This is a genomic window from Leifsonia sp. NPDC058292, from assembly GCF_042880955.1.
GTDB lineage: Bacteria > Actinomycetota > Actinomycetes > Actinomycetales > Microbacteriaceae > Leifsonia.
The window spans coordinates 1-111,374 of the sequence record NZ_JBHVYL010000006.1 but is presented as its reverse complement, the minus strand read 5'-3'; the positions used below and the strand labels follow the sequence as shown (position 1 = coordinate 111,374).

Sequence of the window (111,374 nt, the reverse complement as noted above, 5' to 3'; positions counted from 1 at the left end):
GGATCATCGTGTCGACCGAGTTGATGAGCTCCATGGAGCTGTCACGGAACGGCGTGCTTCTGCTGTCGTCGAAAGGTTCCCCCGAGACGAAGCTGAGGCCGCCATCCTCCTCGGCCACGATGTTGTCGAGTGTCACCCACTGCTGGGCGATCAGTTTTCGCATGGTTGTGATCCTTTCAGTGCGTCGCGGTTGCGATCGGCGGTCGGGGTGAGACGGTCTGCGCCGCTCGGCGGAGACCCGGGGTGAGAAGCAGGGAGACGGCCACCGAGCATACGCTCAGCACCGCGATGGCCTGGCCCGCCGGGATGAACTCGGCCAGGGCACCCGCGAGGGCGGCGGCCAGCCCCTGGAAGGCGACGCGGGCGGACGATTCGGCTCCGAGCAGCTGACCTGTCAGGCGCGGCGGGGTGAGCGTCACCAGGAGTTCCTGTTGGCCGAGCGACGCGGCGTACCCCAGGGAGGCGAGGCCCACCATCGCCGCGGCGACCGCGAGAGGTGGATGCCACAAGAAGACGAGGAACGGCAGCGGCAACAGGAAACGGAGCCACACGGTGGCCACCCGTCGTCCCGGGGCCGTGAGGACTCGGCCCATCAACACATCGCCGGCGAGCATCCCTGCCGCGCCCGTCATGAAGAACACCGCGGCCGAGCCCGGGGAGTAGGAGACGAACAACGCCTCGCATCCGGCCACCAGGCCATTGGGAACGCAGAGGGCGATCAGCAACCAACGTGTCGAGGGCTGCCGCAAGAGGATGGCGTTGCCGGCCCAGGTGGCGCGGAAGCCGGGACGACCCGCGCGCCGAGCGGGGTGCGCACCGATCCCGAACCAGCTGACGGCCGCTGCCGAGACGGAGGTCGCAGCGGCGACCCAGAACCCGGTCGACGGCTGCACCAGACCCGACAGCGCGCCGCCGATCGCGAAACCGACGACCTGCATCGCGCCGACCGAGACGTTCATGGCCGACCGCGCCAGCGCGTATTGCCCGGCCGGGACGACCTCAGAGAGCAGTCCCCAGCGGGCGCCGCTCGCGATCGACAGCACGACCGAGGTCGCGACGACCAGGAGAAGCCGTGCGCTCGGCGCGACATCGAGCACGGCCTGCGCCGTGAACGCCGCCGCCATCACCGCTGCCGCCGCCGTCAACAGAACCCGGGGCGACACGGTGTCGGCCGCCGACATGAGGGTGCTCGCCCCGAGCAGCTGCGCAAGCGACGGCCCGAAGACGACCAGGGCCGTCAGAAAGGCGGAGCCCGACTCTGCGTGCACGAGGAGTCCGAGAACGAGGCCTGCCATCGAGGTTGCCGCAGTGCTCAGTGCGCTTCCGGCCCACAGCGCACGGAACTCGCGGCGACGGAAGAGGTCGCCGTATCCGCTCGCGCTCGTTGTACTCGATCCGTCCATACCTCGATGCTTCCGCCGGCGCTCGCATCGATCAAGGCAAGGATTCCACCGCATCCATCGGTATAGTCGATGAATGGAAGTGAACCAGCTTCGCGTCATGGACGCCGTCGCCCGAACAGGCTCCATCACCGCCGCCGCCGAAGAGCTCCACTACGCCCAAGCTTCGGTCAGCCACCACCTGGCTCGGCTGCAGGAGCACGTCGGTGCGGCCCTCACCGCCCGCCGCGGGCGCGGCATCGTGCTCACCCCCGAAGGCGAACTGCTGGCTGTGCGCGCCCGCGAGATTCTCCGCCGCCTGGATGAGACGGAGTCCGAGGTCACGGCGCTCAGCCGACAGCTGCGCAGCAGGCTCCGCATCGCCGCCTTCCAGTCGGCGCTTCTCGAACTCGTTCCGCCGGCACTCCAGCAGTTGCAGGGCACCTACCAGGACATCGCTCTGGAGCTGAGGGAGAGCCACCCCATCGACGCGCTCGACCTGGTGCGCCGCAATGAGGTGGATGTGGCCCTCATGCACCGACCGGACGACGCACCCGTCGGCGACGAGTTCGCGGCCGTCAAGCTTTACAACGACCCGGTCTACCTGTTGAGCACGACGCCGAACGACTCGGTGGCCAACCACCGCGACTCGAGCTGGATCGCCGGCTGCGACCGCTGCCAGGCAGGCATCGAAGCCGTGTGCCTGGCCGAAGGGTTCCAGCCGAGGATCTCGCTGCGCACCGAAGACATCAACATCCAAGCCTCCTTCGTCGCCGCCGGGCTCGGCGTCATCACCATGCCGGGAACCGCCCTCCGCTCCCTCGACATGCGGAGACTCTCCGCCAGCCCGCTGCCGAACGCGCGCCGAAGAGTGTGGGCTGTCACCCGGCGATCGGCCGGCGCCGGGATCGCTCGCGACTTCATCGACGCGGTCGCGACCGCGACCGCGGGCAGGGACGGTTCACGGCCGAGCTGAGCGGAACGCCGTGTCGTCAGCGGAGCAGGTCGGCGACGGCGTCGATCCCCGCGTGAATCGCCTCCACCGGGGTGTTGCCGAAGCCGAAGACGAGCTGCGGAGGCTGATCGCTGCGTGTGGAGCGGTAGCTGCTCATCCCGTAGAGGCCGACGCCCCGCTCGCGCGCCGCGCCGACGATCCGCTGTTCGTCCGCTCCGTCGGGCAAGTGGGCGACAGCGTGGAACCCGGCGGCGAGACCGGTGAGCCGGATGTGGGGTGCCCGCGCACGCAGGGCCGTCGCCAACGCGTCGCGGCGCGCGCCGTAGAGCGCCCGCATCCGTCGAAGGTGACGGTCGTAGCGCCCGGATTCCATCAGCCGGGCGAGCGCGATCTGGTCGAGGGAGGGCGCACCGCGGTCGGCGGTCTCCTTCGCCGCCTTCAGATCGCCGGCCAGGTGGCGGGGCGCGACCGCCCAGCCCAGGCGAAGCGCGGGAGCGATCGACTTGCTCACCGTGCCGAGGGTGACCACGCGATCGGGTGCGAGGCCTTGCAGGGAGCCGACCGGCTCACGATCGTAACGGAACTCGGCGTCGTAGTCGTCTTCGACGATGATCGCGTCGCGACGTTCCGCCCAGTCGAGCAACTGCAGCCGCCGGTCGGCGGCGAGGACGACGCCCGTCGGCCACTGATGCGCGGGCGTGAGCACGACGACGCGTGCGCCGCTCGCGTCGAGGGCTGCCACGTCGATGCCCTCGTCGTCGACGGGTACGGGGACGGCCGAACCGTCCGCCGCCTCCGCCGCCCGGGTCACCGTGCCGATCGAGCCCGGATCCTCGACCGCGACCAGCGACATCCGGCGCCGTGACAGCGCCCGAAGGGTCAGCACGAGGCCTTGGGCGAATCCGGCGCAGACGACGACCTGGTCGGGGCCGGCGCTCATCCCCCGCACCCGGCGAAGATACGCTGACACCACCGTGCGGAGGGCCGGATCGCCACGCGGGTCTCCATAGTCGAACGCGGCGTTCGGCGCCGATCGCGTCGCCTCCCGGAGCGCCCACATCCAGTCGTCGCGCGGGACAGCGCCGAGATCGGGGACACCGGATGCGAAATCCGCGACCCAGAGCCGGGCGGCTGCGGGAGACGGGTCGGCATCGCCTGCCGGAGCCTCGCCCGCCGGAGCCGCCGTGAACGATTCCCGGGGCAACTCGGCCACCCGTGTGGCAGCTCCGGTCTGCGCCACCAGGTATCCCTCGGAGCGGAGCTGCTCGTAGCAATCCTGAACCGTGCCCCGCGAGACGCCGAGGCTGCTCGCGAAGTCTCGCGACGATGGCAGCCGTTCGCCCGGGCCGAGCCTTCCGGTCTGGATGGCGCTGCGGAGCTGGGTCTGAAGCTGCGCGCGCAACGGCTCCGTCGACCCGCGATTCAGCTGGATCAGGAGCTCGGGACCGGAATTGGACCACTCCACCGCCATGGCATTGGATCTTACCGCCAGGCCACCACGTTCCTAGTGTCGACTTCATGACCACGATGACTCTCGGAACCACCGCTCCTTCCGCCCACCGGCCCCGGCTGATCAGCCGGGCACTTCTGCTGCGCTTCGTGTCGATCGTCGCCTGCTCGGTGAGCTTCTTCCTCCCGCTGGCGGTCGTGCCGGTGCTCGCCGAAGGCTCCTCCCCGGTCGCGGGCGGTTTGGCCAACGGGGCGCTGCTGGGCGCGACGGTCGCTGGGGAGCTTGCTTCTCCCTGGCTGATGCGGCGACTCGGTGCGCGTGCCGTGCTGGCGGCCGGCTTGGTTCTGCTCGGCGCCCCGACGTTTCTGCTGTTGACCTCGACCTCCGTTCAGTCCTTCGTGGGCATCGGAGTGCTCCGCGGGCTCGGTTTCGCCCTCGCGATCGTCGCCGGAGGCGCGGTCACCGCCGCACTGGTGCCCGCCGAGCGTCGCGGCGAAGGGCTCGCGATCGCCGGACTGGTGAGCGCCGTCCCATCCCTCGCCGCCCTGCCACTCGGCATGGCGATCACCTCCGCCACCGGCCCGGCCACCGTCTTCATCATCGCCGGAGCGGCACCACTGCTGGCCGTGGCCAGCGTCGTCGGACTGCCCGGCCGCGTGCAGCGCGCGGGTCGCCCCGTTGCGGACTCGCGCGCCTCCGGCATCGTCGCCGGTCTCCGGTCGCCGGGACTGCTCCGGCCGGCGATCGTGTTCGCCGCCTCCGCCGCCGTGGCCGGTGCGGTCGTCACCTGCCTTCCCGGCGCGCTTGCCGGCGGCGCCGTTTCCCTCGCCCCCGCGGTTCTCCTGCTGCCACCGGCGACGGCCGCCGGTGGCCGCTGGGTCGCCGGCCGTTACGGGGACCGAGTCGGCCATCGGCGCCTGTTCGTGCCCGGCATCCTGCTCTCGGCCGCGGGCACCGCCGCGATGGCGGCAACGGCCGACGCGACGCTCGTGCTGATCGGCGCAGCGCTCTTCGGTGTCGGCTTCGGCGCACTGCAGAATGCCACGATCTCAGCCATGTACGAGCGCGCCGACGACGCGCAGTACGGCACCGTCAGCGCTCTCTGGAACGCCGGCTACGACGGCGGCATGGCCGTCGGCGCCCTCGGCATCAGCACGCTGGGGGCACTCATCGGCGACGCTCCGGCTTTCCTCGCCCTCGCTCTCGCGCTACCGCTCGTGCTCATCCTGGTCCGCCGCGCCCCCGCTGCGTGACCACGAACCATCAACCATCAACCGAAGAGAAGGAAACAATCATGGGAACTCTCACCGTCGCGATGTTCATGACCCTGGACGGCTTCACCGAGACGCCGCAAGGCGACCTCATCTCGCCGGACTGGTCGGACGAGATGCAACAGTATTGGTCGGGCGCCAACGCGCACGAAGGCCAGCCGCTGCTGTACGGGCGCACTGCGTTCGAGTTCAACTCGGCCTACTGGCCGACCGCCGACGTCGACAGCAACCCCGACGACTATCGCGCATTCGCTCGCACCATGAACGCGCTGCCGAAGGTCGTTCTCTCCAACGGTCTCGGCGAGGTCGGCTGGAACGCCACCGTCGAGCGCGGCCCCCTCGCGGAGGCCGTCGGGCGAATCAAGCACAGCCATGACGGTGAGATCGTCGCGGTGGGCGGGATCTCGATCGCCACCGCCTGGTGTCGGCGCGGACCATCGACACCGGCGCGCTCCTGCTCGACTACGACACGGTGCGTTCGGTCGGCGACTGAGCCGCCGGCGCTCTGGTCGGCGGATGCAGTGCATCCGGCAGCTAGAGCCAGACGGTCGCGAGCCAGATCGTGACGGCGGCCAGCACGAGCAGTCCGACGTTCAGGCCGATCTGCCGGGATTCGCCGCGTGCGAGGTGAAGTGCCGTCGCCGCAATCTGCACGAGCACGAGGCCGGAGGCGGCGAGGAGCGCGAGCCAGGGCGCGATGCCAGTCAGGGGCGGCAGGATGAGGCCGATCGCCGCGAGCACTTCGAGCGCGCCGATCGCGCGCACGGCCGGCATCGGCGTCTTGTCGACCCACTTCATCATCGGCCGGAGGCTCTCCCGGCTGCGGACGACCTTCACCGCCCCCGAGTAGAGGTAGAAGACGGCGAGCAGTGCGGCGGCGATCCAGTAGGCGACGAACATTGACGATTCCTTCGGTTACGGTTTGTAAGCAACCCCATCGTGCGTGATCGGCGGGACGCTTACAAAAGGCACACGGGTGTAAGGAAGGAACAACGAATGAACGCGTCCGGCTACGAACACAGCTGCATGATCCGCGGTGACGGCGGCGCGGCCATCCGGGGCATCCTCGACCGGATCTGCGACAAGTGGACCCTGCTCATCGTGACGACCCTCGAGAACGGCCGGATGCGGTTCACGGAACTGCAGCGACACATCCCCGGCGTCTCGCAGCGGATGCTCTCACTCACCCTGCGCAACCTCGAGCGCGACGGGCTGATCACCCGCACGGCCTACGCCGAGGTGCCGCCGCGCGTCGAATACGAGCTCACCGACCGCGGCGCCAGCCTCATCAGCCCGGCGCTCGCGCTGGCGAGCTGGGCGATCGAGCACAATCCGGGCATCGAGGCGAGTCGTCGCGCCCACGACGGCGCGAAGGCCGCGCAAGCCTGACCCGCGCCCGGTCGCGGCGAGCGTTGCCGTTGCCCTTGCCGTTGCCCTCGGATGTGGCCGTTCCGGTCGAGTGTGGCAGGCACACCTGCCGCACTCGACCGGAACAGGCACACTCGCAAAAGGCCGCCGGTCAGGGCCTGTAGTCCTCGGGCTTCTCGTAGAGCCTCCGGGCCGATTCGTCTGCCGAATGGGAACCCTTGAAACCGCTCCCGAGAATCAAGAGAATCGCGCCCAGGCGGGCTGCGGCAAGGTTCAGAACACGGCCCAACGACTTCCATACGCCGTTCGAACGCTTGGACACGTGCACCCCCGAGTGATGAGAACTCATCGTACGCCCCGCGTCGGCGCCGACGCCAGAACGGTGTGCGGTCGCCGGGCGCGCCTCACCCGCGGCGCTCGAGGTGGGCGCGGTTGAGCGCGTCCAGCTCTTCGTCGGTGAGCCCGTCCATCCGGTCGGCTTCGCGACGGTCGAGACGCATCCAGCGCACGAACAGGATGATCAGGATGGGCACGTCGGCGATCTCAGCGATGAACCAGAGCAGGTCGCCCGAGAGATGCTGGTCGTGCAGAGCGGTGGGAAACCAGAACGGCATCCGGCCGACGATCGCCGGCGCGTGATCGAGGATGCCGTCGTTCAGCCGCAGCACCAGGCCGGGCACGGCGTCGAGGAGCAGTTCGACGAAGGCCAGCAGAAACTCCACCGTGACGAAGAAGCCGGTGCGGATGACCGAGTGCGCCGCGATCGGCAGCACGAGCAGCAGGCCCGCCAGCGGAGTGATCACCGAGATCGTCCACTCCGACCAGGGGGAGTCGCGCAGAACCGCCGCGACCGGGGTGAGGAAGACGAGGAACACGGCGCAGGCGAAGACGGGCGCGAAGATCGCATTGCCGAACAGACGCACCGGCCGGGAGCGCAGCACGCGCTCGACGCGGAGCCGTCCCAGCGTTTCGAGAGCCGCCCGCGCGAGCGCGATCGGACGGCCGATGCTGACGAGAGCAGGCACAACGAAGATCAGCAGCGCGATCCGCGTGGTGAAGGCCCATCGGAGGTCCGTGCTCTCCGTCCCCAGAAAGCCGAACGAGACGACCGCGTACGAGCCGAGACCGAGCAGCAGAAAAGCCGCCGTCAGCCGTGCCGGCCACCGGTGCCCGTGGCGTCTCAGCCGGGCCACCCCCATCAGGTAGAGGGCGGCGGCCACGATGAGAAGACCGGCCGCCGCCGGGTCGAACGACCAGGTGGCGATGAAGGTTGCGGCGGGTGGCGTGATGACTCCGATCCGAGACCGCGAGTGCGGGCATCGGAGAGCGTAACCACCGCAGACTGGAAATTGCCCCAGGGATGCCGGCCGAATCCATGTCGGGTTTGAGACGTCTTCGCAAGGAGATACGTATCCATGGCCGGCCGGGCATCCCGGGCAGAAACGACACTACGGCGCGGGGGCTGCTGTCCTCAATTTGGTGGACAGAAACCGTCAACAATTGACGGGGAACGAAGCTGTCGACACTCTCAGGGAGGCGTGCGAACCGGATGGCGGCGGGAGGCCTCAGGTCGCCGAAGCCGTGCCGTTGTACTCGTCGTCGGTGATGTGTTCCTTCCACACCGTGGTCGCGGCCGGGTCGTCGGCGCTCTCGAGCATCGCGATGTGCTCCATGAAGCAGCCAGGCGCCGCCGCGTGCCAGTGGTCCTGGCCGGGAGGCGTGTCGAGGGTCTGGCCGGGGTGAACCTCGATGATGGTGCCGTCGCGGTCGCCGAACCGCGCGACGCCCTGGGTCACGCGCAGATACTGTCCGCGCGCGTGCGAGTGCCAGGCCGTGCGGGCGCCAGGTGCGAAGCGCACGGTCGCGACCGTCATCCGCTGATCGCCCTCGTGGGGAACGGCGATCACGTCGAGCCAGACATCGCCGGCGAACTGCTCCGGCGGGTTCTTCGCTGTCGGCTGGGTGGGTTCGATGTTCATGGGGCTCCTTCTTTCTGTTCGCGCAGATTCAGACGGTGAGCAGCACCTTGATTGCGCGGCGCTCATCCATCGCTCGGTAGCCCTCGTCCGCATCCTCGAGCGGAAGAGTCAGGTCGAAAACGGCTCCCGGGTCGATCGCGCCGTGCATGATGAGCCCGATCAGCTCGGGCAGGAAGCGGCGAACGGGAGCCGGCCCGCCGTGCAGGTGCACCCCGGAGAAGAACAGTTCGAGGCCGGGCAGCTCGACATCGTGCGAGACGCCGACGTAGCCGACATGACCGCCGGGCCGGGTGGAACGGATGGCCTGCATCATCGACTCCTGCGTGCCGACCGCCTCGATGACGGAGTGGGCGCCCAGACCACCGGTGAGTTCCTTGATCTTCGCCACGCCGGCGTCGCCGCGTTCTTCGACGACATCCGTCGCCCCGAACGTTCGGGCGAGAGCCTGCCGGTCGGCGTGGCGGCTCATGGCGATGATGCGTTCCGCTCCGAGCTGTTTGGCCGCGAGGATGCCGAGCAGGCCGACCGCACCGTCGCCCACCACGGCGACCGTCTTACCGGGGCCCGCCTCGGCGGCGACAGCGGCGAACCAGCCGGTTCCGAGCACATCCGATGCCGCCAGCAGGCCCGGGATCTGCTCGGGGGTCGGCGCGCTCGGGGTGGCGACGAGGGTGCCGTCGGCCAGGGGCACGCGCAACAGCTCGGCCTGCGTGCCGAGGGAGCCCATACCGACCGCGTGCACGCACCGCGACTGGTAGCCGGCCCGGCAGATCTCGCAGGTGTTGTCGGATGCGAAGAACGAACCGACAACGAAGTCGCCGACCTTCACGGTGGTCACCTCATCGCCGACCTGCTCGACGATGCCGACGTATTCGTGCCCCATCGGCGTCGGACCGTTCACCGGCTCGATCCCGCGGTACGGCCAGAGGTCGGAGCCGCAGATGCACGCGGCCTCGACCCGGATGATCGCGTCGGTCGGCTGCTCGATCGTCGGGTCTTCGCGCTCCTCGACGCGAACGTCCCCTGGGGCGTGCATGATCACTCCGCGCATCGATGTGCTCCTTCTGTTGGTTCGTTCTGTCTGTTCGTCGGACGCCCTCCAGTCAACTCCGCCGCGTGGGCAGGAGGGAGCTTCTGTCGAGACGTGTACTGGCAGGGAACCTCAGGTGGCGGGGAGACCGCGCTCACCCGCACGCACGGCGCTACGACGCAGTGTCGCCGAGCGCGTAGACCCACGCCTGCCTGCCCGACCTCAAGGGAAAGCTCACGCGCACGTAAGCCTCCACCTCGTAGGCGTCGGCGGCGGCGAGCTGGGCGTCGTCGAGGGTGAAGACGGTCCCATCGACGGTGGCGGTGGGGTCGGAGCTGGGGATGAGGGCGGGATGCACATCCGACCCGCTCGCGGCGATGACGGACGGATCTGTGATGCGCAGTTCGCTGAGCTCGAAACCGATCACCGCATCCGGCTCACCAGGGATCGGGCCGCCGAAGACGGCCTGCTGCACGCTCGGCAATCGGAGGGTTCCATAAGAGAACAGCAGGTGCGCCATGGCCTCAACGCTAGCGCCGCGGGTGCGCTCGCGCTCGCGCACCCTGGGCTGTAGCGCGGGTGCGCCGTTCGGCACTAGCGTCGCAGCATGGATGACGTTCGTACCTATACCGCGGTGCTCCAGCGCTCCCACGGGGCCGACATCGACGTGCCGGGAGTGGCCTTCACCGGCAACGGCCTTCCGCAACGCACGTACGGACGCACGACCATCCTGCTGAACGGGAATCAGCTCGAGGAGACCTACGAGCTGGCAGACCCGGAAGAGGCGGGCGGCGCGCGCTACCGCTACCGGCTCACCGGTTCCGAAGAGGTCGGCGAGGAGAACGTGTTCGGCGAGAGTTCGTTCGGGGAGTCTGGCTTCTAGGGCTGTGGACGGATGCCCTGTGTGAAAAGCCGGTGTTTTGGGGCGACACGCGGGTGAGACGTCCGGCGTGACGGAAAAATGCGGGGCAGACGGCGGGAATACCGGCGCCACTCGTGGCCGTCGGAGGCCGGTGGTTGACTGGTGCCGTGCTGCTCGACGAGCTCGTCAAGACCTCAGAAACCGTCGCATCCACCCGGTCACGATTGGCCAAGGTGGATGCGCTCGCCACCCTGCTCAGCCGGCTCGAACCGGAGGAGATCGCGCCGGCCGTCGGATTCTTGATCGGCAAGGCCCACCAGGGCCGGGTCGGCGTTGGCTGGCGTGGCGTCTCGGCTGCCTTCGGTGCACCCGCCGCGTCGCCGACCCTGTCGGTGGGCGATCTCGACGCGCTGTTCGACCGGCTCGCCGCCGCATCCGGGACGGGATCGACCATCGGCCGCAGCACGGAGCTGCGCGAGTTCAGCGAGCGGGCCACCGAGCGTGAGCAGGACTTCTTCGGGCGCGTTCTGCTCGGCGAGATGCGCACGGGGGCGTTGGAGGGGGTGCTGATGGATGCCGTCGCCCGCGCCGCCGACAGACCGGGAGACTCCGTGCGGCGCGCCGCCATGCTCTCGGGAGATCTCGGCGAGACAGCACGGCTGGCGCTCACCGGCACGGCAGCGGAGCTCGACGCCGTCGGGCTCGTCGTCGGCCGCCCCGTGCTCCCGATGCTCGCCTCCTCGGCGACCAGCGCGGCCTCCGCGCTCGACACGACGGGCATGGCCTCCGTGGAGTTCAAGCTCGACGGCGCGCGCATCCAGGTCCATCGTCGGGGCGACGATGTGCGGGTGTTCACGCGCAGCCTCGCCGACATCACGCACCGCGTGCCGGAGGTCGTCGAAGTGGTGCGTCGCCTGCCCGTGCGCGACGTCATCCTCGACGGAGAGACCCTTTCGCTCGACGAAGACGGCGCACCCCGGCCGTTCCAGGAGACGATGTCTCGGTTCGGCGCGGATGCCGCCCGCGAGACGCTGCTGCATCCGTGGTTCTTCGACGTGCTGCACGTCGACGGTCGAGACCTCATCGACGAGCCGCTGTCGACCCGGCTGGCCGAGCTGGAGCGCGTGGCAGGCGAGCACCGCATCCCCGGCGAGGTCACCGACGACCCTGAGGTCGCCGAGCGCGTGGCACAGGACGCGCTCGCCGCCGGGCAGGAGGGCGTGGTGGTGAAAGCGATCGGCGCCCCCTATGCCGCCGGCCGACGCGGGTCGAGTTGGATCAAGGTGAAGCCGGTGCACACCTACGACCTCGTCGTGCTCGCCTGCGAATGGGGCTCCGGCCGACGGCAGGGCTGGCTCTCGAACATCCATCTCGGCGCCCTCGATCCGACAGGGGAGTTCGGCGAGCCCGGCGGCTTCGTGATGGTCGGCAAGACGTTCAAAGGGCTCACCGACGACCTGCTTCGCTGGCAGACGGAGCACTTTCAGGAGATCGAGGTGCGCCGCACCGCAGGCACGGTCTGGGTCGCCCCGACGACGGTGGTCGAGATCGCCATCGACGGTGTGCAGCGCTCGAGCCGCTATCCGGGCGGCATCGCCCTCCGGTTCGCCCGGGTGAAGCGCTACCGCGACGACAAACCGCCCGCCGAGGCCGACACGATCCAGACGTTGCGCGCCCTGCTTCGCGCCTGAAGCACCGTTCGCCGGGGTCGGGTCGGGCGCGGTAGAGGAACACCCGCGTTGACAACGCGGCGATGCGCGCCGTCTTCTCCCGCAACGGGTACGTCAAAGAGGCCCACTACCGTGACGGCTGGCCGGTCGGCGACGGATTCGCCGACTCGGTCGCCTATGCCATGCTCCGCCGGGATTGGGAGGCGGGAGCCATGACACCGGTGCGCTGGGAGAGCTGAAGGCCCGGCGACCGGCGACAATGGGGTGTGCACAACCTAGGACTCCTCTTCGACGTCGACGGGCCGATCGCGAGCCCGATCACCCGCACCATCAACATCCGCAGCATCGTCACCGACCTCGTGTCGATGACGGCAGCCGGGGTGCCGATCGCCTTCATCACAGGGCGATCCGGAGACTTCATCCGGCACCAGGTGGTCGCCCCGCTGTGCGATGCCGGGCTGCAGGAGGCCCTCGAACAGCAGGGTTCGCGGATGTTCGGCGTGTTCGAGAAGGGCGGGGCGTGGGCACCGATCACCGGGGACGGGATGGGCGAGGTCACCGTCGACGAGTCGGTGGCCTTCGCGCCCGACGCGGTCGACAGCATCCGGCGGCTCGTGCGCGAACGGTTCGCCGACACCGTGTTCTTCGACGAGACCAAGCGCGCGATGATCTCGGTCGAGCAGCGCACCGACATCGACGCGTCGACGTTCGCCGAGGCCCAATCGCGTTTTCAAGACGAAGCCTTCGACCTGCTGACCGCTCAGGGGATCGGCCTGCGCTACGGCGAGCGCGTCTCGCCCGATGCGGCGGGCGAGGTGCCGTTCCGCATCGACCCCACGATCATCTCCACCGACATCGAATCGGTGCTGCTCGACAAAGACCGCGGCGCCCAGCGGGCCTTCGACTATTTCGCCGCGCGCGGGCCGCTGCCACGACGCTGGCGTTCGGTGGGAGATTCACGCAGCGACTACAAGATGGCCGACTTCGTGCACGACGCCGGCTACGACGTCGCCCACGTCGATGTGCGGCCCGCCGACGGCATCCTCGACCGCCCCTACGAAGTGATCACGATCGGGGATGCGATCCACGACACCGCGGGTGCCGAGTTCCTCGCACACTGGCGCAAGGAACTCGGGCTCGATTGACGCATACCAGTATTTTCTTCCGGCCAGGATGCTCGGCGCGATAAGGTCCGAGAACAGGTGGTCCGACATCGCTGTCGCGTGGGATGTTGAAGGAGAAGCGTGCTCGATACGAACGTAGAAGGCGTGGAGCAGACCGTTTCTACCGGAAGGCTCCCGGCGCGCGGCAGTGTCGACGCCGTGGTGGCCGAAGCCTACGAGCGCAACCGCGGGAGTTCGGATGGCGCCGTGGCCGACTACATCCCGGTGCTCGCCGAGGTCGACCCGGAACTGTTCGGCATCTGTGTCGCCGAGGTCGACGGAGCTGTGCACGACGCCGGCGACTCGACCGTCGAGTTCTCGATCCAGTCCATCTCGAAGGCGTTCGTCTACGCACTGGTGTGCGAGGAGTTCGGGCACGCCGAGGTGGGTGAGCGCGTTGGCGTGAACAACACCGGCCTTGCGTTCAACTCGGTGGTCGCCATCGAGCTCAACGACGGGCATCCCATGAACCCCATGGTGAACGCCGGGGCCATTGCGACCACGGCGCTGATGCCGGGCACGACCTCGGCGGAGAAATGGGAGCACATCCGCACCGGCCTCTCGGCGTTCGCGGGCCGCAATCTCGAACTGGATGGCGTGGTCTACCGGTCTGAGGCCGAGACCAATCAGCGCAACCAGGCGATCGCGCGGCTCCTGCAGAGCTACGGCCGCATCACCGAAGACCCGCTCGAGATCGTCGACATCTACACCAGGCAGTGCGCACTGCGGGTGAGCGCGCACGACCTCGCCGTGATGGGTGCGACTCTGGCCGACGGAGGGGTGAACCCGGTAACGCGCGAGCGCGTGGTCTCCGCCGAGGTCTGCCGCGACACGCTCGCTGTGCTCGCAACGAACGGCCTGTACGAGCGCTCCGGCGAATGGCTCTTCGAGATCGGCCTCCCGGGCAAGTCCGGAGTCGCCGGCGGCATCGTCACGATCGCGCCCGGCAAGGGAGCGATCGGCACGTTCTCCCCTCGACTCGACCGGGCCGGCAACAGCGTGCGCGGACAGCGGGCCACCGCCTACCTGTCCCGCACCCTCGGCCTCAACATCTTCGCCTCCAGCAGCGCCGGCAACGCCAACAATGAGGAGCAGCCATGACAACGAACACGTCGACCGCGTCGCAGACCGAGCAGAAGGCATCCTGGGTGCCGATGGTCGGACTCTTCCTCGCTCAGGTGCTGATGTCGTTCAACGTCTCGGCGCTGCCCGTGTCGCTCGGCGGGATGGTCGACGACTTCAACGTACCGCCGACCACGGTCAGCACGGCCATCGTCACCTACGGCATCGCGGTGGCCGCGCTGGTGATGGTCGGCGCCAAGATCGGACAGCGGATCGGCTGGGTGCTCATCTTCCGCATCGTCGTCGCGTTGTTCGCCGCCTCCGCCCTGATGATGGTGTTCGCACCGACCATCGGCTGGGTGATCGCCGGCCAGGCGCTGGCGGGCGCCTCCGCCGCCATCATCGTGCCGTCGCTCGTGGCCCTGATCGCCGAGAACTACCACGGCGCCCAGCAGGCAACCGCGATCGGCTCGCTCGGTTCGGCCCGCGCCCTCTCGGGCGTGAGCGCCTTCCTCATCGGTGGAACCCTCGCGACGCTGGTCGGCTGGCGACCGGTGTTCCTGATCGTGCTCGCGCTGGCCGTCGCCGTCTTCCTGTTCAGTTTCCGGCTGCGCAGCGATGGCGCGAACCCTGCGGTGAAGATCGACGTCGTGGCCGCGGTCTTCATCGGCGCGGCGATCATCCTGCTCACGCTCGGCTTCAACAACCTCAACTCCTGGGGCGTGCTCGTCGCGCGGCCGACGGCGCCGTTCGAGATCTTCGGCCTCTCGCCCGCGCCGGTGTTCATCGTGCTCGGCCTGATTCTCGGGCAGGCGTTCTTCCTCTGGACGAGGCGGCGCACCAAGGCCGGAAAGGTTCCGCTCGTCAGCCTGTCGGTGCTCGGGTCGTCCAGCGAGCGCGCCGCGGTGTACGCGATGTTCATCGTCGTCTCCCTCGAAGCCGCACTGAACTTCACCGTTCCGCTCTACATCCAGATCGTGCAGGGCCGAACGCCGTTCGACACCTCGCTCGCGATGATGCCGTTCAACCTGACCGTGTTCATCGTCGCGACACTCGTCGTGCGCTTCTACAAGCGTTTCAGCCCCCGCACGATCGGGGTCTTCTCGTTCTCGCTGACGACGATCGCTCTGATCTGGCTCTCGTTCGTGGTCACCAACAACTGGGAGACGCTGCCGACCATCCTCGGACTCGTCGTGTTCGGCATCGGCCAGGGCGCGCTCGTGACGCTGGTGTTCAACGTGCTCGTGACGGCGGCGCCCAGAGAACTCGCGGGCGACGTCGGGTCGGTGCGCGGCACGACGCAGAACCTCGCGTCCGCCGTCGGAACCGCCCTCGCCGGCGCGATGCTGGTGACGATCCTCGGCATCAACGTGGGCCAGGCCGTCGTCAACAACGTCGAACTCTCACCGGCCCTCGTGGCGCAGGTCGACCTCGACGACGTCAACTTCATCAGCAACGACCAGCTGAAAGAGGTGCTCAGCAGCACCGACGCGAGCGCGGCTGAGGTGGACGCCGCCGTGGCGATCAACACCGACGCCCGGCTGACCGCGCTCAAGCTGGGGCTGCTCATCCTCGGCGGCATCAGCGCGATCGCCATCCTGCCCGCGAGCCGGCTCCCGCGGTACCGGCCGCACGAGATCCCGGAACCGGCGAACACCGCAGGAAAGTAGGCGGTACCCCGTGCTTGCCCCTGTGCCTGCCTAACCTCGCCGGGTGTCGAGGGGCGCGTCGTTGCGGGCTGGAGCCGCATCCGGGTCACCAGAACTCGCCCCTCGCGGCCTCGGCGCGGGCGCGGCGGGCTGCGGCTCGGGCTTCTCGGCGCGCACGAACGCGATGCCCGCCAGGATGAGCACGCCGCCGAGCAGCTGCGGCACCGTCAGGGCCTCGCCGAGGAGCAGCCAGGCGTAGAACGTCGCAGCCACGACCTCGAGCAGGCCGACGAAGGATGCGAGCCGCGAGCCCAGCATCTCCGTTGCTGTGATGCTGGTGGCATACGCGATGGCGGTCGCGAACACACCGACGACGACGAGCGGCACCCACCAGGGCGATGCCTGGCCGAACAGTTCCACGTCGCCGAAGGTCGCCGTGAAAGGGAGGAGCCCTGTCGCGCCGACGACGGCCAGCATGAGGCCACCCAGCAGCAGCCCCGCCGCCGCGAGCGCCACCGGCGGCAGACCGTCGCTCGGGCGGCCGGCGATCACGTAGAAACCCGCGCATCCGATCATGGCCAGCACCGCGAGCGTCAGCCCCAGCGGGTCGAGCTGCGTGGAGCCGTCGGGCGACACCACCATGATCAACCCCCCGATGGCGATCACGGAACCGATCAGCACCACGGGCTTCGGCGCGCGGCGGGTGGTCACCCAGACGAAGGCGACGAGCAGCAGCGGCGCCAGATACTCGATCAGGATGCCCGTGCTCACGGGGATGCGCTGGATCGCGGCGAAATAGACGACCTGGGTCGCCGCCACACCGAGCACGCCCATCCCCAGTACCCGCCAGCGTCCGCGCCAGAGGGCGGACCAGCGGCCCCTTAGTGCGACGATCGCGACCGGTGCGAGCACGACTCCGCCTGTCAGAGCCCTCACGGTGACCGCCGCCACCGGCGACCATCCGGCCTCGAGCAACGGTTTCACGAACGCACCCGACAGTCCGAAGGTCGCCGCCGCGATGACGGCGATGACGAGCCCGAGTGACGTCGATCTGCGCTGCATGGTGAGCCCCTTGTCAGGGTCTAGGTAGATGATGCTCCTGACGGTAGTCTTGTCGCGAGTAAGGAGTCAACTTGCGTTTTGCCCCTGACACTGAGGATGCGCTCGAGTTCGCCGTGACGCTGTGCAACACGGTGCCCTCCGCGTCCCGCAGCGGCGACGACGTGCTCGCCACACCCGACCAGCTGGTCGCCCTCATCACCGCGAACCAGTACTCCGGCCGGGTCGACGGTGACGAGGCGGAACTCGCCGAGGTGCACGCCACCCGCGACCGTCTGCGCCGCGCCTGGACGATGAGCCGCGACGATGCCGCCCACGAAGTGAACGCCATGCTCGCCGACGCCCGCGCCCTCCCCCATCTGATGCGGCACGACGGGTTCGACTGGCACCTGCACGCCACGGCTCAGGATGCGCCGCTCGCCGAGCGCATCCGGGTCGAGGTCGCGCTGGCGCTCGTCGACGTGATCCGCTCCTCGGAGACCGGCCGTCTGCGCGTCTGCGCCGCCGACGACTGCACCGGCCTGCTGCTCGACCTCTCACGCAACGGCTCCAAGCGCTTCTGCAGCGTGCGCTGCGGCAACAGGATGAACATGGTCGCCTTCCGCGCCCGCAAAGAGGCCGGCCCCGGCGCGTAGCCCGCCGCGCTCCCGCGCACGCGCGCCCGCGAAGGGCGAGAAGCTGCGACCTCAGAACGCGTCAGCTCGCAAGAACTCGCCCCTCGCGGCAAGCGGAGCTGCGGGAGGGGGGGGGCCGGGGACGGGCGAGGGGCCCGGGGCCGGCGAGTGGTCAGACGAAGTGATCGGCGGCCGCGGCGCCGGCCGCGATGCGCGAGGCGAGTCCGCCGGCGCCCACGATCGCCGCGTCCGGCCCGAGGCGCGCGATCGACACCGCGACCTCGTCGAACGGCGCCCGGAGACTGCTGCGAAGACTTTCGACGATCGGCGCGAGAAACAGGTCGCCGAGCCCCGACACTCCTCCGCCGAGAACGATCTCTCCCGGATCGAGCAGGGTGACGGATGCGGCCAGCGACTCCCCCAGGTCTTCGGCTGCAACCCGAATCACCTGCGCGGCCACGATGTCGCCGCCCGCGGCCAGCCGCCCGATGTCGCGCAGCCCCAGCCTGTCGCCCGTGAAATCGAGGTAGGTGCGCTCGATGCCGGGCCCGCTGGCGAACGCTTCGACGTGATTCACCCCGCCGCACGAGCAGACGCGGCGGTGTGCCGACGAGATCGAGACGTGCCCCACGGATCCGGCCAGGCCCGACCTGCCGTGCAGCACCCGGGCGCTCGAGACCACCGCGCCGCCGATTCCGGTGCCGATGGCGACGAAGAGGAAGCGTGCCCGCTGCACCGGGCCCGACCAGAGTTCGCCGAGCGCGGCCGCGTGCACATCATTGACCGCCACTGCCGGTGCACCGAATCGGTCGCGCAGGTATCCCGCGACGTCGGTGCCCGTCCAGCCCGCGAGGTGGTCGGTCGCGTGCACGACTCGGCCGACCGTGTCGAAAGCGCCCGCACTGCCGATCCCGAAGCCGACCGGCACGATCCCGAGCTCGCTCGACACGCGCTCGGCGAGCCCGGCCGCGCAGTCGAGAACCGCCGCCGCCCCCTCGTGGGCGGGAGTCGGCGCGTCGATGCGACCGGCGAGGCTGCCATCCGGATACACGGCTGCCGCCGCGGTCTTGGTGCCTCCGATGTCGATGCCGACGCTGACGCCGAGGTCGTCACCGCCACGCGCCTCGCTCATCGATCGCGCGGCGCTCATCGGGCGCGCGGCGTCACGGCCGCGAATCTGCGCGTGATCTGCACCGGATCGGTGATCGCACCACCGACCACGACCGCGAACGCTCCTGCGTCGAACGCGCGTGCCACGTCATCCGGGGTGACGAACCGCCCTTCGGCGAGCACGCGGACGCCCTGAGACGCCAACTCGGCGACGAGCCCGACATCCGGCGACAGGTCGGCGCGGGAGTACGGGGTGTACCCCGACAGCGTCGTGCCCACGAAGGATGCGCCCGCCGACCACGACTCGAGCCCCTCGTCGAGGGTGGAGACGTCAGCCATCACCGCGATGCGCGTCGCAGCGACAGCGCCGCGCACACGGGCACCGACGTCGTCGAACACCTCCGCCGTGGCGTCGACGGCCGCCACGTCGGCGCCGGCGCGCGCGAGGGCGACGACCTGCGCATCCGTGACGGTGATCACGCTGCGCCGCCTGCCCTGCTGTTTGTCCAGCCCGATGATCGGCACATCGGTGAGCGCACGCACCGCGGCGATGTCCGCAGCACCGTTGACCCGAAGGCCGACGGCGCCGCCCTGCAACGCGCTCTCGGCGAGCCGCGCGATCGTCTCCGTGTGGCGCATCGGAGAGCCGGCCGACGCCTGGCAGGAGACGATGAGGCCCCCTTCGATCGTGGACAGGAGGCCACCGAGCGCGTCGACGGCCTGCTCGTCGCTATTTGAGTGCGCCAGCACTGATACCCCCTACGAAGTAGCGCTGGAACACCACGAACAGTGCGAGCGCGGGAATGGTGAACAGAACGGATGCGGCCATCAGCGGACCCCACTCGACGTTGTGTTCGCCGAAGAACGAGTAGAGCCCGATCGACAGTGTGTACTTCGAGGCGTCGTTGAGGTAGATCAACGGGTTGAGGAAGTCGGTCCACGCCCAGACGAACTGGAAGATGGTGGCCGTGATCAGCGCGGGACGAGCTTGGGGCAGCACGATCGACCAGTAGATGCGGAACTCGGATGCTCCGTCGATGCGCGCCGCCTGCAGCAGTTCGTTCGGCACCGACATCAGGAACTGTCGCAGCATGAAGATGAGGAACGGTGTGCCGAAGAACGCCGGAGCGACCAGCGGAATGATGCTGTTGGTCGCGCCCACACCGTTCCAGAGCAGGAACAGGGGGATCATCGTCACCTGAGGCGGCAACATCATCGTGGCCATCACGATGATCAGGAGCGGCCTCTGCCCTCGCCAGCCGATCTTCGACAGCGAATAGGCCACCAGCGGCGAGGCGATGAGCATCCCTAGCACGGAGAGTGCCGCGATCACGATCGTGTTCCAGAGGTACTGCCAGAACGGGATCTGCTCGAAGACCGCGACGAAGTTGTCGAGTGTCCACTCTTTCGGCCACAGGCTGGGCGGCGCGCTGAAGATGTCTGCGGGCAGTTTGAACGCGGTGCTCAGCATCGCGAGAAACGGGAAGACGAACGCCAGCGTCAGCACCCAGACGAGCACGTAGCGCCCCGTGGTTCGGCCCGGGCGTCGACGGCGCGTGCGCCTGGCCGGGGGAGCCGACCGCCGCATCGGAGGACCGTCCAGCGTCGCCGGGCGCGTGTCAGTCGCGTTCAGCACCATAGTGAACCCATTTCTTCGATGACCAGAGCAGCAAGAGGGTGATCACCAGCGTGATCAGGAACAGCACCCACGCCATCGCCGAGGCGTAGCCCATCTTCAGGAACACGAACGCGTTCTGGTAGAGGTACATGGCGTAGCTGATCATCGACTGCCCCGGGCCACCGCTCGCCTCGTTGAGCCGCGTCTGCGTCAGGAGGTACGGCTGGGTGAAGATCTGCAGGTAGGCGATCACCGTGACGATCACCTGGAACAGCGTGACCGGCGAGATCGTGGGCCAGGTGATGTAGCGGAACCGCTTGAACCATCCGGCGCCGTCGAGCTCCGCCGCCTCGAACTGCTCGGCGGGCACCTCTTTGATGGCGGCCAGGTAGATGATCATCGTGCCGCCGATGGTCCAGAGGCACATCAGCAGGATGGCCGGTTTGCCCCAGTCGGGCTGTTCGAGCCATTCCGGCTGCGGCAGATGAAGCACCCCGAGGAAGTAGTTGACGAATCCATACTGCGTGTTCAGCAACCAGCGCCAGAGGTAGCCGCCGACCACCACCGGAACGATGGTGGGGAGGTAGACCAGTGCCCGATACAAGGGCTGACCACGCACGGGCAGGTTCAGGAAATGAGCGCCCGCGATCGAGATCAGGATCGTCAGGGGCACGCCGAACACAGTGAGGAACAGCGTGTTCCAGAGCGACTTCCAGAACGTGGAGTCCTGGAACATGTGCACGTAGTTGTCCAGCCCGACCCACGACGGCGCCTGGAAGAGGTTGAAGTTCGTGAAGCTGTAGCCGGCCGACGCGAGCACCGGCCAGACGATGAATACGGCCGCGCCCACGATGAACGGCGACGCGAACGCCAGACCCAGAAGGGTCTGGCGTCGCGCGACGCGGTTTGCGGTCTTAGCCGGCATCGTACGAGGAGACCTTGTCTGCCACCGACTTCATGGCCGCCTGCGGCTTGGCGACTCCGCGAACCACGTCGTCGAACGCGGTGCCGAGGTCGGTCGCATAGTGGGCGCTGTACGGCTGGCTCGCGAGCGCGTGGGCGTTCTTACTGGTGAGCGCCTTCAGCCAGGAGTCGAAGTTGGGGATGCTGCTGTACGCCGGATCGGTCAGCAGCGAGGTCTTCGACGGCAGGTTGCCGAGCGCGAGCGTGAAGTCGGTCATCGGCTTGTCGCCCACGATGTAAGCCAGGAACTTGGCGGCCTCCGCCTTGTGCTTCGAGTTGCTCGGGATGAACAGCGTGCTCGTCGACACCTGGGTCGTTCCGGCCAGCGAGTCGTCGAGGGCCGGGATGTCGATCACGCCCCAGTTCAGCGAGGGTGCGACCTTGGGGATGTTCACCGCCTGCCACTCGCCGTCGATCACCATCGCCTCCTTGCCGGTGTAGAACGGGTCCTGGGCCGACATGTACTGCCCGAGACCGCTGGTGAACGAGACGATCTTGTCGGCGCCGAACTTGTCGGTGAGCGTCGAGTCATACCAGTTCAGCGCATCGATGTTCTTCGGGTCGTCGGGCGACGGCGTCCTGTTGTCGTCTCCGTCCCAGGTTCCGCCGAACGCATACCCGAGGGTCGTGAGCAGGGTCGACGTGGAGGGGTTGCCGAGACCGATCTGGGTGATGGCCCCACTGGAGTCGGTGACGGTGAGCTTCTGGATGGCCGTGGCCAGCTCATCCATCGTGGTCGGCGGCTGCACCCCGGCTTTCGCCAGCAGGTCTTTGTTGTACATGAGTTGCTGGGTGTGCACCGCGATGGGCAGCGCGTAGGTCTTTCCCTGGAACTTCATCTGCTCCATCGATGCCGGAGCGAAATCGCCGAGGTCGACCTTCTCCGTCTTCAGGTAGTCGTCGAGCGGGGCGAGGATGCCTTTCGACGCCCAGGAGCCGACCGCGTTGCCGAAGTTGTCGGAGATGTCGAAGCTGCCGTTGCTCGACGACATCGAGGTGAGCTGCTTCTGCGCGTCGGGGCTGGAGACGCCGACGACCTTGATCTCCGACTGGCTCTTGTTGAAGTCTGCGATGACTTTCTCGAGAGCCTTCGCCTCCTCGCCTCCCCAGAGGTAGGAGAACGTGATGGTGGTCGGCCCTGAGCTCGCCGCGCCCGAGCAGCCGGTGAGAGCGATCGCCGCCGCGACGACGCTCGTCAGTGCGGTCGCCCGCAGGGCGAGCCGCCGCCTGGTGTTCCTGGACTTCATGGGTGGTCCTTACCGGTGTGAGGGATGGGGGATTGTGTTGCCTGTCAATTGGTGTACTCCATTCCGCCGAACCGTGTCAACAGATTTCCTGATTCCGGGCCGGACTTGCGCTGATTGGCTGGAGCATCCCTAAAATGGTTCCTACCAATTGATCGCACCAACCCGCAGAGGGAGCATCCGGATGGCGGAACAGCACACGAAGTCCGAGCGCCTGCGCCAGCACCTGGTCGACGTGATCGATCAAGGGCTCGAGCCGCACTCGAAACTGCCCGCCGAGCGCGACCTCGCCACGGAGTTCGACGTGAGCCGCCTGACCGTGCGCCGGGCACTCGACCGGCTCGAGCACGACGGTCTCGTCTACCGCGTTCAGGGCGCCGGCACCTTCGTGGCCGCCCCGCGAATCACGAAGTCGGTCGAGTTGACCTCGTTCAGCGAAGACATGCGCGCCCGAGGGCTCGAACCCGGCTCATCGATCCTGGCCAGCGAGACCATCGCCGCCGGCGCGCGGCTCGGCGCGAAGCTGCGGGTCAGCCCCTCCGACGAGCTGTTCCACATCCGTCGCGCACGCACCGCCGACGGTGAGCCGATGGCGCTCGAGGACTCCTACCTCAACCCCAAGCTGTTCCCCGGGCTCATCGACAACGTGGGCGAGGAGTCGCTTTACAAGATTCTCGAGACCGAATACGGCATGCGCATCGAGTGGGCCGAACAGAGCATCCACGCCAGCGTGCTCGAGCCCGACGAGGCGGCCATTCTGCACGCGCCCGCGTTCTCGCCAGCCTTCTACGTCACCCGAACCAGCTTCGACGCCAAAGACCGGGCCGTGGAATATGCCGAGTCGACGTATCGCGGCGACCGGTACCACTACGAACTCCAGATCCACCGTTCCCGCTGAGTCGTCGCCGCACGGCTGCGTGCGCCGTTCCACGCCTGACCCCTCACTTGGAGACTCCATGCGCATCGCCCTCGTTCCGCTCGACGAACGGCCCGTGAACGTCGACCTGCCCCGGCAGGTAGCGGCGATCGCGGGGGTCGAGCTGCTTCTCCCTCCCGATGACGCGATGCCCGACTTCCGCGCCCCGGCCGACGTCGACGCGTTGCACGGTTGGCTGCGCCGACTGGTCGTGAGCGGCGATGTCGAGCAGCTGGTCGTCTGTGTCGACACCCTGGTGCACGGCGGCATCATCCCCGCGCGCATCACAGACGACAGCACGTCGACGGCACTGCACCGGCTCGGCCTGCTGCGAGAGCTCAAGGCGACCGCTCCCGACCTCCGCTTGACCGCGGCCTCCCTCATCATGCGGGCGAGCAATTCGTACTCCAGCGTCGAGGAGCCCAGCTACTGGAGCGAGTACGGCCGCGAACTGCACGCGCTGGGCGGCGACCTGCACCGGATGCTCGAGGTCGACGCGACCGGCGGCGAGCGCACCACGACGCCCGTCGACACCCCGGTGCCGGATGCGGTGCGCAGGGACTTCGAGCTCCGCCGGCTCCGCAATCACACGATCAACCTGGCGGCACTCGCCTTGCACGAGGAGGGCGTCGTTTCGACACTGACGCTGACCGCCGACGACACCGCCCCCTCCTCCGCCGGCTCCGCGGAGCAACTCTGGCTGCGGCATTGGGCCCGCGCTCTTCCCCGCGGTCACGAGGTGCTGATGTACCCGGGCGCCGACGAGGTGGGCGCGGTGCTGGTCGCGCGTGCGATCTCGGAACGCGTCGGAACGCCGACCTGGCGCATCTCCTGCGGCGAGGCGGGCGGCCTCGATCGGGTGCCGAACTTCGAGAATGCTCCCCTGACCGACAGCCTGAACCGCCAGATCGTCGCGTCCGGCGGGCGTCTGGCCGAGGCGGACGAGACGCCGGACCTCATCGTGGTCGCCCATGCTCCCGACCCGGCTCGCGGCGACTATTTCGGTCGTCGTCCCGACTCCGACCCGGTCGCCACCGCGAGCACCGTCGCCGCCGTGCGGGATGCGCTGGACACCGGCGCGATCGTCGCCTTGGCCGACGTGCGGTTCAGCAACGGCGGCGACCCAGAGCTCGTCGACGCCCTGGCCGACGCGGGACTGCTCCTCCGCCTTTCGTCGTACGGGGGCTGGAACACGGCCGGCAACTCGATCGGTGGTGCGGTGGCTCAGGCCGCGGCGCTGTGGGCCGGACGCTCCCTGGGCACGGCGGACGACGTCGCGGTTCGCCGCGCACTGCTCACCCGCATCCTCGACGACCGCGCCTATCAGAGCGACACCCGGCTCGGGATGCACGAGGCCGAGTTCGCGGGCCGCATCGGGCCTATCGACGAGTCGGCGCAGGAGGCGGCGGAGGCGCGCATCGCGCGTGAGCTCCAGGGGTATCTGGACCGCGTCGCACCGGCCGGTGAGCCGTGGCGCATCCAGCGGCTGACGCTCCCCTGGCACCGCAGCTTCGAGATCGGCCTCGACCTCGCCCGAGAGGATTGGTAAAGACCAATCGAGCATGACCCCCGCCGATTAAGCAATGCATTGCTTAATACCTCCCGAGTGGTGTACACCATTAACGACATCGCGTCGAACCACTCACCGAAGGAGTAGGCATGAGTCTTTCCCTCGGGCGGCGTACCGCCGCCCTGATCGCCGGCGCGGGCCTCGCCCTCGCCCTCATCACGCCCGCGGGCGGGGCGTCGGCCACCCCGACCTGTACGACCACCCCGCGAATCGACGGCAGCTTCATCCAGCCCGCTCTGGTCGACGGGTGGTCGTCCGCGCAGCTGACCTCGGAGTTCAGCACCCTCACCAACGCCTGCATCACGAGCCAGGTGCTGCAGTGGACGGCAGACACCAAAGCGTCGACCACGGTCTACCCCAGCAGCCTGAGCGGCTACGCCCAGAGCACCTCGACCGACGTCGTCTCGCGAGTGCTCACCGCCGCCGACACGGCCGGCGTCGTCGAGTACCTCGGGCTGCAAACCGACGACGACTGGTGGAACACCTACGCGAACGACACGACGTGGCTGAGCGGGCAGGCGACCAAAGCGAACGCGCTCGCCGACGACCTCTACAACCACTACGGCACGCACACGTCGTTCGCGGGATGGTATCTGCCGTTCGAGGTCGACAACTGGAACTTCACCTCGACGTCGTCGTGGAGCGCGATGGCGTCCTTCTACACGACCATCGCCAACCACCTACACGCTCTCACCCCGGGCAAGCCCGTGATCATCAGCCCCTTCTTCAACACCTCCGGAGGGCAGACGAGCAGTCAATGGACCACGATGTGGTCGACGATTCTGGCATCCGCGCCGATCGACGTCATCGCGCTGCAAGACGGCATCGGCGCCGGACACGCGAGCACCTCGCAGCTGGCCACCTGGTTCGCCGCGACGAAGAGCGCGATCACCAGCGCGCGGCCGGCGACAGCGCTCTGGGCTGACAGCGAGACGTTCAACCCCGACTTCACGCCGATGCCGATCGCCCAACTCGTGGCCGACCTCACTGCGGTCGCCCCTTACGTGTCGAAGACCCTGTCGTTCTCGTACGACCACTACGACAGCCCTCTCGTCGTCCCCGCGGTGTACGACACCACGTATCGCGGATACCTGTCATCGGGCACCGTCGAGACGTCGGCACCCAGCGTCCCCTCCTCGCTCAGCGCCACGTCGAGCGGCGTGACGAGCGTCGCACTCAGCTGGACGGCATCCACAGACAATGTCGGCATCGCCGGATACAAGCTGTACCGCGGCGGGTCGCTCGTGAAGGTCATCCAAGGCACAGGCACGACGTTCACGGATGCCGGGCTCAGCCCGTCCACGAGCTACAGCTATCGTCTTGCAGCGTTCGACGCCGCGGGTAACGTCTCCGCGCAAAGCACGGCGGCGAGCGCCACCACCGCCGCCGCGCCGGCCGCCGACCCTGTGGTCTCCTCGGGCAAGGCGTACACGAGCACCCTCGCCGCCGACGCCGGCTATCCCGACAGCTCAGGAACGGAGCTCACCAACGGCACCACGGGCTCCTCAAGCTACGCGGATGCCGCCTGGCAGGGCCGCAACACCGGCAGCCCGTACTCGTTCACCATCGACCTCGGCGCCACCAAGACGGTCACCCAGGTCGGAACATCCTGGCTGCAGACCAAGTCGCTGTACATCTTCTTGCCGTCGAGCATCCAAGTCTCCGTCTCCACGACGGGATCCTCGTTCACGCCGCTCGTCGCCCTCCCGGCGCCGAACGTGAGCGACGCCGACCAGCGGTACACCTACGCGGCCTACGGCCTCTCCGGATCCGGCCGCTACGTGAAGTTCACCGTGACCCCGGCCAGCAGCGCCTGGTCGTTCGCCGACGAGGCGACCGTGCGCGGGCACTGAGCTCGGGCATCCTGGCCGCCCACGCGGGGCGAGTTCTTGCGACCTGGGCGCCCGCCTGGCCCGCAAGAGCTCGCCCCTCGCGGGCCAGGCGGGCGACTACGGCCGGGCGGCCTTTTCCAGGAGCACGGCGCGCTCGGCGGCGTTGCCGCAGAGCTCGGCAGCGCGCAGGTACTCGTCCCGGGCTTCCGCCCGGCGGCCGAGGCGCGAGAGCAATTCCGCTCGCACGGCAGGCAGCAGGTGGGAGGCGCCCAGCCCGCCGCCCTCGGCCAGCTCGTCCACCTGGGTCAGCGCGACCGCCGGGCCCGAGGCCATCGCCACCGCGACCGTGCGGTTCAGTTCGACGACCGGTGAAGGCGCCACGCGGCCGAGCGCCTCGTACAGTACGACGATGCGGTCCCAATCGGTCTCCCTGACCGACGGTGCCACAGCGTGGCATTCGGCGATCGAGGCCTGAAGGCCGTACGGGCCGAGGCCGCGACCGGCTGCGATCGCCCGCTCGAGAGCTGCGCGGCCGCGGACGATCGCAGACCTGTCCCAACGGAGCCTGTCCTGTTCGTCGAGCAGCACGGGCTTCCCGGAGGCGTCCACGCGAGCGGGAAAGCGGGCCGCGGTCAGCTCCATGAGAGCGATCAGTCCGAACACCTCGGGCTCGGGCTCCAGCCGCGCCAGCACTCGGGCCAGCCGCTGCGCTTCGCCGGCGAGGTCGGTTCTGATCCAAGAGTCGCCGCCCGTGGCGGACGAGCCCTCCGTGAAAACGAGGTAGATGACGCTGAGCACGGAGGAGAGGCGCTCGGGCCGCTCGCGCGCATCCGGAACCTGGAAGGGCACGTGTGCTGCGGCGAGCGTCTTCTTCGCCCGCGTGATGCGCGCCTGCACAGTGGGCACCGGAACGAGGAAGGCCTTCGCGATCTCATCCGTCGTGAGTCCGCCGACCACACGCAAGGTCAGGGCGATGCGCGACTCCTTCGGGAGCAGCGGGTGGCACGCGGTGAACATGAGGGCGAGAACGTCGTCGTCGATCGCATCCGGATCGAACAACAGGTCGGCTCCGGGAGTGGTCTCGTCGAGGTCGCGCGCGAGCACCGCATACCGCTCATCCCCGGCCGCACGGCGACGAAACGCGTCGATCGCGCGGCGACGCCCGGCCGTGAGCAGCCAGGCGACCGGACTGTCGGGGATGCCGCCGGTCGCCCAGCCCACCAGGGCTTCGGCGAGCGCCTCCTGCGCCACATCCTCGGCCAGCGCGAAATCTCCGGTGTAGCGGGCGAGCGCGCCGACGATGCGGGCGGACTCCATCCGCCATACCGCCTCGACGGCGCGCCTCGCCTCGCTCACAGCTGGCCGGTGGCCTCGCGCCAGGCGCGTTCCTTCTGGATCCACACGTTGTCCTGCGGGAACTCGTCGATGGTCGGCACCCGGCGGATCTCGACCTTCGTTCCGCTCGCGCTGGGCACGCGCTTCGCCCACTCGACCGCCTCCTCCTTGGAGGCGACGTCGAGGATGTAGTAGCCGTTGAACAGCTCCTTCGTCTCGCCGTAAGGGCCATCGGTGACCACCGGCGACTCGCCCGTGAAGTCGACGACGACGCCCTGGGAGGCATCCTCGAGTCCCTCGGCCGCGAGCAGCACACCGGCACGGATCAGCTCGTCGTTGAATCGGCCGACCGATTCGAGCATCTCGGTGAAGTCGGCGTTCTGCATCGCCTCCAGGCCTTCGTCGGTCATCCGCCAGATCAGCATGTATTTCGCCATGGTTCTCATCCTTCGCTCTGCAGGGTCTGTCTGACCCTCTCATCCCAAGGTCGAACGACAAAGAGCAAGATCGACAGCAGCCGCAGAATCGGGCGAAATTATTTCGTCGGCGCGCTACCCGTCCGCCGGAACCCGTACGACGAGGCTCTTGGGGTCGACCCAGGTGCGGATCGCCGTCGCCTTGCCGAAGCTGTCTCCGTCGAGCTCGACCTCCTCCGCCTGACTCAGTTTCAGCACCAGCTCTTTGCCTTTGAGATAGTTGAGCGCCCGCACCTCTTTGGTGAGACCCATGAGCCGGCGGCCGGCCGTGGTGCGGCGCAGCACGCCGTTCTCCCAGAAGATCTTCACGACGATCTGCACCCAGCCGACGAACCCTTCGGGACGCAGCACGACGATGTCGAACTCGCCGTCGTCGACCGACGCGTCGGGGAGGAGCAGGATGTTCGCCGGCAACGACCCGCAGTTGCCGATCATGATCGTGTGGGCGCGCACCGAGTGCGTTGCGCCGCCGTCGATCCGGTATCGCATGTGCAGTTCGTTGCGGTCGAGCAGCGCCGTGCCGATCGCCTTCACGTAGGCGAGCCAGCCGGCTTTCGCCTTGAGCTCGTCGTCGGTGTTGGCGAGCATCTTCGCGTCGAGGCCGAGCCCGGCCATCACGAGGTAGGCATGACGTTGCGTCTTGGTGTCGCCGTTGCGCAACTCGATGACGCCCATGTCGATGGGGCGGTTCTCGCCGGTGAACGCCGTGGTGAGGGCGTTGTCCACATCGTCGAGCGTGAGGTCGAGGTTGCGGGCGAGCAGATTGCCTGTCCCCGACGGCAGCAGCGCCAGCGGCACGCCCGTGCCGCGCATCGCCTCGGCGACCACCCGGACGGTGCCGTCGCCGCCCGCGGCGATCACCAGTTCGACGTTCTCGGCGAGCGCCTGCTTCGCCTGCGCGCCTCCGGGCTCGTCGACCGTCGTCTCGAGCCACAGCGTCTCGCCCCAGCCGTGCTCGGACTCGAGATCGCGCACGGTGGCGCGGAGCGCATCCCCTTCGCCGTCGACCTTGACCGGGTTGAAGATGAGCGCGGCGCGCCTCATTCGCCGCCCCCGTCGCGGCGCTCGGTGTCGGGCTTGCCGGGGCGGGCGTTCGCGTCGTCGCGGATGTCGAGGCGCTTGCGCCCGGAGCCGGCGTCGGAGACGTCGATGCGTGGCTTGGCGTCGTCTTCGGTCGATTTCGGCGCGGTGGTCAGCTGATCCTCCCGAGCGGCCGCGTGCTGGTCGTCGTCGTGCGATCGGTCGTCGGATCCGGTCGTGGTGGGCATGCGCTCTCCTCGGGTTGGTTCTTCGACGCTACGCATGAACGCATCCCGCGCACAAGCGGTTGACTCGGCGCGCACGACGGCCCACCGTCGGATCATGGCGAACGGATACAGCGACAACCCGGACGACGCGCACCAGCGGCCGGCGGGCATGTCGGACAAGACTGTCGAAGCACTGGGCAAGCTCTCGGAGGCTCTGGAAACGGTCGAGGATGCCCGCGGGCACCTCTACGCCTTCCACCGTCTCACCGGATCGGCCGACCTCGCTCTCGGCGAAGCTGCACGGCTGCTGCGCGAGGCGGGCCACGCCGACCTCGCCGAGCGAGCCGAACGCGACATGATCGGGCGCAACGTGATCGACGGCCGCTGGACGTTCCAGATCGTCGAGGAGTACGACGACGGCTACCACGCGGAGTTCGTCGCCCTCGAACGGGATGCCCGCGACGAGTTCGCCGACGGGCGTCGGCACCTGTACGAGGCCGAGATGAAGGAGTCGCGCCGCACCAAAGGCATCGGCGGTCACGAGGCGCGACCCAACCACTACTTCTGACGGCCGCGAGTCGCGCATCAGCGAGCTGGTCGTCGCGTCGCCAGCCTTCACGCTCACGGAGTTGACGGTATGACCAGGTTGAACAAGGCCCCCGGTTATGTTGGGGCTCTGCCCGGCGATCCGCGCTCCGCTTCGGTCGTGGCGGACCAGCTGCCGAGCAGGCGAAGGGCCTCGGCAGAGCCGGAATGAGGTTCCACCGCGTAGGCGTAGAGCCAATGGTCTCCGTCGCCCAGCTGCATCGTCTCGACGTGGATGACGATATCGCCCACGACCGGGTGATGGAAACGTTTTGGGCCGTGGCATCGGGTGTTCACGTCGTGCTCTGCCCACCAGCTGCGGAACTCTGGGCTGGCGATGGAGAGCTCGCCGACCAGAGCCTGGAGCGCTGTGTCGTGCGGATATCGCGCCGCCGCCTGTCGCAACACTCCGACCGTGGAGCGCGCAACCATCTCCCAATCGGCCATGAGATCGCGGGTCGAGCGCTCAAGGAAGAGCCAGCGCGGATGACTGGAGGAGGAGGCGGGGACCGGTTCCAGCCCCACGAGCAGCGCTTTGCCCATGCGGTTCATCGCCTGCACGTCGCCCCGCAGGTCCATGATGATGGCGGGGATCTCCAGGCTGTCGAGCATCAGCCGCGTGCCGGCATCGAGGGGAGCCGGCTCCAGTTCGTCAGGGCCGGGCGCTGCGACGGTCGAGCGCACGATGGTGCGGAGGTGCACTCGCTCGACGGGTTCCAGGCGCAGTGCGCGGCCGACGGCGTCGAGCACCTGGTCGGAGGGCTGCAGATCGCGACCCTGTTCCAGCCGGGCGTAATAGTCGAGACTGACGCCGGCCAGCATCGCGACCTCTTCGCGACGCAGACCTGGAACACGTCGCGTGTCGTCGGCGGCGATACCGACCACCTCGGGGCGAAGGCGTGCGCGCCGAGACCGCAGGAAGTCTCCCAACTCAGCGTTCTTGGCCATGGTGTCAACGGTACGACCAACGGACCCCACGCGGGTAGGACGCTGCGTCCGAGGTCGACCCGTCCCTTCTTCCGCAGCGAGATCGGCAGCATCATGGCGTACTGGCGCCAGGGCGCTTTTCCCGAACCTCGAAGGACCTCCTCAATGACCACCTCTCGCAAAATCGCTCTCGTCACCGGAGCCAATAAGGGCATCGGCCTGGAGATCGCTCGCCAGCTCGCCCAGGCCGATGTGCACGTCATCCTCGGCACACGCAACCCGGAGCGTGGCACCGCCGCAGTCCAGGCGCTGACCTCCGAGGGACTAGACGTCTCCTACCTCCCGCTCGACACGACGGATGAGGCCGACATCGCCGCCGCGACCGCCGCAATCTCCGACAAGCACGGTCGCCTCGACATCCTCGTCAACAACGCCGGCATCGCCGACTGGCACGACGGACCGCCGAGCACCGCGTCGCTGGCCGCCGTCCGCGCTGAACTGGAGACCAACTTCGTCGGCACGCTCGCCGTAACCCAGGCGATGCTCCCGCTTCTTGAGAACTCGGACGCCGCGCGAATCGTCAACCTCTCCAGCGCGCTGGGATCGCTCTCCGTGAACGGCGACCCGAGCTCACCGTTCTATGCAGCACGCGCCATCGGCTACAACACCTCGAAGGCCGCGCTGAACATGCTCACCATCCAGCTCGCCGCCGAACTGAGCGATACCGCGATCGCGGTCAACTCGGTCAGCCCCGGGTTCGTGAAGACCGACCTCACCGGTGGCAACGGCGCCCTCACGCCGGCAGAAGCGGCCTCAGTACCCGTCAAGTACGCGCTGCTGGGAGATGACGCAGTGACGGGCCGGTTTGTCAGCGCCCAGGGCGAGCTGCCCTGGTGAGCTAACAGCGGAGCGCGGATGGGGCCGCCCTCAGCGGGGTGAGGTGACAGAGAACTCCAGCGCGCCGATCATCGGCCCGCCGCTCCGTTCCATGAAGTGACGTTTTGACGCTGTCGACCCTTCTAGGACAACGCCCAGAATCGGAGATGCATCGAACGGGATTCGGGGCGAAGCAGAGCGTCGGGCCAGACGTCGGGGCCACAGGCGCGTGATCCCAGCCCGTTCTGCGCGGCATCGAGGTAGAGGTACGTTGCAACAGGTTCCGGCAGCTCGTGCTGATGCTCGGCGCGGTCCACTTCCTGAGCGGTGTGCCTGGTGAGGGTGAAGCCCGGGCGGCGGCCGCGTGTGTCTTGCTTGGCGTCTACCCGGAGCCAGTCTCTACCCTGCGCGGCGAGGTCGAGGCTGCGTAATCCGCTGCGGTGGCCGCTCTCCTGCGGCCACGCGTACGGGAAGGTCAGCCGCTCGATGCCGGCCCGGTATCTGCCCACGAGTGCGCCTCGGTGCGAGTCAGGATACGACTCACCCGGCCCGGTGCCGAACCATTCCGCCTCGTCGACGGCAACCGGAAGGTCGAAGCGCACTCCGATTCGCGGCCAGACGAGATTCCACCGCGAGGTTGGGACCATATTCAGTTCGAGCAATACGCCGTCTTCGTCAATTTCCCAGCGCTCGTCCAGGGTGACCGCAACGCGAGTATCCGCAGCTGCCCAGCGGGTTCTTCGTTCGAGTGTTGTCGAAGTACGACGCAGCTCCAGGATGCGCGAGCTCAGGCGGTCGAGCCCGGCCTCGCGCCAGCGCGCGGCGTGAGAAGGGCCGGGAATGCCGAGCCCGCGTCCCTCCATCGGGTCGCTGACATCGTAGCTGCCCATGTGCGAGCCGCGGTCGTTGTCGGTGGTCGCGCGCCAGAGCTCGAGGCGCGGTCCAGCGACTGGAGAGCCGGCGAGCGCCGTGAGTCGTCCGTCCTCGAACTCCGCAGGGCCGAGCGCGTAGCGCCCGGCGATGTCCTGGTAGGAAACGGCGGAGCTGCGTCTCGTGCTGTCCCGAGGGGGGCGGACAAAGATCCGGGCGGCCGTCGAGCGGACCGCTGCTTGCTCGGTGGCGAGCACGTGACCGGCTGTCGCCCAAACTTCGTCGGTTGTGAGTGCCGCCGAAACGGTGAGCCACAGCTCGCCGGGTCGCGCTTCGCGGAGATACTCATCGAACTCCACGTCGACCGTCACGGAGTCGCCTGCTTGCAGGGGAAGCCCGTCGCTTCCAGCAACTTCGAGCGTGCCTGCGTCGATTTCCACCCCGTCGCGCTCGATCCGCCAGGGGAAGGCCAGATCGCTGGCGTCCGCCGAGTGGCGCATGTTGTGCACGGTGATCGAGGCAGTCCCCTCGGTGCGCGCGGCATCGATGTTGAAGCGAATCGGTGCCATTACCGCCGCGAACTCCACCAGGCCCGGGGTCGGCGTTCCGTCGGACAACACCATGCCGTCCATGCAGAAGTGGCCGTCGGTCACCCCGGTCTCGTCGAAGTCTCCGCCGTACCCGAAGTACTCGGCCCCGTCCGCGGTGCGGGTGCGGATGCCGTGGTCGCGCCATTCCCACACGAAACCGCCGTGAAGGCGGGGGTATCGGTCGACCAGATTCTCGTAGAGTTCGATGCCGCCCGGGCCGTTGCCCATGGCGTGCACGTATTCGCAGAGCAGGGCGGGTTTAGTGCGCTGGCGTGCTGATTGTGCTCCGGATGCGTCTAGCAGGAGCGCCGTCGATTCGCCTCCGATGCTCTCGAGTTCTGCGATGGAGGGATACATGCGCGAGTAGACGTCGGTGTAGTCGCCGGCGCGGTCGCCTTCGTAGTGGACGGGGCGTTCGGGATCGCGAGCGTGAACCCAGTCGGCCATCGCGGCCAGGTTCGCGCCGGTGCCCGACTCGTTGCCGAGCGACCACATGACGATGCTCGGGTGGTTCTTGTCCCGTTCCACGGTGCGTTCGATGCGGTCGAGGTAGGTCGCCCGCCATGCCGGATCTTCGCTCGGGTTGTCCATCCATTCGTCGGTGCCTGGTGCGAAGGCGCTGCCGCCGTGGTGGAAGGCGTGGGTCTCGATATCGCATTCCAGCATCACCCAGAATCCGAGCTCGTCGGCGAGGTCGAGCACTCGCGGATGCGGTGGGTAGTGTGCGGTGCGGATCGCGTTCACGTTGTGCCGCTTCATCAGTTCGAGGTCGCGGCGCACGAAGTCCTCGTCGAAGCCGCGGCCCAGGTCCGGGTGCGTGTCGTGGCGGTTCATTCCGTGGAGCACGACGCGTCGTCCGTTGACGAGGAAGCGGTCGCCCGCGATCTCGACGGTTCGGAACCCGACTCGGAGCGCGACCGTTTCGGCACCTCCGCCGCTCACGACGGTCGCGTCGTAGAGCCGTGGACGCTCTGCACTCCACGGCGTTACCTGGCCGATCTCGACGGGCACGACGTCGGTGTGCGTCGCCCATGTGACGTCGATGTCGAGCTCGGGAACCTGCAGGCGCACCGGGAACGCTTCGTCTCCGGCTCGCAGTTCGGCCGACAGGACGCCTGCGCCCGTGCGCTGGTCGAATCCGGCTCGCACCCACAGGTCTTCCAGCCCGCCGACCGGTCGTGCCTGCAGGGTCACGTCCCTGTAGATCCCCGGCAGCCACCACTGGTCCTGATCCTCGACATAGGTGGAGGCCGACCATTGATGCACGCGCACGGCAATGGTGTTGATTCCTTCCTGCACCGCCTCTGTCACGTCGAACTCCTGCGCGAGCCGGGAGCCGGTGCCGACGCCGATCTCCGTTCCGTTCACCCAGACCCGGTAACGGGATTCGACCCCGTCGAATCGGAGCACGACCGCCTCGTACGCCGTGCGATCCATCCATTCCGCCGGCACGGTGAATGTGCGCCGGTGATCGCCAGTGGGGTTCTCGTCGGGTGAGAAGGGCGGGTCCTGCGGGAACGGCAGTTGCACGTTCGTGTACTGCGGAGCTCCGTACTTGCCCTCCTGCTGGAGTACCCAGTGGCTCGGCACCGGCAGCAGATCCCAGCCGGAGTCGTCGAAGGCCGGCTCGGCGAACGCTTCCGGCGCCTCTCCCTCAGGCAGGACTCGAGGGGCTCCGAGCGTCCCCGGCACGCCGGCGAGCAAACGGAAGTGCCAGTCGCCGTCGAGCGAGAGAGTCGGCGCATCCGAGTGCAGCCACGATCGTGCGGCGCGACGCCGCCCCCGTCCGGGACCGACATCGTTCAGGTAGTGGTCGTGCTCGGGCACTGCGTTTCCTTTCACGCGGACGGCTGCCGCGGTTCGACGGGCTCGCGGGTGTAGTAGTCGATCAACCCGCCGTTCGCATCGGTGAGCACCGGCCGGTCGAACTCTCCCGTCAGGTACATCGGAGTGATCACGTAGGGTTCGCGAGCACGTTCGGGTCGTGCCCACCGCACGCCGTTCGCGAGCACGCGCTGCACGTCCGGGTGGTGGTAGACGGGGAAGATCTCGTCGCCCGGGCTGAAGTAGAAGACGCGTCCATAGCCTCGCCGGTAGGTGACACCGCTGCGGAACACTTCCCCGCCCGAGAAGCTGCTGATGAAGATCAGCTCGTCGGGCTCCGGGATGTCGAAGAACTCGCCGTACATCTCCTGACCGGGAATCACGATCGGCTGGGCAATGCCCTCAGTGATGGGGTGCCGCGGCGAGACGGTCCAGACGAGTTCGCTGTCACCGTCGTTACGCCAGCGCAGGCTGCAAGTCGTTCCCATCAAGCGCCGGAAGATCTTCGAGTGGTGCCCGGAGTGCAGCACGATGATCCCCATCCCCTCCAGCACATGGCGATGGATGCGCTCGACGACGTCATCGGCGACCTCATCGTGCGCCGTGTGCCCCCACCACAGCAGCACGTCGGTCACGGCGAGGGTCTCCTCGGTCATCCCGTGCTCGGGCTCGTCGAGCACCCGAGTCGACACCGCCACGTCGCCGCCGAGAATGTCCTTCAGAGCGTCGGCGATCGTGTTGTGCATCCCATCCGGGTAGATTCCGCGAACGACTTCATTTATCTGCTCGTGCCGGTTCTCCCCCCAGACGACGACGCGGATCGGTTCTGTATTGGTCATCGAGCGCCTCCTCGTGCGATCGCGGCCGGGGCGGATCCCCAGGCCGGGGTGGCGATGCCGTCGGCAGCGCTGGTCCACGAGCGCAGGAGCTCTGCGACGTCGTCGCGCCGCTCGTCTGCGATCGCCTCGGCGAGCGACTCCTCCAGCAGGTCGGCTATGACCACGCGCTCGCCTCCGAGGTCGCTGCTGCGGATCGCTCCTTCCACCATCGCAAGGCTGAGCACGTTCGCGCGCACCTCGTTCTGTGGTGTCGTCTCTGCCCGGAGCGCTGTGGTGAACTCTTCGAGCGAACCCTCGATCCCCTCCAGCTGGTCGGGAACGCCGGGCTCGCTCATCCCGGCATCGACCTGCACGACGTCGTCGCCGTCCCACGCCGCCGCCCCGTGCTCGCCGTAGGCGCGCCAGTCCGCGTTCCACGAGGTCTGCAGACCCGGAGTGCACCGGCTGCCCGAGTAGACGAACCGCGCTCCCGAGGCGAGCTCGAACTCGGCCGTCGCTGCCGCATCCCCTGCGAACCAGCTCCAAGGCGGGTTCCAGGTGCTGCAGCGCACGGCGATGGGCTCATCGCCCGTGAGAAAGCGGAGCATGTCGAAATGGTGAACAGACATGTCGACGAGCAACGGATGCGCCATCTGCTCGCGGAAACCGGGCTCGTGATCGGCGTGGAAGAACTGCGCGTGCACCGCCGCGAGCGGGCCGAGAACGCTGACGGCGTCGCGGAACGCCGTCAGGCGCTTGAAGTACCGACGCGACTGGCTCACCATCAGGAGGCCGCCGGTCAGATCCGCGAGCGCGACCTGACTGAGCGCTTCGGCGATGGTCGGCCCCAGTGGCTTCTCGCACAGCACGGGCAGCCCGGCACGAAGAGCCTGCTCGTTCACGACGCGGTGCGCCTGCGGCACGGTCACGTTGACCACCGCCCGCGCTCCAGAGCGCTCAGCGACATCGTCGAGCGAGGCCCCCACCAACGCGTCGTCGAGGCCGATCGTCGCGACCGCATCCGCAGCCAGATCGAGGTCTAGGTCTACGACGCCGACCGGTACCGCGTGCGGAGACGTCGCGAGCATCCGGAGCCATTCCTTCCCCATTCCGCCCGCGCCGACCACGACGACAGGGAGGCGGTCTTCAGAGGTGGTGCCGGGGCCCCTCTTGCGTTCGAACACTGTGATGGTCATCCCTTCACCGCACCGCCGAGGCTGGAGTGGAGCAGGTGCTTGCGCACGAAAATGTAGAGCAGCGCCGGCGGAGCCACATAGACGATCGACGTGGCGGCGAGAAGCCCCCAGTCGACCTGATGGTTCTCGCTGAAGGCCCGGAAGAGGCCGATCGAGAGCGGATACAGCTCCTGGCTCTGCAGCATCACGAGAGGAGTGAGGAAGTCTCCCCACACGCCCATGAACGTCAGCATCGCGGCCGCGCCGAGCCCCGGGCCGGCGAGCGGCAAGACGATGCGCCAGATCGCCTGCAGGCGGGAGCTGCCGTCGACCCAGGCGGCTTCCTCCAACTCGACGGGCACAGCCGAGATCGTTCCCTTGAGCAGCCAGAGCGTCACCGGAAGTTGGATCACCGCCTCGACGAGGATGAGCCCGACGAGGCTGTCCGTCAGCTTCAGGTTCACCATGATCAGGTAGAGCGCCACGATCGTCGCCGGCGCCGGAACGACCCTGATCAACAGGATGCTGAACATGAAGGTCCGGCGCCCCGGAAAGTTGAACCGGGCGAGCGCGTACCCGCCGGCGAGCCCGAGAACGAGGTTCAATACCGTCGCACCGATGCCGATGATCAGGCTGTTCATCAACAGCAGCGGAGTGCCCGATGCCGTGAAGAACCGTACGAAGTTCTCCAAAGAGAACTGCGGCAGCTGCACGTTCGGACCGGCATGGGCATCGACGGCGCTCAGGATGACCCACAGGAACGGCACCAGGCAAAAGAGGGCCAGGATTGCGATGAGTATGTAGCCCAGTACCCGTTGGATTCGGGCGGCCGGGCTGAGCGGTCGCCGCTGGAGGAGGCGCGCGGAAGCGGCCGCCTCAGCGGAACTGGGACGGGTGACGGTCGATGTCATCTCAGACCTCCACTTTCGCGAGGCGCACGTAGACGAACCCCAGGACGAGCACGATGACCAGGAGGATCATCGATGCGGCGCTGCCGATGCCGACCTGTGAGAACTGCAACGCGCGTTCGTAGATGTAGATCGCTGTGATGCGGGTCTGCCCGCCGGGACCACCCTGGGTGAGGAAGTAGACGAGTCCGAACGCGCCGACCGTGCTGATCGTGGTCAGCAGGAGATACAGGAAGACGGGGCCGCGGATGAGCGGCAGCGTCACATGCCGGAACACCTGCAACGCACGCGCACCGTCGATCCGGGCGGCCTCGATGAGTTCGACCGGGACATCCTCGAGCGCGGCCTGGAACATGATCATGGCGAACGCGATGCCGCGCCAGATGTTCACCGTGATCACCGAGGCCATTGGAACCACCTGAAGCCAGTCCGTCGGAGGCGCGCCGAAGAGCCCGGTCAGCTGGTTGAGTGTTCCGGAGGAATTGTTCGACAGCACGCTCGCCCAGGTGAGGGACGCCACCACCTCGGGCACGATCATGGGCATGAGCACGGCAGCGCCGAAGATGCCCTTGCCGCGCATCCAGGGCCTGCTGAGCAGGATCGCCGCGAGCATGCCGAGAACGGTCTGACCGATGATCGCCGAGTAGAGCACGAACTCGCCGGTGTGTCCGAGCGAGCTGAGGAATCCCGAATTGGTCAGGAGATACGCATAGTTGTCGAATCCGACGAACTTCGGGTCACGAGCGGCGAACCCGGTCAGCTGGGTATTGGTGAAGCTCAGGTACATGCCGTAGAAGGCGGGCGCCACGATGAACACCACGATAAGCAGGGCGGCCGGGCCGAGCAGCAGGAGGAGCAGGAACAGCGGGCGAGGGCGCCGCCGGCGGCGCCTCCCCGGCGACGGCGGCCGGGCGGCCGCCATCGCCGAAGCGGGCGCGTCAGTGAGTGCGGACATCATTTGACCAACGAGGGTCCGAGCAGGTCGGTCGCGTCTTTCACGAATGACGCGTAAGCCTGCGCCCCGTCCGCCTTGCCCGTGATGATGAGCTCGGTCGCGGATGCAACCGCCTGAGCGACCTGGTCGGCACCGTCCCCGGTCGGCACGTAGACGCTGGTCTTCAGGTCCCGTCCTGCCTGCAGCAGCTTCGGTTCGTCGGCGTATGGCTTGACGTCGGCGAGATCGTCACGCGGAGCCGCAGCGCCCGAGGTGACGAGCTGATCGGCCAGCGGCTTGCCACTGGAGAGGTACTCGGCAAGGAGCATCGCCTCGTCTTTGTGCTTCGACTTCTCCGGAATGCCGAATCCGGCGCCGAGGCCGCTCCAGCCGAACGGCTTGTCACCGGTACGGAGTGCCGGGTACTGCCAGGTGTCGACCTTGGTGGTCAAGTCCGGGATCGGCGCAGCCCCGTTGGGGCCCCAGTCGAACTTCCATCCGGTTGTGCCCTGAGCCGAGACCTGGATCTTGCCGGCCGGGAACTTGACGTACTTCGTCGGCTCCCAGGGATTGGGATTCTCCAGATCCTGCACAGGCAGGAGCCCCTTCGAGTACAACTCGCTGTACAGGTCGAAGACCGCGCGGAATCCGCTGCTCTTCAGATCCCACTTACCCGTCTTCAAGCTGTAGTAGTCCTTGTCGGTGCCGCCGAGGATCGGCTGGAAGCCTTCGGTCCATGTGCTGCCGCCCCAGGCGGTCCCCGCCGGGATGACGATCGGTGTACCGCCCGTTTTCTCTTTGAGTTGGACGAGGCGGGAGATCAGATCGTCCCAGGTTTTCGGCTGGGATGTGTTGATTCCGAGCTGTGTGAGGATGTCTTTGCGATAGAAGAGGTTCTGCACTCCGGTGTCGTGCACGAGGGCGTAGATGTGGCCGTCCTGGCGAACCATCGCCTTCTGGAACTGCGGGTAATAGTGAGCCCAGCCGTCCCACTTCTTGAGGTAGTCGTCGAGCGGAGCAAGATAGCCGGCGCCGGCGAATCCGGGAACAAGGCTGTCGCCCATGTCGATGACGTCGGGAGCCTGCCCAGCGATGAGCTGCTGGGTCATCTTCGTCTTGAACTGGTCGTCGGTGAGCACGTCCCCTACGAGCTTGACCTTGATGTTCTTCCCCTGCTTCTTCATCGCCGCCTCGAACCCGGGGAGTTGCTTCTGGATGGCCTCGATGCGGGTCTTCTGGAATTCCACGATCGAGATGGTGACGGGCCCGTCACTGCTACTTGTGGCTGTACAGGCCGTCAGCCCACCCGCAGCAACCACGGCGGCGAGGAAGGCGGTGATCCCACGACTGCGCTTCATTGCGATGCCTCTCTTCGCTTCATCCGGTTGGCCACTTTGCCTATTCGATGGGATAAAGCGTCCCGCTCACGATAGAACGCGGACAATCACGCGTCAAGCATCCAATCCAATTGATCGATTTAGTCGGGAATGTGGCAGACTGACAGCACATCAGCGACGATGCAAACGAAGGGGGAGGCGTGTTTCGAGGCAGCAATCTGCTCCGCCTAGCCGATTACAACCAGGCGGTCGTCCTAGATCTGATCCGTCGCGAGCCTGGCCTGAGCAGAGCAGACCTCCAGCGCAACTCCGGACTCGCCTCGCAGACGATATCCAATATCACCCGACGCCTCATCGACGCAGAGCTGATCCGAGAGAGTACGCCGAGCGATGCCGCGCGAGGGCGACCGAGCATCCCCCTGGTCGCCAACGGCAGCGGCGCCTTCGCTGTCGGCGTGCACGTCGATCCGGCCCGCCTCACCATCCTGCTGCTCGATATCGCTGGAGAGGTGCTCGACCAACGACAACTCCCGACACCACAGGCCACGAATCCCGCTGAGGTGACGACCCTCATCGCGGTGAACACCGGTCGTCTCATTCGCGAGGCGGGCATCGACCGCGAAAGGGTACTGGGACTCGGAATCGCAGTGCCCGGCCCGCTCGATCTGCGCACCGGAGTCGTGCTCGACCCGCCGCAGCTTCCCCGATGGCGCCAAGTGCGACTGCGATCCGACCTCCACGACGCCACAGGGATGCCCGTGCTGCTCGACAAGGATGTCACCGCGTCGGCGACCGCAGAGTTACGGAACTCAGCCGATCCCGACTTCCTCTTCGTCTATCTAGGCTCTGGCGTCGGCGCCTCGGTCGTGACGAACGGCCAAGTCCTCCGCGGCGCCAGCAACAATATCGGGGAGATCGGCGATATCCTCGTCGATCCGACGGCGGAGGACCTCGGCTGGAGCGGCCGCCGCGGCGGGCTCGCCGCAGCATGCGTGCCGGAAGCCCTTGCCATTCAGGCCGCGCAGGCCGCCCTCATACCCCTACCCGACGTGACCGACTATCTCGCGATCGATGATGCATGCAGCGCACTGTTCGACTTGGCCGCCCGTGGGGATGCGGAAGCCTGCGCCATCCTTGAACGCTCCGCGCGACGGGTCGCCGTTGGCATCGCGGTACTGGTCAACTTCATCGACGTGCCCCGTGTCGTGCTCGGAGGCCCAACGTGGAGTCGGCTGAGCGGCGCGTTTCTCCCCATACTCCAGGATGCGGTCCGCCGAGAGTTAGTGGTCTCGCGCGACGAGTTCACCGTCGTGGGATCAACGGTAGGGGCGGAGATCGCCGCCCAAGGCGCCGCTGAACTTGTATTGGATCATTTTCTCACCCCGAGCGCGAGCGCACTCGTTCTTGACTGACCAACGCCAGTGCGCGCGAACGAGGACGAGCGCGCCGTTCATGTTGCGTCGCCCAAGCCGACGACGGCTCGCACTGCGTCGAGGTCGGCGCGACTCAACGGCGGCGCTTGGCGCGGCGGCGCTCCCGCCAGGTGAGCGTCGCGCGTTCGGCCTGTTCCCGTTCGCGCGCTTCGTGCGACTCGCGGAGCCGGGCCGCGCGACGCTCGCGCCAGCGGGCCACCTCGTCCTCGACGTCACGGGTGGGGGTGACGACGGGTGGGCCGCCCTGCAACTGCCGCCTGGCTTCGACGACGCGCGCGTTGAAGTCTTCGAGAAGCTCGCGCACCCGGCGCTCACTGCCCGTCGCATCCAGCTTCGCCTCCAGCTCGGCGTGCTCGGTGCGCAAGGTCAGCGCGGGTGGGCCGAGTCCGGTGAGGCGTTCGCGCTCGATCTTGCGGCGGATCCACCAATCGGGATCGCCGGGGCGCCCGAGGTCGAGCGGCTTGCCCGCGCCGGGCAGGTCGTCGAAATCGCCGCGCCGCATCGCCTGCTGGATGGTGAGCTCGACGTATTGCGCGCGAGCCTCCATCATCGACTGGCCGGCGTCGCCGTCGTTCGTGGGCTCCGGCTCGGGCTCCGGCTCGTCGCCGCCTTCGCGCGTCAGCCTGTCGACCACGTAGCGGGCGGCGTTCACCGGGGAGTCGCTCTGATGCTTGCGGCCGGCCATGCATTCCAGCGTAAATCGCGCACCGGGCCGTGTCGAGGCGACCTGGGAGGTCAGCCCGCCTGGGGCTCCTCGGTGAGCACGAGACCCGATGCGCGACCGGCGGCGACGATCATGGACTCGATCCAGTCTCGGTTGATCGAGACCGCGCGCGAACCGCTGAAGTAGAAGTGGATCGGAACGCCGTTGTCGATCCAGATCGCGTGCCGTCCGCTGCCGCGCTCGACGGGTAGCGCCCAGGAGAGAAAGAAGTTCTCGCCACGGCGGAGCTTGGTGCTGATGACGACCTGCAGGTGGGTGAGGAGCCGATCGTCGAGTTCGTAGTTCTCACCGTCGTAAGAGAGAGTTCCCACTGTCAAACCTTTCGAGGCGCCGATCTCGGGACAACGCCACGTCAGGCACACTACCTGCCGCAAACCGCGCGCGCGATTTCGAGGGGTATGGTCGTCTTCAGTCCCGCAAGAAAGATGCTCCGGAGGTTACCCGTCACATGATCGTCAACCGGCTCACCGTCGATGGCAAAGACTACTTCCTCCCCGAGCCCGTGACCGAGCTGCGCAACAAGATCCTCGAAGCTGTGAAGGCCGGCGGAGGGTACGTGAACATCCCGCCGCTGCGTCAGGGGCCGGGCGTCGACATCCTGTTCTCGCCGGGGATGCCCGTGGTGTGGACTCAGCTCGACGTGGGTGGCGAGGGCGAAGCGGCCGAAGGCGAGCCGATCACCTCCGACGCCGACCTCGACAACCTCTGACGCCGAGCGGAAGCGCCGCGGAAGCGCCGCGGAAGCGCGTCAGACGCCGACCGTCTCGCGCATCCAGCCGCTGAAGCGCGTCTCTGAGACCGGCTTCGCGATGAGGTAGCCCTGCGCACGGTCGCAGCCGAGGCGCTGGAGCCGGGCGAGCTGTTCCTTCGTCTCGACGCCTTCGCCGACGGTGCGCATCCCGCGCCGGTGGGCGAACTCGATGGCGGCCTGCGCGAGCTTCTCGGTGGCGGCTTCGGCGACCAGCTTGCGGTCGAGTTTGAGTTCGGTCGCGCGGAGGTCGGTCACCCGGCGGAGCGACGAGTGCCCGGCCCCGAAGTCGTCGATCGACACGACCACGCCGAGGTCGCGCAGCCGGTCGAGACGGCCGGCGGTGACCACCGGGTCGTCGATGACGGTCGCCTCTGTCACCTCGACGGTGAGCCTGTGCGGGTCGATGCCCGAGTCGGCGAGCTCTTCGCGCACCTCGGCGTAGAACGTTTCGGTGGCCAGTTGCGACGGGGCGACGTTGACCGCGACGTCGAGCGGCTGGGAGCGTTGCTGCCAGAACGCACCGACCCGGCAGCACGCGCGAAGCATGAGCCGCCCCAGCCCGTGGATGGCACCCGTCTCTTCGGCGATGGGGATGAACACCGCCGGCGGGATGACGCCGAGCTCCGGATGCGTCCACCGGCTCAGCACCTCGACGCCGATGACCTCGCGGGTGGAGACGGAGATCTGCGGCTGGAGGAACGGCACGATAGCCTGGTCGCGCACCGCAACCGGCAGGTCGACAGCCAGTCGAGCGGCGATGTGCTCTCGGGTGCTGGATGTCATAGGGGCGATACTCACCGCTCCGGGCGATCGAGTCAACGGGGGTTGCGCAACGGCTTTTCAGGTGTATACACCCAGATCGTCTGTCATCTCTATCCCTCCCGAAAAGAATTCTCATCCGGGATAATTGAGTGCTGGCTGGACCGTCTCGGCGCCGAGCACGACCCGAACGAGGAGCACGAATGACGCTCGCCCCCACCGACAAAGCCGAAGCACTGCACCGCAACAACGTGCGGATCAGCGGCAATCCCGAAGGGCGTTCCCTCGTCTTCGCCCACGGTTTCGGATGCAGCCAAGAGATGTGGCGACTCGTTATGCCGTACTTCGAAGAGTCGTACCGCGTGATCGTGTTCGACCATGTCGGCTCCGGCAACTCCGACCTCAGCGCGTACGACGCGGGCAAGTACGACTCGCTGCACGGTTACACCGACGACGTCGTGCAGCTCGGCGAAGAGCTGGGGCTCGAGGATGCGGTGTTCGTCGGCCACTCGGTGAGCGCGATGATCGGCGTGCTCGCGGCAATCGAGCGCCCCGGCATGTTCGGCGCTCTCGTGCTCGTCGGTCCGTCGCCCCGGTACATCGACGATGAGGGATACAGCGGCGGCTTCGTGCAGGCCGACATCGACGGCCTGCTGGATGCTCTCGACGCCAACTATCTCGACTGGTCGCAGACGATCGCGCCGCAGATCATGGGCAACCCCGGCGAGCCCGCCCTGGGCGAGGAACTGGTGGACAGCTTCTGCCGCACCGATCCCGCCGTCGCGAGCCAGTTCGCCAAGGTGACCTTTCTCTCCGACAATCGGCGCGATCTGCCGAAAGTGACGGTTCCGACTCTGGTGCTGCAGTGCGCGGACGACATCATCGCGCCCGTGCAGGTCGGCCGCTACGTGCACGAGAACATCGCCGACAGCTCCTTCGTGATGCTGGATGCGACCGGTCACTGCCCGCACCTCTCCGCCCCGGCCGAGGTCGCCGAGGCCGTTCTCGCCTTTCTGCGATGACGGGTGACCTCGACGCGCTCTATGAGGGCGCTCCCTGCGGCCTGCTGTCGATGACCCCCGACGGTCGCATCGCCCGGATGAACGAGACGCTGCTGGCGTGGACCGGCTACACCCGCGAGCAGTTGACCGGCGAACCGTTCGTGTCCCTGCTCGACCCCGGAAGCCGTCTCTTCTACGAGACGCGGCAGCTGCCGATGCTGCGGCTGAACGGCGAGATGCAGGAGATCGCCCTCGGTTTCGTGCGCGCGGACGGCGAGCGTTTGGCCGCTCTCGTCAACTCCGTGGCCGTCTCGGGAGACGACGGCGAACTCGAGCGCATCGACACCGCGATCTTCGACGCGACCCGCCGACAGGATTTCGAGCGCCAGTTGCTGATCGCCCGGCGGGAGGCGGAGGCCTCAGAGGCGAGAACGCGCGTGCTGCAGCGCGCATCCGCAGCCTTCGTGGACTGCGACACGGAGGACGACCTCGCCCAGGCCCTCGCCGACAGCGCGCGCGAGGCTTTCACAGCGTCGGCCACGGCCGTTCACCTCGGCTCCGGCGGCGGGTTCCGGCTGGCCGGGGGCTCGGAGCCGTTCGACTTGCAAGGCACCCTTGCCTCTCGGCCTCCGGCGGAGACCATCGACGTCGTCTCCACCGACCCGTCCGCCGACCTGGGGCGCGAGGATGCGGCGCTCGCCGCCGCGCTCGACGGCGCGAAGATGGAGGAGTTGACCATCACGCCGCTGCTCGAAGGCGGCGCGGTCATCGGTGTGTTCGCCTGCTTCTTCGGCCGCGCCCGTGGTCTCGACGACGCGACCGCCGAGCTGCATTACGCGCTCGCACGCCAGGCGGTGCAGGTGCTGCGCCGCATCCGGTTTCAGACCGAGCTCGAAGCGTATGCGCTCTACGACCCGCTCACGGGGCTGGCGAACCGTGCCCTGTTGCGCACGCGTCTGGCCGAGGCCATCGAGTCGGCGGAGACCACCAGAACCCCGCTGTCGCTGGTCTTCATCGACCTGGACGGTTTCAAGTCGATCAATGACGACTTCGACCACAGCGCCGGCGACGCCGTGCTGCGGGAGACGGCGTCACGTCTCGCCGCCTGCGTGCGCCGCGACGACGTGGTGGGCAGGTTCGGCGGGGACGAGTTCCTCGTGGTGTGCGAAGACGCCGACGAGGAGGCCGCCTGCCACATCGCGGAGCGCATCCGTGTCGCCGTCAGAGAGCCGTTAGCCGGAATCGCCGACGAACGCTCGGTGAGCGCGAGCATCGGCGTCGCCGTCTACCGGGCGAACGGTGTGCGCACGCTGTCGATGACCGACGTCTTCCGCATCGCGGACGCGGCGATGTACGCCTCGAAGGATGCGGGCAAAGATCGCGTCAGCGTGACGACGGTGTGACCGCGGCCGCGACTGCCTGCTGAGCCTCGTAGGCCGTGGGGAAGACGCCCAGCTCGTGGCCTTCGCCGTCGGTCGCCACATAGCCGTCGTGGTTGAGGTCGACCATGCCGACATAGTCGGTCGGGGTGGATGCCACCCACAGGCTCTCGGCGGGGCTGTACCAGGTCACCGGGGCGGCGACGGACGTGTCGAACATCGTGTCAGTGGTCGTGCGTTCGGCGAGCGCGCTCATCGATCCTGCTCCCTCTTCTCGTGCCGCTCGGGCGGCGTCATGTTCAGCACGATCATCCAAGCCGTCGGTCTGCGATCACGGCAAGTTTCGGGGCGACCCTTGAACATCCTCCCGGCTGCTGGTATCTCCGCGGCGCCAAAGCTGACGAGAACCTGTCAACCCCTCGCGCGGGCCGCCGCTTCTCCGTAGGTTCGGTGTCGTGCCCGCCAGTACCTACCGACTCCAGATCTCCGCCGACTTCACCCTCCAGCAGGCCTCGGAGGTGCTGCCGTACCTCCACCGACTCGGTGCCGACTGGGTCTACCTTTCTCCCCTGCTCGAGGCGGAACCGGGTTCGAACCACGGCTACGACGTGGTGGACCACTCGCGCGTCGACCCCGCTCGCGGTGGCGCGGAGGGGCTGACGCACCTGGCCGCCGCCGCGCACCGGCTCGGGATGGGCGTGCTCGTCGACATCGTGCCGAATCACGTCGGCGTCGCCACTCCGCGCGTGAACCGGTGGTGGTGGGATGTGCTCGCCCGCGGCCGCGACTCCGACTTCGCCGACTATTTCGACATCGACTGGGCTTTCGGCGACGGACGCATTCGCATCCCGGTGCTCGGCGATACGCCGGACGAACTGGATGCGCTCACCATCGACGACGGACGGCTCGCCTACAACGAGCACCGGTTTCCGATCGCGGAGGGCACCGCCGACGGTCCCGACGCCGACCCGCGCGCCGTGCACGACCGGCAGCACTACGAGCTCGTCTCCTGGCGCCGCGCCGACCACGACCTCAACTACCGGCGGTTCTTCGCGGTGAACAGCCTCGCGGGGATCCGTGTCGAAGACGATCGCGTCTTCGACGCTTCGCACCGCGAGATCGGCCGCTGGGTCAGCGACGGGCTGATCGACGGCTTGCGCGTCGACCACCCCGACGGTCTCCGCGACCCGGGCGGCTATCTCGAGCGCCTGAGCGCTCTCGCCGACGGCCGGCCGATCTGGGTGGAGAAGATCTTGGAGGGCCCCGAGCGGATGCCCGCCGAGTGGCCCGTCGCCGGAACCACCGGATACGACGCGCTGGCGACGCTCGATCGCGTGTTCGTCGACCCGGCCGGGGAGGAACCGCTCACCCGTCTGGCCATCGAGTTGGACGACGCGTTCGAGTCGGGCGATTGGGAGACACTGGTGCTCAGGCGCAAGCGTGCAGTCGCCGATACGCTGCTGACCTCCGAGATCCGCCGGCTCGTGCGTGAGCTCGCCGTCGACACCGCGATCGACCCCGCCGCGCTCGAAGACGCCGTGGCCGAACTCGCCGCAGCGATGCCGGTGTACCGCAGCTTCCTGCCCTTCGGACGCGAGCACCTCGACCACGCCGCAGAGACAGCCTCACAGGCGCGGCCCGACCTCGCCGAGACGATCGCCATCGTGGTGGAGCTGCTCGGCGACCCGACGTATCCCGCCGCCCAGCGCTTTCAGCAGACCTCGGGCATGATCATGGCGAAAGGCGTCGAAGACAACGCCTTCTATCGGTACACGCGACTGACCAGTCTCACCGAGGTCGGCGCCGACCCGGCCGAGTTCGCTGTGACGCCCGAGCACTTTCACGAGGCGCAGCTCGACCGCCTCCGACGGCTGCCGCAGAGCATGACGACGCTCACCACGCACGACACGAAGCGCAGCGAGGACACCCGCGCGCGCATCGCGGCCCTCGCAGAAGTTCCCGAACGATGGCGCGCCTTTTTGACTGCAGTGCGCGAGACCGTCGACCTCGGCGACGGACCGCTGGAGAACCTGGTGTGGCAGGCGATCGTGGGCTCCTGGCCGGCGAGCCGCGAACGCCTGCACGACTACGTGCTCAAGGCGGCCCGCGAGTCGGGAACCTCGACCGCATGGACGGACGGGGATGCGGAGTTCGAGCAGCGCCTCACCGGCCTGGTCGACGCGGCTCTCGACGATGCCGTTCTGCGGGGCGAGGTCGAGGCTCTGGTCGCCGAGCTCTCACCGGCCGGCTGGTCGAACGGACTCGGCGTCAAGCTGCTGCAGCTGCTCGCCCCGGGCACACCGGACGTGTATCAAGGCACGGAGTTCTGGGACCGCTCGCTCGTCGACCCCGACAACCGTCGTCCGGTCGATTTCGCGGCGGCGGCCTCGGCACTGGAACGCCTCGACGGCGGCGGTCCGCTCCCCCGGGTCGACGAGAGTGCAGAGGCCAAGCTGCTCGTCACCTCCCGGGCGCTCAGGCTTCGGCGCGACCTTCCGGAGCTCTTCACCGCGTATCGGCCGGTGACCGCGACCGGCGACCGGGCCGAGCACCTGATCGGCTTCGACCGCGGAGGCGCCGTGGCTCTCGCCACGCGCCTCCCGCTCGGGCTCGAAGCGGCAGGCGGCTGGGGCGACACGGCGATCGACCTCGGCGACCTGCCCGAGCACGGCGAGCGCGGTCTGCGCGACGCACTGACCGGGCGGGAGTATTCGGGCCGCACGCCAGTTCGCGAGCTGTTCGACACTTATCCCGTCGCGCTGCTGGTGGCGCTGTGAAGCGGCGCTTCCCGGTGTGGGCGCCGGACGCCGAAGTCGTGACGCTGGTCGTGTCCGCCGGATCCGGTCGGGTGAACCGCGATCTCGAAAGACAGGACGGCGGCTGGTGGGCGCTCCCGGCGCCCTTGGCCGACCCGGACCATCCGGTGGACTACGGATTCTCGATCGACGGCGGCCCCGCCCGCCCCGACCCGCGCTCGCGACGACAGCCGAACGGCGTGCACGAGCTGAGCCGGGAGTTCGATCCGGATGCGTACGACTGGCATGACGATGCGTGGGCCGGGCGCGACCTCGTGGGCGCCGTGATCTACGAGCTGCACCTCGGGACCTTCACGCCGGAGGGCACGCTCGACGCCGCCGCCGGACGCCTCGACCACCTCGTCGAGCTGGGCGTCGACGCGATCGAGCTGCTGCCCGTGAACGCCTTCAACGGCACACACAACTGGGGCTACGACGGCGTGCTCTGGTATGCGGTGCACGAGCCGTACGGCGGCCCGGAGGCCTACCAGCGGTTCGTCGACGCCTGCCACGCCCGCGGCATCGCTGTGATCCAGGACGTGGTCTACAACCACCTCGGCCCGAGCGGCAACTACCTGCCGGAGTTCGGCCCTTACTTCAGCGGCGCGACCGTCGGGGTCTGGGGCGACGCCCCCAACCTCGACGGCCCGCAGTCCGACGAGGTGCGCCGCTACATCATCGACAACGCGCTCTACTGGCTGCGCGACATGCATGTCGACGGGCTGCGCCTCGACGCGGTGCACGCCTTCCACGACGGCCGGGCCACGCACATCCTCGAAGAACTCGCGCAGGAGGTTGATGCCCTGAGCGAGACGGTCGGCCGGCCGCTCGCGCTGATCGCGGAGAGCGACCAGAACGACCCGAAACTCGTGCGCCCGCGCCGGGAGCATGGCTACGGTCTCACCGGCCAGTGGGACGACGACGTGCACCACGCGCTCCACGTGAACCTCACCGGGGAGACGACCGGGTATTACGCCGACTTCGCCGGGCTCGGCTCGCTCGTGAAGGTGTTCGAGCGCGGCTGGTTCCACGACGGCACGTACTCGAGCTTCCGCGAGCGCCACCATGGGCGTCCTCTCGACCCGGGTACCGAGTTCAGCCGGCTCGTCGCCTTCAGCCAGGATCACGACCAGATCGGCAACCGGGCGGCCGGCGATCGCCTCACCGCAACGCTGAGCGAGGGCGCCCTCGGAGCGGCCGCCGCCATCGTGCTGCTGGGGCCGTTCACCCCGATGCTGTTCATGGGCGAGGAATGGGGCGCCACCACGCCCTGGCAGTTCTTCACCTCGCACCCCGAGAAGGAACTCGGCGAGGCGACGGCACGCGGCCGCATCGCCGAGTTCGCGCGCATGGGCTGGGACCCGGATGCGGTTCCCGACCCCCAGGATCCGGCCACGTTCGAGCGCTCCCGCCTCGATTGGGCCGAGGTCGAGCGCGCGGATCACGCGCGCATCCTGGCGTTCTACCGCGAACTGACGGCGCTGAGACGCACCGTGCCCGTGGACGCTCCAGCCGTCGACATCGGGGCCGACCCGGAGTCAGGAACCTTCGCTTTCAGCCGCGGCGACCTGCGCGTGGTCGCCGCACTCGGCCACGGCGAGGCAGCGGCGAGCGCGAACGGCGTCGTAGCCGCGGCATTCGGCGGCGATGTGGAAACCGCGTCGGGTCGGGAGGGCGAGGTCACCCTGAGATTCCTCGGCCCCGGCGTCGTCGTGCTGCGCGACTAACCGAAGTTTCCTGAGAAGTCAACGGCTAGAGCCTGAGCCCGGCGTCTCGTTAGCCTGGCTAGGCAAGGGGAAACAGGGGAGAAGAAACCGAATGAGTACGACAGCCGTGTTCCGCACCGACGCTGGTTCGTGGACGGTGGAGAAGAAGGACGACAGCGTCTACCGCGTCGTCACGAACGCCGGGGTGCGGGGGTACATCGAGCGCGTCGGCAAGGTGTGGGTGACGCTCGAAGGCCCGCGTCTCGACCGCTCCGTCGAGGTCGGCCAGTCGTTCAGCCTCGAGTCTGCCGCCTCACTGCTCGCTCCGCCGTGCTAGGCGAGTCCCGTTCGTCCTTCCCGTATCCGCTCGGCGTCACGCTGGGCGAGGGCGGCGCCAACGTCGCCATCTACACGGAACACGCTGACCGCGTCTTCGTCTGCGTGTTCGGTGACGACGGCACGGAGACCCGCACCGAGCTGATCAACCGCACCGGCCACGTCTTCCACGGCTTCGTGGAGGGCATGGTCGCCGGCACCCGTTACGGCCTGCGGGTCGACGGCCCGTGGAACCCCGAGGCGGGTCTGCGATTCAACGTGCGGAAGGTGCTGCTCGACCCGCACGCCACCGCGATCTCGGGCGACTACGACTGGGGTCAGGCGGTCTTCGGCCACAAGCTCGACGCACCGGAAGAGCTCGACGACACCGACGGCGCCGGTCACGTGATGCTCGGCGTGGTCACCGATCCCCGGTCGTTCGACTGGGGCGACGACCGGGCACCGCGGCGACGGCTGTCGGAGACGGTCATCTACGAGACCCACGTCAAGGGCTTCACCGAGCTCATGCCCGACGTGCCGGAGGACATCCGCGGAACGTACGCCGGCCTCGCGCATCCCGCCGCCATCGACCGCCTCACCGACCTGGGCGTGACCGCCGTCGAGCTGATGCCCGTGCACCAGTTCGCACAAGACGCGCACCTCACCGAGAAGGGGCTGCGCAACTACTGGGGCTACAACACGCTCGGCTTCTTCGCGCCGCACAACGACTACTCCGCCTCCGGGGACACCGGCGGCCAGGTCGACGAGTTCAAGTCGCTGGTCAAAGCGCTCCACGCGGCCGGCATCGAGGTCATCCTCGACGTGGTGTTCAACCACACCGCGGAGGGCAACGACCTCGGCCCGACGCTGAGCCTCAAGGGCATCGACAACGAGTCGTACTACCGGCTCGTCGAGGGAGACCTGGCCCACTACTTCGACACCACCGGCACCGGCAACAGCGTCAACGTCAGCCATCCGGCGGCGCTCGGCCTCATCATGGACTCCCTGCGCTACTGGGTGACCGAGATGCACGTCGACGGTTTCCGGTTCGACCTCGCGACCACGCTCACCCGGCAGGGCGGCGACGCGAGCATCCACAGCGCGTTCCTCACCCTCATCCAGCAGGATCCGACGCTCGCGCCGATCAAGATGATCGCCGAGCCGTGGGATACCGCTGGCTACCAGGTCGGCGGCTTTCCGGCCGGATGGTCGGAGTGGAACGGCAAGTTCCGCGACGACGTGCGCGACTACTGGCGCGGCGTCGAAGGGATGCTCGGCACAGTGTCGCAGCGCATCCTCGGCAGCCCCGACGTCTACGAGGAGTCGCGGCGGTCACCGCTGTCGAGCGTCAACTTCGTCACGGCGCACGACGGCTTCACGCTGGCCGACCTCACCAGCTACGACGAGAAGCACAACGAGGCCAACGGCGAAGACAACAACGACGGCGAATCCGACAACCGCTCGAGCAACTACGGCGCCGAGGGCCCGACCGACGACCTGGAGATCAACGCCGTTCGCACGCGCCAGCGCAAGAACTTCCTGGCGACGCTGCTGCTCTCGGCGGGGGTGCCGATGCTGCTCGGCGGCGACGAGCTCGGGCGAACGCAGCAGGGCAACAACAACGCTTACGCGCAAGACAACGAGATCTCGTGGTTCCATTGGGATGCGGCGGACGAGGAGCTGCGCGAATTCACGCGCGCGCTCATCCGCCTGCGTCGCGCGGAGCCGGCCCTGCGGCCCGACTGGTACCGCCACTCGCCCGAGGTCGGCGGGCCCAGCACGGTGTGCATCCTGAAGACCGACGGCGAGTTCTTCAGCGACGAAGACTGGGACGACCCGGATGCGAAAGCGATCGACTTCGTGCTCATGCACGAGGGGTCGGACGCCTTCGCCTTTCTGCTCAACGCAGCAGACAACGGCGTGGAGTTCACCATCCCGGCGAGCCCGAACGGCCCGTGGTCGCTCGAACTCTCGAGCGACCCGCAGCTGGTGCTCGGGGACCCGGACGCACTCACTCTGGCGCCCGGCTCGTTCGCGCTGCTGCGCTCGGCGGTCTGAGCCGCTAGGACTGCCTGCCCACCGGCGGCTCTCCGACGAACTGGTGCGCCTCCGAAGCGAGCTCAGGCCAGTCCTCGGCATCGGCGATCGAGACCCAGTTGCCGCGCGGCTCGGCGAGCCCTTCGTCGACCGGTTCGGCAACGTCGCGACCGACCAGGTCTGCTCCCCTGTCTTCGGGCAGATCGACCACGAGGCCGGCCCCGTCGAGGTAGGCGAACAGCCTGCCGTGAACGTGCAGACCGGTGCTCGTCACCGTCACGTCGTCGTCGGGATCTTCGAGCAGCTGGGCGGCGAGCAGTTCGAATGCGGGGGCGTTGCTCTCGGTCATCAGGTTCCTCTCGTCGTGGCGTTTCCTGCGAATCTTACGCGCGGCGCGTGACCGTTGGGCGCATGATGGTGCCATGAACCCCGTCGATGCCCTCAACGAGATCGCCTTCTGGCTGGAGAGGGAGCTCGCGCCCTCGTTCAAGGTGCAGGCCTTCCGCAAAGCGGCGGCGATCATCGCGCCCGTCGACCCGGCCGAGCTCGCCGAGCGGGCGGCCGACGGCAGACTGAAGCGCACGAAGGGCATCGGCGATCGGACGTACGGCGTGATCGCGCAAGCCATCGACGGGGAGGTGCCGGAGTACCTCGCCGATCTGCGGGAGCGCGGCGCGCATCCCCTCGCCACCGGAGGCGAGAAGTTGCTCGCTCAGCTGCGCGGCGACCTGCACAGCCACACGGAGTGGTCGGATGGCGGAACCCCGATCGAACTGATGGTGGCAGCCGCGAGGTCGCTGGGGCACGAGTACCAGGCCATCACCGATCACTCGCCGAACCTCAAGGTTGCCAACGGCCTGAGCCCCGAACGGCTGACCGAGCAACTGCGAGTGGTCGAGCGTGTCGACGCCGAGGAGAAGGTCGCGAACGGCGTGCGGGTGCTGACCGGCATCGAGGTCGACATCCTCGAGAGCGGCGACCTCGATCAGACGCCCGAACTGCTCGGCCGGCTGGATGTGGTGGTCGCCAGCGTGCACTCGAAACTGCGCTCCGACCGAGCGACCATGACGCGACGGATGCTCGGCGGCATCGAGCATCCCGAGACCAATGTGCTCGGCCACTGCACCGGGCGGCTCGTGCAGGGCGGGCGTGGAACGCGGCCGCCCTCGGAGTTCGACGCGAAGAAGGTGTTCGCCGCGTGCGCCGCGAACGACGTGGCGGTCGAGATCAATTCTCGACCCGAGCGCCAGGACCCACCCGACGACCTGATCGCGCTGGCGCTGGCCGCGGGATGCGTGTTCAGCATCGACAGCGACGCCCACGCTCCCGGTCAGCTGGACTTTCTTCAATACGGCGCTGCGCGGGCCGTCGCCAACAAGGTGCCGGCCGAGCGCATCGTCACGACCTGGCCGCTCGCCGACCTCCAGGCCTGGCTGGGCAAGAAGAAGGGGTGAGCCCAGGTCGGCGGCTCACCCCTTCGTCGGTGTGCGTCAGTTCTTGAAGACGTCCTTGACCTTCTCGCCGGCCTGCTTCAGGTCGGCCTTCGACTGATCCGCCTTGCCTTCGGCGACCTTCTCGTCGTCGCCGGTAGCGCGACCGGTCGCTTCTTCGACCTTGCCCTTCGCCTTCTCGGCGGCATTTTCGATCTTGTCAGATGCACCCATGGCTGCACTCCTTTCGTCGTTGCCTCCGTGACAACACTGCGCAACGTACGCTTGTGCGGCAGTCGTCTCTACGGGGTTGTGAAATCGTCAGGGAGTGCTCAGCGTGGGGAGCTCTCAGCGAGCATCGACGAGCGCGAGAAGTTTCGTGGTGGTCTGCCAGCTGCGGATGGTCATCGACTTGTAGGCCGGCGTGCCGACGATCTTGCCGAGTCGGCTTCTCGTGCGCTCCGCCGAGAGGCGCTGCGAGTACACCACTCCGTCGCCCGGCCAGACCCGGTCGACGCCCTCGCGCGGGTCGAAGACCGCCATCGCCTCGTCGACGCCGAGCCCGTCCATGAGAAAGATCGCGTCGCTGTGGTACTCGTCCGGCTTGTCCCCGAACCCCGTCGGCCTGTCGTCGACGACGGCGCGCAGCCGTTCCGCCGGCAGCACCAGCACTTTCACGAGCACGTCGTGCAGATGGAACCGCCGAGGCAGCTCCTCCTGGATGCTCGCCGCCAGCTTCTTCACCGCCACGCTCGAATCGACGACGGCGTTCCCGCTGTTCAGGTAGGTGGTGACATCGGTGCAGCCGAGCTCCTCGAGACACTCGCGGAGCCCGGCCATCGCGACGGGGTTCTTTCCGCCGACGTTGACGCCGCGGATCAGCACCACCTTGGTGCTCATGGCAGTTTGTAGCCTGCCGCAGTGAAGAGGCGGTACCACTCCTGCCGGGTCAACGGGATGTCGGAGCCCGCCGCCGAATCGCGCAGGTGATCGACCTTGGTCGTGCCGAGCACCACCTGCATCCGCGCGGGATGCCGGGTGATCCACGCGACGGCGATCGCTGCCGGCGGCACGCCGTACGAGGCGGAGAGTTCGTCGATCACGTCGTTCAGTTCGGCATAGTTCTCGCGGTCGCCGAGAAAGACGCCGTCGAAGAACGCCTTCTGGAAGGGCGACCACGCCTGCAGGGTGATGTCGTTCAGCCTGCTGTAGTCGAGGATCCCGTTGTCCCTGTCGATCGACTGGTCGAGGCCGGCCATGTTCGCCGCGATGCCCTGCGCGATGAGCGGCGAATGCGTGATGCTGAGCTGCACCTGGTTGACGATGAGCGGCTGCGACACGAAGCGCTTCAGCAGCTCGACCTGGCCGGGGGTCTGGTTCGAGACGCCGAAGTGCCGCACCTTGCCGGCCTTCTGCAACTCGTCGAACGCGGCGGCGACCTCTTCCGGCTCGACGAGCGTGTCGGGGCGGTGCAGCAGCAGGATGTCGAGGTAGTCGGTTCGCAACGCTTCGAGCGTCTCGTCGACCGAGCTGAGGATGTGCTCCTTCGAGAAGTCGAAGAACCCGTCGCGGATGCCGACCTTCGACTGGATGACCACAGCCTCGCGCTCGGCGGGCGAGAACGTGACGGCGTCGCCGAAGCGGCGCTCGCAGCCGTGACGCACGTCGCCGTAGATGTCGGCGTGGTCGAAGAAGTTGATCCCCTCCTCACGTGCGGCGCTCACGAGCGTGCGGATCTCCTCGTCGCTCAGCGGCGTGATGCGCATGAGGCCGAGGATGATGTTGGAGACTTCGAGGTCGGTGTGCGGCAGTGCAAACGTCTTCATGTACCCATCCTTGCCCGAGTGGGGCGTTCTGCGCATCCCATTGCCGTCGATCGGGCGCGTATTCTCGTCGCGTGGACAGCAGCGGCGACCAGGACGACGCCGCCGTCGTGCGCATCCGCACCCTGCTGCTGGATGCGGTCGAACGGCTGACCGGCTCAGGCGCGCGCGACGAGGCGCTCGCCCAGTTCATCCCGCGTCACCGAAAACTGCTGATCACGCGCGAGGCCGTGCTTCAGCCGGCGGGCAGAGCCTGGCGGCTGGGCGTGCTGCTGCTCGCTGGCGACGGTCGGCTCTTCGCGACCGGATCGATCACGCGTGCGCTGGAACCGGGCCGACCCGCTTACCAATCCCAATCGGCAGAGGATCGCCGGGCGTTCCGGGCTGCCGCCATGCGCGGGCATTTCGAGCCCGGCGAGACGGTGAACCACGGCTTCGAGCCGATAGCGCTGGATGCGGAGAGCCTGCGCGCCTCCGACGGCCCCCTCATGCTGCGGGACGGCATGGCGGTGGTGCGCTGGAGTCCGTCGACCGAGGGCACCGTCGAGCTGGCCACCTATTTGGCCGAGCGCGTCGACCTGCTCGCGCACCCGCCGCAGGGCGCTTAGCGGCTCCCGCTACGGCCCTCGAAATCGCTGTCGAAACCCTCTCGAAATTCGATGCTATTCAGTGTTGCTATCTACCGGTAGTCGGCGTTACTATCTACTGGTAGTCAGCAACACCGAGTAGCAAAGGAGGGCCTCATGGCCAAACAGATGACCGAGATGCTGAAAGGCACCCTCGAAGGCATCGTGCTCGCGACACTCGCGGTTCAGCCGGCCTACGGCTACGAGATCACGGCGCGACTGCGTGAGCAGGGGTTCTCCGACATCGTCGAAGGCACCGTCTACGCGCTGCTGGTCAGGATCGAGCAGCGCGGCCTCGTCGACGTGACAAAAGTCCCCTCGGAGAAGGGGCCGCCCCGCAAGGTCTACTCGCTGAACGCGCAAGGCAGCGAATACCTCGTCGAGTTCTGGAGAAGCTGGAGCTTTCTCGCAGAACGCATCGAACAGCTCCACCACCACATCGAACACCCGCAAGAAGGAGAGTAATCATGGCATCAAAGTGGATCGAGAGCCTCACCGGGTCGCTCGAACAGAAGAAGCAGTACAAGCAGGACAAGGCTCGCATCAACGCCCTTCCCGAGCCCTACGGCAGCGCGGCGAAGGCGATGCACCGGTACCTCCTCTACTTCGGGGGAGTCACCGACGGCGAGTCCATCATCACGATGCTGACCGACCTGGCCGACCTGTGGGAGCGCGCATCCATCGACGGCACACCGCTGCACGAGATCGTCGGCGACGACCCCGTCGAGTTCTCCGAGACGTTCGCCCAGGCGTACAGCAGCAAGCAGTGGATCGACAAGGAGCGCTCGCGCCTCACGAAGGCGATCGAAGACGCGGAGCGGGAGGAACAGAAATGACCACCGAACCGGCCATCCGGGTGCAGGGCATCCAGAAGTCGTTCAAAGACCTGCACGTGCTCCGCGGCGTCGACTTCGAGGTGCAGGCGGGCAGCATCTTCGCCCTGCTCGGCTCCAACGGGGCCGGCAAGACCACGCTGGTGCGCATCCTGTCGACCCTGTTGAAGGCCGACTCGGGCGCCGCCACGGTGTACGGGTTCGACGTGGCCGCGAAACCCGGCGAGGTGCGGGAGTCGATCAGCCTCACCGGTCAGTTCGCGGCCGTCGACGAAGTGCTCACCGGCCGTGAGAACCTCGTTCTCGTGGCACGGCTGCGCCACCTGAAGAACCCCGGAGCGATTGCGGACGACCTGCTCGCCCGCTTCTCGCTCACCGACGCCGGCAAGCGCAAGGCGGGCACATACTCCGGCGGCATGCGGCGACGCCTCGACATCGCGATGAGCCTGATCGGCAACCCGCCGGTCATCTTCCTCGACGAACCGACGACAGGGCTCGACCCGCAGGCCCGCATCGAGGTGTGGCAGACCGTCAAGCAGCTCGCCGACGAGGGCACCACCGTGCTGCTCACCACGCAGTACCTCGATGAGGCGGAGCAGCTCGCCGACCGCATCGCGATCCTGCACAAGGGCACGATCATCCAGAACGGCACCCTCGCCGAGCTCAAGCAGCTTCTTCCGGCCGCCAAGGTCGAATACGTCGAGAAGCAGCCATCGCTCGAGGATGTCTTCCTCGCCCTCGTCGGAGAGCCCGACGAGACCGACGACAGCACCACCGGCGCGGGCAGCGCCGTCCCGACCGGAAAGGAACTCCGATGACCACCAACGTTCTCGGCGACACCGGCGTTCTGACCGGGCGCTCGCTCCGCCACATCGTCCGCAGCCCTGACACGATCATCACCACCGCGATCACCCCGATCGCCCTGATGCTGCTCTTCGTGTACGTGCTCGGCGGCGCGATCAACACGGGATCCGACGAGTCGTACATCAACTACATGCTCCCGGGCATCCTGCTGATCACGATCGCGTCGGGCATCGCGTACACCGCATACCGTCTGTTCCTCGACATGCAGGGGGGCATCTTCGAGCGATTCCAGTCGATGCCCATCGCGAGGTCGAGTGTGCTCTGGGCGCACGTGCTCACGTCGCTCGCGGCCAACCTGGTCTCGGTCGCGATCGTGACCGGCGTCGCCCTCATCATGGGGTTCCGCACCGGAGCATCCGTCGGCGCCTGGCTGGCCGTCGCGGGAATCCTTGTGCTGTTCACCGTCGCGCTGACCTGGATCGCCGTGGTGGCGGGCCTCTCGGCGAAGACGGTCGACGGAGCGAGCGCGTTCAGCTACCCGCTGATCTTCCTCCCGTTCATCAGCTCGGCGTTCGTGCCCACCGACTCGATGCCCGGCCCGGTCGCCTGGTTCGCCGAGAACCAGCCCGTGACCTCGATCGTCAACACGATTCGGGCACTGTTCGCCGAGCAGCCGGTCGGCGGTGACATCTGGATCGCTCTCGCCTGGCTCGTCGGCATCCTGATCGCCGCCTACGCCTGGGCGATCGCGATCTACCGCCGCAAGATCAGCTGACCGACAACACGACGATGCCCGCCTTCCACACAGGGAGGCGGGCATCGTCGCGTTCGAACGGTCAGCTCGCGGTCGAAGCCGAGCCCGAGCTCTTGCCGGTGAGGTCGTCGAGCTTGTCGCTCGCCTTGTCGATGACGTCGCTGACCCGATCGCCGGCTTCGCCCGCGGCCTTGCCTGCCAGGTCTTTGACATCGCTCTTGACCTGCTGCACCGGCGACGACTGGGTGAAGTTGTCGACCTGGTGCTTGATGCGGTCGTAAGCCTGTCGGCCGGCCTTCGAACCGAGCACGAAGCCGACGCCGACACCGGCGACGAAGATGAGGAATTTCATTGGCCCTCCTGAGGGTGACGGGTTCGGATGTTTGTGCGGAACGTACCCGCGAAACCCACCCTGCGACAGTGGTTGACGTCATGACGCTGCCAGGCGGGGCGCCTCGCCGAGGGCAGGGTCGCTGATCCCCCGGCGCTCCTCTCGCATGCGCGGTGTCACAATGGCACGGTGACGGAGCAGTCGGGAAGCCGATCCGTGGCGGGAGACGCCCGCGTCGAAGGGATGCGGGTGTTCGAGCGCGCCGCCGAAGGCTGGGCTTCCGGCCGCGTCGACCCAGCGGAGTCGGTGGCCGCGGCAGAGGCCGCGGCGTCCGACGGTGTGGTGCGTGCCGCGATCCTCGTCGAAGGCGCGAGCGACCGGGCCGCGCTTCACGCCATCGCCTCGGCCGGCGCGCGCGACCTCCGGCGGGAGGGTGTCGCGGTTCTCGCGATGGGCGGTGCGATGAGCATCCGTCGCTACGTCGAAGTGCTCGGCATCGACGGCATCGGCCTCGAACTGCACGGACTCTGCGATGTCGGCGAGATCCGCTTCTTCGAGCGGGCGGGGATGACCGCGGACACGTTCGAGATCTGCGACCCCGACCTCGAAGGCGAACTCATCCGCTCACTGGGCGTCGCCGCGGTGGAGGATGTGCTCGCCACGCAGAACGACCTCCGGCTCTTCCGCACCTTCCAGCGGCAACCCGCCCAGCGCGAGCGCAGCCCAGAGCAGCAGCTGCACCGGTTTCTCGGGACCACATCCGGGCGGAAGGAGCAGTACGCACGCGAGCTGTCGCTCGCCGCTGCCGCATCCCATGCGGTTCCCGATCCGTTGCGCCGGCTGCTCGAACAGGTGTGACCGGCGGTATCGTTCTGCGACAGGCGTTCTGCGACAGGGCAGTGTTCACGCAGCGCCCGAAGGTGGGAGAGGGATGACCGCGAAGACGATCGACGAGTACATCGCCGACAGCGATCCTGACGTGCGCGAGCTGCTGACCCGGCTTCGCGAGACGATCCTCTCGGTCGCGCCGGGCGCCACCGAGAGGATCCGCTACGGGATGCCCGCCATCGAGATCCCGTCGGACCGGCCGAACGCGGGCTGGCTGCATTTCGCGGCCTGGAAACGGCACATCGGCATCTATCCGGTGCACGAGCAGACGGCCGAGCTCGAAGCGCGCCTCGAGCCGTATCGCAGCGGTGCAGACACGCTGAAGTTCCCGTTGTCCGAGCCGACGCCGTACGATCTGGTGCGCGCGATCGTTGAAGCGCGGAGCGCGCAGGGCGAGCAGGGCGGGCGCGCCGCGCAGACCGCGCGGGTTACGAGCGCTACGAACGCTACGAACGCTACGAACGCTACGAACGAAGGGTTCCACGACTGATGCCCGAGCAGGCCGACACCGACCCGACCCATGTCAGTCCGGAACTCGCGCAGCGGTTGCGCGACATCTTCGAAGCCCGCGATCGCGCGAACATGGGGCCGACGATCGAGGCTTTCCTGCGTGTTCTCGCCGAGCATCCCGACAACGCCGCCGTACTCTACGACGTCGGCGGCTCGTACGACACGGCCGGCGACGAAGAGACCGCCCTGGGCTACTACGAACGCGCCATGGAGCTCGGCCTGACCGGCGACACCCTGCGCCGGTGCCTCCTGCAATACGGGAGCACGCTGCGCAATCTCGGCCGCCACGACGACTCGCTCGCCGCACTCGACAGAGCCCTCCAGCTCTACCCGCGCTCGGAGTCCGTGCGGATGTGGCACGCCCTCTCCCTCCACGCCGCCGGCCGCAGCGACGCGGCGGTCGCGGCCCTCATGGAACTCACCGTCGACGAGGTGCGCACCGAAGACCTCCTCCGCTACGAGGCCGCCATCCGCGGCAACGCCGCCTACCTCCGCGACCGGGACGCCGCCCGCCCCCGCTGAGCCAGCCTGCCGCCGCGTCGTCCCGGCCGGCCGAGCATTTCGCCGCTCTGGTCGATCGAGCATTTCACCCGTCGCGTGACGGTGCGCTCCGCCGAACGTGGCCATCCCCATCGAATGTGGCCGTTGCCATCGAACGTGCCATCCCCACCGAACGTGGCCGTTCCCATCGAACGTGGCCGTTCCGGTCGAACGTGGCTGGCGCAGCGGCCACACTCGACCGCAGCGGGCACACCCGGCACAAAGAGCAACACTCGCACCGGGTCCAGCCACCCCCGTCTGCGCACGAAATTCGACGGTCCCGCTCGGAGGCCGCGCGCGCATCGAGCGCTGGCGAAACGGGCCCATCCCGGCGAATGTGGCCGTTCCGGTCGAATGTGGCTGGCGCAGCGGCCACACTCGACCGCAGCGGGCACACCCGGCACAAAGAGCAACACTCGCACCGACCTCACCCACCCGCGTCCGCACCACCCGCGGCGGCGCACCAAATTCGCGGGCCCTCGGAGCCTGCGCGCCCGCATCGAGCGCTGGCGAAAGTGGCCCATCCCGGCGAATGTGGCCGTTCCGGTCGAACGTGGCTGGCGCAGCGGCCACATTCGGCCGCAGCGGGCACACTCGGCGGGCGGGGCCGTTCTAGCGGCCACACTCGCGGAGGGAACCATGCACGGCGCTGCGCGGCGGCGAGGCGGCGCAGCGAGCGTCGGTGCGCACGGCAGCGCGGCAGCGTCTACGGCGCCAGCAGCGCCGCGATCAGGAGCAGGGCGGGCACGGCGAGCACTGTCGTGAGCAGAACGGTGTCGCGGGCGATCGGGATTCCGCGTTCGTAGCGGGCGGCGAAGTTGTAGACGTTCTGCGCAGTGGGCAGCGCGGCCAAGGCGACGGCGGCGAAAAGCGCCTGGCCGTCGAGCCCGAACGCGAAGCGGGCGACGGCATATGCCACGAGCGGCATGAGCACGGCTTTGAGAACGGATGCGGTGAGAATCTCGGCGCGCCCGTGGTCGGCGCGCAGCGGTCGGGAGCCGTGCAACGACATCCCGAACGCCATCAGAACGAGCGGCACGGCAGCACCGCCGAGCAGAACGAACGGCTGGAAGACCACCTCGGGCAGTTGCACTCCGCTCGCGTCCACGAGGATTCCGAGGATCGAAGCGATGATCATCGGGTTGCGGAACGGCTGCGACAGGATGCTGCCGACCGACGCCGACCCGCGCGCGGCGACATCGAGGGTGGTGAGGGCGATCGGCGCGAAGACGATCAGCTGGAGCAGCAGCACGGGCGCGACATAGGACGCGTTGCCGAGCACGTACACCGCCACCGGCAGACCGATGTTGTTGGCGTTCACGTAGCCTGCGCCCAGGGCACCGATGGTGGTCTCAGCCACTCCTCGACGGAAGAACAGCCGCGACAGGAGCACGAACGCGCCGGCGGCGATCAGCGCAGCCACGGCGGCGACGACGACCTGCGTCGAGAAGACGACCCGGAGGTCCGCCTTGGCGAGAGTGACGAAGAGCAGAGCGGGGTTCGTGATGAAGAACGCGATCCGGTTCAACACGAACGGCGCCTGCGGCCCTCCGATTCCGAGCCGCCCCGCAACGTAGCCGACCAGGATGACGAACGCGATGATCGCGAACCCGACCACCACTCCGCCCATGTCAGAAGCCTAGAACCGCCGGCGACTCAGAAGCGCCACACGCCGCGCGGCGACACCCAGCCCATCGGCTCAGGCGAGCTGGCGGGACGACGTCAGGATGCCGGCGTCGTGCATCCGGGCGCCGATGGCGTTCGCGGTCTCCATGAACACGTTGTTCGCTTTGGCTGCACCGATCGCGCCGCCGGTGACGAAGGCGTTCGCGGTCACCCGGCTGAGACGGGCGACGATCTGCCCTTGGAGTTCCATGATCGCGACCTGGAACGACATGTAGAGCTTGCCGCCGGCCAGGCCGCCGAGAAGCACGGTCATCGGCACGCTGCCGCGCTTGGCGACGAACCCGCCGGCCGGCGTGGACTCAACCGTGAAACCGAGGCCGGTGAGCGTCTGACCGATCACGTCGCGAACCTGGTCGGGGTTCGCTGCACTGAAGAATTCGTGGCTGGATGCCATGGAGGGCTCGTCCTTTCGGTGACGGATGCCCCCCGAGCCTAGTGGCGACCAGCGGTGGGCGGCATCCGTAGACTTCTCCCGTGCCGGCCGTCTTCCCTTACGAATCGCAGTGGGGCAGCGTTCGTGCCACCGAGGAGGTGGTGGTGAACGACGGCGACCCGGCTCCTTTTCACGACTGGCGCGCATCCGGGTTCACGTCGGCCGAGGAGTACCGTTTCTGGGCGCGTCACGTGTGCGGGCTCGCGTGCCTGCGGTCGGTGCTGCAGGCCTGGCAGGGTAGGGATGTTCCTCTCGCCGAATTGCTCACCGGTGCGCGTGCGTCCGGCGCCTTGGTGCACCACCCCGACGACACGGTCGGCGGACTCTTCTACCGGCCTTTCCTCGACTGGGTGGGCGCGGAGTACGGCCTGCGCGGCGAAGTGGTCGAGAACACCCGCGCCTGTGACCTGCTGGCGCCGGTCGGCGAGGAAACGGTCGCCATACTCTCGGTGTCGCCCGAAGTGCGCTGGCCCGAACACCCGAACAGGCGCCGCGGCGGTCATCTGGTGCTCGTCTATTCGACGGCCGATGGCGTCGCCGAGTTCCACAATCCTTCGGGGGTCACCGGATGCGCGGCCGGCGCCCGCGTGCACGTCGACGTTCTCGAGCGCTTCGCCTCAGGCCGCGGGATGCTGCTGCACCGTTAGAGGCCGGCCCGCACGGCCACGGCCTTCACCGCCACCACCACGGTCGCGTCGAGTTCGTCAGAGGTCTCGACGTGGGCGTTGAGCCCCGCATCCTCGAACAGGGCGGCACTGCGCTCGGCCTGGCCCCGGCTCGTCTCGATGAGCAGGCGGCCGCCGGGTGCCAACCATTCCGAGGCACCAGCGGCGACCCTGCGGTGGATGTCGAGCCCGTCGCCGCCGCCGTCGAGGGCCACTGCTGGCTCGTGCAGGCGCGCCTCCGGGGGCATCATCGCGATGGAGTCCGTCGGAACATAGGGCGCGTTCACGGCCAGCACGGTGACCCGGCCGCGCAACGTGGGAGGCAACGCGTCGTACAGGTCGCCCTCGTAGACGGTGCCGCGGGGCTCGAGGTTCACGCGAGCGCAGCGCACGGCCGCGGCCTCGATGTCTGCCGCGTGGAGCTCGACCGAGGGGCCGGCCCGGGATGCGATGGCCGCGCCGATCGCGCCCGCGCCGCAGCAGAGATCGAGCACGACCGCATCCGGGGCCGTCGCCTCCACCGCCAGCTCTACCAGGAACTCCGTGCGATGTCGGGGAACGAACACCCCGGGTTCGACGGCGATGCGCAGCCCGCAGAACTCCGCCCAGCCGAGCAGCGCCTCCAGCGGAAAGCCTTCGACGCGCTGCGACACCAGACGCTCGAGCTCCTGCGGCGACTCGGCCGCTTCGAGCAGGAGCCGCGCCTCGTCTTCGGCGAACACGCATCCCGCAGCACGCAGCCGTGCGACGAGGGCCGCGTCGGGCTCGGGGCGGGGGTCGGAGGCAGTCACGAGGTCTCAGCGTAGCGACGTCGACACGAAAAGCTTCCCCATTCGGGGGCCGCCGGTCTAGCCTGAGCGCATGCGTCTCCGCCCACGCGTCGCCCTGCCCGTTCTTCTCGCCGCCTTCGTCGCGCCGCTCATCCTGACATCGCCCGCCGCGGCGGCCACAACCACGCTGTGGGCCGGATGGACTCCGCTCACGACCGCGGCCGGCGTCTCGACGACCACGGTCACCGTGGCGAACAACCCCGCGCTCGTCGCCGATGTGACGAGCGATTCGCGCACCGGGCAGATCGGTGTCATCTCGGGCGCCTCGACCTGGCTCGCTCCCTCGACCCCGGTCGGCGCGAAGTACGGGTCGAGCAAGAACCAGCCGTATCTGAACCTGAGACCCAAAGCCGACACCCCCACGGCGCCCTCGACGACGACGTACGCCTTCCGCACTCCGACGCCGCCGTCGGGGTGGACCTTCGTGCTCGGCGACATCGATGCCGACAAGGTGCAGGTGCGCGCGATCGGCCCCGACGGCGTCGCGCTCACCGCCGCTCAGCTGGGCTTCCGCGGCGGTTTCAACTACTGCGTTCCCGGTGTCTGCACGCCGACCACGCCGACGCCGGATGTGCCGGCCTGGGATGCGGCGACCGCGACCCTCAGCGGGGATCCGGTCAACAACAAGAACTCGAACGACACAACGGGAGCCGCGGGCTGGTTCGAGCCCTCGGCGCGGATCTCTTCGCTGACCTTCGTCTACACCCGGGTCACCGGACTCCCCGTGTTCCAGACCTGGTTCGCCTCCGTCGCCCGTGACATCAGCGGAACAGTCGCCGACCAGAACACCGGCCCCGTCGACGGCGTGCCCGTCACCCTCACCGACCGCGACGGCGCCGTCGTGGCCACCGCCACCACCGCGGGCGGCGGCGCATACTCGTTCCCCGGCTTTCTCGCGACCGACGGCTACACCGTCTCGATCGGCGTTCCGGCCGGCAAGATCGCCGTCGGCTCACCCAACGCACCGGCCGATCTGACGACGACGGATGCGGTGGTCGAATTCACCGTGCGCGACGTCGTTCCCGTCGCCGTCAGCGGCACCGTTCTCGATTCGCTCGGCGCACCGATCGCGGGGGCTACCGTGACCATCGGCGGCCAGACGGCGACCACGGATGCCACGGGCGCCTACCTCTTCGACACGGTGGCGGTCGGCGACCACACGATCACCGTGACCCCGATCGACGGTTACACCGTCGCCCCTGCGTCCCGCACGATCACCGTGCCCGCCGGCTCGGAGGATCCGATCACCGACCAGGACTTCGTGCTCACGGCCGATCCGGATGTGTCCGGCACCGTCACCGCCTCCGGCGCCGGTGTGTCCGGGGTCACCGTCACCGCCACGCCGAACGGGGGAGGCTCGCCCGTGAGCGTCGTGACCGGTGGCGACGGCAGCTACACGTTCCCCCGGGTGCCGTCGGGCGGGTACACCATCACGGTCGAACCTCCGTCGGACTTCATCGTGTCGGGAACCGACTCGCGTCCCGTCACCGTCGCCACCAGCGACATCACGGGCGTCGACTTCGCCCTCGCCCGAACAGGGAGCGTCTCGGGCGCCGTTCTCGACAGCGATGGGAACCCGGTCGCCGGCGCGAAGGTGACGGTCGACGGCCCTTCGGGAACGTCCGCTCTCACGACCGATCCGGCCGGCCAGTACGGCGTCGTGCCGCTGGCTCCGGGAACGTACACGATTACACTGACGGTGCCTGACGGCTACACCACGACCGACCCCCTGACGAAGACGGTGACCATCACCGACGCCGGGGAGACGATCGTCGATCAGAACTACACCCTGGTCGCGGATGCGGTCGTTCCGCCGACGACGCCGCCGACGACCCCGCCGGGCGGCACAGCACCGGCGGGCGATCCCGATGCCTCGGCCCCCGGCGAGATCGCCGACACGGGCTCCTCGGTCGACGGCGCACTCATCGCCTGGATCGGCGCGGCGCTACTGGCCGCCGGAGCGACGGCGGTGGGAGTCAGCGGCATCCGTCGCCGTCGGCGGGCCTAGCCGGTCGTCTCAGTACGGCGTCGCGGCGAGCACCCGGGCGAGGTGTGCGGCGTTCTTCGCCACCGACTGGTTCGTGCGCTTCACGCTCTCGGGCGTCTCGTCGAGGTCTTTGTAGTCGACGCTGCCCATCGCCTCGCCGTTCCAGTAGGTCGCACCCTGCGACGGGATGCTGAAGCCCACATCGTTGAGCGCCTGGAAGAGGTCGGCGATGATCGCGTGCGCACCGTCCTCATTGCCGACGACGCCGGCGATCGCGACCTTGCCCTCGACCTGCGGCCGCCCGTTCTCGTCGGTCTCGGAGAGCTCGGCGTCGAGTCGCTCGAGAGCGCGCTGCGCGACGCTGGACATGTGCCCCATCCAGGTCGGCGTGACGATGATGAGGATGTCCGACGCGATCACCTGCTCCCTGATCGCCGGCCAGGCGTCTCCGTCGCCCTCATCCAGTTCGACTCCGGGCTTCACGTCGAAGTCGACGAGTCGCACAGCCGTGCCCGAGACGCCGTTCTTCGACAGCTCGTCGAGAAGCTGTGTGGCGAGAAGCTGGCTGCTCGACTCAGCCGGTGAAGGCTTGAGACTGCACACCAGCGCCAGCGCGGTCAGCGGACGGGAAGTGCTCGTGGAGTCTGTCATGCGCCGCAGTCAACGCTTCCCGCTGGCCGGGCGCAAGGCCTTGACCAGCGTCTTCGCCGCTCGTATGACTGTTAGATGAAACGAATCCACTACGCAAGCGGTGCCGTGATCACCGGGGACGATATCGCCGACGTGCTCGTCCGCTATGCGGCAGTGCTGGCGAAGCGCGGCATCGCCGCCGAGGTGCAGGCGCCGATCGTGCGAGACGACGGCTCCACCGGCACGGCGCTTCTCCTGCTCGGCCCCGCAAGCCAGATCCTCGCCGAGGAGGCGCCCGGCGACAACGATCTCGTGGACGCCGACTTCGTGGCCGAGACCGAGAAGGCGATCGCTGCGCAGGGCACTCCGCGCGCCGGTTTCGTGCGCAGCGGAACGGAGAACACCGAGGCCATCGACCTGGACTACTTGTGACCTGTACGCGCGGTCCTTTCTGCGCTCTCCCCCTGGTGCATTCGTGAAGCGCGCGTACCATTCCGCACCAGATACCGATCGGGGAGAGGACATGCAGGTGTACCACGTCTACATCGACGACCTGCGCTTCACCTTCGTCGAACGGGCTCCTGTCGAAGAGTTCAAGGAGCGCGTCGTGGAGGCGAGCAGGGCGGATGGCGCGTTCGTGCCCATCGCCCGGTCGAGCAGGCCCCCGAGCGAGGTGTTCGTGACGAGCCAGACGAAGGTGCGGATCGAGACGGCGACGCTCCCCCGGGAGTCCGCCGGTCCGTCGGACGACAACGGCGACGACGACGCGTTCTGGTTCGATTTCGACTCGCTTCAGTAGGCCCACACAACTAACGGTTTCCACCCGCCGTCGAACGACGAGGAGCGCCATGACATCCCTTTGGCTCGACGGGGTCGCCCCGATACCCACCGACGGCTTTCAGCCGGGAGCCGAGTACGACGTCGCGATCGTCGGCGCAGGGCTGACCGGGCTCGCGACGGCCCTCATGCTGGCGCGGTCTGGGATGCGGGTCGCCGTGCTCGAGGCCCGCTCGGTGGGAGCCGTGACCACCGGTAACACCACGGGCAAGGTGAGCCTGCTGCAGGGCACCACCCTGTCGCAGATCCGGCGGCACACGACCGAGAACGTGCTGTGCGCCTACGTCGACGCGAACACCGCGGGGCAGGGCTGGCTGCTCGACTACCTCGACGCGAGCGGCGTGCCCTATGACGTGCGCGACGCTTACACGTACGCCACGACGGACGACGGCGCGGCCACGCTCGGGGCCGAATACGACGCCGCCCGGTCCGCCGGGCTGGCGGTGAGCGACGAACGCACGAGCGAGCTGCCGTATCCGGTCGAGCGGGTGCTCAGGCTCCCCGCTCAGGCGCAGGTCGACCCGATCGCGGTGTTGAGATCTCTGGCGGCGGATGTGCGCGCGCTCGGCGGTGTGATCGTCGAGGGCGAGCGGGTGACCGCGGTCAGCGCATCCGACCCGGCCGTGATCACGAGCGACTCGGGCGAGACCCGGGCCGCGGCCGTGGTGCTCGCGACGGGTGCGTCGATCCTCGACAGAGGCCTGTACTTCGCGAAGACGGAGGCGCTCCGCTCTTACGCGACCGCGTTCACCATCCCCCGGGATGCGCCGAGCGGCATGTACCTGTCCGCGGATTCGCCGAGCCGGTCGCTCCGCACCGCCACAGCAGCGGACGGCACCGGCCGCCTGCTCGTGGGTGGCAACGGCCACAACGTCGGTCGCGCCGATTCTCCCGCGGAACGGCTTGCGGATCTCACGAGGTGGGCCGAGGAGACGTTTCCTGGCGCCGAACGCACTCACTGGTGGTCGGCGCAGGATTACCGCTCGGCGAACCTCGTGCCGTTCGTGGGCTGGCTCCCGCGCGGGCGCGGCCGGATCTATCTGGCGACCGGATACAACAAGTGGGGATTCACGAACGCCGTCGCCGCCGCGATCAGCCTCACGGCCGGACTCACCGAGACGGCGGAGCCCGAGTGGGCGAGGGTGATGCACCACCGGGTGACGCATCCGGTCGACCTTGCGACAGGCATCGGCTTCAACGCGGCCGTCGGCAAGGAGGCCGTCGCCGACTGGCTGGGGGCCGAGACGGCGCCGGAGTTCGGCCCCGCTGCTGCGCCACCCGCAGAAGGCGCAGGCGTGGTCGGCCGACGCGGCCGCACACCGGTGGCGGTCTCCACGGTGGAAGGACGCACGTGCGCTCTGACGGCGGTGTGCACCCACCTCGGCGGGGTGGTGCACTGGAACGACGCGGAGCGTTCGTGGGACTGCCCGCTGCACGGATCCCGCTTCGCAGCCGACGGCTCCGTGCTCGAAGGGCCGGCGACGGCGCCTCTCGGTGCGGCACCCGAGCCAGGGTGAATTGTGGCGTGACCAGCGTGGGAGGCTAGTCAGGCACGCGATTTCGGCAGTAGGGTCGCGGCATGACTATTCCCAACGACGACAGCAAGCCGGACGTTCCCGCGAACGACGGAACTGTTCCTCCCGCGCCCGCCGCCGGGTCGGTCCCGCCCGCCGCGCCTGACGCGTTTCCGCCGGCACCGCCCGCGGCACCCGGCGCGTTCCCCTCTTACTCCGCGACCCCGCCCGCGCCGGTCGCCGCTCCCACCGCGCCCCCGCAGCCGGTCAACATCGCCTTCTGGCTGTACATCGCGGCCGCCGTGCTCAGCGTGATCAGCGGAATCGTCACCGCGGTGACGCTCTCCTCGACCCGCGCGCAGATCATCGACACGCTGCAGAACACCGACAACCTGAAGACCAACGGCGTCACGGTCGACCAGCTCGCCGACACGTCGATCGCGATCGGCACCACGTTCGCGATCATCACGCTCGTCTTCTGGGCGGTCGTGTTCGTGCTGTTCGCGGTCTTCATGCGCCGCGGAGCGAACTGGGCCCGCATCGTGCTCACGATTCTGACGGTCATCTCACTGGTCAACATCCCGTGGGGCTTCTTCACCGGTCTGCTGCAGGTGATCGCGGCGATCGTGGCCACCATCCTGATCTGGCTGAAGCCGGCATCGGCGTACTTCGCCGCGGTCAAGGCATCCAAGGCACCCCGCGCCTGACCGACGGGCACCTAACCACGACGAGATCGACTAGTCAAGGAGTCGATCCTCTGCGCTCTCAGGCCTAACGTGGTTTCCGGCCGTTCAGGAAACCCTTCAGGAGACCCCGTGCAGGGCGGCCGCCAAGAGAAAGCAGGAATCGGCAAAATGAACATACTGCTCATCATCATCGCCATCGTCGCGATCGTGCTTCTGTTCACCGGAGGGTTTGTGCAGGCCCTCAACTGGCTGCTGTGGGTGGGTATCATCCTCCTGGTCTTCGCGGTGATCGTGTGGCTTGTCCGCATGATCAGCGGACGCCGATCGGTCTGATCGGCGAAGTGAACGCAGAAACCCCCGGATGCGAGCATCCGGGGGTTTCTTGTCGCCCGCGCTGCGCGTACTCTCCGCGATGAAACGAAGGAGGAGCAGATGCCAGGCAAGAACCCCCAGCTCAAAGATCAGAAGATGTACGAAGACCTCCGAGACGAAGGAAACTCCAAGGAGAAGGCCGCGCGCATCTCCAACGCCGCCGCGGCGAAGGGGCGTTCCTCGGTCGGCCGCAAGGGCGGTGAGGCCGGCTCCTACGACGACTGGACGGTGCCCGACCTGAAGAAGCGGGCCAAAGAGCTCGGCCTCAGCGGCTACTCGAAGAAGAACAAGTCCCAGCTGATCAGCGCCCTCCGCAACCACTGAGAACGCCGGGTCGTACACTCGCGGCATGGGCATGAAAGAAGTCGCCGACGAGCTGTACGGTCTCGAGCCCGGCGAGTTCACGGCGGCGCGCAACACGGCGGCCGGCGGCGAATCGGACAAGGCACTCGCCAAGCAGATCCGCGCGCTGCGTAAGCCATCTGCCTCGGCCGCGGCGATCAACGCCCTCGTGCGCCGACAGCCCGACCTCATCGAGTCGGTGCTGGAGGTGGGCGACCGGATGCGCGACGCCTTCGCCGCTCGCGACCGCGACGCCATTCGTACCCTCACCGGCGACCGCCAACGTCTGCTGCAGAAGGCGACGAAGGCCGTCGGCGGGGCGAGCGCCACCGTGCAACGGGAGATCGAGGAGACGCTGCAGGCTGCCGTCATCGATCCAGCTGCCGCGGCAGCCGTGCGCAGCGGTTTCCTCCTCCGCGCTCTCGAATCGACCGGGGTCGATCAGATGGAGGTGGGCGACGCCGTCGCGTTGCCCGTCGAGGTCGGCGATGTGCGGCCGCTGTCGGACAGCGCCGGCGGGCACGGCCGTGTCGGCGGGCACGCAGGTCCCGGCGGGCAGCCGGCGAAGAGCGGGCCGGGCAAGAAGCGGCCCGCCGCTGAGGCGCCGGGGGAATCCGCGGCCGAGCGCCGGGAACGGGAGCGCAGCATCCGCACCGCCGAGAAGGCCGTCGAGCGCGCCCGTGCGGCCGCAGACACCCTCGACGACGAACTCGACGAGGAAGTCGACCGCCGCAGCGACCTCGAGGCGGAACGCGACGACCTCTCCCGCCGGCTCGAACGCGTGCAAGCGGAGCTCTCCGAGGCGCGGGCGGCGGAGCGCGAGCTGCGGCGACGCATCACGCCGGCGCAGGCCGCGCTGCGCGATGCCGAGAAGGCGCTGCGCCGCCTGCGCGACTGACGCTATGGCTGGGGCGTGGGCGCGGGGGTGGCAGCCGCCGCGCCGGCAGGAAGATACTGCGCGATCTCATCCTCGGCCATCACGATGAGGCCGCGCGCGCTCGAGGCGGACTGCATCATCGCGTCAAGCCAGTCGCGGTTGAGGGCGGGCGGCGTGGCATGCTCGAAGACGTACTGCACCGGGATGGCGGGCGAGAGCCAGAGACTCACCCGGCCCGAGCCGTCTTCGACCGGGACTTCCCAGCTCACGAGAAAGCCCTCGTGCATCCGAAGTTTCGTGGTGATCGCGATCTTCAGATGCGACAGCAGCCGGTCTTCGAATTTGTACTGCTGACTGGCTCCATAGATCAGAGTGCCCATTTCCTCATCCTTGCACCGTAGAGCCGCTCAGCACGAGCCCCTAACCGGGCAGGTGTGCCTCTGCCTCGTCTTCGCTCATGACCACCATTCCCCCGGTGCGCTGCGACGTGTGCATCAACGCTTCGAGCCACCTCGGGTTCAGGGCCGGCGGTCTGCTCCCGCTGAACTGGAAGGAAAGCGGAACCTCGCGGCTGATCCAAAGCGAGACGCGGCCGGAGCCTTGCTCGACCGGCACCTCCCAGTTCACGAGAAAGCTTTCGTGACGCCGCAGTTTGGCCACGATCGCGAGCTTGACATGACTCAGCACGCGATCGTCGAGGTCGTACTCCTGACCTGCGCCGTAGACGAGTTTTCCCATGCTTACGAGTGTGCCCTATCGCCGTCGTCCGCGCCGGTCGAAGAAGGGGGATTGACACGCGGTATTCGAGTGCGCTACCGCACTTCGAGCTTCTGTCCGGCGTCGACGAGCCGCTGACGCAGGCGGTCGTGCGGAACATCCTGCACGGCGCATCCCTCGGCCACCGCCAGGGCTGCGGCGATGCCCGCGGCGTGACCCAGCATCTCGTACTGCGGCTCCATTCGCACCGAGGCGAACGCCACGTGCGACGCCGACAGGCACACGGGCACCAGGAGGTTCACGCAGTGCTCCCGTTGCGGGGTCAGCGAGCGGTACGGGATGCCGTAGACAGGCACCGGCACCGACAGATACCCCTCGGTCACGACCAGGCCGACCGGCGTCGGATGCTCGTGCACCGTTCGCCACGTGCGCTGAACCTCCCGGATGTCGATGTGGTACGAACCGAGCGCCACGGTGTCATCGAAGATCGTGCCCGCCAGCAGGTCGTGCTCGGTGAGAACGCGGTCGCCGAGCATCCGTCGCGCCTCGCGCACGTAAAGCTGATGCGGCAGATGGCCGGTGTCGGCGAACTCACCGGCCGGCAGGCCCCAGCGCGCCAACTCTTTGCGGATGCCGGCCGGAACACTCGCGTCGGTCGACAAGAAGTAGAGGAACCCGCGGGTGTGGCTGAGGTGGCGCTGCCGCAGCTGCTCCCTGCGTTCGGGGCTCGCATCCGGGTACTCCCAGGCGCTTCCGTCGAGCACGCTGAGCGAGAAGGGCCCGAGCGAGTTGCCGTCGGCCATGCCTCCGGGCAGATTGGGCTCGAGGCCCAGCATCCGGCCCGCCGAACGCTCCTGGCCTGCAGCGCGGTCGCGCGCGAACAGGCGGCGGCCGAGCTCCCAGTAGCTCTCGTCGTAGTCGAGCGGCCTCTCGAACGGGATGCGGTCGGCCGCGGTCGTGAGGCACACACGGTATCCGTACGACATCACGCCGCCATCGCCCGACCCCACCTCGGCGAGGGGAACGTCGCGCACCTGCGGCAGCACCGGGCCGGGGATGCGCCCGGACGGGTCGCCGACGAACGGCGACACCCACGGCGGCATGTTGTGCATGCCCGGCACGACCTCCCGGCGGCCGGCGAACCGCTCGCCGTAGAGGGTGCGGTCCTCCCGCCCGACCGCGTACGGCACGCCGGCGAGCGGGAGCAGGTCGCCCTCGTACGAGGCGTCGACCACGACACCCGCCTCGACGATCCGTCCCGAGTCGAATCCGACGGCGCGGATGACCGGGCCCGCCTGCGAGGCGGCAAACTGCACCGAGGTCGCCCGCTCCTCGAACACGACATCCACGCCCGCCGCCTCCAACCACGAGGTGAAGATCTGCTCGGCCACGTGCGGCTCCGGACCGGCGAACCGCCCCGGCTCGACGCCGTAGTGCGCCGCCACATCGCGGCGGAATCGCTCAGCCGCCCCGCCGAGCGCACGCACGTCGCCGACATCCGTGTAGCCGAGGCCCCCGCTCGTCATGCCGCCCACATGCCGGCCCGGCTCGACGAGCAGCGTCTGGGCTCCGGCCTCGGCGGCGGCCACTGCGGCCGCGACCCCAGCGGAGGTGGCTCCGTAGACGAGCACCTCCACGCGCTGCGGCGGCTGGGTCTCATGGTGGGTCGGGTGGTTGGACTCGTTGTGGGTCGGGCTGTGGGTCTCGTGCTGGGTCGGGTCGTGGGTCTCGTGGTGGGTCGGGGCCTGGGCCTCGTGCTGGGTCGGGCTGTGGGTCTCGTGCTGGGTCGGGTCGTGGGCGTCGTCCGTCACTGTCATCCCTTTCGCTGCGCACTGTCGCCACTCTCGCCATGGTCGCGCGCCCCTCATCCTCTCTCACATGTGGGAACGATTCCACCCTGCGCTCAGAGCATCGAGTTGCGCCAAATGCGCCTTTACGGGCGCGTTTAAGGCGCATTTGGCGCAACTCGGCGCCGGAGCCGGCCGCGGCTCAGGCGGCGGGGCGCGGGGCGGCGGTGGAGCCGCGGGGCAGTACCTGGGCCTCGAGCACGGTGGTGACGGGTTCGCCGCCGGGTTCGTGGATGCGGGAGAGCAGCTGATCCATGGCCGCTTCGCCCAGCGCGATCGCATCCTGGGCGACGGCGGTGATGCCGGGGCTGACCATGCTCATCCACTGGGAGTCGTCGAACGAGACGATGCTCACGTCGTCGGGGATGCGCAGGCCGAGATCGTTCGTCGCGCGCCACACGCCTTCGGCGAGCAGGTTGTTGGCAGCGAAGATGGCGGTGGGGTGGTCGCGCCGGGCGAGGATGTCGATGGCCGCTTTTCGGGCGCCGATCGCATCCCAGCCCGTCGAGATCACCAGTGACGGGTCGGGCTCGATGCCCGATTCGGCGAGGGACCGGTTGTAGCCGGCTGCGCGCTCGCCACCGGTCGTCCACGTGGTCTCGTCGATGAAGAGGGCGATGCGGCGGTGGCCGAGGTCGATGAGGTGGTCGGTCATGCGCCTGGCGACGCCCGCGTTGTCGATGATGACGGCGTCGCAGCGCCCCTCGGAGAACTGCCGGTCCGCCTCGATGACGGGGATGTGCTGCTTGAGCAGGTAGTCGGAGACCTCGCCCGACAGCGGGGTGACGATGACGCCGGCGACCCGGGTGGCGACGAACGCCCGGGCCGCGTCCAGCTCCGCCTCGGTCGAACCGCGGTCGTCGACGAGCATCATCGTGTAGCCCTCGCGACGGGCGCGCGAAGCGATGCCCGCGGCGAGGTCGGCGTAGAACGTGTTGCGCAGGTCGGAGACGAGAACCCCGATGGTCTGACTGTCCTGTTTGCGAAGGCTGCGGGCCATCGCGTGCGGCACATAGCCGAGCGCCTCGGCAGCAGACAGAACCCGTTCGCGAACGCTGGCGGCGACGTATCCTTCACCACTCAGCGCGCGCGAGGTCGTCGACTGGGAGACCCCCGCCTCCCGCGCCACATCTTTCAGCGTCGCCCGCCTCGGAAACTCCGGCGGCTCGTTCTCGCTCATGCACTGCCCTTCCCCGACGCGCCGGGAACGCCCCGGGCGCTCCGGCGAATCCACCCTAGCCGTCCACTCCCGCTCACCCGGTTGCACCGAGCCGCGCGAAGGCTTATAGTCGCCGGTATGTGGTAACGATGCCACATCCCCGACCACCCTCGGGGGAAACACACGAAAGGGCGGCAATGGAGACGATCGAGCTCTACGACGCTTCGAACGCGGAGGGATCGAGATGGCGCTCCTGACCAAGACCAGCGCTCCGGAATCCGGAGCCCAGAAGCCGAGGCCCCGCGCCAAGAAGTACAACCGGCGCGAAGCGATCGCGGGATACCTGTTCATCAGCCCGTGGATCGTCGGCTTTCTCATCTTCACGCTCGGCGCGATGGTCTACAGCCTCGTCATCTCGTTCAGCAACTACAACCTGGCGACGAACTCCGCCACACCGGCCGGTTTCGACAACTACGCCGAACTCTTCAACGATCCCAAGGTCGGTCTCTCGCTCGGCAACACGCTGTTCTACGCCGTGCTCGCCGTGCCGCTCGAGATCGTGTTCGCGCTGTTCCTCGCCATGCTGCTGAACCGCGTGGGTCGCGGCGCCGGATTCTTCCGCACCCTGTACTACCTGCCGAAGATGACGCCGGCAGTGGCGACCGCATCCGTGTTCCTGCTGCTGCTGAACGGCAACACCGGCGCCATCAACAAGGCGCTCGCGGTCATCGGCATCCAGGGGCCGCAGTGGCTCATCGACCCGAACTGGGTGAAGCCCTCGATCGTGCTGATGACCCTGTGGGGCGTCAGCGGAACGATGGTGATCTTCCTGGCCGCGCTCAAGAACGTGCCCCGCGACCTCTACGAGGTGGCGTCGCTCGACGGAGCGGGGCCCATCCGGCAGTTCTTCACCATCACGGTTCCGATGATCTCCAGCTCGATCTTCTTCAACGTGATCGTGCTCACCATCGCCGCGCTGCAGGTGTTCGACCAGGCGTATCTGCTGTTCTGGCGCGACCAGACCAACGCCTCGCCTGAATCGTCTCTCTTCTACGGCGTCTACCTCTTCCAGCAGGCGTTCCGACAGTTCAACTTCGGCTTCGCCGCCGCGATGGCCTGGCTGCTGTTCATCATCATCCTGCTCATCACGCTGGTGCAGGTGAAGTTCAGCAACCGCCTCGTCTACTACGAAGGAGACAAGTGATGTCGTCCGCCACTCAGTCCGCACCAGCCGTAGCCGCGCTGGCCAACGAGCTCGACGGCGTCGGCGTCGGCGGCAAAGGCAACCGCGGAACGCGCACCAAGAAGGACCGCTGGTACAAGCCGAAGTCGGTCATCGGCAAGGTCGTGCTGTGGATCGTGCTCGTGGTGTTCGGGTTGCTCTTCCTGTACCCGTTCGCCTGGCTGCTCGCCGCGAGCTTCAAACCGCGGCAGGAGGTGTTCGACAACTCCCTGTGGCCGAAGACGTTCACCCCGCAGAACTACCTCGAGGTCTGGAACCAGCTTCCGCTGCTGTCGTGGATCGGCAACAGCATCGTCATCGCGGTGCTCGCCGCCGGTCTCGTCGCGATCTCCAGCTCGATCGTCGCGTTCGGTTTCGCCTACTTCAAGTTCCCGGGCCGCACGCTGCTTTTCGGTCTGGTGCTCGCGACCATGATGCTGCCCGGCGCGGTCACGATGGTGCCTCAGTACCTCATCTGGAAGAACCTCGGGCTCATCGGCACCTGGATACCGCTGTTCGGCATGAACCTCTTCGGCTCGGCCTTCTACATCTTCTTGCAGCGGCAGTTCTTCTTGGGGCTGCCGCGGGAGCTGTTCGAGGCGGCCCGGCTCGACGGCGCGAGCTACTGGAAGCTGTTCACGAAGATCGCGATGCCGCTGAGCATCCCGTCGTTCATCATCATTTTCCTGTTCGAGTTCCAGGCCAGCTGGAACAACCTGCAGGCGGCGCTGATCTACCTGAACGGCGGCGGCGTCGAAGGGTTCACGGTTCCTCTCGGAATCTCCTATGCCATGACGACGTTCAGCCCGACCAACGGCGGACACGGCGACTACCAGTACGTGATGGTCGCAGCGCTCATCGTCACCATCCCGATGCTGCTACTCTTCGCCTTCGGCCAGCGGTACTTCATCGAGGGCGTGGCCTCGCAGGGCCGAAAAGGCTAGGCGGCAGCACCCGACCGTGCGTCGCGCACAACGTGGAAGCCCCGGGAACATCGGCCCCGGGGCTTCCGACTTTCCCGGTGCGCACTGCCTGCCCCCATCCCTCCGTTCAGCTCAGCCCGCACGTCTGACCGGCTCGCACATGTCTGACCAGCTCGCAAAGGATGCACATGCCCACCATCGACCTCAGCGCGACCACCACGTGGCGTCTGAAAGAGTTTCTGCCGAGCGGGTGGGTGCGCGACGACATCGCCGACGCAGCCCTCGGCGACCCGGACGACTGGATCGCTGCGACGGTTCCCGGCAGCGTGCAGCGGGCCGTCGTGGCCGCCGGTCTGGCGCCCGACCCGTTCGTCGGGCGTAACAGCCTCGCCTGCGAGTGGATCGCCGACCGCACGTGGGTCTACCACACGCGGTTCGAGGCGGAGCCCCTCGGCGCCGGCGAGCGCCGGCGGCTCACGGTGGGCGGCGTCGACTACGCGGCCCGGTTCATCCTGAACGGCAGCGAGCTCGGCCGGCACGAAGGGATGAGCACCCCCATCTCCTTCGACGCGACCGATGCGGTGAGCAGCGACCAGCCGAACGACCTGCTCATCGTGCTCGCCCCCGCTCCCCGGGAACAGGACCAGATGGGCCGAACGTCCCTCGTGCGCTCGCGAAAGACCCGGATGGGCTACTGGTGGGATTTCTGCCCGCGCCTGATCGACCTGGGGATCGTGGGTGACGTGACGCTCGCATCCGGGGCCCTGTTCGTGGACGATGTGCGGGTGACGCCGACACTGGCGGCCGATCGGATCAGCGCGATGATCGACGTGCAGGCGCGGGCAAGCGGTTCGGCCGCGAACGATGCGCCCGTGCTGGCGCGGGTGCTGCGCTCGGGCGCGGTCGTCGCGGAGGCCCGCACGCAGGTCGACGCGGAGGGCCGTGCTTCCGCCACGCTCGCCGTGGACGAGCCGGAGCTTTGGTGGCCGAACGGACACGGCGACCAAGCCCTCTACGAGGTGCAGCTGACCGTGGGCGACGGGAGCGCGTCGCCGGTGACGGTGAGCCGCACGGTCGGCCTGCGGTCGATCGAACTGGCACCCAATGACGGCGCCGAACCGGATGCGCCCCCCTACGTCTTCGTGGTCAACGGCCGCCGCATCTACGTGAACGGGTGGAACTGGGTGCCCGTCGACGCCCTCTACGCCGACCCTCAGCCGCACAAGGTGCGTCACCTGCTCGAGCTCGCAGCCCTCTCGCACGCCAACCTGGTTCGCGTGAACGGGGTGGGGCGCATCGAGACGCAACAGTTCTACGACGAGTGCGACCGGCTGGGACTCATGGTGTGGCAGGAGTTCCTGCTCACCAGCAGTGCAACGGACCGCAAGCCGGCGAGCGACGACGAGTACCTGTCGGCGGTGGTCGCCGAGGCGCGCGAGATCGTGCCGCTCGTGAGCCATCACGCATCCCTCGCACTCTGGTGCGCGGGCAACGAGCTCGAAGGCCTGGACAAGATCCCGCTCGACGACGCCGAGCCCGTGATCGGGGCGCTCAAGTCCGTCGCGGCCGAGCTCGACCCCGACACGGTCTGGCTGCCCACCTCGGCCCGGGGCCGCAAACCGTTCAACGGACCCAACTCGATCCGCGAAGACCCGGGCGGGTTGCAAGATGTGCACGGGCCGTGGCTGTACCAGGGCCTCGAGCAGCAGTACTCGCTCTACAACATCGGCACATCCCTGTTCCACAGCGAGATCGGCGCCGAAGCGATCACCAACCCGGAGACGGCGCGCGCCGTACTGCCCGAGGAGGAGTGGACGCTGGCGCAGGCGCAGTCGCCGACCTGGCGGCACACGAGCGCCTGGTGGGTGCGGCCCGAGCAGTGGGGCGAGTACTTCGGCGGCCTCGACCTCACCGGCATCGCGTTCGACCGGCTCGTCGCTGCCACGCAGTTCCTGCAGGCGGAAGGGGTGCGGTACGCGATCGAATCGAACCGGCGCCGGGCCTTCGGCAACAGCGGTTCCCTCCCCTGGCAGTTCAACGAGCCGTTCCCGATGGTCGGCTCGACGGCCGCCGTCGACTACCACGGACGCCCGAAGCACCTCTTCACCGCAGTGCGCGCGGCGTACGCCCCCCTCGCCCTGTCGGCGGCCTACGACCGCATCGCCTGGGGCGGCCTGGGCACGGCCGGACTGCGGCTGTGGGCGGCCAACGCCGACCCCGTGCCACGACCCGGGCGGCTGGTGGCTCAGGCGCTCGACGGTGCGGGACGCATCCTCGACACGCTGGAGGTCGACGTGACCGTTCCGGCGAGTGCGTCGGTGCACGTCGCCGACTTCGCGGTGCCGCTGGTCGATGTCGCGACCGGCCTGTTCGTGCTCGACCTGGCGTTCGTCGACGCATCCGGGGAGCGCCGGGCGCACCACCGCACCGTGCTGAGCGCAGAAGAGTCGCTGGCCCCGCTCATCCGGATGCCCGAGACGGTCATCGACGCGACCTTGCATGGCGACACACTGAGGCTGCACAACGCCGGGGATGCACTCGCGCCGGTGGTGCGCATCCACGACACGCGCCTTCCCGGCCTGCCCGGCTGGCTGGTGCCGGCCGACGACCACCTTGTCCTGCTGCCTGGAGAGACCCGCGAGGTCGGCCTGAACTGGTGCGGCGTCCCGCCGACCGACCGCAAGATCACGGTCACCGCGCTCAACGCGCCCCCGGTGCGCCTCTAGCCCCAACCCCAGCCCCCAGCCCCCAGCCCCCATCCCCCGGGCGCGAGGGTTCGTGCGAAAAGTGCAGTTCGCGCATCCCGAACCCGTCTTTTCGCACGAACAGTAGCCGGGCTGGGTGGGGGGTGGGGGCAGACCCCCGGGATGCAGGAAGGGCGGCCTCCCGGGGGAGGCCGCCCTTACTGGTGGGGATGGGGTGGGGCTACTTGGAGCTCTTGACCGACTGGTCGTAGGCACGCATAGATGCGGTCTGGGCATCCTTGAGAGCCTCGCTCGGCGACTTGCTGCCGAGGAGCACCGACTGCACCGCGTTGTTCAGTTCCGTCTGGATCTGCTGTCCCGCCGGGGAGGAGCCGAACGACTTGCCGCTGCCGACGACGTCGTAGTACGTCGAGATGGCCTTGTCGAACCCGGCGTTTCCGCTGGGCTTGATGTACTTGTCGCGCAGCGTGGTATCGGCCTCAGGCGAACCGGTGAAGAGTCCGGTGTTGATCGCACCGGGCGTCTTCTCGAGCGTCTTGGCGCGGGCCGCGCCGGCGGCCTCCCAAGCCTGCAGGTTCGTCAGGTCGAGAGCCCAGGCGCACGCGGCGTCCTTGTTCTTGGCGCCGGCCGGAATCACGAAGGCGGTGCCGGATGCGACGGTGAAGGGCTTGCCGTCAGGACCGTTGAACGGAACCGCGCCGATGTCGACCTTCGACACGAACGGGGTCAGCACGTTGACGTACCACTGGGCGTTGATCTGAGCGCCGACCTGGTCTTTCACGTACTGGTTGTTCTCGCCGAACGTGTCGAACGAGTCGGTGAAGCTCTTCACCTTGGCGTAACCGCCCTGGGCGTCGGTGATCTGCTTGAGCACCTCGAGGCCCTTCTCGTTCTTCGAGTCGTCGAGCGTCGGCTTGCCGTCGCTGCCGATGATCTGACCGCCGTAGCCGAGAACCCACAGGCCCGCGGCACCGCCGGCGACCGGGTCGAAGCCGAGCACCGACGGGTTGCCGCCCGACGCCTTGTACATCTTCTTGATGGCGGCGATGAGGGTGTCGGGCTTCGAGGTGTCGATGTCGGCGTCGGTGACACCGGCAGCCTTCATGACGCGCTCGTTGGTGATGATCGCCGGCGGCTGGTAGAACTGCGGAACCGCGTAGACGTCGCCCTTGTAGGTGACGTCGTCGATCACCGACGAGTAGTAGGCCTTCTTGGGGTCGACGTCGTGTGCGGAGAAGCACTGGTCGAGCGGCATGATGAGGCCCTGCGCCGCGTAGGTACCCACGAACTGGCGGTCCATCTGCACAACGTCGGGGGTGTTGCCGCTGGCCACGCGCGTGGTGAACTTCTGAGCGTCGAACGGCGTCTGATCGATCTTGATGGTGACGTCGGAGAGCTGCTTCTTCGCGTAGTCGAGACGCGACGTGCCGACGTCGTCGGCGTTGTCGAAGCCCCAGGCGCTGAGCGCGCCCTTCGCGTCTTTGGAGAACGAAGTGCTCGACGAGGTTCCTCCGCTGGAGCTGCACCCGGCGAGAAGCGCCACCGAGGCGGTGAGAGCCATAGCCGCGAGAGCGGTCTGCCTCTTTTTCATCTGTTTTCCCTTCGATGGAGTCGCTGCGGGCGTCGTCGCCCGTGCGAAGAGGTCCGGGATTCCGAGTTCGAAAATATGGAATCCTTCCCACATCGAAAAATAGCCTAAGTTTCGGGCATTCCACAAGGTGGTTCCGGGCCAAAGTAGCGGATTTGTTACCTGATCGTTTTGTACGCTCGTTCCGGGCACTTGGCAACCGGTCGCTCGGTTGTGGCAACGATGCCATATGGCGGTGAGGATGGGGAGGAGCGCGCGACGCGAGCGACCTCAGCCGGCGAGCGTCTGCTCGCAGGCGAGGAGCAGCACGCCGACCGACCAGGCGTGCGAGAGCGTGAGGAGCATGCCCTTCGGCTGGAAGCACTCGGTCTGGTAGTACCGTTCGCTGACCATCCCGCGGTACGCGTTGAAGTCGCCGTCTGCCCGGGCGACGAACTGGCGGAAGCACGCAAGAGTTTCATCGGCGCGCTCCGCGTAGTGCGGGTCTCCGAGCATCGCGGACAGTTCGCGCAGCTCGGCCGTGCAGACCAGTCCGTAGGCGTGGAGGTGCTGGTTGCTCGGCGACGCCTGGTCGGCGCCGCGCGTGCGGAAGTCGTAGACGCCGAGCAAAGTGGTGCGCTCGAAGCTCACGTCGTAGGTGTAGCGGAAGGTGAGCATCCAGTCGGCTGCCCGTCTGGCCACATCCAGCCACCGCCGGTCGCCGGTCGCCCGGTGCAGCGCCACGTAGGCGAGCACGGCGGCGTACCCGTCTTCGGAGGTCGGCGCGAGGTCGACGTCTTCGGGGGCGCCGTGGATGAACTCCCGGTGCACGAACGTTTCGTAGTACCGGCCGGCGGCGACAGCGGCGGGCAGGTAGCGCGCATCCAGATCCGCCGCCTCGACGAGCGCCGCTATCCAGGTGAGACCGGATGCGCCCGACCAGGAGAGCACCTCTCCCGTCTCCGCGTGGTGGATCGAGCCGAGGTTGCCGTCGGAGCGCTGACGCCCGACCACCACGTCGAGGTTCGACCGGATGGCCGCCTCCCAGAGCTCGTGCGGGTCCTGTGCCTGCGCGCGCAGCAGGAACAGTGTCGCTTCGGCCAGGGTGCGGGAGTGGAGCCCGCGCTTCAGTTCCGTCCAGCTCTGGGTCCAGCCGTGTTCGCGGTACCAGACGCCCCAGAACGTTCCCGACGGGGACAGGTTCGAGGCGATGAAGTCGATCACGCGGCGGCCGGCGTCGACCTCGGGTTCGCTTGCGGTGCGCAGACCGTGGGCCAGCAGCGCGTAAGCCCACGGGATGCCGCTGACCCACCCCACGTGCATCGCCTGCCTGTCGACGCTCTGCCCGTCCCGGCCGCTCACCTCGCGGTCGAACCCGACCGTCTCGAGCAGCACGCCCGGATCGGGGTCGTAGTGCCAGCGGAGCAGACCCTCGGCCGCGAGGTCGGCCGCGGTGGGCACATCCACCCACGACTCGAGCGGGGCGTCAGGCTCGGCTTCGGAGTGGAGGGCGCGCAGGATGGGGGCGTAGCCGTGCCGGTCGGCGTCGAGCTCGAACACCCGCACCTGAACCGACACCGTCTCGCCGGGCGCCAAACGGTGGGTCGACACATCCGTGGGTCGCGGCCGTTCGTCGCCGTAGTAGGTGACCGGACCCTCCCGATACGGGAAAGTCAGGGTCGCGCGCGCTTCTCCGGTGGCGGAGTCGTGCGCGAGCCCCACGCCGGTGATGCCGAGTGGGGTGGACTCGCGTGCGGCGAGCGCCAGACCGCCCCGGCCGGGAGCGCCCCAGACGAAGACCGCCGGAGTCGCCGCGCGGTCGGCCCGGAACTCCCAGGCGTCGCTGACGAGTGCAGCGTGCGCCTCGGCACTGTCGGCGCCGATCTCGAACCGTGGGAAAGCGCGCGTGTTCTCTGCCGGGCGGTTCTCACCGTAGAAGGCTCCGGGGATGAGCCACCACGGGTCGGGCGCATCCGCGACGGCCGCCGAGACCCGCACGTTCGCGTCGACGGTCGCGTCGCCGCGGTTCGTGACGGTCACCCGCACACGCCAGCCGGGCTCGGCTTCCCGCCACTCCGTCTCGACGGCGAACTCGCCGGCGCGCGCCGGCGCCCCATTCGCCAGCACCTCGACCGCCAACTCAGGGGGTGTCATCTCGGTCACGCGGTGGGGAGCGGCCGCTCGACGAGGTCGACCTCGCGCAGGGGTGCGGCGGGGTCGGCGGGCACGACGAACGTGCGCAGTTGCGACGGCCCGAAGTCCTCCTCGATCAGGCGACCGGCGATCCGGATGCGCGAGCGCCCCTTCTCGCCGCGGGTCTCGACCGCGCGCACGACGAGGTCTGCGCCACCGGGTGCGTCGCACGGGTCTTCGCTGCCCTTCACCGCCGTGACCATCACGGTTCCGCCACCGTCGGAGGCGAACGAGTGCTCCGCCGGCAGGGCGCCGTCGTGCGACGACTCCTGCATGGCACGCACCGGAGCGCCGAGCAGCACCGACCGCCGGGTCGGCTCGGCCTCGCGCCAGTCGCCCGCGTGGGGCACCAGCTCGTAGCTGAACCGCTGCGTTCCTTGATCCTGGAAGGAGTAGATGCCTTCGGGATCGAGCAGCCGGGGGTCGTGCCACGAGTAGACGGGGCTGCGCACGGCGGTGATGCCGATGCTCGGCTCGTCGCCGGGAGACACGTCGTACCCGTGCTTGTTCGTGGTGACCACGGTGAGGCCGGCCGGAGTGCCGTCGATCGTTCCGGTGAGGTCGACCCACGACTGGGCGGGCTCCTCCGCGCCGTCGACCGGACGCTCCAGGTGGCCGAACGGGATCTCGTAGGTCGCCTGAGCATCCATGAGCCTGGTCGGGAAGCGCAGCTTCAGCAGGTGCGCTTCCTCCCGCCAGTCGAGTGTGACGTTGACAAGCAGCACCGACGAATCGTGGTCGAGGATGAGCTCCTCGATGAGCGTCGACGCTCCCCACTCCCGTTCCACCCGCACCCGCGAGCGCAGCGGACCGGTCTCCCGCACCACGACGCGGCGCAGCTTCATGGTCGCGCCGGGCCACGCGTAGGAGACGACGCGGTGGCCCCAGGTGTCGGTCGGGTCTTCGCACACCTGCGTGTGCTGCGCACCGTCGACGCCCGCCATGACATCGACGCCCGTCGCCTTGTCGAGGTAGGAGGAGATCCATCCGGTCTCCGGGTCGAGCTCGATGCGCACCTTGGCGTTCTCGATGACCGACTCGGAGACGCTGAGCTCGGAGCCGGAGCCCGATCCCACGCCAGGGCCGGGACCAGGGCGCAGGCGGTACAGCCGGTAGCCGAGCGCCGGCACCTCGGCGCGGAACACGATCGCGCCTCGGCTCACGTCATCCGTCGTCGCCGTGGACTGGGAGACCTGGAAGACCACCGGCTCGCCGTTCTGGTCGACCACGTGCACGCCGATCTTCTGCGAGCCGTACTGCATGTCCACATCCGTCGACACGGGCCACGGATGCGGGTTGAACACGAGCACCGGCTGCGTGCCGACCTCGAACGGCACGGAGACCTGGCGGGCGATCACGTTGTGCGCCTGCGTGATGATGCGCTTCGAGATCGAGACGGCCTCACCCAGCTGGTCGCGCGCGTCGTCGTACGACGGCTCGATGGCGGAGCCCGGCAGGATGTCGTGGAACTGGTTGAACAGGATCTGCTTCCACGCCGTCTCGAGCTGCTCGCGCGGGTACTCGATCCCGGCCTGCGCTGCGACGACGATCGCCCAGCGCTCGGCCGACAGCGCGGCGAACTGCGCGCGCCGCTGCCAGGCCTTGATGCCGGAATGGGCGGAGTAGCAGCCGGCGGCGTGGTGCTGGAGGTCGTCGCGGCGCACCGCGAGCGCATCCAGGTACCCCTCGCCCCGGCCCAGCACCTCGTCGAAGTATTCACGCGGTGAGGACATCTTCATCCTTCCGAAGGATCCCATCCGGTCGTACCGGTGGATCGACTCGATGTTCGCGATGGTGGGGCCACCACCGTGGTTGCCGACGCCGTAGAACACCATGACGTCGCCCAGCCCGCGGTCGAGGGCCGCGAGGGACTTCTCCGTCTGGCCGTCGACCGACCCGGGCGGGCTCCCGTACTCGAACGGGATGCGGTAGGCCAGCACACGGCTCCCGTCGGGCGCCTCCCACCAGAACAGCGACTGCGTCAGGTCGCTCTCGTGCGGACCGGGGCGAAGGAACATGTACGAGTCCATGCCCTGGCCTCGCAGGATCTGGGGGATCATCGCGTTGTGCCCGAACGGGTCGACGTTCATCCCCACGGTCGCCGGCCTGCCGAACCGGCTCAGCAGGTAGCGCTGGCCGTAGAGCCCCTGACGAACGAAGCTCTCGCCCATCGGCATGTTGTTGTCGGGCTCGACCCACCAGCCGCCGGCATTCACCCAGCGACCTTCGGCGACGCGCTCCTGGATGCGCGCGAACAGTTCTGGGTCGGACTCCTCCACCCAGCTCAGCAACACGATCTGGTCGCAGGTGAACACGAAGTCGGGGTACTCGTCCATGCGGTGGATCGCCGACCAGAACGTCGCGCGCGCCTCCTGGTAGCCCTCCTGCCACGGCCAGAGCCAGACGGGGTCGAGGTGGGCGTTGCCGATCATGTGGATCGTTCGGTCGGGCGTGGCCGCCGGCCGGAGATCGCGGGACAGCCCGGCGGGCTGCTTGCCGGCCGGGGCGTTCGCGATCGGCGCGTCGGCGGAACGGGCGTCGGGCTGCGGCTCCCGGGCGACCTCCGCGGCCGCCTCGAACCCGCGGGCGTCAGGGGCGGGGGTCTGCGGGGTCGCCGTCTGCGCGGCGTCGGCCTGCGGGGCGGCAGCGCCCACGGGGGCTGCGCTCCCGGCGTCGGTGCCGGGGGCGTCGGATGTGTCGGTCACGCGAACTCCTTGTCGCCGTCGGCCCAGGCATCCACCATCTCAGACAGGGCGTGCAGCATGAAAGTGTGGAACTCCTGGATGCGGGGGGTCGTGGTCGAGGGGCTGAGCAGTGCGTAGTCGGCGAACTCCAGAGCCGGTCCGCCGTCGCCGCCGCCGAACAGCACGGTCGTGGCGCCGTTCGCCCGTGCGGCCTCCAGCGCGGAGACGATGTTCGCCGAGCGGCCGCTCGTCGTGAACGCGGCGACCACGTCGCCGGGGCGTGCGACGCCCTGCACCTGACGCGAGAACACGTCGTCGTAGGAGTAGTCGTTGGCGATGCAGGTCATCGTCGTCGGGTCGGTGCTCAGTGTCACGGCGCCGAGCGGGCGGCGGTCGCGCTTGTAGTGGCCGATGATCTCGCCCGTGAAGTGCTGGGCGTCGGCCGCGCTGCCGCCGTTTCCGAACGTGTAAAGGATGTGGCCGTCGGCGAAGGCGCGGCACAGCAGCTGCCCCACCTCGCGGATGGCCGGGATGAGGGCGTCGCCGGCCTCAGCGGTCTCGATGTGGGCGGCGAGCTGGTCGCGCATCCAGTCAGACATTGGTGATCTCCCGGGTGTCGGTCAAAGCCTTGAGGCTGTCGAGATGGTCGAAAGCGACGGCGCCCGCGCCAACGACGCAGACCTCGTCGCCGAGGGCGGCGAGCCGCACTTCGGCGGCGCGGGCGGCCGGGGGCATCGCATCCTGCGCCACGCGGTCACGCACGGGCAGAAGCAGCGCGTCGCCGGAGCGGGTCACGCCGCCGCCGAGCACCACCATGTCGGGCTCGAACACGTTGACCAGGTCGGTGAGGGCGATCGAGAGCACGTCGATCGTCTCCTCCCAAAGTTCCGTCGCAAGCGCGTCACCGGCCGCTGCTGCGGCCACGACGTCTTCGGCCCGCACGACCGGAAGCTCGGCGAGAGCGGAACCGGCCCCGCGCTCGGCGACGGCCTCGGTGGCACGCAGGGCGATGGATGTTCCCGACGCGTAGCCCTCGAGACATCCGCGACGGCCGCAGAGGCACGGGCGACCGCCGGTGCGCACCATCACGTGACCGAACTCGCCGCCGTTGCCGGCCGCACCCTTGTGCAGGCGGCCGTCGATGACGGCACCGCCGCCGATGCCGGTCGAGATCGTCAGGTAGACCAGGGTTCCCGAGCCGCGGCCCGCGCCATAGCGGAACTCGCCCAGTGCACCGGCCGTGGCGTCGTTCTCCAGCGCCGCCGGAACACCGAAGTCGCGTTCGGCCAGCTCGACGATCGGCAGGTCGATCCAGCCGGGGAGGTGGAGCGGGCCGGTGAGGATGCCCGCACGGGAGTCGAGCGGGCCGCCGCAGGAGATGCCGACGGCCTCCACGCTCTCGAAACCGCTCGCCGCGATTGCGCGATGCCCCATGTCGAAGAGTCTGGGAACGATCGCACCCGGACCCTCTTCCCGTCGCGTGGGCTCGACGATGAGCCCGTGTGTGCGGCCGTCCTCAGTAACCACGGCGACCGCCAGCTTGGTGCCGCCGATGTCGAGTGAGAGGACGGCGCGTGGACCGTTAGCCATCATGTCCTTCCGATGGAGCTGGGAGGTGTCCCCCGTGTGGAATCGTTCCCACAAATACTATTGCCCTCTTTCCCGCCCGGTCAACTACGCCGGGCGGAGCGGTCCGCGCCGGATCAGGAGCGGGGGAGCACGTCGACGACGGCGTCGCCGAGCTGGCCGAGGCGGGTGGTCCCGAAGGCGATGTCGGCGGCGAGGCGCTGGCGCTTGCCCGGGCACGGGCCGACGGTGACGGCGAACGGGATGCGCTCCGTCGCCCCGGCCGCAACGGGCACGCGGGCTTCTGGCACCGCATCCCACCCGTCGGGCAAGGTCAGGCGCACCAGAACATCCTTCGCCTCGGTGTACGGGTTCGCGACCACGACGGTGTATTCCACCGTCGCGCCCGGAACGGTGCGCTGGAAGAACGGCTCGATCAGCGCGATGTTGCCGTCGGCCGCCGGCTCCAGGTCTCCATCGGGCAGCAGCCCGCGGTGGATGTCGGCCAGTTCGGCGCCCTGGAGGGTGAGCAGTTCGAGGTAGTCGTCGTCCACCTCCCGTCCGCTCCAGTGGCCGGTGACCATGAGTCCCGGCGCGACCCGGCGATACAGCGCGGCGCTCTGGACGAAGTCGTCGCGACGGAACCGGTTGCGGTACTGGTAGTTCAAGATCTCGCGGCGCACGCCGAGCCGGCCGTCGGCGGTCTGCTGGTCGCCGGTGGCGAGCACACGCACCCCGTCCACCTCGAACTCGAACGCCGCCGCATAGAGCGTGTGGCCGGGGAGGTCGTGGGTGGTGATCGAGTATTCGCGCCAGTCGACCGTCGCACCGAGTTCGAGCACGCGGTCGGCAGGGATGGGCTCGAACCACTGGCAGGGAAGGTCGGTGCGCATCGGGTCGGCCATGATCGGCGCCACATGTTCGGGCAGCCACACCTCGGTGCCTTCCACGTCGCGCAGCAGGTTAAGTCCGGCGATGTGATCGTCGTGGTAGTGCGTTCCGAGCACGACCTCCACCGACGTCACGCCGAAGTCGCGCTTCAGAGCGGGAAGCGAGGCGAGCCAGGGGCGACGGGATGCGCGGTCGGTGCCCGCCGGCCAGCCGGTCGACATGTCGTAGCCGTAGTCGATGAACAGCGCCGCGCCGGAGTCGGAGAGCAGCACGTAACTGCACGAGTTGGCCGTGCGGTTCAGCAGCAGGTGCTCGGTGAGCCGGATGAACGGGCGCTCCAGCCGCTCGCGGAGATCCCACGGATCGATCCGGCGCGAGTCGACGTAGCCCTGCATCCGTTCGGCGAGCAGCCGCAGCGCGGAGACGGCGTCGGGCATCGGCTCGCCGTGGGAGGGCAGCAGCACTGACGGGTTCTCGTCGCTCAGGATGTGGCACGAGAGGGTGGCCATCGCCGGCCCCTCGTTCTCGGTGTACGACCACTGCGTCGCGGCGAGCGACCACACCTTGCCGGGCGCGTAGATGAGGTCGCCGGTGAACGCGAGGAGCGCATCCCCTCGTTCGACGAGATAGGTGACCGACCCCATGGTGTGGCCGGGCGTCGGGATCGTGCGAACCGTCACGGCGCCGAACCGGGCGGCGCGGTATTCGGGCACGACGCCTGCGATCGGCACGGGTTCGAGCAGCGAGAACCTGTCTTGCCGCAGGTTGTAGTCGTTGTAGAGGGCGCGTGCGCTCCACATCTCGTCCACCCGGGCGAACAGATCCTGCTCGACCGGCGGCACCCAGATCGGGATGCCGGCCGCGACCGCCCGGGGAAGGCCCTGCCCCTGGTCGCGGTGGTGGTGGGTCATCAGCACCGCGTCGAGGGTGTCGATCCCGAGCTCGGACAGGTGGTCGAGCACGTCTCCCGACCCGAAGTCGATGGCGATGCCGCGCACCGAACCGTCGGCGCCGGGCGCTGTGACGACATACACGTTGCACGTGTCGGCGAACCGGTGGACCCCGGGGGCGACCTCCGCGAAGACATCGCTCATGCGGTGCCCCGTCCCTCCCTGTAGCGCTCCCAGATGGCGGCGATCTCGTCGAGGTCTTCGTCGGCGATGGTCTCGCCGCTGTTGTCGATCGACTCCACATAGTAGAGCGCGGGAACACCGAGATCGGCCTGCACGCGCGCGTACGACAGCCACTCGGCCCGGTTCGGCATCGGCCACTGGTCGGTGTCGATCGGATGCGACGGCAGCGACGCGACGGCGACGTCATGCCGGAAGCGCACCTGATCGGCGACCGGCACCGGGTTGCCGTGCACGTCGTTCTCGAGCACGTCGTTGAGCCTGATCATGTCGCTCACATCGCCGAACGACGGATGCACCGTGTGGGTGACGATCAGCGCATCCGGCTTCACGGCCTTCGCGGCGTCGTGGATGGTGCGGATGATGGCGTGCAGCGCCGCGATGCCCCAGATGCCGTCGGTGTGCGCGGTCAGCGACGTGCCGGAGGGAGCGCGCTGGGTGAAGTCGACTTTGAAACCGTCGGCGTCGAGCCCGTCAGGCGACAGCATGCCGGTGACCTGCTCGGCGAGCGCGGCCAGGTAGGCGGGGTTCGACGGGTCGACGCTGAGCGGCCGGCCCTGGGCGTCTCTGACGGTGAGGGCGTCGGGCAGCCCGCTCGCATCCCACGCCTTGAACCAGAGCAGCACACGCTGGCCGTCGTCGTGGCGGTCGGCGATCCAGCCGCGTAGGTCGGGCCACTTCTCCGTGTCGACCGTGTTGGTGCCGTACTCGGCCTGCCACCTGTCGTCGATGACGATCGTGCCGGGGGCGACACCGCGCGAGGAGAGCCGGGCCAGCCAGCGATCGTAGAGAGGCTGCCGGGCGAGATCGGGGGCGAAGGATGCGCCGGCCGGCAGCACGAACCCGTCGGGGTTCGCGGTGGGTTCGGGGGCGGCCCCGGGGGCTGCGTCGGGGGCTGCGTCTGCCGTGTCTCCGGCGGCTCGGGCTCGGGCTCGGGCTCGGGTGAGGGCGGCGGCGTGGGCGCACTGGGCACCCCATCCGCAGAAGATCGGGTCGAACCACCAGTCGGCGGGTTCGGCCGGGGCGTGCGCCCAACCGAGGTCGGCCAGGTCGTCGCGGTAGTCGGCGATCGCCGCGAGCGGCGAATCCGCGGGACGCAACACGACCTCGGGCGACACCCAGCCTTCCGCGCCGACACGGGTGTGTCCCTCGTAGGCCAGCCGCAGCAGGAATCCGCCGTCGAGCGCGTCGTAGCGCACGGTCGTGAAGGTGAGCTGCTCCACGGGAGCGACGACCGACACCCCGAGCCAGTCGCCCGCGGGAGCCGTGGTGGCGGACGACCCGTCGACCTCGGCGCGACCGAACGCGAAACACAGCGGAGGCGGCGAGAAGATGCCGTGCAGACGGCCCGGCTCGGCGTCGCCGACCACGCCGATCTGCGCCTGGCTGGTCGACGGGCGCACCACCTGCACCGGCTCGGTGGGAGTCGGGACGAAAACCGACCCGAAACGGATGCCCGAGCGGAACGTTCCCGCTGCACCGGACGGGAGGGTCGCCTGGCCGCCGAAGAGGGTGACGTCGGTGATGGCGGGGGCGGGGGTGGGGGTAGTGGTGGGTGCGATGGCTTCGGCATGGGTGTGCGCATCGGCGGGGGTGGGGGTGGCGGCTTCGGCGGGAGCCCCGGCCAGGGTGGATGCACCGGCGGTGGTGTGCGCACCGGCGGTGGTGCGCGCCGTGACCTCGACGGTGGCTCGCACGTCGGTGGGGGTGCAGCGCAGTACGACCGCCCGCGACTCCCACGCGCTCGAATCGGACCGGGCCGTGATGAGAACGTCGCCGCCCTCGTCTTGGTCGACGGTGATGGCGACCGGGCCGCTCGCTTCGTCGGGCATCCCGAGGCGATCCACACTGGCGATGAGGGAGAGGTCTGTCCACAGCTCGCCGTCGGTGGAGGCGAGAAGCACGCGCGGGCGGGCGAAAGCGACCTCGAGGAGGTAGGAGGGCGTCTCGATGACGGCTGCCGTCTCGCTGCGGCGAAGTGTCACGGGGGCGATGGTGTGCATGCGTTCCTTGGTCGTTCTGCGTGAAATGATGTGCCGCCCCCTAGTGTGGCATCGTTCCCATAATTGTGCGGGATGCTGGGAATCCGTCGAGCGCGGCCACTGCTCCCGGCACCGGTGAGTGTGGCCGCGCGTCGAGTGTGGCCGCGCGGCGAGTGTGGCCGGTGCGGTCGAGTGTGCCCGGCACACCTGCCACGTTCGACCGGAACGGCCACGCTCGGCGCGAAGTGCCACGTTCGCCGCCGAGATCGCTTCGCCGCCAGGGGCGAGGGGCGAGCGCGCGGCCGGCGCTACCAGGGGCGAGGGGCGAGTGCGCGGCCGGTGCCACCGGCGGCGGCGAGTGTGGCCGGTGCGGTCGAGTGTGGCCGGTGCGCCTGCCACGTTCGACCGGAACGGCCACGCTCGGCGCAAAGTGCCACGTTCGGCGCGAAGTGCCACGTTCGCCGCCAGGGGCGAAGGGCGAGCGCGCGGCCGGTGCCACCGGCGGCGGCGAGTGTGGCCGGTGCGGTCGAGTGTGCCCGGCACACCTGCCACGTTCGACCGGAACGGCCACGCTCGGCCCCAGCGCCACGCGGTCAAGCCGGGCCGGGCCAGGCGGCCAGCCGCGACACCGACTCGATGAGGTGCGTGCCAGCGGAGTCGGTGAGCCGGATGCGGAAGCGAGGCTCCGGAGCGAAGATCGCCGTGAGGGTGGCCTGGGCCTCCCCGTTCGTCCAGACGAGGTCGAGCGTGGCGCCGGAGTCCTCGCGGAACTCGAAGTCGCCGCCGAACGCCGGATGGGTCGACCGGATGCGCACGAGCGCGAGCTGCGCCCGCGTGACCTCGGAGTCGAGCGCCGCATCCACTTCCGCCGGCGTGTAGCGGTGACGGTTCACATCCCTGCCCTGCCCGGTCTGCTCGAACTGCTCGACGTCGTCGAGTCCGCCGAGCAGGCCCACGTAGTAGAGCTGCGGTTCACCGGGGAGCCACAGCTGGACGGCCCGCGCAAGCAGATAGGACGTCGGGTCGGCGCCCAGCACGCTGAAGTAGGTGGCGTTGATCTGGTGGGGCAGCGTCATCCAGGCGGGGATCACCGAGGCGATCGCGGAATGGCCGCCCGTCGCCTCGGACGCGCGGTCGAAGACCGCCGCCATCTCGGACTCGCTGAGCAGTCCCGGCCTGTCGCCCGCGGGTCCGGCGTCGATCACGCCGATCCCGTCGTGCGTGTCGAGCACGGTGATCGCGTTCGCCGGGCGGATGCGCAGCCACTCGGTCAGGCGCTCGACCGTCCCGGTGCCGAGACTGTGCAGCAGCAAGGGAGAGAGCGCGAAGTCGTAGACGAGATCGACCAGCGGGGCGATCGCGAGTTGGTGCGAGTAGTGGGCGTGCACCTCCACGAGCACACGCAGGTCTTCCGCCCGGGCGAGCGCGACGATCGTGCGCACGAAGCCGAGCGTCTGCTCCGTCATGAAGCTGTCGCTGCCGGCGGTCTTCACGGCGTAGCCCACCGCATCCAGTCGCACGGTGGTCACACCGCCCGCACGCAGAGTGCGGAGGATGCGCCGCAGATAGTCGATGGCCCGCGGATGTTCGACGTCGAGGTCGACCTGGGTCGGCATGAACGTCGTCCAGACGAGCCTTCGCGAACCGTCGGCCCCGCGGTAGGCGGTGAACGGCAGACCGGGCCTCGGGCGGTAGAACGCCGTGATGTCCGCCTCGGTCGCGCCGGTCGGGAACACGGTGTCGAAGGTGAGGAACATGCCGTCGTTCGCCGACTCGTCGCCGTGGGCCAGCCAGTCGACGAACTCCGCGGACTCGCTGGAGACATGGTTGACGATGAGGTCGGCGGTCACCTCGCGGCCGGCGGCGATCGCGCGCACGTCGTCCCAGTCGCCGAGTCGCGGGTCGACGGCTCCGTGATCGATCGGGTCGAAGCCGGCGTCGGCGCCGTCGAACGGCACGAAGAACGGGAGGATGTGCACTCCGGAGAAGTCGCGCAGCGGGCCGTCGAGCAACGCCTCGAGGCCGCGCAGGTCGCCGGCCAGCCGGTCGCCGTAGGTCAGCAGACTCACGCCGCCAGGTCTCTGTGCTCCGCTCGACGCACTGCCACCCGCGCCGCCCGGCGCGGTCGAAGCACCGCCACCCGGGCCGCCTGGCGCGCTCATGCCGCCCCTCCCGCAACCGACGGAAGCGCGGCCAGGAGCGCGGCGACACCGCCGGCGGGTGACGTCAGGATGGGAACGACCACCTCGGCGCGATCGGCCGCCTGCGCCATGGAGGCCTGCGCCAACACGATCACGTCGGCGGGCGCGGCGGTGCCCGCTCCGGCCACAGCGGCGGCGACGGCCTCCGCGATGAGGCGGTCGTGCTCGTCGGGGTGGCCCGCTTCGCGAGCCGCGACGGCTCCCTCGACGACGGCGGACGCGACGGTGATCCGCCCGGCGGAGACCTCCCCTGCGGCTCCGAGCTCGCGCTCGATCAGCCGGGTGGTCGGCCCGAGCGTCGCCGTGTTCGTCGCGAGCACGGCGATGTGGGCGGTTCCGCGTGCACCCTCGGCGGCGGCGGCCACCTCGATCGCGCGGGCGACCGCATCCCGGGCCATCGCGGCGTCCACGCGCACGACCGGAACGGGAAGCTCGGCCGCGGCCTGTTCGGCCGCTTCCCCGATCGAGGAGCACGTGACGAGGATGGCGTCGGCGCCCCCGTCGACGAGGTGCCGTAGGTGCGCCGCCACCGAGGCGCGCACCTCATCCGTCACCCCTTCGCGGATGGCCGTCTGCAGCAACCGGGCGTCTGCGATGTGAACGCGGTCGGCCGTGGCGGGCGCGGCGTCGGCGGCGCGGGCGGCGAACGCCTCGGCGAGCATCCCGTCGAGGGTCGCGGCGAGCGCCGGAACCGTGTGGAGCAGCCCGACGCGGGTCATGCCTCTGTCCACGGACGGGCTTCGCGGTCGACGACCTCGGTGAGTCGCTGCAGGCGGGGCACCGACAGCGAGCGCAGCGCGGCGGGAACGTCCTGCTCACCGACCACGTCGCTCCAGAGCGCCCGGCCGGCGAGGAACCCGCTGGCGCCGGCACGGCAGGCGGCCTCGACCGCGGGCAGGAAGGCGTCTCGCTCGACGCCCTGCGACAGCACCACCCACGGCCCGGTGATCACCTCGTTCAGGGCGACGCTCGCCTCGTACTGCTCGTCGGGTGTTCCGGTTCCGGCGAGGGGCACTTGCACCTTGTAGAGGCTTTGGCCGCGCGTCGAGAGCTCGGCGGCGGCTTCGCGGATGGCGACGTCCATGTCCCAGCTCCCGTCGGCCAGCTCGGCCTCGGTCGCGCGCACGACGGGCTCGAGCACCGACAGCACACCGCGGGCCTTTGCCTCGGCCACGAACCGCTCGACCAGACGGATGCGCTGCTCGCGCTTGTCGTCGCGCCGCCAGATCACGAGGAGCTTGAGGGCACTCACTCCGGCGAGGTCGGTCTGGGCGAGCACGACCTCATCCAGGTCGGTCTCCTCCACCGGGCCGCCGTCGGCCTGGGTCAGGGCGTCGGCGGCGAGGATGAGCCCGGTCGTCGCGGGAAGTGCGACGTCGTCGCGCACCGCCGCGAACCCATAGTGCCTGTCGATCAGGAACCCTGACGCGATCGGGCCGAGAGCTTCTGCGACGTCGAGCTTGAACCGCACGAGAACGTCGTCGGCGGGGCGCCCGGCGCCGGCCGCGTCGAACATCGCGCGCAGGCTCTCGCGCTGGTCCATCGCGACCATCGCGAGCGCGCCGGTGGGGCGCGCGATCGCGTCGAGAGTGGGGGCGGTGACGGTGTCGTTCATGGTCTTCCTTCTGTTGCCGGCACGCGGGTGGCGGGCCTGTTCGTTGCTTGGGTCTGGGGGAGTCGCCGGTCTAGCGGGCGGCGGGATGCGGGGAGCGGGGATGCGGGGAGGCGGGATGCGGGGAGTCCGGATGCGAAGCGGTCGCCGCGGCAATGAAATCCGCGAGCAGGGGCGACGCCCCGGCGCTTGCGGCCATGGCGCCCTCCGCCGCGTCGCCGTCAGCCTCTTGCCGAGCGGAAAGCACCGGACTCGCGCCGGTCGCATCCCGCAACGCCAGCAGCGCGGCACCGGTCGCCACCGGTTCGGTCGACTCGACGCGCGTCACCGCTCCGGGAATCAGCGCCCGCTTCAGCGTCCACCATGCGTCGTTCGCCGCTCCCGGCCCGCCGAGCACCCGCAGCGTCGAAGCTCGCGCTCCGGATGCGCCGATCACCTCGGCCTGTTCGGCGTCGAGCCAGGCGAGCTGCAGCACCAGACCGCCGAGGATGGCCGTGAGCGCGTCGCCCGGGTCCGCGGGAAGCGCGGCGGTCGCTCCAGAACGATCGACGACGCGGAAGACCGCGCTCGGATCGGGATGAGGCGCCTGACGACCCCGCAGATAGGGCAGCACCAGCGGCTCTCCCTGCCAGTCGGCCGCGGCGCGGGCTGCTTCCGCGAGCGTCCGCTCACGGTCGGCTGTCGGGAGGATGGTGCGGAACGCCCACTCGACCAGGCCGCCCGCGGTGGGATTGCCGGCCAGCAGCGACTCGTGCGCCCCGTCGACCGTGCGAGCGATGCTCATGCCCGCCCGTCGGGCGGCGTCGCGAGAAATGGACGTGTCACTGACGCGGAACAGCGCCTCCGCGGTGCCGACGGAGTTCGCCGCCTCCCCGTGCGCGCGGACGTCCGCGGCCCAGGCGCCGACCGCGTGGTCGTGGCCGACGATGTGCACGGGGATTCCCGCGGTCAGCCCGGTGCGCGCTGCCGCCTCAGCGGTCACCGCTCCCGCCGGTTCCCCCGGCCTCAGCACAGTCGGCAGCCGGTCGACGCTGAAACCGCCGAGCGCCGTCAGTTCCGGGTCGAAGGATGCGGGCAGAGCCTCGGTGAGCGGCAGCGACCGGTAGGCCATCGTGCGGGCCGCGAGCGTGTGGTCGGTGGCGAAACTGCCCGTGAGCGCGAGAGCGATCTCGTCGGCGACGCCCGCCCAGCGAGCGTCGCGCAGTCGCGAGTCGCCGTCCCGCTGCAACTGGAGCCAGCGGGCGACGGGGGTCTTCGCGGGAACGGGCACGCCCGTGGCGTCGTAGAGAGCGGCCGCGCCGACCGACGAGACGAGGTCGTCGACCGCATCCGAGTCGCCGTCGTTCCAGCGCAGCAGATCGCCCAGTGGTTCGCCGGCCCGGTCGAGCAGCGCACCGGTCTCGGCCATCGACGCGATGCCCACCGCGTCGACGCGTTCGTCGCCGCCGCGCGTGACGGCCTCGATCGCGCCGAGCACCGCATCCCTGAGCGCCGCGGCCCCGACGGGGGTCGGAACAGACCGCCGGCGCACCTCGCGAACACCGCGGGAATCGTGCGCGCCGCCGATTGCTGGGTCGGCGACCTCGACGACCACGACTTTGGTGTTCGTGGTGCCGATGTCCACCCCGAGGGCGATGTGGCGGTGCTGGGTCACTCCTCCATTTTGTGCGCTTTCGAACATTTGAGTCAAGATCTGTCCGATTATTGACAATCAACAGGAGCAGCCGCTTGGATGGACGGGTGCGTTACACCGAGGCCCCGGCACGCCGGGACGAGCTGCTCCAAAGGCTTGCGACCGAAGGCTATGTCTCTTCGTCGCGACTGGCCGACGAGTTCGGCGTCTCCGAGATGACCATCCGCCGCGACCTGCGCCAGCTCGCCTTGGAGGGGCTCGCGCGCCGGGTTCCCGGCGGCGCCAGCCTGCCGCACCTGGGCCACGGCCTGCCCTTCGAGGAGCGCGACCGGTCCGGCGGCTCGGAGAAGCACGCGATCGCATCCGCCTGCCTGCCGTTGCTCGACGGCGCCGCGACGATCGCGCTCGACGCGGGAACGACGGTCGCACCCCTGGCTGGGGTGGTGCGTAGCGGCGTCGCGGTGCTGACCCACTCCGCGCCGGTCATCGCAGCCGCGACCGAGCGCGACGACATCGAGCTCATCGCCATCGGCGGCGTCTACCAGCACGAAACGCGGAGCTTCGCTGGGGCCGGAGCGCGCCGCGCCATCGCCGACTACTCGGTCGACATCGCCGTGCTGTCGGCCACCGCGGTCGACGCGAGCGGTGTGCTCTGCGCAAACGCCCTCGACGCCGAGCTCAAGCAGGAACTGGCCCGCGTGTCCGCGGTCACCGTGCTGCTCGTCGACCACTCCAAGCTGGGGGCGCGCGCTCCGATCCGCTTCGGAGACCTCTCGCTCATCGACATCCTGGTGACCGATTCCGGCGCCGACCCCGACGACGTGCGACAGCTGACCGAGGCCGGCGTGCGCGTGATCGTCGCGCCCGACGCCGTGGCTGAGGGCGCCTCTTGACCTCCGGCACGCTTCGGCTCGGCGTCGTCGCCGACGATGTCACGGGCGCCTGCGACCTCGCCGGTCGTGTGGCCGCGGCCGGACTGCCGACCGTCGTCACGATCGGCGTTCCGGCCGATTCGGACGGTCTGTTCCCCGGCGCTCCCGGCGAATCCGGTGTCGCGGTCGTCGCCCTCAAGAGTCGCACGGCACCGGTCGCCGAGGCCGTTCGCGAGTCGACCGCCTCGGCCGAACGATTGCTCGCCGGCGGGGCCACTCTGCTCTACCAGAAGTACTGCTCGACGTTCGACTCGACCGCGCGCGGCAACATAGGACAGGTCGCGGATGCGCTCGCCCGCGTCGCCGGCGACGCCCAGCCCCGCGGCGGCGATGCGATCACCATCGGCACGCCTGCCACACCGGGCTCCGGGCGAACTCAGGAGCGCGGCGACCTTCTCGTGAACGGCATCCCGCTCGCCGAGACACCGATGCGCGACCATCCCCTCACCCCCATGCGCGACTCCGACGTGGTGCGCGTGCTCCAGGCTCAGACGCCCCACAGGGTCGCGGGCCTTGCGCGCTCCGCGTCGTCAGCGGGCGGCGCGGATGCGGTGGCCGAGCGCATCCGCGAGCTCGCCGAGTCGGGTGCCGCCCACATCCTCACCGACGCCTCCGACGAGCGGGACCTCGACACGATCGCCCGCGCCCTGCTGATCGTCGCGCGCGAACGCCCCGTCGTCGCCGCGGGCGCCGCCGGCGTCGCGACGGCACTGGCCCGAACCGCCGGAGCCGCGAACGACAGCGCCGCCGCGCCGTTGGAGCGGGTGCGCGACCGAGGCCGGATCATCGTCTCCGGCAGTGCGTCCTCGGCGACGCGCGCGCAGAACGCGGCGTTCGCCGGCCCGCGCATCGTGGTCGATCCGCATGCCCTGGCGGCGAACGGGGATGCGGAGCTCGACCGCCTGCGCGCCGAGCTGGCGACCTCGCTGCTCGGCACAGCGCCGGTGCTCGTGACGGCGACGACCTCCGGCGACGAGCTGGCCCGTGCACAGCAGGAGCTCGGCACCGACCGTGCCGCGACACTGGTCGAGGATGCCCTCGCGCACCTGGCTGCTCACGCCGTCGCCGCTCTCGGCGTCACGCGGATGATCGTCGCGGGCGGCGAGACCTCGGGCGCCGTCGTCGCGCGTCTCGGCATCGACAGGCTGCGGGTGGGCGAGCAGGTCGCGCCCGGCGTGCCGTGGACCACCGGCACGCCCACCACCGGCACGCCCACCTCCGGCGGCACCATCGCGCTGCTGCTCAAGTCGGGTAACTTCGGCGGCGATGACCTCTTCTCCACGGCGTGGGAGGCGGCACCGTGACCCCCGGGCCTGCCTCTGCGCCGTCGCTGACCGGCGAGGCGAACCTGCGCGAAGCGATCGTGCAGGCCGCCCGGCACCTCTCGGCGCTCGGCCTCTCGCCCGGCAGCTCGGGCAACCTGAGTGTGCGACTGGGCGACAGCATCCTCGCCACCCCCACCGGCGCCTCCTTGCGCAACGTGCAGCCGGCGGACCTGGCGCTGGTCGGCAGTGAGCCGAACGACTCGGCACCTCTCAGCGCGGCGGACGGCCCACGCCCCACCAAGGAGCTTCCGCTCCACAGGGCGATGTATGACGAGCGACCGGATGCGGCGGCCGTTATCCACCTGCACTCCCCCTACTCCACGGCGATCGCCTGCCTGCCGCCCGACCGGGACGGATTCGCCGCCTTGCCGAACCTCACGCCGTACCGCGTCATGAGGCTCGGCCCGGTTCCGATCGCCGCCTATGCAGCCCCGGGCTCGGAAGACCTTGCGGCGTCGGTGCGCAAGCACGCCGCGGCACATGCCGTGCTCCTGCTCGCGAACCACGGACCGGTGGTCGCCGCGCCCACGCTCGACGCGGCGATCGACCTCATCGAAGAGCTGGAGACGGCGGCGCAGCTGACCCTGCTGCTCCGCCAGGCTCCCGCGGTCGCACTGACCGATGAAGCGGTCGCCACCCTCAGACCGCCGGGCCACTGACGCCGACCGCGTGATGCCGGCCGCACGGACGCATCCGTGCACCCCATCCTGCGCATCCCATCCGCTTCGCCATCCGTCCAAGGAGTTCCCGTGCCCAGCGCTCGCGCTGCTTCACCCACCGACCGACGCCACCTCGCGTCGGTGCCCCGCTTCCTGCTCTGGCAGGCCGCCCGGCAACCCGCCACCCTGCTGGCCGGTGTCGCCTTCGGCGTCGTCTGGATGCTCTGCCAGGCCGTCTGGCCGTTCCTGCTCGGGCGCGCCATCGACGACGGCATCGCCGGCGACGGCGAGCGCCTCTGGTTGTGGTGCGGCGCGCTGCTCGTGGTCGCCGCCATCCAAGCCGTCACCGGGATGCTGCGCCACCGTATGGCCGTCTCCAACTGGCTGCGCTCGTCACTGGGCATCGCCAGGCTGATCGGCTACCACTCGGCCGAGACCGGCCCGGCGATCACGGCGACCACCTCGTCGGGCGAGATCGTCGCGACGGTGTCGACGGACTCCATCCGCCTCGGGCAGATGTTCGATGTGACGGCGCGTCTGGGCGGTGGCGTCGTGGCGTTCATCGCGGTCTCGGTCATCATGCTCGTCTCCTCCGTGCCGCTCGGGCTCACGGTCATCATCGGGGTTCCGGCCGTCGCCCTCGTGCTCGCGCTGCTGCTGCGGCCGCTGCGCGTGAAGCAGGCCGCCTGGCGCGAGGAGTCGGGCCGGCTCACGACCCTCGGCGCCGACACGGTGGTGGGCCTGCGCGTGCTGCGCGGCGTCGGCGGTGAGCAGGAGTTCGTCGACCGCTACGCCCGACAGTCCCAGCGGGTGCGCGGCGCGGGCGTCGGTGTCGCCCGCACGCAGTCGTGGCTCGACGGGCTGCAGATCCTCCTGCCCGGAATCTTCCTGGTGTTCATCGTCTGGTTCGGAGCGCACCTCGCCGTCGACGGGGAGATCACGCCCGGCGAGCTCGCCGCGTTCTACGGGTACGCCACGTTTCTGGTGCTGCCCCTGCGCACGGCGGTCGAGGCCGCGCAGACTTTCACCGCCGGCGTCGTCTCGGCCCGGCGCGTGCTCGCGGTGCTGCGCACAGAGCCCGCGGCACGGGACACGAGGGCCACGGCAGCGGCGCCGCCCGCCGGATCGCCCCTCGTCGACGTCGCCTCCGGCCTCACCGTCGAGGCGGGCCGGTTCACCGCGATCGTGGATGCGAACCCCGACGAGGCCGCCGCCATCGCCACCCGGCTCGGCCGGTTCGACGACTCACTGCACCGCGAAGCCCCCGTGCTCTGGGGCGGGGTCGATCACACGACCGTTCCGGTGCGGTCGGTGCGCGAACGGATCGTCGTCAACGACGCCAACCCGCACCTCTTCGGCGGTCGCCTGCTCGACGGGCTCGACATCCTGCCGACCCGCGACGGCGAGTTCAGGGACACCAGCACCGGGCGCATCCGGCGCGTGTCGGCGGCCCTCGAAGCGGCCGCCGTCACCGAAACGGTCGACGCTCTGCCGGAGGGTGTGCACGAGCGCGTCGCCGAACGCGGCCGCACCTTCTCGGGCGGCCAGCGGCAGCGGTTGAGCCTGGCTAGGGCGCTGCTCTCCGACGCCGAGATCCTCATCCTCATCGAGCCGACCAGCGCCGTCGACGCCCACACCGAGTCGCAGATCGCGGCCCGCCTGCGCGAAGCGCGCGATGGAGAGACCACCGTGGTCGTGACCGCGAGCCCTCTTCTGCTCGATCGCATGGACACCGTCGCCGTCGTCTCGCACGGCCGGGTCGTCGGCACGGGACGCCACGAGGAGCTGCTGCGCCAAGACGACGACCTGGGCGACCTGTACCGGGCCATCGTCTCTCGCACGATCAGCAGCGCGGAGCCGGTCGACGGCGAAGACCTCGAGGCCGCCTGGACGGGATCGATCGACGCCCTCTGGACGGCGACGCAACCGGTCAAGGCCGTGCGCCCTGCGGCGATCGGCGCCGCGACGACGAAGAGCGCGAAGCGCGCCAAGCGGGCCGCCGCTAAGGCGGCGAAACCCGAGAAGCCTCCGAAGGGCGAGAAGCCCCCGAAGCCCGGCAAGTCCACGAAGAACCCGAAGAAGGGAGACGACGATGCTGCTGCCGATCGCTAGCACCGCGACGGTGCGGGCCACCGCATCCCGCCTCATCGCCCAGCACAAACGCCAGCTCGCCCTCGTGCTCGGGCTCCAGACGCTCGCGGCCTTCGCCGGGCTCGCCGGGCCGGCCCTGATCGGTGTGATCATCGACGGCGTCACCGGGCACCGCATCGACCTCCCCGGCATCGACACCATCGCGGCGATACTGCTCGGTGCCATCGTCTGCCAGGCGGTGCTCACGCGTTTCGCCCAGCGGCAGTCGATGGTGCTCGGCGAGGGCGTGTTCGCGATGCTGCGAGAAGAGTTCATGGCCACCGTGGCGCGGCTGCCGTTGTCGACCGTCGAAGCCGCGGGCACCGGCGACCTGCTGGCCCGCACGACCAACGACATCCAGAGCGTCGCCCAGACGGTGCGTTTCGGTGTTCCGCGCATCCTGGTGGCCTCGGTCACAGCGGTGCTCACAGCGGTCGCAGCGCTGGTGATCAACCCGCTGGTCGCTCTCGCAATGTTCGTGGGCCTGCCCCTGCTCATCCTCGCCACGCGTTGGTACCTCAAGCGTTCCGGCCCTGGATACCAGCGCCAGCTCGCCTCGTACGCCACCCTCGGCGGAACCATCAGCGAGACGGTCGACGGAGTGCGCACCATCGAGGCGCTCAGTCTCGCGCCCGCGCAGCGCGCGAAGATCGACGGTGCGCTCAAAGAACGCCGCGACTCCGAGTGGTACACGCTCTGGCTGCGTTCGTGGTTCTTCCCGAGCACCGACGTGTCCTTCCTCGTGCCCGTCGTCGTCGTCATCGCGTGGGGCGCCTACCTCGTCTCCACCGGCGCGGCGACGATCGGAGCGGTGACCGCCGTCGCCCTCTACGCCATGCAGCTCGTCGCCCCCATCGACGAACTGATCAGTTGGCTCGACGAGATCCAGGTGGGCACCACCGCTCTGTCGCGCATCATCGGTGTCGCGGATGTGCCCCCCGACCGCGAGGCGACCGGCGAGCAGCCGAGCGACGAGCACGTCGTGGCAGACGAGGTGCGATTCTCCTACCGGGAGGGCACCGAGGTGCTGCACGGCGTCAGCCTCGACCTGGCGGTCGGCGAGCGCATCGCCGTCGTCGGGCCGTCGGGCTCGGGCAAGTCGACGCTGGGCCGCATCCTCGCCGGCATCACCGAACCGAGCGGCGGGCTCGCGACCGTCGGTGGGGTGCGGCTCGTCGACCTTCCGCTCGACGACCTGCGCAGCCATGTCGCCCTGGTCACGCAGGAGCATCATGTGTTCGTCGGCACGATCGCCGAGAACCTCTCCCTGGCTCGCCCGTCCGCGGGACGTGACGAACTCGCCCGGGCCCTGAGGGTCGTGGATGCGCTCGGCTGGGTCGCCGCCATGCCGAAAGGCCTGGACACCGTCGTCGGCTCGGGCGGCGTGGTGCTCACCCCGGCGCAGGCGCAGCAGCTCGCCCTGGCGCGTCTCGTGCTGCTCGACCCGCACACCCTGGTGCTCGACGAGGCGACCTCGCTGCTCGACCCGACCGCCGCCCGCGACCTTGAGCGCGCGATGTCACGCGTGCTCCAAGGCCGAACGGTCGTGGCCATCGCCCACCGCCTGCACACCGCGCACGACGCCGACCGCATCGCCGTGGTGCGCGACGGAGAGATCGAGGAGCTCGGCAGCCACGACGAGCTCGTCGCCGCCGGCGGCGCCTACTCCGAACTCTGGAAATCGTGGCATGGAGACCCCGCATGACCCCGCGCCTCCCCGAGCTCGCGTGGCGCGGAGTGGTCGAGGGCTTCTACGGGCAGCCGTGGACGTTCGACGAGCGCATGACGTTCTTCGAGTTCGCGGGCGAGGTCGGGCTCACCTCCTACGTCTACGCGCCGAAGTTCGACCCCTACCACCGCGATGACTGGCGTTCGCCCTATCCGGCGCACGAGCTGAGCGAGCTGGCCGAACTGAACCGCCGGGCCGCCGCGAACGGCGTCGCGTTCGTGTACGCGATCTCCCCCGCGCTGTCGATGCGCTTCTCCGGCGACGACGACCATCGCGCTCTCGCCGCCAAATGCGCGCAGCTGTGGGATGCGGGCGTCCGCTCGTTCGCGCTGCTCTTCGACGATGTGCCCACCGAGCTTCCGCACGCCGAAGACCGCGAGTCGTTCGGCGACGACGCGCACGGAGCCGGCCGTGCCCACGGGCACGCCGCCGCTCGGTTCCGCGACGAGTTCCTCGCTCCGCGGGGTGTCACCGAACCCCTGCTGGTCTGCCCGACCGACTACGCCGGAACGGCAGCCTCCCCCTATCGGACAGGCCTCGCTGAACGGCTGCCCGCCGACGCCCGCGTGCTCTGGACGGGTTCCGACATCGTGGTCGGCGAGATCACTCGCACCGACATCGACCGCGCCGCCGACAGTTACGGCCGGGAGCTCGTGCTCTGGGACAACTTTCCGGTCAACGACTTCGACCGTTCGCGAGTGTTCCTGGGGCCGCTGACCGGTCGCCCGGGCGACGTGGCGGGCTCGCGGCTCGCCGGAATCGTCGCCAACCCGATGGTCGAGGCCGCGCCGTCGCGGTTCGCACTGTCCGCGGTCGCCGACTGGGCTTCCGATCCGGCCGCTTATGACGCATCCGCCGCGGCCGAACGCTCGTTCGCCCGGGTCGCGAACGGAGTCGAGTCGCTGCGCGCGCTCGTGGCGGTGACCAGCTCGTGGCCGCCCTCCGCCGCGCCCTCCCCCGAGGTCGCCGCCCTCCTCGAGCCTGCTCTGAATGGTGACTCCGACTCGCTGGAGCAGCTGGGCGACTGGATGCGGCGCCTGGCCCAGACGTCGGCCGACGGCGCGCCCGACGACCTGGCGGCGGGCCTCGCCCCGTGGGTGCGAGCCGCCCGGGCCGCGGGCGAGGCCGGCGCGCTCGCCTGCCACGTGCTCGCCGGCGCAGCCGCCGATGCCGACCTCCTCCGCGAGCTCATCGCCGCCCGCACCCGCTTCGAGGCGGAGTACGCGAATGTCGTGCGCGCACCTGTCGCCGAGCTGATCGCGGCAGCGATCGCACGTCTCGGGGGCGACGAGACTGCCCCCTACGAGACAGGAGACGCCGACTCGAGGTTTGTCGCCCCCTTCGCCGTTCACCTCTTGACCGGGGCGAACCCGTCTCCCGGAGACCGAGAGCTCGCCGAGTTCCTGGGTGCGTCCGGTCATCGCGTCACCATCTCCGCCGAGGCGCCCGCCGCCGGTTCACCGCTCCCCGACCTGGTCGTCGTCACGCGCTCGGGCGACGAGGAGACGGCCGTCGCCGCAGGGCGACTCGCCGTGCCGCTGATCGCCTGGGCACACACGGTCGCGCTCGGCCTGGCGACCGAATCCGTGGTCGCGCTCGCGCTCGACTCCATCGAGATCGTGGAACCCTCGCATCCGGCGGCGGCAGCGCTCACCGGCCGGGTCGGCGTCTACGTCGGGCCGAGCAAGCTCACGTGGTCGGAGCCGGGCGCGGATGCGGTGGTCGTCGCGCGCGAGCCGGAGGCACAGCATCCCGTGATCGCCCTCTACGGCACGGGATCGTCGCTCGCCGACGGGTCTGCCGCGCCGGCGCCCCGGGCCGTCGCCTTCCTGGGTCCGGACGGTTTCGCGCCCTGGTTGGTCACCGCCGAAGCTCGGGCACTCGTGCTCGCACTGGTGCGGACGGTCGGTGCATGATCCGTGACGTGCGGGCCCACGACCCGCCTTTCACCTGTCGGCAACTTTCGCCAGCAATCTGACAAAAGTTGCCCAACGCGCGGCACACTGTCGTTACGCTTGATGTGTTCGCGCACTCCGCAATCGATCCCATAGGCAAGGAGGCCTTTTGGCCATGTCCCATCCCCTTTCGATCGCCGCGATCGGTTTCTGGCATGTGCATGCCGGTGACTACGCGACATCAGTGCAAGAACATGCCGACACCACACTCGTCGCCGTCTGGGACGACGACGAGGCTCGTGGCCGGGAAGCCGCCGAGAAGTTCGGCGTGGAATTCGTGTCCGATCTCGACGCGCTGCTCGCCCGTCCCGACCTCGACGGTGTGACGATCACGACCTCGACCGACCAGCACCACGAGGTGATGCTGAAGGCCGTGCGTGCCGGAAAGCACATCTTCACCGAGAAGGTGCTCGCGCCCACCGTCGCCGAGGCAGAAGACATCGTCGCCGCCGCGGCCGACGCCGGAGTGGCCCTCGTCGTCTCGCTCCCGCGGCTCTACGACGGCTACACGCAGGCGATCGAAGCCGTGCTCGACGAGGGAAGCCTCGGCGAGCTCACCTATTCGCGCGTGCGGCTGGCCCACGACGGCTGGGTGGCCGGCTGGCTGCCCGACCGGTTCGGCGACCCGCAGACGGCCATCGGTGGCGCCCTCACCGACCTCGGCTGCCACCCCGCCTACCTCACGCGGTTGTTCCACCGTGCGGAGCCGACGTCGATCAGCGCGAGCTACGGCAGCGTCACCGGCCGCGAGGTCGAAGACAACGCGGCCGTGACGGCGCAGTTCCCGGGCGGCGGGCTCGGCGTCTTCGAAGCCAGCGTGGTCACGACGCCCGGTGCGTTCACGATCGAGCTGCGCGGCACCGAAGCCACCCTGATCTACGGATTCGGCGGCGAGCGCCTGCTCGCCAAGGGCGGCGCCTTCGGTGACGACTGGCAGGAGCTCGCCGTTCCGGAGGCTGTTCCGGGAGCGTTCGCGCAGTGGGTGCAGCACATCCACGACGGCACCACCGCCGACGAGAACATCCGTCACGCGATCGAGCTGACCCGGATGGTCGTCGCGGCCAACGAGTCGGCCGCGAGCGGCGCCGCCGTGGCGCTGTCACCCGTCACCGCATCCATCTGACCCGTCCGACCTGACCGCGGCTTTCGTGCGGTGCTCGGCAGCACCGCGAGCGCCGCACGACCGCATCCGAGACAACACCCCTGGGCCGCTGCGCGCCCGGAATCATCCACGACTTTCAGGAGAATCATCACCATGAGCACCACCGTTCGCATCGGACTCATCGGGGCCGGCGGCATCGCCGGAGCCCACGTCGCCGGCTACCTGCGCAACCCGGAGACCGTCACGTTCGCGGCCGTCGCCGACCCCGTGCGCGAGAACGCGGAGAAGCGGGCCGGAGACACCGGCGCCGCGATCTACGCCGACTACCGCGAGATGCTCGCCGACGCAGACATCGACGCCGTCGACATCTGCCTGCCCCACCACCTGCACAAAGACGCGATCGTCGCGGCGGCCAGGGCCGGCAAGCACATCCTGTGCGAGAAGCCGCTGTGCCTCACTCCCGACGAGGCTCGCGAGGTCAGCGCCGTCGTCGAAGAGACCGGCGTCACGCTGATGTGCGCGCACAACCAGCTCTTCCTCCCCGCCGTCGCGAAGGCGAAAGAGCTCATCGAGTCGGGCACCATCGGCCGCGTCTACGAGGTGCGCACCACCGACAGCTTCTTCAACGATTTCGACCTGGAGAGCATGGGATGGCGCGCCCACGCCGCGACCAGCGGCGGCGGCGAGCTGATCGACACGGGATACCACCCCACCTACCTGCTGCTGCACCTGGCCGGCGGCTCCCCTGTCGAGGTCACCGCGATGCTCGCCACGCACCGCCTCACGTTCATGGAGGGCGAAGACTCGGCCACCGTGCTCGTGCGGTTCGACAACGGTGTGATCGGTACCATCGTCACCAGCTGGGCGTACGAGGCGGCCGACAGCACCGAACGCTTCTCGGCGGTCGGCGAGCTCGGCTCGCTCACGAGTGACGGAACCACCCTGAGCTACCACGTGCGCGGCGAGGAGCCCGTCGTGCTCGAGCTCGAGCCCGTGCACGAGTTCGGCGCGGAGATCGAGCATTTCGCCCGCAGTGTGCTCGACGGCACCCGCCCGCTGCACACCGAGAAGGAGGGTGTCGAGGTGCTCGGCATCATCCTCGGCGCATACGAGTCGGCGCGCACCCGCTCGATCGCCGAGGTCTCCGCCCTGACCCCGGTGGCCTGACGGCTCGCTAGCATCGGGCGAATGGAGACCATCCCTCGCCGGCTCGACGTCGTGGGGCGTGAGGATGCGGAGCTGCGCATCCTCACGCCCGACGACTGGCGCATCGAGCACGACCTCTCGCGCGTCGCCGACGTGCCGACGTGGACCATGTATCCGCCCGACCTCACCAAGGAGCAGTCGCGTGCCCGCGCCGGCTTCAACGTCGACCTGGTCGAGGCCGGCCTGGGCATCCGCTACCTCGTGATCGAGGCCGGCACCATCGTCGGCACCGCCGGCTTCGGGCGCCGGGCCGACGGCGACCACGAACTGTTCTACGCGCTCAAACCCGAGGGCCGAGGCCGGGGGCTGGCGACGGATGCGGTGCGAACCCTGGTCGACTGGCTGCACGCCTCCGGCGCGCGCCGCCTTTGGCTCAGCACCCTGGACGGCAACATCGCGAGCGAGAACGTGGCACGCCGCGCAGGGTTCGTCGCGGTCGGCACAGGCGTGCACGTCGACGGACGCCCGCTCACCCAGTGGCGGCGCGGGCTCTGAGCCGGGTCAGCTCGCGTACCGACCGGCCTGGGCAGCTCGCCCATGATGCTGGGGTAACGTCACCAGCATGAGCAAGAACGAGGGCGGCACGCGCCAGGAGACCCGGACGCGCGAACACAAAGTCGCGCCGGAGCATCGTTGGCCCGCCCTGATCGCCACGCTCGTCGCACTGGGCGCTTATGCATTTCTCCCCAGTGTCATCCCCGTGTTCGAGCGGTATGCCGTCGTGGGCATCTGCGTGCTGATGCTCGCGGCGCTCGTCATCTACAACCCGCACCACCTCACCCGCGAGTCGCGCTGGTCGCGGCGTGCGGAGATCGCGCTGGCCGTGCTCATCCTCGCCGCCAACCAGATCGCTTTCGTCGAGACGATCCTGCGGCTGCTCAACAAGCACGGCAACGGATACGAGCTGCTGCTCGCGTCGCTTCAGGTGTGGCTGACGAACGTCATCGCGTTCGCCCTCGTGTTCTGGGTGCTCGACCGCGGCGGCCCCGTCTCGCGAGCGAGTCTCGCCCGACACGAGCTGCCCCGCGCCGACTTCCGTTTTCCGCAAGACGAAGACCACGACGCGATCGACGAAGTGGCCAGGGGGTCGAGTGCCCGGATGGGCTGGGTGCCGAACTACATCGACTACTTCTACTTCTCGCTCTCCAACTCGATGGCGTTCAGCCCGACGGACACCATGCCGCTCACCCACCGCGCGAAGCTCCTCATGGCCCTCGAGTCGTTCGCGGGATTCGTGCTCCTCGCCCTCGTGATCGCCCGCGCCGTCTCCCTCATCGGCTAGCGCCTCCCCCAAAGCAATCGACTCCGGGAAGAATGCTCTCGAACGGGCTGTTCGAGAG

108 protein-coding genes (1 of these 108 running past the window's edge) are annotated in these 111,374 nt (G+C 68.9%); 55 read left to right on the top strand and 53 right to left on the bottom strand.

The genetic code is table 11. The annotated features are described in order from the left end of the window. Both ACFVWR_RS06095 and ACFVWR_RS06090 read right to left on the bottom strand, forming a co-directional pair. Positions 1-163 carry the beginning of a dihydrofolate reductase family protein gene (locus ACFVWR_RS06095; protein ID WP_387209072.1) on the bottom strand. 401 nt of this gene lie to the left of the window's left edge, so the window shows 163 of its 564 coding nt (coding positions 1-163); its start codon is at positions 161-163; its stop codon lies beyond the left edge, outside the window. A gap of 13 nt (positions 164-176) precedes the next feature. After that, positions 177-1,403 (bottom strand): hypothetical protein, encoded by a 1,227-nt coding sequence (locus ACFVWR_RS06090; RefSeq protein WP_387209070.1) that lies wholly within the window; start codon positions 1,401-1,403, stop codon positions 177-179. A gap of 73 nt (positions 1,404-1,476) precedes the next feature. On the opposite strand from ACFVWR_RS06090, the gene ACFVWR_RS06085 reads away from it, so the two are divergent. Further along, positions 1,477-2,355: a LysR family transcriptional regulator gene (locus ACFVWR_RS06085; RefSeq protein WP_387209068.1), complete on the top strand. Its 879-nt coding sequence runs from the start codon at positions 1,477-1,479 to the stop codon at positions 2,353-2,355. Positions 2,356-2,371: 16 nt separating this feature from the next. On the opposite strand, the gene ACFVWR_RS06080 is transcribed toward ACFVWR_RS06085, so the two are convergent. Next, a complete protein-coding gene (locus tag ACFVWR_RS06080; protein ID WP_387209066.1) occupies positions 2,372-3,805 on the bottom strand; it encodes a PLP-dependent aminotransferase family protein in 1,434 nt (477 codons plus the stop codon). Positions 3,806-3,852: 47 nt separating this feature from the next. Here ACFVWR_RS06080 and ACFVWR_RS06075 point away from each other — a divergent pair, with 47 nt between their 5' ends. Together ACFVWR_RS06075 and ACFVWR_RS06070 are read left to right on the top strand one after the other, a co-directional pair. Then, entirely contained in the window at positions 3,853-5,037 is a 1,185-nt protein-coding gene (locus tag ACFVWR_RS06075; RefSeq protein WP_387209064.1) for an MFS transporter, read from the top strand. A 41-nt stretch (positions 5,038-5,078) separates the two neighbouring features. Then, the gene (locus ACFVWR_RS06070) at positions 5,079-5,621 is read left to right on the top strand and encodes a dihydrofolate reductase family protein (protein ID WP_387209062.1); all 543 of its coding nucleotides are present in this window, start codon (positions 5,079-5,081) and stop codon (positions 5,619-5,621) included. On the opposite strand, the gene ACFVWR_RS06065 is transcribed toward ACFVWR_RS06070, so the two are convergent. Further along, complete coding sequence (locus ACFVWR_RS06065; protein ID WP_387209060.1) at positions 5,590-5,955, bottom strand: DoxX family protein; 366 nt, start codon at positions 5,953-5,955, stop codon at positions 5,590-5,592. The genes ACFVWR_RS06070 and ACFVWR_RS06065 overlap by 32 nt on opposite strands. Before the next feature lie 96 nt (positions 5,956-6,051). Here ACFVWR_RS06065 and ACFVWR_RS06060 point away from each other — a divergent pair, with 96 nt between their 5' ends. Next, positions 6,052-6,444 (top strand): winged helix-turn-helix transcriptional regulator, encoded by a 393-nt coding sequence (locus ACFVWR_RS06060; RefSeq protein ID WP_387209058.1) that lies wholly within the window; start codon positions 6,052-6,054, stop codon positions 6,442-6,444. A 383-nt stretch (positions 6,445-6,827) separates the two neighbouring features. On the opposite strand, the gene ACFVWR_RS06055 is transcribed toward ACFVWR_RS06060, so the two are convergent. The 4 genes from ACFVWR_RS06055 to ACFVWR_RS06040 form a co-directional block, all read right to left on the bottom strand. Continuing rightward, positions 6,828-7,643 (bottom strand): cytochrome c oxidase assembly protein, encoded by an 816-nt coding sequence (locus tag ACFVWR_RS06055; protein WP_387209056.1) that lies wholly within the window; start codon positions 7,641-7,643, stop codon positions 6,828-6,830. 345 nt (positions 7,644-7,988) lie between these two features. Beyond that, entirely contained in the window at positions 7,989-8,402 is a 414-nt protein-coding gene (locus tag ACFVWR_RS06050) for a cupin domain-containing protein (protein WP_387209054.1), read from the bottom strand. A 28-nt stretch (positions 8,403-8,430) separates the two neighbouring features. Beyond that, positions 8,431-9,453 carry a zinc-dependent alcohol dehydrogenase family protein gene (locus ACFVWR_RS06045; protein ID WP_387209052.1) on the bottom strand — a complete coding sequence of 341 codons (1,023 nt, stop codon included), beginning with the start codon at positions 9,451-9,453 and terminating at the stop codon, positions 8,431-8,433. Positions 9,454-9,604: 151 nt separating this feature from the next. Next, on the bottom strand, positions 9,605-9,952 hold the full coding sequence (locus ACFVWR_RS06040; RefSeq protein ID WP_387209050.1) for a gamma-glutamylcyclotransferase family protein: 348 nt from the start codon (positions 9,950-9,952) through the stop codon (positions 9,605-9,607). Between the two features lie 87 nt (positions 9,953-10,039). On the opposite strand from ACFVWR_RS06040, the gene ACFVWR_RS06035 reads away from it, so the two are divergent. From ACFVWR_RS06035 to ACFVWR_RS06010, 6 genes are all read left to right on the top strand, one after another. After that, the gene (locus ACFVWR_RS06035) at positions 10,040-10,315 is read left to right on the top strand and encodes a hypothetical protein (protein ID WP_387209048.1); all 276 of its coding nucleotides are present in this window, start codon (positions 10,040-10,042) and stop codon (positions 10,313-10,315) included. A gap of 146 nt (positions 10,316-10,461) precedes the next feature. Then, the gene (locus ACFVWR_RS06030; RefSeq protein WP_387209046.1) at positions 10,462-11,985 is read left to right on the top strand and encodes an ATP-dependent DNA ligase; all 1,524 of its coding nucleotides are present in this window, start codon (positions 10,462-10,464) and stop codon (positions 11,983-11,985) included. A gap of 62 nt (positions 11,986-12,047) precedes the next feature. Beyond that, the gene (locus tag ACFVWR_RS06025) at positions 12,048-12,203 is read left to right on the top strand and encodes a hypothetical protein (protein WP_387209044.1); all 156 of its coding nucleotides are present in this window, start codon (positions 12,048-12,050) and stop codon (positions 12,201-12,203) included. 27 nt (positions 12,204-12,230) lie between these two features. Next, on the top strand, positions 12,231-13,109 hold the full coding sequence (locus ACFVWR_RS06020) for a hypothetical protein (protein WP_387209042.1): 879 nt from the start codon (positions 12,231-12,233) through the stop codon (positions 13,107-13,109). Between the two features lie 99 nt (positions 13,110-13,208). After that, complete coding sequence (glsA, locus tag ACFVWR_RS06015; protein WP_387209040.1) at positions 13,209-14,228, top strand: glutaminase A; 1,020 nt, start codon at positions 13,209-13,211, stop codon at positions 14,226-14,228. Then, positions 14,225-15,859 (top strand): MFS transporter, encoded by a 1,635-nt coding sequence (locus tag ACFVWR_RS06010; RefSeq protein WP_387209038.1) that lies wholly within the window; start codon positions 14,225-14,227, stop codon positions 15,857-15,859. Before glsA ends, ACFVWR_RS06010 begins: the two co-directional genes overlap by 4 nt. Positions 15,860-15,889: 30 nt before the next feature. On the opposite strand, the gene ACFVWR_RS06005 is transcribed toward ACFVWR_RS06010, so the two are convergent. Continuing rightward, entirely contained in the window at positions 15,890-16,900 is a 1,011-nt protein-coding gene (locus ACFVWR_RS06005; RefSeq protein WP_387209036.1) for a DMT family transporter, read from the bottom strand. A gap of 71 nt (positions 16,901-16,971) precedes the next feature. Here ACFVWR_RS06005 and ACFVWR_RS06000 point away from each other — a divergent pair, with 71 nt between their 5' ends. After that, a complete protein-coding gene (locus ACFVWR_RS06000) occupies positions 16,972-17,532 on the top strand; it encodes a CGNR zinc finger domain-containing protein (protein WP_387209034.1) in 561 nt (186 codons plus the stop codon). A gap of 151 nt (positions 17,533-17,683) precedes the next feature. Here the strand turns inward: ACFVWR_RS06000 and ACFVWR_RS05995 are convergent, their stop codons facing one another. The 5 genes from ACFVWR_RS05995 to ACFVWR_RS05975 form a co-directional block, all read right to left on the bottom strand. Then, complete coding sequence (locus tag ACFVWR_RS05995) at positions 17,684-18,661, bottom strand: ROK family protein (protein ID WP_387209032.1); 978 nt, start codon at positions 18,659-18,661, stop codon at positions 17,684-17,686. After that, entirely contained in the window at positions 18,658-19,371 is a 714-nt protein-coding gene (locus ACFVWR_RS05990) for an N-acetylmannosamine-6-phosphate 2-epimerase (protein ID WP_387209030.1), read from the bottom strand. Before ACFVWR_RS05990 ends, ACFVWR_RS05995 begins: the two co-directional genes overlap by 4 nt. Next, positions 19,352-20,140, bottom strand: coding sequence for a carbohydrate ABC transporter permease (locus ACFVWR_RS05985; RefSeq protein ID WP_387209028.1), 789 nt, complete (start codon positions 20,138-20,140; stop codon positions 19,352-19,354). Before ACFVWR_RS05985 ends, ACFVWR_RS05990 begins: the two co-directional genes overlap by 20 nt. Positions 20,141-20,240: 100 nt before the next feature. Then, a complete protein-coding gene (locus ACFVWR_RS05980) occupies positions 20,241-21,164 on the bottom strand; it encodes a carbohydrate ABC transporter permease (protein WP_387209026.1) in 924 nt (307 codons plus the stop codon). Next, the gene (locus ACFVWR_RS05975; RefSeq protein WP_387209024.1) at positions 21,154-22,449 is read right to left on the bottom strand and encodes an ABC transporter substrate-binding protein; all 1,296 of its coding nucleotides are present in this window, start codon (positions 22,447-22,449) and stop codon (positions 21,154-21,156) included. Before ACFVWR_RS05975 ends, ACFVWR_RS05980 begins: the two co-directional genes overlap by 11 nt. A 181-nt stretch (positions 22,450-22,630) precedes the next feature. Here ACFVWR_RS05975 and ACFVWR_RS05970 point away from each other — a divergent pair, with 181 nt between their 5' ends. From ACFVWR_RS05970 to ACFVWR_RS05960, 3 genes are all read left to right on the top strand, one after another. After that, positions 22,631-23,344 carry a GntR family transcriptional regulator gene (locus ACFVWR_RS05970; RefSeq protein WP_387209022.1) on the top strand — a complete coding sequence of 238 codons (714 nt, stop codon included), beginning with the start codon at positions 22,631-22,633 and terminating at the stop codon, positions 23,342-23,344. 58 nt (positions 23,345-23,402) lie between these two features. Continuing rightward, positions 23,403-24,911, top strand: a complete 1,509-nt coding sequence (locus ACFVWR_RS05965; RefSeq protein WP_387209020.1) for a DUF4127 family protein — start codon at positions 23,403-23,405, stop codon at positions 24,909-24,911. Positions 24,912-25,021: 110 nt separating this feature from the next. Continuing rightward, positions 25,022-26,785, top strand: coding sequence for a DUF4434 domain-containing protein (locus tag ACFVWR_RS05960; RefSeq protein WP_387209018.1), 1,764 nt, complete (start codon positions 25,022-25,024; stop codon positions 26,783-26,785). Between the two features lie 96 nt (positions 26,786-26,881). Here ACFVWR_RS05960 and ACFVWR_RS05955 read toward each other — a convergent pair whose 3' ends face one another. From ACFVWR_RS05955 to ACFVWR_RS05940, 4 genes are all read right to left on the bottom strand, one after another. Beyond that, positions 26,882-28,081: an RNA polymerase sigma factor gene (locus ACFVWR_RS05955; protein ID WP_387209112.1), complete on the bottom strand. Its 1,200-nt coding sequence runs from the start codon at positions 28,079-28,081 to the stop codon at positions 26,882-26,884. A gap of 35 nt (positions 28,082-28,116) precedes the next feature. Further along, a complete protein-coding gene (locus tag ACFVWR_RS05950; RefSeq protein WP_387209016.1) occupies positions 28,117-28,536 on the bottom strand; it encodes a YciI family protein in 420 nt (139 codons plus the stop codon). 114 nt (positions 28,537-28,650) lie between these two features. Further along, positions 28,651-29,619, bottom strand: a complete 969-nt coding sequence (locus ACFVWR_RS05945; protein WP_387209014.1) for a diacylglycerol/lipid kinase family protein — start codon at positions 29,617-29,619, stop codon at positions 28,651-28,653. Beyond that, positions 29,616-29,843, bottom strand: a complete 228-nt coding sequence (locus tag ACFVWR_RS05940; RefSeq protein WP_387209012.1) for a hypothetical protein — start codon at positions 29,841-29,843, stop codon at positions 29,616-29,618. Before ACFVWR_RS05940 ends, ACFVWR_RS05945 begins: the two co-directional genes overlap by 4 nt. A 94-nt stretch (positions 29,844-29,937) precedes the next feature. On the opposite strand from ACFVWR_RS05940, the gene ACFVWR_RS05935 reads away from it, so the two are divergent. Next, the gene (locus tag ACFVWR_RS05935) at positions 29,938-30,390 is read left to right on the top strand and encodes a hypothetical protein (RefSeq protein ID WP_387209010.1); all 453 of its coding nucleotides are present in this window, start codon (positions 29,938-29,940) and stop codon (positions 30,388-30,390) included. A gap of 95 nt (positions 30,391-30,485) precedes the next feature. Here the strand turns inward: ACFVWR_RS05935 and ACFVWR_RS05930 are convergent, their stop codons facing one another. Further along, positions 30,486-31,355: a helix-turn-helix transcriptional regulator gene (locus ACFVWR_RS05930; RefSeq protein WP_387209008.1), complete on the bottom strand. Its 870-nt coding sequence runs from the start codon at positions 31,353-31,355 to the stop codon at positions 30,486-30,488. 144 nt (positions 31,356-31,499) lie between these two features. On the opposite strand from ACFVWR_RS05930, the gene ACFVWR_RS05925 reads away from it, so the two are divergent. Further along, positions 31,500-32,231 carry an SDR family oxidoreductase gene (locus tag ACFVWR_RS05925; RefSeq protein WP_387209006.1) on the top strand — a complete coding sequence of 244 codons (732 nt, stop codon included), beginning with the start codon at positions 31,500-31,502 and terminating at the stop codon, positions 32,229-32,231. Positions 32,232-32,353: 122 nt separating this feature from the next. Here ACFVWR_RS05925 and ACFVWR_RS05920 read toward each other — a convergent pair whose 3' ends face one another. From ACFVWR_RS05920 to ACFVWR_RS05895, 6 genes are read right to left on the bottom strand one after another with little or no spacing between them, the layout of a single operon-like run. After that, positions 32,354-35,497: a glycoside hydrolase family 2 TIM barrel-domain containing protein gene (locus ACFVWR_RS05920; RefSeq protein WP_387209004.1), complete on the bottom strand. Its 3,144-nt coding sequence runs from the start codon at positions 35,495-35,497 to the stop codon at positions 32,354-32,356. Positions 35,498-35,508: 11 nt separating this feature from the next. Next, the gene (locus tag ACFVWR_RS05915) at positions 35,509-36,333 is read right to left on the bottom strand and encodes a ThuA domain-containing protein (RefSeq protein WP_387209002.1); all 825 of its coding nucleotides are present in this window, start codon (positions 36,331-36,333) and stop codon (positions 35,509-35,511) included. Next, positions 36,330-37,508 carry a Gfo/Idh/MocA family protein gene (locus tag ACFVWR_RS05910; protein ID WP_387209000.1) on the bottom strand — a complete coding sequence of 393 codons (1,179 nt, stop codon included), beginning with the start codon at positions 37,506-37,508 and terminating at the stop codon, positions 36,330-36,332. The genes ACFVWR_RS05915 and ACFVWR_RS05910 overlap by 4 nt, the downstream gene beginning before the upstream one ends. Next, positions 37,505-38,398: a carbohydrate ABC transporter permease gene (locus tag ACFVWR_RS05905; RefSeq protein ID WP_387208998.1), complete on the bottom strand. Its 894-nt coding sequence runs from the start codon at positions 38,396-38,398 to the stop codon at positions 37,505-37,507. Before ACFVWR_RS05905 ends, ACFVWR_RS05910 begins: the two co-directional genes overlap by 4 nt. A 1-nt stretch (position 38,399) precedes the next feature. Next, on the bottom strand, positions 38,400-39,350 hold the full coding sequence (locus tag ACFVWR_RS05900) for a carbohydrate ABC transporter permease (protein ID WP_387208996.1): 951 nt from the start codon (positions 39,348-39,350) through the stop codon (positions 38,400-38,402). Continuing rightward, on the bottom strand, positions 39,350-40,687 hold the full coding sequence (locus ACFVWR_RS05895; protein WP_387208994.1) for an ABC transporter substrate-binding protein: 1,338 nt from the start codon (positions 40,685-40,687) through the stop codon (positions 39,350-39,352). The genes ACFVWR_RS05900 and ACFVWR_RS05895 overlap by 1 nt, the downstream gene beginning before the upstream one ends. A gap of 179 nt (positions 40,688-40,866) precedes the next feature. Here ACFVWR_RS05895 and ACFVWR_RS05890 point away from each other — a divergent pair, with 179 nt between their 5' ends. Beyond that, positions 40,867-42,078, top strand: coding sequence for an ROK family protein (locus ACFVWR_RS05890; protein ID WP_387208992.1), 1,212 nt, complete (start codon positions 40,867-40,869; stop codon positions 42,076-42,078). A 94-nt stretch (positions 42,079-42,172) separates the two neighbouring features. Here the strand turns inward: ACFVWR_RS05890 and ACFVWR_RS05885 are convergent, their stop codons facing one another. Together ACFVWR_RS05885 and ACFVWR_RS05880 are read right to left on the bottom strand one after the other, a co-directional pair. Next, the gene (locus ACFVWR_RS05885; RefSeq protein ID WP_387208990.1) at positions 42,173-42,784 is read right to left on the bottom strand and encodes a DUF1992 domain-containing protein; all 612 of its coding nucleotides are present in this window, start codon (positions 42,782-42,784) and stop codon (positions 42,173-42,175) included. Between the two features lie 50 nt (positions 42,785-42,834). Further along, the gene (locus ACFVWR_RS05880; RefSeq protein ID WP_387208988.1) at positions 42,835-43,134 is read right to left on the bottom strand and encodes a hypothetical protein; all 300 of its coding nucleotides are present in this window, start codon (positions 43,132-43,134) and stop codon (positions 42,835-42,837) included. A 137-nt stretch (positions 43,135-43,271) separates the two neighbouring features. Between ACFVWR_RS05880 and ACFVWR_RS05875 the strand changes: the two genes are divergently transcribed. Beyond that, the gene (locus ACFVWR_RS05875) at positions 43,272-43,532 is read left to right on the top strand and encodes a hypothetical protein (RefSeq protein WP_387208986.1); all 261 of its coding nucleotides are present in this window, start codon (positions 43,272-43,274) and stop codon (positions 43,530-43,532) included. Positions 43,533-43,571: 39 nt separating this feature from the next. Here ACFVWR_RS05875 and ACFVWR_RS05870 read toward each other — a convergent pair whose 3' ends face one another. After that, positions 43,572-44,357, bottom strand: coding sequence for an EAL domain-containing protein (locus ACFVWR_RS05870; protein ID WP_387208984.1), 786 nt, complete (start codon positions 44,355-44,357; stop codon positions 43,572-43,574). A gap of 179 nt (positions 44,358-44,536) precedes the next feature. Here ACFVWR_RS05870 and ACFVWR_RS05865 point away from each other — a divergent pair, with 179 nt between their 5' ends. Both ACFVWR_RS05865 and ACFVWR_RS05860 read left to right on the top strand, forming a co-directional pair. Next, the gene (locus ACFVWR_RS05865; protein ID WP_387208982.1) at positions 44,537-45,355 is read left to right on the top strand and encodes an alpha/beta fold hydrolase; all 819 of its coding nucleotides are present in this window, start codon (positions 44,537-44,539) and stop codon (positions 45,353-45,355) included. Beyond that, a complete protein-coding gene (locus ACFVWR_RS05860; protein ID WP_387208980.1) occupies positions 45,352-46,737 on the top strand; it encodes a diguanylate cyclase in 1,386 nt (461 codons plus the stop codon). The genes ACFVWR_RS05865 and ACFVWR_RS05860 overlap by 4 nt, the downstream gene beginning before the upstream one ends. Here ACFVWR_RS05860 and ACFVWR_RS05855 read toward each other — a convergent pair. Beyond that, the gene (locus tag ACFVWR_RS05855; protein WP_387208978.1) at positions 46,718-46,969 is read right to left on the bottom strand and encodes a hypothetical protein; all 252 of its coding nucleotides are present in this window, start codon (positions 46,967-46,969) and stop codon (positions 46,718-46,720) included. The genes ACFVWR_RS05860 and ACFVWR_RS05855 overlap by 20 nt on opposite strands. 199 nt (positions 46,970-47,168) lie before the next feature. On the opposite strand from ACFVWR_RS05855, the gene treY reads away from it, so the two are divergent. From treY to glgX, 4 genes are all read left to right on the top strand, one after another. Then, entirely contained in the window at positions 47,169-49,490 is a 2,322-nt protein-coding gene (gene treY, locus ACFVWR_RS05850) for a malto-oligosyltrehalose synthase (protein WP_387208975.1), read from the top strand. After that, complete coding sequence (treZ, locus tag ACFVWR_RS05845) at positions 49,487-51,235, top strand: malto-oligosyltrehalose trehalohydrolase (RefSeq protein WP_387208973.1); 1,749 nt, start codon at positions 49,487-49,489, stop codon at positions 51,233-51,235. The genes treY and treZ overlap by 4 nt, the downstream gene beginning before the upstream one ends. Positions 51,236-51,326: 91 nt before the next feature. Continuing rightward, positions 51,327-51,551, top strand: a complete 225-nt coding sequence (locus tag ACFVWR_RS05840; RefSeq protein ID WP_387208971.1) for a hypothetical protein — start codon at positions 51,327-51,329, stop codon at positions 51,549-51,551. Further along, on the top strand, positions 51,545-53,587 hold the full coding sequence (gene glgX / locus ACFVWR_RS05835) for a glycogen debranching protein GlgX (protein WP_387208969.1): 2,043 nt from the start codon (positions 51,545-51,547) through the stop codon (positions 53,585-53,587). The genes ACFVWR_RS05840 and glgX overlap by 7 nt, the downstream gene beginning before the upstream one ends. Before the next feature lie 4 nt (positions 53,588-53,591). Here glgX and ACFVWR_RS05830 read toward each other — a convergent pair whose 3' ends face one another. Continuing rightward, positions 53,592-53,915, bottom strand: a complete 324-nt coding sequence (locus tag ACFVWR_RS05830) for a hypothetical protein (RefSeq protein WP_387208967.1) — start codon at positions 53,913-53,915, stop codon at positions 53,592-53,594. Positions 53,916-53,988: 73 nt separating this feature from the next. Between ACFVWR_RS05830 and ACFVWR_RS05825 the strand changes: the two genes are divergently transcribed. Further along, complete coding sequence (locus tag ACFVWR_RS05825) at positions 53,989-55,020, top strand: PHP domain-containing protein (protein WP_387208965.1); 1,032 nt, start codon at positions 53,989-53,991, stop codon at positions 55,018-55,020. Positions 55,021-55,056: 36 nt separating this feature from the next. Here ACFVWR_RS05825 and ACFVWR_RS05820 read toward each other — a convergent pair whose 3' ends face one another. The 3 genes from ACFVWR_RS05820 to ACFVWR_RS05810 all read right to left on the bottom strand — a co-directional run bounded on the left by ACFVWR_RS05820 (position 55,057) and on the right by ACFVWR_RS05810 (position 56,822). Continuing rightward, entirely contained in the window at positions 55,057-55,230 is a 174-nt protein-coding gene (locus ACFVWR_RS05820) for a CsbD family protein (protein ID WP_387208963.1), read from the bottom strand. Positions 55,231-55,344: 114 nt separating this feature from the next. After that, positions 55,345-55,896, bottom strand: coding sequence for a DUF1697 domain-containing protein (locus ACFVWR_RS05815; RefSeq protein ID WP_387208961.1), 552 nt, complete (start codon positions 55,894-55,896; stop codon positions 55,345-55,347). Next, a complete protein-coding gene (locus tag ACFVWR_RS05810; protein ID WP_387208959.1) occupies positions 55,893-56,822 on the bottom strand; it encodes an aldo/keto reductase family oxidoreductase in 930 nt (309 codons plus the stop codon). The genes ACFVWR_RS05815 and ACFVWR_RS05810 overlap by 4 nt, the downstream gene beginning before the upstream one ends. A 71-nt stretch (positions 56,823-56,893) precedes the next feature. Between ACFVWR_RS05810 and ACFVWR_RS05805 the strand changes: the two genes are divergently transcribed. The 5 genes from ACFVWR_RS05805 to ACFVWR_RS05785 all read left to right on the top strand — a co-directional run bounded on the left by ACFVWR_RS05805 (position 56,894) and on the right by ACFVWR_RS05785 (position 59,857). Beyond that, the gene (locus tag ACFVWR_RS05805; protein WP_387208957.1) at positions 56,894-57,427 is read left to right on the top strand and encodes a hypothetical protein; all 534 of its coding nucleotides are present in this window, start codon (positions 56,894-56,896) and stop codon (positions 57,425-57,427) included. Between the two features lie 135 nt (positions 57,428-57,562). Further along, entirely contained in the window at positions 57,563-57,910 is a 348-nt protein-coding gene (locus ACFVWR_RS05800) for a PadR family transcriptional regulator (RefSeq protein ID WP_387208955.1), read from the top strand. Between the two features lie 2 nt (positions 57,911-57,912). Then, the gene (locus ACFVWR_RS05795) at positions 57,913-58,281 is read left to right on the top strand and encodes a DUF1048 domain-containing protein (RefSeq protein WP_387208953.1); all 369 of its coding nucleotides are present in this window, start codon (positions 57,913-57,915) and stop codon (positions 58,279-58,281) included. After that, entirely contained in the window at positions 58,278-59,096 is an 819-nt protein-coding gene (locus ACFVWR_RS05790; RefSeq protein WP_387208951.1) for an ABC transporter ATP-binding protein, read from the top strand. The genes ACFVWR_RS05795 and ACFVWR_RS05790 overlap by 4 nt, the downstream gene beginning before the upstream one ends. After that, complete coding sequence (locus tag ACFVWR_RS05785) at positions 59,093-59,857, top strand: ABC transporter permease (protein ID WP_387208949.1); 765 nt, start codon at positions 59,093-59,095, stop codon at positions 59,855-59,857. The genes ACFVWR_RS05790 and ACFVWR_RS05785 overlap by 4 nt, the downstream gene beginning before the upstream one ends. A 61-nt stretch (positions 59,858-59,918) precedes the next feature. On the opposite strand, the gene ACFVWR_RS05780 is transcribed toward ACFVWR_RS05785, so the two are convergent. Beyond that, positions 59,919-60,188, bottom strand: coding sequence for a hypothetical protein (locus tag ACFVWR_RS05780; RefSeq protein ID WP_387208947.1), 270 nt, complete (start codon positions 60,186-60,188; stop codon positions 59,919-59,921). 168 nt (positions 60,189-60,356) lie between these two features. Here ACFVWR_RS05780 and ACFVWR_RS05775 point away from each other — a divergent pair, with 168 nt between their 5' ends. The 3 genes from ACFVWR_RS05775 to ACFVWR_RS05765 all read left to right on the top strand — a co-directional run bounded on the left by ACFVWR_RS05775 (position 60,357) and on the right by ACFVWR_RS05765 (position 62,087). Next, positions 60,357-61,025, top strand: a complete 669-nt coding sequence (locus ACFVWR_RS05775; protein ID WP_387208945.1) for a TOPRIM nucleotidyl transferase/hydrolase domain-containing protein — start codon at positions 60,357-60,359, stop codon at positions 61,023-61,025. A gap of 73 nt (positions 61,026-61,098) precedes the next feature. Further along, complete coding sequence (locus ACFVWR_RS05770) at positions 61,099-61,545, top strand: iron chaperone (RefSeq protein ID WP_387208943.1); 447 nt, start codon at positions 61,099-61,101, stop codon at positions 61,543-61,545. Continuing rightward, complete coding sequence (locus ACFVWR_RS05765; protein ID WP_387208941.1) at positions 61,545-62,087, top strand: tetratricopeptide repeat protein; 543 nt, start codon at positions 61,545-61,547, stop codon at positions 62,085-62,087. Before ACFVWR_RS05770 ends, ACFVWR_RS05765 begins: the two co-directional genes overlap by 1 nt. A gap of 724 nt (positions 62,088-62,811) precedes the next feature. On the opposite strand, the gene ACFVWR_RS05760 is transcribed toward ACFVWR_RS05765, so the two are convergent. Together ACFVWR_RS05760 and ACFVWR_RS05755 are read right to left on the bottom strand one after the other, a co-directional pair. Further along, positions 62,812-63,735, bottom strand: a complete 924-nt coding sequence (locus ACFVWR_RS05760; RefSeq protein ID WP_387208939.1) for an AEC family transporter — start codon at positions 63,733-63,735, stop codon at positions 62,812-62,814. Between the two features lie 69 nt (positions 63,736-63,804). Then, the gene (locus ACFVWR_RS05755; RefSeq protein WP_387208937.1) at positions 63,805-64,185 is read right to left on the bottom strand and encodes a hypothetical protein; all 381 of its coding nucleotides are present in this window, start codon (positions 64,183-64,185) and stop codon (positions 63,805-63,807) included. Positions 64,186-64,265: 80 nt separating this feature from the next. Here ACFVWR_RS05755 and ACFVWR_RS05750 point away from each other — a divergent pair, with 80 nt between their 5' ends. Further along, a complete protein-coding gene (locus ACFVWR_RS05750) occupies positions 64,266-64,871 on the top strand; it encodes a hypothetical protein (RefSeq protein ID WP_387208935.1) in 606 nt (201 codons plus the stop codon). On the opposite strand, the gene ACFVWR_RS05745 is transcribed toward ACFVWR_RS05750, so the two are convergent. Continuing rightward, the gene (locus ACFVWR_RS05745) at positions 64,868-65,680 is read right to left on the bottom strand and encodes a putative protein N(5)-glutamine methyltransferase (RefSeq protein ID WP_387208933.1); all 813 of its coding nucleotides are present in this window, start codon (positions 65,678-65,680) and stop codon (positions 64,868-64,870) included. The two genes, ACFVWR_RS05750 and ACFVWR_RS05745, sit on opposite strands and share 4 nt — an antisense overlap. A gap of 70 nt (positions 65,681-65,750) precedes the next feature. Here ACFVWR_RS05745 and ACFVWR_RS05740 point away from each other — a divergent pair, with 70 nt between their 5' ends. Next, positions 65,751-67,727, top strand: a complete 1,977-nt coding sequence (locus tag ACFVWR_RS05740; protein ID WP_387208931.1) for a collagen binding domain-containing protein — start codon at positions 65,751-65,753, stop codon at positions 67,725-67,727. A 9-nt stretch (positions 67,728-67,736) separates the two neighbouring features. Here ACFVWR_RS05740 and ACFVWR_RS05735 read toward each other — a convergent pair whose 3' ends face one another. After that, complete coding sequence (locus ACFVWR_RS05735; protein WP_387208929.1) at positions 67,737-68,357, bottom strand: flavodoxin family protein; 621 nt, start codon at positions 68,355-68,357, stop codon at positions 67,737-67,739. Positions 68,358-68,432: 75 nt separating this feature from the next. Between ACFVWR_RS05735 and ACFVWR_RS05730 the strand changes: the two genes are divergently transcribed. From ACFVWR_RS05730 to ACFVWR_RS05700, 7 genes are all read left to right on the top strand, one after another. Beyond that, entirely contained in the window at positions 68,433-68,768 is a 336-nt protein-coding gene (locus ACFVWR_RS05730; RefSeq protein ID WP_387208927.1) for a hypothetical protein, read from the top strand. 91 nt (positions 68,769-68,859) lie between these two features. Continuing rightward, positions 68,860-69,135 (top strand): hypothetical protein, encoded by a 276-nt coding sequence (locus ACFVWR_RS05725; RefSeq protein ID WP_387208925.1) that lies wholly within the window; start codon positions 68,860-68,862, stop codon positions 69,133-69,135. Positions 69,136-69,184: 49 nt separating this feature from the next. Further along, positions 69,185-70,690 carry an FAD-dependent oxidoreductase gene (locus tag ACFVWR_RS05720; protein ID WP_387208923.1) on the top strand — a complete coding sequence of 502 codons (1,506 nt, stop codon included), beginning with the start codon at positions 69,185-69,187 and terminating at the stop codon, positions 70,688-70,690. 62 nt (positions 70,691-70,752) lie between these two features. Continuing rightward, on the top strand, positions 70,753-71,394 hold the full coding sequence (locus ACFVWR_RS05715; protein ID WP_387208921.1) for a hypothetical protein: 642 nt from the start codon (positions 70,753-70,755) through the stop codon (positions 71,392-71,394). Positions 71,395-71,541: 147 nt separating this feature from the next. Beyond that, positions 71,542-71,706 (top strand): hypothetical protein, encoded by a 165-nt coding sequence (locus ACFVWR_RS05710; RefSeq protein WP_271177576.1) that lies wholly within the window; start codon positions 71,542-71,544, stop codon positions 71,704-71,706. 99 nt (positions 71,707-71,805) lie between these two features. Further along, entirely contained in the window at positions 71,806-72,069 is a 264-nt protein-coding gene (locus ACFVWR_RS05705) for a Rho termination factor N-terminal domain-containing protein (RefSeq protein ID WP_387208919.1), read from the top strand. 25 nt (positions 72,070-72,094) lie between these two features. Next, complete coding sequence (locus ACFVWR_RS05700) at positions 72,095-72,985, top strand: hypothetical protein (protein ID WP_387208917.1); 891 nt, start codon at positions 72,095-72,097, stop codon at positions 72,983-72,985. Between the two features lie 2 nt (positions 72,986-72,987). Here ACFVWR_RS05700 and ACFVWR_RS05695 read toward each other — a convergent pair whose 3' ends face one another. The 4 genes from ACFVWR_RS05695 to ACFVWR_RS05680 form a co-directional block, all read right to left on the bottom strand. Continuing rightward, positions 72,988-73,344, bottom strand: coding sequence for a hypothetical protein (locus tag ACFVWR_RS05695; protein WP_387208915.1), 357 nt, complete (start codon positions 73,342-73,344; stop codon positions 72,988-72,990). A 40-nt stretch (positions 73,345-73,384) separates the two neighbouring features. Continuing rightward, positions 73,385-73,702 carry a hypothetical protein gene (locus tag ACFVWR_RS05690; RefSeq protein ID WP_387208913.1) on the bottom strand — a complete coding sequence of 106 codons (318 nt, stop codon included), beginning with the start codon at positions 73,700-73,702 and terminating at the stop codon, positions 73,385-73,387. Between the two features lie 74 nt (positions 73,703-73,776). Beyond that, complete coding sequence (locus tag ACFVWR_RS05685; RefSeq protein ID WP_387208911.1) at positions 73,777-75,492, bottom strand: FAD-dependent oxidoreductase; 1,716 nt, start codon at positions 75,490-75,492, stop codon at positions 73,777-73,779. Positions 75,493-75,670: 178 nt separating this feature from the next. After that, complete coding sequence (locus ACFVWR_RS05680) at positions 75,671-76,708, bottom strand: LacI family DNA-binding transcriptional regulator (protein WP_387208909.1); 1,038 nt, start codon at positions 76,706-76,708, stop codon at positions 75,671-75,673. 223 nt (positions 76,709-76,931) lie between these two features. Here ACFVWR_RS05680 and ACFVWR_RS05675 point away from each other — a divergent pair, with 223 nt between their 5' ends. From ACFVWR_RS05675 to ACFVWR_RS05665, 3 genes are all read left to right on the top strand, one after another. Next, positions 76,932-77,891 carry a carbohydrate ABC transporter permease gene (locus ACFVWR_RS05675; RefSeq protein ID WP_387208907.1) on the top strand — a complete coding sequence of 320 codons (960 nt, stop codon included), beginning with the start codon at positions 76,932-76,934 and terminating at the stop codon, positions 77,889-77,891. Beyond that, a complete protein-coding gene (locus ACFVWR_RS05670) occupies positions 77,891-78,853 on the top strand; it encodes a carbohydrate ABC transporter permease (RefSeq protein WP_387208905.1) in 963 nt (320 codons plus the stop codon). Before ACFVWR_RS05675 ends, ACFVWR_RS05670 begins: the two co-directional genes overlap by 1 nt. A 167-nt stretch (positions 78,854-79,020) precedes the next feature. Then, positions 79,021-81,558: a glycoside hydrolase family 2 protein gene (locus ACFVWR_RS05665; RefSeq protein ID WP_387208903.1), complete on the top strand. Its 2,538-nt coding sequence runs from the start codon at positions 79,021-79,023 to the stop codon at positions 81,556-81,558. A gap of 199 nt (positions 81,559-81,757) precedes the next feature. On the opposite strand, the gene ACFVWR_RS05660 is transcribed toward ACFVWR_RS05665, so the two are convergent. The 11 genes from ACFVWR_RS05660 to ACFVWR_RS05610 all read right to left on the bottom strand — a co-directional run bounded on the left by ACFVWR_RS05660 (position 81,758) and on the right by ACFVWR_RS05610 (position 99,017). Continuing rightward, complete coding sequence (locus ACFVWR_RS05660; protein WP_387208901.1) at positions 81,758-83,128, bottom strand: ABC transporter substrate-binding protein; 1,371 nt, start codon at positions 83,126-83,128, stop codon at positions 81,758-81,760. A 267-nt stretch (positions 83,129-83,395) separates the two neighbouring features. After that, positions 83,396-85,258, bottom strand: a complete 1,863-nt coding sequence (locus ACFVWR_RS05655) for a hypothetical protein (RefSeq protein ID WP_387208899.1) — start codon at positions 85,256-85,258, stop codon at positions 83,396-83,398. A gap of 5 nt (positions 85,259-85,263) precedes the next feature. Next, positions 85,264-88,002, bottom strand: coding sequence for an alpha-mannosidase (locus ACFVWR_RS05650; protein ID WP_387208897.1), 2,739 nt, complete (start codon positions 88,000-88,002; stop codon positions 85,264-85,266). Then, on the bottom strand, positions 87,999-88,580 hold the full coding sequence (locus tag ACFVWR_RS05645) for an SIS domain-containing protein (RefSeq protein WP_387208895.1): 582 nt from the start codon (positions 88,578-88,580) through the stop codon (positions 87,999-88,001). The genes ACFVWR_RS05650 and ACFVWR_RS05645 overlap by 4 nt, the downstream gene beginning before the upstream one ends. Then, positions 88,573-89,571 (bottom strand): ROK family protein, encoded by a 999-nt coding sequence (locus tag ACFVWR_RS05640; RefSeq protein WP_387208893.1) that lies wholly within the window; start codon positions 89,569-89,571, stop codon positions 88,573-88,575. Before ACFVWR_RS05640 ends, ACFVWR_RS05645 begins: the two co-directional genes overlap by 8 nt. Positions 89,572-89,684: 113 nt before the next feature. Continuing rightward, positions 89,685-91,532, bottom strand: a complete 1,848-nt coding sequence (locus ACFVWR_RS05635) for an MBL fold metallo-hydrolase (protein WP_387208891.1) — start codon at positions 91,530-91,532, stop codon at positions 89,685-89,687. Next, positions 91,529-93,571, bottom strand: a complete 2,043-nt coding sequence (locus ACFVWR_RS05630) for a hypothetical protein (RefSeq protein ID WP_387208889.1) — start codon at positions 93,569-93,571, stop codon at positions 91,529-91,531. Before ACFVWR_RS05630 ends, ACFVWR_RS05635 begins: the two co-directional genes overlap by 4 nt. Positions 93,572-94,143: 572 nt before the next feature. After that, positions 94,144-95,619 (bottom strand): sucrose phosphorylase, encoded by a 1,476-nt coding sequence (gtfA, locus tag ACFVWR_RS05625; protein WP_387208887.1) that lies wholly within the window; start codon positions 95,617-95,619, stop codon positions 94,144-94,146. 89 nt (positions 95,620-95,708) lie between these two features. Next, positions 95,709-96,470 (bottom strand): aspartate/glutamate racemase family protein, encoded by a 762-nt coding sequence (locus tag ACFVWR_RS05620; protein WP_387208885.1) that lies wholly within the window; start codon positions 96,468-96,470, stop codon positions 95,709-95,711. Further along, positions 96,467-97,366: a hypothetical protein gene (locus ACFVWR_RS05615; protein ID WP_387208883.1), complete on the bottom strand. Its 900-nt coding sequence runs from the start codon at positions 97,364-97,366 to the stop codon at positions 96,467-96,469. The genes ACFVWR_RS05620 and ACFVWR_RS05615 overlap by 4 nt, the downstream gene beginning before the upstream one ends. Before the next feature lie 70 nt (positions 97,367-97,436). Beyond that, on the bottom strand, positions 97,437-99,017 hold the full coding sequence (locus ACFVWR_RS05610) for an L-fuculokinase (protein WP_387208881.1): 1,581 nt from the start codon (positions 99,015-99,017) through the stop codon (positions 97,437-97,439). 86 nt (positions 99,018-99,103) lie between these two features. On the opposite strand from ACFVWR_RS05610, the gene ACFVWR_RS05605 reads away from it, so the two are divergent. The 10 genes from ACFVWR_RS05605 to ACFVWR_RS05560 all read left to right on the top strand — a co-directional run bounded on the left by ACFVWR_RS05605 (position 99,104) and on the right by ACFVWR_RS05560 (position 111,316). Continuing rightward, positions 99,104-99,889, top strand: a complete 786-nt coding sequence (locus tag ACFVWR_RS05605) for a DeoR/GlpR family DNA-binding transcription regulator (protein WP_387208879.1) — start codon at positions 99,104-99,106, stop codon at positions 99,887-99,889. Beyond that, a complete protein-coding gene (otnK, locus tag ACFVWR_RS05600) occupies positions 99,886-101,232 on the top strand; it encodes a 3-oxo-tetronate kinase (protein WP_387208877.1) in 1,347 nt (448 codons plus the stop codon). Before ACFVWR_RS05605 ends, otnK begins: the two co-directional genes overlap by 4 nt. Then, positions 101,229-101,912 (top strand): class II aldolase/adducin family protein, encoded by a 684-nt coding sequence (locus tag ACFVWR_RS05595; protein ID WP_387208875.1) that lies wholly within the window; start codon positions 101,229-101,231, stop codon positions 101,910-101,912. The genes otnK and ACFVWR_RS05595 overlap by 4 nt, the downstream gene beginning before the upstream one ends. Before the next feature lie 90 nt (positions 101,913-102,002). Then, positions 102,003-104,024, top strand: a complete 2,022-nt coding sequence (locus ACFVWR_RS05590; RefSeq protein WP_387208873.1) for an ABC transporter ATP-binding protein — start codon at positions 102,003-102,005, stop codon at positions 104,022-104,024. Next, a complete protein-coding gene (locus tag ACFVWR_RS05585; protein ID WP_387208871.1) occupies positions 104,005-105,747 on the top strand; it encodes an ABC transporter ATP-binding protein in 1,743 nt (580 codons plus the stop codon). The genes ACFVWR_RS05590 and ACFVWR_RS05585 overlap by 20 nt, the downstream gene beginning before the upstream one ends. Further along, positions 105,744-107,687: a protein O-GlcNAcase gene (locus tag ACFVWR_RS05580; RefSeq protein ID WP_387208869.1), complete on the top strand. Its 1,944-nt coding sequence runs from the start codon at positions 105,744-105,746 to the stop codon at positions 107,685-107,687. Before ACFVWR_RS05585 ends, ACFVWR_RS05580 begins: the two co-directional genes overlap by 4 nt. A gap of 154 nt (positions 107,688-107,841) precedes the next feature. After that, positions 107,842-108,849: a Gfo/Idh/MocA family protein gene (locus ACFVWR_RS05575; protein WP_387208867.1), complete on the top strand. Its 1,008-nt coding sequence runs from the start codon at positions 107,842-107,844 to the stop codon at positions 108,847-108,849. Between the two features lie 132 nt (positions 108,850-108,981). Next, positions 108,982-109,995: a Gfo/Idh/MocA family protein gene (locus ACFVWR_RS05570; protein WP_387208865.1), complete on the top strand. Its 1,014-nt coding sequence runs from the start codon at positions 108,982-108,984 to the stop codon at positions 109,993-109,995. A gap of 21 nt (positions 109,996-110,016) precedes the next feature. Beyond that, positions 110,017-110,529 carry a GNAT family N-acetyltransferase gene (locus ACFVWR_RS05565; RefSeq protein WP_387208863.1) on the top strand — a complete coding sequence of 171 codons (513 nt, stop codon included), beginning with the start codon at positions 110,017-110,019 and terminating at the stop codon, positions 110,527-110,529. A 67-nt stretch (positions 110,530-110,596) separates the two neighbouring features. Next, on the top strand, positions 110,597-111,316 hold the full coding sequence (locus tag ACFVWR_RS05560; protein ID WP_387208861.1) for a hypothetical protein: 720 nt from the start codon (positions 110,597-110,599) through the stop codon (positions 111,314-111,316). Positions 111,317-111,374 lie beyond the last annotated feature (58 nt).

Excerpts from the sequence above, each read along its gene's own strand:
- ACFVWR_RS05960 (WP_387209018.1), top strand. The coding sequence starts at position 25,022 with ATGAGTCTTTCCCTCGGGCGGCGTACCGCCGCCCTGATCGCCGGCGCG.
- ACFVWR_RS05965 (WP_387209020.1), top strand. The coding sequence starts at position 23,403 with ATGCGCATCGCCCTCGTTCCGCTCGACGAACGGCCCGTGAACGTCGAC.
- ACFVWR_RS05825 (WP_387208965.1), top strand. The coding sequence starts at position 53,989 with ATGAACCCCGTCGATGCCCTCAACGAGATCGCCTTCTGGCTGGAGAGG.
- ACFVWR_RS05570 (WP_387208865.1), top strand. The coding sequence starts at position 108,982 with ATGAGCACCACCGTTCGCATCGGACTCATCGGGGCCGGCGGCATCGCC.
- ACFVWR_RS06085 (WP_387209068.1), top strand. The coding sequence starts at position 1,477 with ATGGAAGTGAACCAGCTTCGCGTCATGGACGCCGTCGCCCGAACAGGC.
- ACFVWR_RS05705 (WP_387208919.1), top strand. The coding sequence starts at position 71,806 with ATGCCAGGCAAGAACCCCCAGCTCAAAGATCAGAAGATGTACGAAGAC.
- ACFVWR_RS06075 (WP_387209064.1), top strand. The coding sequence starts at position 3,853 with ATGACCACGATGACTCTCGGAACCACCGCTCCTTCCGCCCACCGGCCC.
- ACFVWR_RS05675 (WP_387208907.1), top strand. The coding sequence starts at position 76,932 with ATGGCGCTCCTGACCAAGACCAGCGCTCCGGAATCCGGAGCCCAGAAG.
- ACFVWR_RS05975 (WP_387209024.1), bottom strand. The coding sequence starts at position 22,449 with ATGAAGTCCAGGAACACCAGGCGGCGGCTCGCCCTGCGGGCGACCGCA.
- ACFVWR_RS06040 (WP_387209050.1), bottom strand. The coding sequence starts at position 9,952 with ATGGCGCACCTGCTGTTCTCTTATGGAACCCTCCGATTGCCGAGCGTG.
- ACFVWR_RS05900 (WP_387208996.1), bottom strand. The coding sequence starts at position 39,350 with ATGTCCGCACTCACTGACGCGCCCGCTTCGGCGATGGCGGCCGCCCGG.
- ACFVWR_RS05915 (WP_387209002.1), bottom strand. The coding sequence starts at position 36,333 with ATGACCAATACAGAACCGATCCGCGTCGTCGTCTGGGGGGAGAACCGG.
- ACFVWR_RS05615 (WP_387208883.1), bottom strand. The coding sequence starts at position 97,366 with ATGAACGACACCGTCACCGCCCCCACTCTCGACGCGATCGCGCGCCCC.
- ACFVWR_RS05935 (WP_387209010.1), top strand. The coding sequence starts at position 29,938 with ATGGCGAACGGATACAGCGACAACCCGGACGACGCGCACCAGCGGCCG.
- ACFVWR_RS05565 (WP_387208863.1), top strand. The coding sequence starts at position 110,017 with ATGGAGACCATCCCTCGCCGGCTCGACGTCGTGGGGCGTGAGGATGCG.
- ACFVWR_RS06035 (WP_387209048.1), top strand. The coding sequence starts at position 10,040 with ATGGATGACGTTCGTACCTATACCGCGGTGCTCCAGCGCTCCCACGGG.
- ACFVWR_RS05630 (WP_387208889.1), bottom strand. The coding sequence starts at position 93,571 with ATGCACACCATCGCCCCCGTGACACTTCGCCGCAGCGAGACGGCAGCC.
- ACFVWR_RS05780 (WP_387208947.1), bottom strand. The coding sequence starts at position 60,188 with ATGAAATTCCTCATCTTCGTCGCCGGTGTCGGCGTCGGCTTCGTGCTC.
- ACFVWR_RS06065 (WP_387209060.1), bottom strand. The coding sequence starts at position 5,955 with ATGTTCGTCGCCTACTGGATCGCCGCCGCACTGCTCGCCGTCTTCTAC.
- ACFVWR_RS05785 (WP_387208949.1), top strand. The coding sequence starts at position 59,093 with ATGACCACCAACGTTCTCGGCGACACCGGCGTTCTGACCGGGCGCTCG.
- ACFVWR_RS05840 (WP_387208971.1), top strand. The coding sequence starts at position 51,327 with ATGAGTACGACAGCCGTGTTCCGCACCGACGCTGGTTCGTGGACGGTG.
- ACFVWR_RS05910 (WP_387209000.1), bottom strand. The coding sequence starts at position 37,508 with ATGACCATCACAGTGTTCGAACGCAAGAGGGGCCCCGGCACCACCTCT.
- ACFVWR_RS05865 (WP_387208982.1), top strand. The coding sequence starts at position 44,537 with ATGACGCTCGCCCCCACCGACAAAGCCGAAGCACTGCACCGCAACAAC.
- ACFVWR_RS05815 (WP_387208961.1), bottom strand. The coding sequence starts at position 55,896 with ATGAGCACCAAGGTGGTGCTGATCCGCGGCGTCAACGTCGGCGGAAAG.
- ACFVWR_RS06050 (WP_387209054.1), bottom strand. The coding sequence starts at position 8,402 with ATGAACATCGAACCCACCCAGCCGACAGCGAAGAACCCGCCGGAGCAG.
- ACFVWR_RS05635 (WP_387208891.1), bottom strand. The coding sequence starts at position 91,532 with ATGAGCGATGTCTTCGCGGAGGTCGCCCCCGGGGTCCACCGGTTCGCC.
- ACFVWR_RS05830 (WP_387208967.1), bottom strand. The coding sequence starts at position 53,915 with ATGACCGAGAGCAACGCCCCCGCATTCGAACTGCTCGCCGCCCAGCTG.
- ACFVWR_RS06005 (WP_387209036.1), bottom strand. The coding sequence starts at position 16,900 with ATGCAGCGCAGATCGACGTCACTCGGGCTCGTCATCGCCGTCATCGCG.
- ACFVWR_RS05885 (WP_387208990.1), bottom strand. The coding sequence starts at position 42,784 with ATGGCCGGCCGCAAGCATCAGAGCGACTCCCCGGTGAACGCCGCCCGC.
- ACFVWR_RS05895 (WP_387208994.1), bottom strand. The coding sequence starts at position 40,687 with ATGAAGCGCAGTCGTGGGATCACCGCCTTCCTCGCCGCCGTGGTTGCT.
- ACFVWR_RS05575 (WP_387208867.1), top strand. The coding sequence starts at position 107,842 with ATGTCCCATCCCCTTTCGATCGCCGCGATCGGTTTCTGGCATGTGCAT.
- ACFVWR_RS06045 (WP_387209052.1), bottom strand. The coding sequence starts at position 9,453 with ATGCGCGGAGTGATCATGCACGCCCCAGGGGACGTTCGCGTCGAGGAG.
- ACFVWR_RS05715 (WP_387208921.1), top strand. The coding sequence starts at position 70,753 with ATGACTATTCCCAACGACGACAGCAAGCCGGACGTTCCCGCGAACGAC.
- ACFVWR_RS05820 (WP_387208963.1), bottom strand. The coding sequence starts at position 55,230 with ATGGGTGCATCTGACAAGATCGAAAATGCCGCCGAGAAGGCGAAGGGC.
- ACFVWR_RS06080 (WP_387209066.1), bottom strand. The coding sequence starts at position 3,805 with ATGGCGGTGGAGTGGTCCAATTCCGGTCCCGAGCTCCTGATCCAGCTG.
- ACFVWR_RS05795 (WP_387208953.1), top strand. The coding sequence starts at position 57,913 with ATGGCATCAAAGTGGATCGAGAGCCTCACCGGGTCGCTCGAACAGAAG.
- ACFVWR_RS05620 (WP_387208885.1), bottom strand. The coding sequence starts at position 96,470 with ATGACCCGCGTCGGGCTGCTCCACACGGTTCCGGCGCTCGCCGCGACC.
- ACFVWR_RS05810 (WP_387208959.1), bottom strand. The coding sequence starts at position 56,822 with ATGAAGACGTTTGCACTGCCGCACACCGACCTCGAAGTCTCCAACATC.
- ACFVWR_RS05755 (WP_387208937.1), bottom strand. The coding sequence starts at position 64,185 with ATGGCATCCAGCCACGAATTCTTCAGTGCAGCGAACCCCGACCAGGTT.
- ACFVWR_RS05930 (WP_387209008.1), bottom strand. The coding sequence starts at position 31,355 with ATGGCCAAGAACGCTGAGTTGGGAGACTTCCTGCGGTCTCGGCGCGCA.
- ACFVWR_RS05760 (WP_387208939.1), bottom strand. The coding sequence starts at position 63,735 with ATGGGCGGAGTGGTGGTCGGGTTCGCGATCATCGCGTTCGTCATCCTG.
- ACFVWR_RS05980 (WP_387209026.1), bottom strand. The coding sequence starts at position 21,164 with ATGCCGGCTAAGACCGCAAACCGCGTCGCGCGACGCCAGACCCTTCTG.
- ACFVWR_RS05925 (WP_387209006.1), top strand. The coding sequence starts at position 31,500 with ATGACCACCTCTCGCAAAATCGCTCTCGTCACCGGAGCCAATAAGGGC.
- ACFVWR_RS05950 (WP_387209016.1), bottom strand. The coding sequence starts at position 28,536 with ATGGCGAAATACATGCTGATCTGGCGGATGACCGACGAAGGCCTGGAG.
- ACFVWR_RS05800 (WP_387208955.1), top strand. The coding sequence starts at position 57,563 with ATGGCCAAACAGATGACCGAGATGCTGAAAGGCACCCTCGAAGGCATC.
- ACFVWR_RS05740 (WP_387208931.1), top strand. The coding sequence starts at position 65,751 with ATGCGTCTCCGCCCACGCGTCGCCCTGCCCGTTCTTCTCGCCGCCTTC.
- ACFVWR_RS05665 (WP_387208903.1), top strand. The coding sequence starts at position 79,021 with ATGCCCACCATCGACCTCAGCGCGACCACCACGTGGCGTCTGAAAGAG.
- ACFVWR_RS05585 (WP_387208871.1), top strand. The coding sequence starts at position 104,005 with ATGCTGCTGCCGATCGCTAGCACCGCGACGGTGCGGGCCACCGCATCC.
- ACFVWR_RS05655 (WP_387208899.1), bottom strand. The coding sequence starts at position 85,258 with ATGACACCCCCTGAGTTGGCGGTCGAGGTGCTGGCGAATGGGGCGCCG.
- ACFVWR_RS05640 (WP_387208893.1), bottom strand. The coding sequence starts at position 89,571 with ATGGCTAACGGTCCACGCGCCGTCCTCTCACTCGACATCGGCGGCACC.
- ACFVWR_RS06070 (WP_387209062.1), top strand. The coding sequence starts at position 5,079 with ATGGGAACTCTCACCGTCGCGATGTTCATGACCCTGGACGGCTTCACC.
- ACFVWR_RS05645 (WP_387208895.1), bottom strand. The coding sequence starts at position 88,580 with ATGTCTGACTGGATGCGCGACCAGCTCGCCGCCCACATCGAGACCGCT.
- ACFVWR_RS05995 (WP_387209032.1), bottom strand. The coding sequence starts at position 18,661 with ATGAGCGCCGCGCGATCGATGAGCGAGGCGCGTGGCGGTGACGACCTC.
- ACFVWR_RS05790 (WP_387208951.1), top strand. The coding sequence starts at position 58,278 with ATGACCACCGAACCGGCCATCCGGGTGCAGGGCATCCAGAAGTCGTTC.
- ACFVWR_RS05905 (WP_387208998.1), bottom strand. The coding sequence starts at position 38,398 with ATGACATCGACCGTCACCCGTCCCAGTTCCGCTGAGGCGGCCGCTTCC.
- ACFVWR_RS05725 (WP_387208925.1), top strand. The coding sequence starts at position 68,860 with ATGCAGGTGTACCACGTCTACATCGACGACCTGCGCTTCACCTTCGTC.
- ACFVWR_RS05695 (WP_387208915.1), bottom strand. The coding sequence starts at position 73,344 with ATGGGCACTCTGATCTATGGAGCCAGTCAGCAGTACAAATTCGAAGAC.
- ACFVWR_RS05580 (WP_387208869.1), top strand. The coding sequence starts at position 105,744 with ATGACCCCGCGCCTCCCCGAGCTCGCGTGGCGCGGAGTGGTCGAGGGC.
- ACFVWR_RS05875 (WP_387208986.1), top strand. The coding sequence starts at position 43,272 with ATGATCGTCAACCGGCTCACCGTCGATGGCAAAGACTACTTCCTCCCC.
- ACFVWR_RS05870 (WP_387208984.1), bottom strand. The coding sequence starts at position 44,357 with ATGACATCCAGCACCCGAGAGCACATCGCCGCTCGACTGGCTGTCGAC.
- ACFVWR_RS05690 (WP_387208913.1), bottom strand. The coding sequence starts at position 73,702 with ATGGGAAAACTCGTCTACGGCGCAGGTCAGGAGTACGACCTCGACGAT.
- ACFVWR_RS05710 (WP_271177576.1), top strand. The coding sequence starts at position 71,542 with ATGAACATACTGCTCATCATCATCGCCATCGTCGCGATCGTGCTTCTG.
- ACFVWR_RS05700 (WP_387208917.1), top strand. The coding sequence starts at position 72,095 with ATGGGCATGAAAGAAGTCGCCGACGAGCTGTACGGTCTCGAGCCCGGC.
- ACFVWR_RS05770 (WP_387208943.1), top strand. The coding sequence starts at position 61,099 with ATGACCGCGAAGACGATCGACGAGTACATCGCCGACAGCGATCCTGAC.
- ACFVWR_RS06060 (WP_387209058.1), top strand. The coding sequence starts at position 6,052 with ATGAACGCGTCCGGCTACGAACACAGCTGCATGATCCGCGGTGACGGC.
- ACFVWR_RS05720 (WP_387208923.1), top strand. The coding sequence starts at position 69,185 with ATGACATCCCTTTGGCTCGACGGGGTCGCCCCGATACCCACCGACGGC.
- ACFVWR_RS05855 (WP_387208978.1), bottom strand. The coding sequence starts at position 46,969 with ATGAGCGCGCTCGCCGAACGCACGACCACTGACACGATGTTCGACACG.
- ACFVWR_RS05670 (WP_387208905.1), top strand. The coding sequence starts at position 77,891 with ATGTCGTCCGCCACTCAGTCCGCACCAGCCGTAGCCGCGCTGGCCAAC.
- ACFVWR_RS06025 (WP_387209044.1), top strand. The coding sequence starts at position 12,048 with ATGCGCGCCGTCTTCTCCCGCAACGGGTACGTCAAAGAGGCCCACTAC.
- ACFVWR_RS05660 (WP_387208901.1), bottom strand. The coding sequence starts at position 83,128 with ATGAAAAAGAGGCAGACCGCTCTCGCGGCTATGGCTCTCACCGCCTCG.
- ACFVWR_RS05560 (WP_387208861.1), top strand. The coding sequence starts at position 110,597 with ATGAGCAAGAACGAGGGCGGCACGCGCCAGGAGACCCGGACGCGCGAA.
- ACFVWR_RS06010 (WP_387209038.1), top strand. The coding sequence starts at position 14,225 with ATGACAACGAACACGTCGACCGCGTCGCAGACCGAGCAGAAGGCATCC.
- ACFVWR_RS05730 (WP_387208927.1), top strand. The coding sequence starts at position 68,433 with ATGAAACGAATCCACTACGCAAGCGGTGCCGTGATCACCGGGGACGAT.
- ACFVWR_RS06090 (WP_387209070.1), bottom strand. The coding sequence starts at position 1,403 with ATGGACGGATCGAGTACAACGAGCGCGAGCGGATACGGCGACCTCTTC.
- ACFVWR_RS05680 (WP_387208909.1), bottom strand. The coding sequence starts at position 76,708 with ATGAGCGAGAACGAGCCGCCGGAGTTTCCGAGGCGGGCGACGCTGAAA.
- ACFVWR_RS05860 (WP_387208980.1), top strand. The coding sequence starts at position 45,352 with ATGACGGGTGACCTCGACGCGCTCTATGAGGGCGCTCCCTGCGGCCTG.
- ACFVWR_RS05940 (WP_387209012.1), bottom strand. The coding sequence starts at position 29,843 with ATGCCCACCACGACCGGATCCGACGACCGATCGCACGACGACGACCAG.
- ACFVWR_RS05945 (WP_387209014.1), bottom strand. The coding sequence starts at position 29,619 with ATGAGGCGCGCCGCGCTCATCTTCAACCCGGTCAAGGTCGACGGCGAA.
- ACFVWR_RS05955 (WP_387209112.1), bottom strand. The coding sequence starts at position 28,081 with ATGGAGTCCGCCCGCATCGTCGGCGCGCTCGCCCGCTACACCGGAGAT.
- ACFVWR_RS05765 (WP_387208941.1), top strand. The coding sequence starts at position 61,545 with ATGCCCGAGCAGGCCGACACCGACCCGACCCATGTCAGTCCGGAACTC.
- ACFVWR_RS05970 (WP_387209022.1), top strand. The coding sequence starts at position 22,631 with ATGGCGGAACAGCACACGAAGTCCGAGCGCCTGCGCCAGCACCTGGTC.
- ACFVWR_RS05735 (WP_387208929.1), bottom strand. The coding sequence starts at position 68,357 with ATGACAGACTCCACGAGCACTTCCCGTCCGCTGACCGCGCTGGCGCTG.